Origin of the sequence: Chryseobacterium sp. RU33C (assembly GCF_900156015.1) — a bacterium.
GTDB classification, from domain to species: Bacteria; Bacteroidota; Bacteroidia; order Flavobacteriales; family Weeksellaceae; genus Chryseobacterium; species Chryseobacterium candidae.
In genome coordinates this window covers 173,015-275,706 of sequence record NZ_FTMT01000004.1, presented here as the reverse complement: position 1 = coordinate 275,706, position 102,692 = coordinate 173,015, and the positions used below count along the sequence as shown (strand labels likewise).

General features: G+C 36.8%; 92 protein-coding genes (1 of these 92 cut by a window edge). 64 read left to right on the top strand and 28 right to left on the bottom strand.

Annotation, left to right across the window (positions count from 1 at the left end; all coding sequences use genetic code 11):
- Positions 1–955: 955 nt before the first annotated feature.
- Both BW946_RS06100 and BW946_RS06095 read right to left on the bottom strand, forming a co-directional pair.
- Positions 956–2,002 (bottom strand): PA0069 family radical SAM protein, encoded by a 1,047-nt coding sequence (locus tag BW946_RS06100; RefSeq protein ID WP_076595303.1) that lies wholly within the window; start codon positions 2,000–2,002, stop codon positions 956–958.
- Between the two features lie 121 nt (positions 2,003–2,123).
- Positions 2,124–2,318 (bottom strand): hypothetical protein, encoded by a 195-nt coding sequence (locus tag BW946_RS06095; protein ID WP_076595302.1) that lies wholly within the window; start codon positions 2,316–2,318, stop codon positions 2,124–2,126.
- 174 nt (positions 2,319–2,492) lie between these two features.
- Between BW946_RS06095 and BW946_RS06090 the strand changes: the two genes are divergently transcribed.
- Complete coding sequence (locus tag BW946_RS06090) at positions 2,493–2,843, top strand: hypothetical protein (protein WP_076595301.1); 351 nt, start codon at positions 2,493–2,495, stop codon at positions 2,841–2,843.
- Positions 2,844–2,958: 115 nt separating this feature from the next.
- On the opposite strand, the gene BW946_RS06085 is transcribed toward BW946_RS06090, so the two are convergent.
- The 3 genes from BW946_RS06085 to BW946_RS06075 are packed head-to-tail and all read right to left on the bottom strand — an operon-like array spanning position 2,959 to position 7,522.
- Positions 2,959–5,604, bottom strand: coding sequence for a hypothetical protein (locus BW946_RS06085; RefSeq protein WP_076595300.1), 2,646 nt, complete (start codon positions 5,602–5,604; stop codon positions 2,959–2,961).
- A 29-nt stretch (positions 5,605–5,633) separates the two neighbouring features.
- Positions 5,634–6,431 (bottom strand): DUF2797 domain-containing protein, encoded by a 798-nt coding sequence (locus BW946_RS06080; protein ID WP_076595299.1) that lies wholly within the window; start codon positions 6,429–6,431, stop codon positions 5,634–5,636.
- A gap of 35 nt (positions 6,432–6,466) precedes the next feature.
- On the bottom strand, positions 6,467–7,522 hold the full coding sequence (locus BW946_RS06075) for a DUF389 domain-containing protein (protein ID WP_076595298.1): 1,056 nt from the start codon (positions 7,520–7,522) through the stop codon (positions 6,467–6,469).
- A 76-nt stretch (positions 7,523–7,598) separates the two neighbouring features.
- On the opposite strand from BW946_RS06075, the gene BW946_RS06070 reads away from it, so the two are divergent.
- The 9 genes from BW946_RS06070 (at position 7,599) to msrA (ending at position 21,689) form a co-directional block, all read left to right on the top strand.
- Positions 7,599–8,627, top strand: coding sequence for a GDP-mannose 4,6-dehydratase (locus BW946_RS06070; RefSeq protein WP_076595297.1), 1,029 nt, complete (start codon positions 7,599–7,601; stop codon positions 8,625–8,627).
- Positions 8,628–8,763: 136 nt separating this feature from the next.
- A complete protein-coding gene (locus BW946_RS06065; RefSeq protein ID WP_002662059.1) occupies positions 8,764–8,985 on the top strand; it encodes a DUF2795 domain-containing protein in 222 nt (73 codons plus the stop codon).
- A 123-nt stretch (positions 8,986–9,108) separates the two neighbouring features.
- On the top strand, positions 9,109–12,183 hold the full coding sequence (gene secA, locus BW946_RS06060; protein WP_076595296.1) for a preprotein translocase subunit SecA: 3,075 nt from the start codon (positions 9,109–9,111) through the stop codon (positions 12,181–12,183).
- A 151-nt stretch (positions 12,184–12,334) separates the two neighbouring features.
- Positions 12,335–14,491: a TonB-dependent siderophore receptor gene (locus BW946_RS06055; protein WP_076595295.1), complete on the top strand. Its 2,157-nt coding sequence runs from the start codon at positions 12,335–12,337 to the stop codon at positions 14,489–14,491.
- A gap of 39 nt (positions 14,492–14,530) precedes the next feature.
- Positions 14,531–15,733, top strand: a complete 1,203-nt coding sequence (locus BW946_RS06050) for a PepSY-associated TM helix domain-containing protein (protein ID WP_076595294.1) — start codon at positions 14,531–14,533, stop codon at positions 15,731–15,733.
- A complete protein-coding gene (locus tag BW946_RS06045) occupies positions 15,733–17,847 on the top strand; it encodes a TonB-dependent receptor (RefSeq protein ID WP_076595319.1) in 2,115 nt (704 codons plus the stop codon). The genes BW946_RS06050 and BW946_RS06045 overlap by 1 nt, the downstream gene beginning before the upstream one ends.
- Before the next feature lie 51 nt (positions 17,848–17,898).
- Positions 17,899–19,110 (top strand): PepSY-associated TM helix domain-containing protein, encoded by a 1,212-nt coding sequence (locus tag BW946_RS06040; RefSeq protein WP_076595293.1) that lies wholly within the window; start codon positions 17,899–17,901, stop codon positions 19,108–19,110.
- 79 nt (positions 19,111–19,189) lie between these two features.
- A complete protein-coding gene (locus BW946_RS06035) occupies positions 19,190–20,158 on the top strand; it encodes an ROK family protein (RefSeq protein WP_076595292.1) in 969 nt (322 codons plus the stop codon).
- A gap of 976 nt (positions 20,159–21,134) precedes the next feature.
- A complete protein-coding gene (gene msrA / locus BW946_RS06030) occupies positions 21,135–21,689 on the top strand; it encodes a peptide-methionine (S)-S-oxide reductase MsrA (RefSeq protein ID WP_076595291.1) in 555 nt (184 codons plus the stop codon).
- A 32-nt stretch (positions 21,690–21,721) separates the two neighbouring features.
- Here the strand turns inward: msrA and BW946_RS06025 are convergent, their stop codons facing one another.
- Positions 21,722–22,552: a hypothetical protein gene (locus tag BW946_RS06025; protein ID WP_076595290.1), complete on the bottom strand. Its 831-nt coding sequence runs from the start codon at positions 22,550–22,552 to the stop codon at positions 21,722–21,724.
- 381 nt (positions 22,553–22,933) lie between these two features.
- Here BW946_RS06025 and BW946_RS06020 point away from each other — a divergent pair, with 381 nt between their 5' ends.
- The 14 genes from BW946_RS06020 to BW946_RS05955 all read left to right on the top strand — a co-directional run bounded on the left by BW946_RS06020 (position 22,934) and on the right by BW946_RS05955 (position 32,540).
- The gene (locus tag BW946_RS06020) at positions 22,934–23,131 is read left to right on the top strand and encodes a hypothetical protein (RefSeq protein ID WP_139325970.1); all 198 of its coding nucleotides are present in this window, start codon (positions 22,934–22,936) and stop codon (positions 23,129–23,131) included.
- A gap of 56 nt (positions 23,132–23,187) precedes the next feature.
- A complete protein-coding gene (locus BW946_RS06015) occupies positions 23,188–24,825 on the top strand; it encodes a tetratricopeptide repeat-containing sensor histidine kinase (protein ID WP_083688789.1) in 1,638 nt (545 codons plus the stop codon).
- 10 nt (positions 24,826–24,835) lie between these two features.
- Positions 24,836–25,498, top strand: a complete 663-nt coding sequence (locus tag BW946_RS06010) for a DUF5932 domain-containing protein (protein WP_076595288.1) — start codon at positions 24,836–24,838, stop codon at positions 25,496–25,498.
- Positions 25,499–25,613: 115 nt separating this feature from the next.
- Positions 25,614–26,279: a response regulator gene (locus BW946_RS06005; protein WP_076595287.1), complete on the top strand. Its 666-nt coding sequence runs from the start codon at positions 25,614–25,616 to the stop codon at positions 26,277–26,279.
- Positions 26,280–26,418: 139 nt separating this feature from the next.
- A complete protein-coding gene (locus BW946_RS06000) occupies positions 26,419–26,625 on the top strand; it encodes a hypothetical protein (RefSeq protein ID WP_047426254.1) in 207 nt (68 codons plus the stop codon).
- Between the two features lie 10 nt (positions 26,626–26,635).
- Positions 26,636–26,974 (top strand): YegP family protein, encoded by a 339-nt coding sequence (locus tag BW946_RS05995; protein WP_076595286.1) that lies wholly within the window; start codon positions 26,636–26,638, stop codon positions 26,972–26,974.
- Between the two features lie 4 nt (positions 26,975–26,978).
- On the top strand, positions 26,979–28,049 hold the full coding sequence (locus BW946_RS05990; RefSeq protein WP_076595285.1) for a type I restriction endonuclease: 1,071 nt from the start codon (positions 26,979–26,981) through the stop codon (positions 28,047–28,049).
- 11 nt (positions 28,050–28,060) lie between these two features.
- On the top strand, positions 28,061–28,597 hold the full coding sequence (locus BW946_RS05985; protein WP_083688788.1) for an SH3 domain-containing protein: 537 nt from the start codon (positions 28,061–28,063) through the stop codon (positions 28,595–28,597).
- Positions 28,598–28,612: 15 nt separating this feature from the next.
- Positions 28,613–29,239, top strand: a complete 627-nt coding sequence (locus tag BW946_RS05980) for a PH domain-containing protein (RefSeq protein WP_076595284.1) — start codon at positions 28,613–28,615, stop codon at positions 29,237–29,239.
- A 3-nt stretch (positions 29,240–29,242) separates the two neighbouring features.
- Positions 29,243–29,458, top strand: a complete 216-nt coding sequence (locus tag BW946_RS05975; protein WP_076595283.1) for a TM2 domain-containing protein — start codon at positions 29,243–29,245, stop codon at positions 29,456–29,458.
- A gap of 11 nt (positions 29,459–29,469) precedes the next feature.
- Positions 29,470–29,868: a DUF6804 family protein gene (locus tag BW946_RS05970; RefSeq protein ID WP_076595282.1), complete on the top strand. Its 399-nt coding sequence runs from the start codon at positions 29,470–29,472 to the stop codon at positions 29,866–29,868.
- A 7-nt stretch (positions 29,869–29,875) separates the two neighbouring features.
- Positions 29,876–30,283 (top strand): hypothetical protein, encoded by a 408-nt coding sequence (locus BW946_RS05965; RefSeq protein ID WP_076595281.1) that lies wholly within the window; start codon positions 29,876–29,878, stop codon positions 30,281–30,283.
- A gap of 6 nt (positions 30,284–30,289) precedes the next feature.
- Entirely contained in the window at positions 30,290–31,630 is a 1,341-nt protein-coding gene (locus tag BW946_RS05960; protein ID WP_076595280.1) for a DUF4200 domain-containing protein, read from the top strand.
- A gap of 10 nt (positions 31,631–31,640) precedes the next feature.
- Complete coding sequence (locus BW946_RS05955; protein WP_076595279.1) at positions 31,641–32,540, top strand: hypothetical protein; 900 nt, start codon at positions 31,641–31,643, stop codon at positions 32,538–32,540.
- 56 nt (positions 32,541–32,596) lie between these two features.
- On the opposite strand, the gene BW946_RS05950 is transcribed toward BW946_RS05955, so the two are convergent.
- The 3 genes from BW946_RS05950 to BW946_RS05940 all read right to left on the bottom strand — a co-directional run bounded on the left by BW946_RS05950 (position 32,597) and on the right by BW946_RS05940 (position 34,490).
- Positions 32,597–33,049, bottom strand: a complete 453-nt coding sequence (locus BW946_RS05950; RefSeq protein ID WP_076595278.1) for a GNAT family N-acetyltransferase — start codon at positions 33,047–33,049, stop codon at positions 32,597–32,599.
- Positions 33,042–33,665 carry a ribosome biogenesis GTP-binding protein YihA/YsxC gene (yihA, locus tag BW946_RS05945; RefSeq protein ID WP_076595277.1) on the bottom strand — a complete coding sequence of 208 codons (624 nt, stop codon included), beginning with the start codon at positions 33,663–33,665 and terminating at the stop codon, positions 33,042–33,044. The genes BW946_RS05950 and yihA overlap by 8 nt, the downstream gene beginning before the upstream one ends.
- 63 nt (positions 33,666–33,728) lie before the next feature.
- A complete protein-coding gene (locus BW946_RS05940) occupies positions 33,729–34,490 on the bottom strand; it encodes an alpha/beta fold hydrolase (protein WP_076595276.1) in 762 nt (253 codons plus the stop codon).
- 272 nt (positions 34,491–34,762) lie between these two features.
- Here BW946_RS05940 and mraZ point away from each other — a divergent pair, with 272 nt between their 5' ends.
- The 19 genes from mraZ to BW946_RS05845 all read left to right on the top strand — a co-directional run bounded on the left by mraZ (position 34,763) and on the right by BW946_RS05845 (position 55,578).
- The gene (gene mraZ, locus BW946_RS05935) at positions 34,763–35,221 is read left to right on the top strand and encodes a division/cell wall cluster transcriptional repressor MraZ (RefSeq protein WP_041461948.1); all 459 of its coding nucleotides are present in this window, start codon (positions 34,763–34,765) and stop codon (positions 35,219–35,221) included.
- 51 nt (positions 35,222–35,272) lie between these two features.
- Positions 35,273–36,166, top strand: coding sequence for a 16S rRNA (cytosine(1402)-N(4))-methyltransferase RsmH (rsmH, locus tag BW946_RS05930; RefSeq protein WP_076595275.1), 894 nt, complete (start codon positions 35,273–35,275; stop codon positions 36,164–36,166).
- A 74-nt stretch (positions 36,167–36,240) separates the two neighbouring features.
- Entirely contained in the window at positions 36,241–36,606 is a 366-nt protein-coding gene (locus tag BW946_RS05925) for an FtsL-like putative cell division protein (RefSeq protein ID WP_002981890.1), read from the top strand.
- Positions 36,590–38,581: a penicillin-binding transpeptidase domain-containing protein gene (locus BW946_RS05920; protein WP_076595274.1), complete on the top strand. Its 1,992-nt coding sequence runs from the start codon at positions 36,590–36,592 to the stop codon at positions 38,579–38,581. Before BW946_RS05925 ends, BW946_RS05920 begins: the two co-directional genes overlap by 17 nt.
- Positions 38,582–38,639: 58 nt before the next feature.
- The gene (locus BW946_RS05915; RefSeq protein WP_076595273.1) at positions 38,640–40,100 is read left to right on the top strand and encodes a UDP-N-acetylmuramoyl-L-alanyl-D-glutamate--2,6-diaminopimelate ligase; all 1,461 of its coding nucleotides are present in this window, start codon (positions 38,640–38,642) and stop codon (positions 40,098–40,100) included.
- A 41-nt stretch (positions 40,101–40,141) separates the two neighbouring features.
- Positions 40,142–40,519 (top strand): four helix bundle protein, encoded by a 378-nt coding sequence (locus BW946_RS05910; RefSeq protein ID WP_076595272.1) that lies wholly within the window; start codon positions 40,142–40,144, stop codon positions 40,517–40,519.
- A 43-nt stretch (positions 40,520–40,562) separates the two neighbouring features.
- On the top strand, positions 40,563–41,804 hold the full coding sequence (gene mraY / locus BW946_RS05905) for a phospho-N-acetylmuramoyl-pentapeptide-transferase (protein WP_076595271.1): 1,242 nt from the start codon (positions 40,563–40,565) through the stop codon (positions 41,802–41,804).
- Positions 41,805–41,866: 62 nt separating this feature from the next.
- Positions 41,867–43,192, top strand: coding sequence for a UDP-N-acetylmuramoyl-L-alanine--D-glutamate ligase (murD, locus tag BW946_RS05900; protein WP_076595270.1), 1,326 nt, complete (start codon positions 41,867–41,869; stop codon positions 43,190–43,192).
- A gap of 64 nt (positions 43,193–43,256) precedes the next feature.
- Complete coding sequence (locus tag BW946_RS05895; protein ID WP_076595269.1) at positions 43,257–44,495, top strand: FtsW/RodA/SpoVE family cell cycle protein; 1,239 nt, start codon at positions 43,257–43,259, stop codon at positions 44,493–44,495.
- A gap of 1 nt (position 44,496) precedes the next feature.
- Positions 44,497–45,597, top strand: a complete 1,101-nt coding sequence (gene murG, locus BW946_RS05890; protein WP_076595268.1) for an undecaprenyldiphospho-muramoylpentapeptide beta-N-acetylglucosaminyltransferase — start codon at positions 44,497–44,499, stop codon at positions 45,595–45,597.
- A 107-nt stretch (positions 45,598–45,704) separates the two neighbouring features.
- Entirely contained in the window at positions 45,705–45,998 is a 294-nt protein-coding gene (locus BW946_RS05885; protein WP_076595267.1) for a GIY-YIG nuclease family protein, read from the top strand.
- A 133-nt stretch (positions 45,999–46,131) separates the two neighbouring features.
- Entirely contained in the window at positions 46,132–47,490 is a 1,359-nt protein-coding gene (gene murC, locus BW946_RS05880; protein ID WP_076595266.1) for a UDP-N-acetylmuramate--L-alanine ligase, read from the top strand.
- A 194-nt stretch (positions 47,491–47,684) separates the two neighbouring features.
- Positions 47,685–48,062: a GxxExxY protein gene (locus BW946_RS05875; RefSeq protein WP_076595265.1), complete on the top strand. Its 378-nt coding sequence runs from the start codon at positions 47,685–47,687 to the stop codon at positions 48,060–48,062.
- Positions 48,063–48,105: 43 nt separating this feature from the next.
- Positions 48,106–49,074 (top strand): cell division protein FtsQ/DivIB, encoded by a 969-nt coding sequence (locus BW946_RS05870; protein WP_076595264.1) that lies wholly within the window; start codon positions 48,106–48,108, stop codon positions 49,072–49,074.
- A gap of 64 nt (positions 49,075–49,138) precedes the next feature.
- Positions 49,139–50,524 (top strand): cell division protein FtsA, encoded by a 1,386-nt coding sequence (gene ftsA / locus BW946_RS05865; protein WP_076595263.1) that lies wholly within the window; start codon positions 49,139–49,141, stop codon positions 50,522–50,524.
- A 122-nt stretch (positions 50,525–50,646) separates the two neighbouring features.
- Positions 50,647–52,554, top strand: coding sequence for a cell division protein FtsZ (gene ftsZ, locus BW946_RS05860; protein ID WP_076595262.1), 1,908 nt, complete (start codon positions 50,647–50,649; stop codon positions 52,552–52,554).
- A gap of 90 nt (positions 52,555–52,644) precedes the next feature.
- Entirely contained in the window at positions 52,645–53,091 is a 447-nt protein-coding gene (locus BW946_RS05855) for a GatB/YqeY domain-containing protein (RefSeq protein ID WP_076595261.1), read from the top strand.
- Positions 53,092–53,547: 456 nt separating this feature from the next.
- Positions 53,548–53,958, top strand: coding sequence for a BrxA/BrxB family bacilliredoxin (locus tag BW946_RS05850; protein ID WP_027372869.1), 411 nt, complete (start codon positions 53,548–53,550; stop codon positions 53,956–53,958).
- Between the two features lie 105 nt (positions 53,959–54,063).
- Positions 54,064–55,578 carry a GH3 auxin-responsive promoter family protein gene (locus BW946_RS05845; protein WP_076595260.1) on the top strand — a complete coding sequence of 505 codons (1,515 nt, stop codon included), beginning with the start codon at positions 54,064–54,066 and terminating at the stop codon, positions 55,576–55,578.
- Positions 55,579–55,648: 70 nt separating this feature from the next.
- Here the strand turns inward: BW946_RS05845 and BW946_RS05840 are convergent, their stop codons facing one another.
- The 10 genes from BW946_RS05840 to BW946_RS05795 form a co-directional block, all read right to left on the bottom strand.
- Positions 55,649–56,065, bottom strand: a complete 417-nt coding sequence (locus BW946_RS05840) for a hypothetical protein (RefSeq protein WP_076595259.1) — start codon at positions 56,063–56,065, stop codon at positions 55,649–55,651.
- Positions 56,066–56,093: 28 nt separating this feature from the next.
- The gene (locus tag BW946_RS05835; protein WP_076595258.1) at positions 56,094–56,456 is read right to left on the bottom strand and encodes a hypothetical protein; all 363 of its coding nucleotides are present in this window, start codon (positions 56,454–56,456) and stop codon (positions 56,094–56,096) included.
- Between the two features lie 4 nt (positions 56,457–56,460).
- Positions 56,461–57,432: an endonuclease/exonuclease/phosphatase family protein gene (locus BW946_RS05830; protein ID WP_076595257.1), complete on the bottom strand. Its 972-nt coding sequence runs from the start codon at positions 57,430–57,432 to the stop codon at positions 56,461–56,463.
- A 73-nt stretch (positions 57,433–57,505) separates the two neighbouring features.
- Positions 57,506–58,294 (bottom strand): endonuclease/exonuclease/phosphatase family protein, encoded by a 789-nt coding sequence (locus tag BW946_RS05825; RefSeq protein WP_083688790.1) that lies wholly within the window; start codon positions 58,292–58,294, stop codon positions 57,506–57,508.
- Between the two features lie 213 nt (positions 58,295–58,507).
- Positions 58,508–59,263: a rhomboid family intramembrane serine protease gene (locus BW946_RS05820; protein WP_076595255.1), complete on the bottom strand. Its 756-nt coding sequence runs from the start codon at positions 59,261–59,263 to the stop codon at positions 58,508–58,510.
- A gap of 5 nt (positions 59,264–59,268) precedes the next feature.
- A complete protein-coding gene (mutL, locus tag BW946_RS05815; protein WP_076595254.1) occupies positions 59,269–61,065 on the bottom strand; it encodes a DNA mismatch repair endonuclease MutL in 1,797 nt (598 codons plus the stop codon).
- A 314-nt stretch (positions 61,066–61,379) separates the two neighbouring features.
- Entirely contained in the window at positions 61,380–62,207 is an 828-nt protein-coding gene (locus BW946_RS05810; RefSeq protein ID WP_076595253.1) for a YoaK family protein, read from the bottom strand.
- A 30-nt stretch (positions 62,208–62,237) separates the two neighbouring features.
- The gene (locus BW946_RS05805) at positions 62,238–62,732 is read right to left on the bottom strand and encodes a hypothetical protein (protein ID WP_076595252.1); all 495 of its coding nucleotides are present in this window, start codon (positions 62,730–62,732) and stop codon (positions 62,238–62,240) included.
- Positions 62,733–62,978: 246 nt separating this feature from the next.
- Positions 62,979–64,391 (bottom strand): sensor histidine kinase, encoded by a 1,413-nt coding sequence (locus BW946_RS05800; RefSeq protein ID WP_076595251.1) that lies wholly within the window; start codon positions 64,389–64,391, stop codon positions 62,979–62,981.
- 3 nt (positions 64,392–64,394) lie between these two features.
- Positions 64,395–65,102 carry a response regulator transcription factor gene (locus BW946_RS05795; protein WP_076595250.1) on the bottom strand — a complete coding sequence of 236 codons (708 nt, stop codon included), beginning with the start codon at positions 65,100–65,102 and terminating at the stop codon, positions 64,395–64,397.
- Between the two features lie 195 nt (positions 65,103–65,297).
- Between BW946_RS05795 and BW946_RS05790 the strand changes: the two genes are divergently transcribed.
- The 6 genes from BW946_RS05790 (at position 65,298) to BW946_RS05765 (ending at position 74,620) form a co-directional block, all read left to right on the top strand.
- Entirely contained in the window at positions 65,298–65,867 is a 570-nt protein-coding gene (locus BW946_RS05790; RefSeq protein ID WP_034693936.1) for a helix-turn-helix domain-containing protein, read from the top strand.
- Positions 65,868–66,375: 508 nt separating this feature from the next.
- Entirely contained in the window at positions 66,376–69,201 is a 2,826-nt protein-coding gene (locus tag BW946_RS05785) for a TonB-dependent receptor (protein WP_076595249.1), read from the top strand.
- A 9-nt stretch (positions 69,202–69,210) separates the two neighbouring features.
- Positions 69,211–70,515: a DUF5690 family protein gene (locus BW946_RS05780; protein WP_076595248.1), complete on the top strand. Its 1,305-nt coding sequence runs from the start codon at positions 69,211–69,213 to the stop codon at positions 70,513–70,515.
- Positions 70,516–70,526: 11 nt separating this feature from the next.
- Positions 70,527–71,681 (top strand): TIGR03364 family FAD-dependent oxidoreductase, encoded by a 1,155-nt coding sequence (locus BW946_RS05775; RefSeq protein WP_076595247.1) that lies wholly within the window; start codon positions 70,527–70,529, stop codon positions 71,679–71,681.
- Positions 71,682–71,688: 7 nt separating this feature from the next.
- Positions 71,689–72,357: a phosphonatase-like hydrolase gene (locus BW946_RS05770; RefSeq protein WP_076595246.1), complete on the top strand. Its 669-nt coding sequence runs from the start codon at positions 71,689–71,691 to the stop codon at positions 72,355–72,357.
- Positions 72,358–72,766: 409 nt separating this feature from the next.
- A complete protein-coding gene (locus BW946_RS05765) occupies positions 72,767–74,620 on the top strand; it encodes an alkaline phosphatase family protein (protein WP_076595245.1) in 1,854 nt (617 codons plus the stop codon).
- A 75-nt stretch (positions 74,621–74,695) separates the two neighbouring features.
- Here the strand turns inward: BW946_RS05765 and BW946_RS05760 are convergent, their stop codons facing one another.
- The 3 genes from BW946_RS05760 to BW946_RS05750 are packed head-to-tail and all read right to left on the bottom strand — an operon-like array spanning position 74,696 to position 77,022.
- On the bottom strand, positions 74,696–75,181 hold the full coding sequence (locus BW946_RS05760; protein ID WP_076595244.1) for a GNAT family N-acetyltransferase: 486 nt from the start codon (positions 75,179–75,181) through the stop codon (positions 74,696–74,698).
- A 14-nt stretch (positions 75,182–75,195) separates the two neighbouring features.
- Positions 75,196–76,611: an aminotransferase-like domain-containing protein gene (locus BW946_RS05755; RefSeq protein WP_076595243.1), complete on the bottom strand. Its 1,416-nt coding sequence runs from the start codon at positions 76,609–76,611 to the stop codon at positions 75,196–75,198.
- Between the two features lie 42 nt (positions 76,612–76,653).
- Positions 76,654–77,022 (bottom strand): hypothetical protein, encoded by a 369-nt coding sequence (locus tag BW946_RS05750; RefSeq protein WP_076595242.1) that lies wholly within the window; start codon positions 77,020–77,022, stop codon positions 76,654–76,656.
- Between the two features lie 203 nt (positions 77,023–77,225).
- Here BW946_RS05750 and BW946_RS05745 point away from each other — a divergent pair, with 203 nt between their 5' ends.
- A complete protein-coding gene (locus BW946_RS05745; RefSeq protein ID WP_083688786.1) occupies positions 77,226–78,518 on the top strand; it encodes a DUF389 domain-containing protein in 1,293 nt (430 codons plus the stop codon).
- A 53-nt stretch (positions 78,519–78,571) separates the two neighbouring features.
- On the opposite strand, the gene BW946_RS05740 is transcribed toward BW946_RS05745, so the two are convergent.
- From BW946_RS05740 to BW946_RS05720, 5 genes are all read right to left on the bottom strand, one after another.
- On the bottom strand, positions 78,572–83,371 hold the full coding sequence (locus BW946_RS05740; RefSeq protein ID WP_076595241.1) for a DNA repair ATPase: 4,800 nt from the start codon (positions 83,369–83,371) through the stop codon (positions 78,572–78,574).
- Between the two features lie 154 nt (positions 83,372–83,525).
- Complete coding sequence (locus tag BW946_RS05735) at positions 83,526–85,547, bottom strand: flotillin family protein (protein ID WP_076595240.1); 2,022 nt, start codon at positions 85,545–85,547, stop codon at positions 83,526–83,528.
- Between the two features lie 126 nt (positions 85,548–85,673).
- Positions 85,674–86,330: a hypothetical protein gene (locus tag BW946_RS05730; protein WP_076595239.1), complete on the bottom strand. Its 657-nt coding sequence runs from the start codon at positions 86,328–86,330 to the stop codon at positions 85,674–85,676.
- A 3-nt stretch (positions 86,331–86,333) separates the two neighbouring features.
- A complete protein-coding gene (locus BW946_RS05725; protein WP_076595238.1) occupies positions 86,334–87,035 on the bottom strand; it encodes a PspA/IM30 family protein in 702 nt (233 codons plus the stop codon).
- A gap of 19 nt (positions 87,036–87,054) precedes the next feature.
- Positions 87,055–87,450, bottom strand: coding sequence for a type III secretion system chaperone family protein (locus BW946_RS05720; protein ID WP_076595237.1), 396 nt, complete (start codon positions 87,448–87,450; stop codon positions 87,055–87,057).
- Between the two features lie 120 nt (positions 87,451–87,570).
- On the opposite strand from BW946_RS05720, the gene BW946_RS05715 reads away from it, so the two are divergent.
- Positions 87,571–88,203 (top strand): helix-turn-helix domain-containing protein, encoded by a 633-nt coding sequence (locus BW946_RS05715; protein WP_076595236.1) that lies wholly within the window; start codon positions 87,571–87,573, stop codon positions 88,201–88,203.
- 195 nt (positions 88,204–88,398) lie between these two features.
- The gene (locus BW946_RS05710) at positions 88,399–89,145 is read left to right on the top strand and encodes a ThiF family adenylyltransferase (protein ID WP_076595235.1); all 747 of its coding nucleotides are present in this window, start codon (positions 88,399–88,401) and stop codon (positions 89,143–89,145) included.
- Between the two features lie 19 nt (positions 89,146–89,164).
- On the opposite strand, the gene BW946_RS05705 is transcribed toward BW946_RS05710, so the two are convergent.
- Entirely contained in the window at positions 89,165–89,923 is a 759-nt protein-coding gene (locus BW946_RS05705) for a response regulator transcription factor (RefSeq protein ID WP_076595234.1), read from the bottom strand.
- A gap of 126 nt (positions 89,924–90,049) precedes the next feature.
- On the opposite strand from BW946_RS05705, the gene BW946_RS05700 reads away from it, so the two are divergent.
- The 12 genes from BW946_RS05700 to BW946_RS05645 all read left to right on the top strand — a co-directional run.
- Positions 90,050–90,694, top strand: a complete 645-nt coding sequence (locus tag BW946_RS05700; RefSeq protein ID WP_076595233.1) for a hypothetical protein — start codon at positions 90,050–90,052, stop codon at positions 90,692–90,694.
- 66 nt (positions 90,695–90,760) lie between these two features.
- The gene (locus tag BW946_RS05695; RefSeq protein ID WP_076595232.1) at positions 90,761–93,157 is read left to right on the top strand and encodes a TonB-dependent receptor; all 2,397 of its coding nucleotides are present in this window, start codon (positions 90,761–90,763) and stop codon (positions 93,155–93,157) included.
- An 88-nt stretch (positions 93,158–93,245) separates the two neighbouring features.
- Positions 93,246–93,425, top strand: coding sequence for a class I lanthipeptide (locus tag BW946_RS05690; protein ID WP_076595229.1), 180 nt, complete (start codon positions 93,246–93,248; stop codon positions 93,423–93,425).
- A 53-nt stretch (positions 93,426–93,478) separates the two neighbouring features.
- Complete coding sequence (locus tag BW946_RS05685) at positions 93,479–93,658, top strand: class I lanthipeptide (protein ID WP_076595231.1); 180 nt, start codon at positions 93,479–93,481, stop codon at positions 93,656–93,658.
- Positions 93,659–93,713: 55 nt separating this feature from the next.
- A complete protein-coding gene (locus tag BW946_RS05680; protein WP_076595230.1) occupies positions 93,714–93,893 on the top strand; it encodes a class I lanthipeptide in 180 nt (59 codons plus the stop codon).
- A gap of 53 nt (positions 93,894–93,946) precedes the next feature.
- Entirely contained in the window at positions 93,947–94,126 is a 180-nt protein-coding gene (locus tag BW946_RS05675) for a class I lanthipeptide (RefSeq protein WP_076595229.1), read from the top strand.
- A 62-nt stretch (positions 94,127–94,188) separates the two neighbouring features.
- The gene (locus BW946_RS05670; protein WP_170872056.1) at positions 94,189–94,359 is read left to right on the top strand and encodes a class I lanthipeptide; all 171 of its coding nucleotides are present in this window, start codon (positions 94,189–94,191) and stop codon (positions 94,357–94,359) included.
- Between the two features lie 81 nt (positions 94,360–94,440).
- Complete coding sequence (locus BW946_RS05665; protein ID WP_076595227.1) at positions 94,441–95,613, top strand: lanthionine synthetase LanC family protein; 1,173 nt, start codon at positions 94,441–94,443, stop codon at positions 95,611–95,613.
- A complete protein-coding gene (locus tag BW946_RS05660) occupies positions 95,613–96,770 on the top strand; it encodes a lanthionine synthetase LanC family protein (RefSeq protein WP_076595226.1) in 1,158 nt (385 codons plus the stop codon). Before BW946_RS05665 ends, BW946_RS05660 begins: the two co-directional genes overlap by 1 nt.
- 1 nt (position 96,771) lies before the next feature.
- Entirely contained in the window at positions 96,772–97,719 is a 948-nt protein-coding gene (locus tag BW946_RS05655; RefSeq protein WP_076595225.1) for an LLM class flavin-dependent oxidoreductase, read from the top strand.
- Positions 97,700–100,801 carry a lantibiotic dehydratase gene (locus BW946_RS05650; protein ID WP_076595224.1) on the top strand — a complete coding sequence of 1,034 codons (3,102 nt, stop codon included), beginning with the start codon at positions 97,700–97,702 and terminating at the stop codon, positions 100,799–100,801. Before BW946_RS05655 ends, BW946_RS05650 begins: the two co-directional genes overlap by 20 nt.
- Positions 100,798–102,692, top strand: partial view of a peptidase domain-containing ABC transporter gene (locus BW946_RS05645; protein ID WP_076595223.1) — the 5' portion only. The gene runs 313 nt beyond the window's last position; only the first 1,895 of its 2,208 coding nucleotides appear in the window; the start codon lies at positions 100,798–100,800; the stop codon falls past the right edge of the window. The genes BW946_RS05650 and BW946_RS05645 overlap by 4 nt, the downstream gene beginning before the upstream one ends.

Below are 102,692 nucleotides of genomic sequence, written 5' to 3'. Positions count from 1 at the left end.
AAAGGCTCTTCTGCGCTACTGATTCTCTCTCGTTTTCAGTGGGGCAAAGATAATAACTTATTACAACGCAAAACAAGTTTAGTTAACATAAATTTCATATTGAAACGAGATTTTATCCTAATCTACTGGATAGCAAGGTGAAAAATTTTAAACATTTGTTTGGAAGATCAGGTGGGTGGGTGGGAGCGTTGGAGAGGGTGAGAGGGTGAGAGGCATGATTCGGGGGGGGATGCGGGGTTTTGGGGCCGAATGATCAAATTATGGTCTATAGAATTATGAGAATAGCTTTTTTAAATTAATAACCTATATATAGGTTTTGGCTAAACCTGAATTAAGGGGTTCTTTTTTGCTAAACGGGATTCCTTCGACGAAGCTCAGGATTATACACCGCTCCTATTGAATAGGTATAAGGAACCACAGATGACACAGATGGACACAGATAAGATGTTTGCTTTTATATTATATATAGAGTAATAGGATTTAGCTCCTATACCCATAATTAATTAAAATGCTTCGACTCACCTCTGCAGGACACGGCTAATACTAACTGCTAAAAAAAGTCTTAGATATTATCCTGTCATATTACTTCCTTTAAGACTCTCGTAAAGATGTTGGGATTCCTACGGAATGACACAATGGGAATAGAAATTTATGATCATTCCCCCGAAACCCACAACATTCATCATCCATCATTTATAACTCCTCCCCTAGCCCTGATAGAAATGGTTCCCACGCAGCTTGCGTGGGAGAGTCGGTGGGTCGGAACGTGGGAGAACCTTCGACTTCGCTCAGGGTGACAGCCTGGGAGAGCATGGCGCGAGGAGTAGGAATGGAGAGCTTGAAGGTTTGAGAGTAATAGCATTTCTGCGTGGAAGAGTTAATAGGTAAAGAATACATATCAAAACCTTATGTATACTATATATAATATATAAAATAAAAGAATCATAAGTTATGATTAATCAAACAATCTCAATTGCTGGTCACGAGTTCCTGTGAAATTGGCCGTTGAAAGCTTTGGAAATTCTATACCCTCAAAAAACTTCTTTCTACCAATTTTAAAGGTATTATGAATCATTTCCGCTATGTTACCCTCCCCTTCTTGTCTTTCAAAATATCTTTTATCCCCCAATTTTCCTCCTCGCATCGATCTGATTAGATTTAAGACTTTCTGCGCTCTGTCCGGAAAATGAGTTTCAATCCAATTTACAAAAACAGGATCTACTGTATCATTCAATCTTACTAAAGTATATCCGAATCCCAATGCTCCTGCATCAGAAATGCACTTTAATATATTCAATGGCTCATCGCTATTGAGTCCGGGAATAACAGGAGCAACCATTACATGTACGGGAATATTGTTTTGGGAAAGGATTTCTACTGCTTTTAATTTATTCTTTCCAGAGCTTGTTCTAGGCTCCATCTTTCTTCTTAATTCTTCGTTGATGGTTGGAATGCTTAGAGAAACTGATACCAGATCTTGTTCTGCCATAGGTTTCAAAATATCAAGATCTCTTAAGACCATTGTATTTTTTGTGAGAATATTGACAGGATGCCTGTAATCAAGACAAACCTTCAGTAATTTTCTGGTAATTTCAAATTGTCTTTCCGCCGGCTGGTAGCAATCTGTATTTCCGGACAACAGAATCGGGACTGGTTTATAGCCCCTCTTTTGAAAAAATTTTTCCAGAAGTTCGGGAGCATTTTTCTTTACCATGATCTTTCTTTCAAAATCAATTCCTGCGCTATACCCCCAATATTCGTGAGTAGGCCTTGCAAAGCAGTACGAGCAGCCGTGTTCACATCCCAGATAAGGATTCATGGAGTATTCCATTGGAAGGTCTTCGCTTTTGACCTGATTGACAATGGTTTTGGGAAATACTTCCGTGAAAGAAGTCTTTACTGTCTCGAAATCTTCATCTTCAGGTTCATAGGTATACCTGTCGAAGCGATTGACAACGTTTCGCTGCGCTCCCTGACCTTTTATGAAATTTTCGTTTTGCATTCCTGTGTAAAATTAGAATGGAATTCTTATAAAATAACGAGTTTTAACACTAAAGTTTTCCACAAAAAATCCAACACTTTCAAAAGTGTTGGATTTAAACATAATTAAATATATTTTTTTACTACTTCAGTGCATATAATTCTACTCCATGAGTTTCATCATCATTATTTCTTTCATCAAAGTGTCTGTGATAGTCCGAATAGGAATCACTATATTTTTTATCTTTTTTAGTCAAAATTTTTTTAATGCTTATTAAACTCAATACTGCCAAAAGACCAACTCCTCCTGCCAGTAAAACTCCAACTTCTTTTTTCATATTTTCTCTGATTTATTATTGATACCATTGCAAAAAGTATACCTATTTTATTTTTTTAAATTATAAATTTTGTTAACATTCAACTTTATTTTTAGGAAAATTACAATCTGCTATTTTTCTTATATTTAAGATTGCAATGGTTTAATTATTGTACTTAAAAACAAAAATATTATTATGGAAAATCCAGAAAACATTGACAGAATGACGACTTTGAGCCAGGTGATGAAAACGCTTTCTGAAAGAGGAATACACCGAGAATTCAGAATGAACGAAAAATGTGAAATGAAATTTGAAAATTCCGAGAAAGTGTATCAGCCCTCTGAACTGGTAATTTTAAAAACTTACCGCTTTGAGGGAGACAGCAATCCGGATGACAATGCAGTACTTTATGTAGTAAAGGATAATGCAGGAAATCGTGGAATGATTATAGATTCTTATGGGGCAGACAGCAATTATCCGGGTGAAGAGTTTGATAAGTTTTTAAGGGATATTCCTATTTTGGAAAGTGATGAATTCAATTTTTAACTGAATCTCTTATATTGATTTTTTAAACCATTAAGTTCGTTTTTATTAAAACAACTGCATTCTTTTTAAGATCGGCAGCAACCAGGAAGCTATGATCTCTTAATGGTTTAAAGAATTATTCTTCAGATTTTTCTTTTTTCCTGAATATATTATTCAGAAAACCTTTCTTTTCTTTCTTCTCTTCTGCGGGTTGTGACGTTTTATTTTTGATTTCCTGTTTTATTTCTTTCACAGATTGTTTCATTTCTTTTACAGATGAAACGGCATTTTTCACTTTCTTTTCGGTTTTTTCGACATTTGCACCAATCAGTGTTTTCTTTAATCCCTGCTCAATTCCTTTCCAGAAAAGGTTGAAAAAAGACTTGGTGGGATCACGTTCCACGTTTTCCACATTAACAGACTCAGGATAACTTCCTGAATCTGACTTTATAAAAATATTGGCCACAGCAGTCAGAAAGCCTTTTTTCTGATGGTTATTCTTATTTAATACGGCAATTTTTAAGTCTTTATGTTTAAGATTAAAAGTTCCGTGCAATCCGGCAGGGTTACCTTTGAAGCTAAAAAACATTTCCTGAATGGTTCCTGAGGTAGCTGTCACATGAAGATAAGGCCTTATAAATGGATTGATGCCACTTGCCGGAAGGTTGGACGTTTTTCCGGAGATTACAAATCTATCGTTCTGGTCTGCCACATCAAAGTTCCAGTTTACGGAAAGTGGAGAGAGATTCATGAAAGAGCAATTGATTTTTATATCCACTTTTGTGGGCTTTCCTTTTATTTTAGCTGAATTCAGGTTTTTAACGTTCATATTAAAGTTACTGAAGGTCAGTTTTCCGGGGCCCATACTTTCCGGGGTATCTTCTTCATATACTAATGCTGAGTTTTTCAGATTAAGATTATGAATGGTCATCGGAATTTTGATGGAACGCAGCATTTTAGAATATAATGCTTTTATTTTAGGATCGTCTTTGGGAATCTTACTTCTGAAAATATTGGCATCTGCAGACTCAATGTCTACCTGAGAGGCATTTAGCATTTTATCGCGAGAAAAGAGATCCCACACTCCTTCTGCAGTGATTTTTCCTGCCTTCAAATCATACAGATCTCTCTCAACGGGTATCATTTTGATAAACTGTGCTCTTGAAACGATAGGCTTCATAGCAAAATTGCTCATCTGCATTTTATTCTTATTGAGTTTCAGAAGTCCAAGACTCATATTATAAAACTGCGTGTTATAAACCAGGTTTCTGGTGGTAATATAATAGTCTTTCACTTTAAAGGATAGTCCTGGCTGATTGGATTTAGGTGATAATTCAATATTATTTACCGTTGCATTGAGATCATGGAAAGTTAAAGGCTGTTTTCCTTTATCATAAGTAATGTTTGAATTTTTTAAAGATGTTTTTCTTATAATAATGGAATTAATGATATTAGGCCCCACAGATTTACTGGCTGGTTTTTCACCTGCTTTAAAAGTTCCGTTTACATTTTCCACGAGAAGATCTTTAAGATCAGCATTAAGTTTTTTATTGATGAACTCCAGTTTATTGATATTAAAAGCGATATGATCTGTTTTTAAAACGGCTGCTGCTTTTCCTGCTGCGGGATGGGCTGGCGTAAGTACGACATCCCGGATTTCGCCATTGGCGGGCTTCATTGCAAAGCTTCTTACTGTGATATTCTGAGCATTGGAGTATTCAATATTTCTTCCGGCAATAGTAAAATCTTTGTATCCTACAGGGATGACCTGCTCTGAGGTTTCCTTATTGAACAACAACTGACTGATATTTAAACTCATAGCTCCTACAGACAAGAGTTTATTTCCATCCGGCTTATTGATTTGAACAACAGCATTATTTAATTTAAAGTTTTTTACATCAACTTCAAAATTTGATTTTTTCCCAGCTTTTTTGGCTTTTACTCCTGTATTATAGACTTTCAGAACAGGATTGCGGAAGTCGGCATTCGTAAGTGAAACTTTATTTTTGTTTAAAATGACATCCGTAAAGTTCATTTTGGGAACAGCAAATTCAAATAATTGAGTTTTTTGGGGATAAAACTTTTTAAACTGAGTGAAGGAGAACAGTGGAGTCAGTTTGAAATTATCAACAGCCATCTGCCCATTACTTGTATTGATACTACTGATGGTAACTGCATACGTTTCATCCGGACGGAGAAAGAATTTTTCACCTTTGATACTGTATCTGTCAAAAACAACGGGTAATTTATCTTCTACGGATTCCTCCGTCATTTGCAAATTTTCTACAAAAAGATCCAGTTGCTGTACCGATAGAAATTTCTGTTTGGTATGTCTGAAAACAGCAATTTTACCCTCATTGATTCTGATATTTTCAAATAAAACCGGATTTCTTTTCTTTCCGGCTTGGCGGCCGACAGGTTTGGCGAGGATAATATTTAAATTGGGTTTAGCCAGCAAAAGGTCTGAGGAGCTGATTCTTTTATTAAAAACAGCATCATAAATTCCGAAACGGCTTATTTTTAAAGTATCCACAGTACCCTGCAAACCAACAACGTCTGTATTTTCTGGATTTTTAGTGTTAACTGAAATTCCTGTAGCAAAAATATTTCCTGTTCCTAAATCTACATCCAGAGATTGGTAGGAAACTTTATAAGCGGTATTTTTTTTAATATAATCAGGAAGCTGGGTTTTAAGCCATATATTTAATGCGAAATTCGCGGCGAGAAGAACTCCTGCCATAATTCCGAAAGTTATCAAAAGCCTTTTAACCCATTTTTTCATATTTTGTGATTTGATTCTTTTTATATAGATCAGTTATTTATTTCCAGTTCAATAACATAGCCTTCATGTCCTCTTACATTAATAAAGTTTCCTCCTTCAAATCCAAGGTACTGCCCTTTAATTCCGGTAAGTCTTCCTGTGAACTCAGGTTTTTTATCTAATGTAAACGATGAAACTTTCTCCGGTTTTTCAAAAGGATAGTCAAACATCCACAGTTCTTCTCCTTCGCTGTAAAACTTCTGGAAATCGTCAGGAAAAAATTCTTTTATTTTCTGTCGGAAATCGGCAAGATCTACTTCTCCTTCAAAATCATCCTGCAGCATTTTTCTCCAGTTGGTTTTATCTGCCAGATGTTCTTTTAAAGCCACCTCTATCATTCCTGCTTCATAGCGGTTCTCGGTTCTTGCGATGGGTAATGCAAAAGTCGCACCCTGATCTATCCATCTTGTAGGAATCTGCGTATTTCTGGTAACTCCTACTTTGACATCTCCGGTGTATGCCAGATAAACAGTATGCGGCTGCAGCTGAATTTGTTTTTCCACTTCAAGATCTCGTTCTGCAACACCTAAATGTGCAGTAGAAAGTTCGGGACGGATAATGGTATCACTGGCATAAGGGCTTTCAAAAAAACAGTTTTTGCAGAATCCCATTCTGTAAACCGGTTTATTTTCACCACAATTTACACACTGAAACCCTGTATGTTTTATGCTTAGCTCCTTTCCCAACAGCTCATTCATATGAATAAGATCTCCGGAAAGATTAAGGTAGTACTGGATTGGCCTGGCATCGTAGCTTGTCATCTTTAAAATTTGCCCTTGAAACTGCATAATGATGTTTTTAAGTATAAGTAAATATAGAAATTTTATTTGATCTTTTTTTGCAATTTAATATGATCCAGTTCCTTTTTTAGAGCAGTTATCTGGCTTTGAAGTTTTTGCAATTCCGGATTATTTATATTTTTTGACTGAGGCGAATACTGCCATATCAGATGAATATCTTTTACTAATTCATTATGTTCATCCAGTCTTTTTTTACTAATGGTAACACTGTCATTCAAAAGGGTGATCTTTAAAAAATTCTGTGATTTTTCTTTAAACGACTCATAATTAATAATAGCCAGCTCAGGATGGCTTTCCTTAATATTTCTGATATATTTTTCTGACCTTTCTTTTAATGCTTCGTTCTCCCACTTCTTTTTGGTAAGCAGTATACTTGGAATCAAAATAATAACGGAAACTAAGCTGATCCATACAGAAACTTTACGATTATTGCTGTTTTTTTCTCTGTAATACTTCTGATATCCTAACAAGAGACTCAATACCCAGGTTCCCACCGCTATAAAAAAACAATTGATAAGATAAAAATAAAAGCCTCCCCAAAAGTATTCCCAGTTTCCATTGGCAATACCAAATCCTGCTGTACACAAAGGAGGTATACATGCTGTAGAAACGGCAACCCCTGCGATAACTTTGATTGCTTCTTTCCTTACGATCCCCAGGAACCATGCAAATCCTCCAAGCAGCGCCAAAAAACAGTCAAAAATGGTTGCCGTTTTAAAGCTTTCAAGCTGTGAAGTTTCTGAATGAAAAGGAGAAATCAGAAAATATAATGTGGAAGAACAAATGGCCACTACCATCATCAAAAGCCAGTTAAAAACACCAAGCTTTATAAGCCTCCTGTTTCCTATAGAAAACCCAAATGCAATTCCAACAACAGGTCCCATCAATGGCGAAATAAGCATTGCACCAATTACCGCAGCCGGGCTGTTAACATTTAAGCCGATACAGGCAATACCCATGGAAATTACCAAAAGCCAAAGATTATGACCGCGGAAATAAATGCCTTCTTCTATCTCGCCAAATGTAAATTCTTCATCTTCTTCCTTGGGAAGTACAAATAGCTTTTGAAGATTTATCATTGATTTATATTTTCTGACAAAAGTATAAAAACGTCATTCAAGTTTTATTAATAAATTTGTCAATTAAAATCAACAAATGAATTATCTTGTAACCGGAGGAAGCGGCTTTATTGGTTCCCATCTCATAGAGAAATTATTAAGAAATGGACATTCTGTCATAAACATTGACAATTTTGATAATTTCTATGACTATCAGGTAAAAATTAAAAATACTTTGGAGTCAATCGGTAAAAATTCGGATTTTGAATTCTCGGATAAAGAGACGGACATTCCGCGTTTGGCATCCCTCGCCCATTCTGACCAATATTCCCTCTATTGGCAGGATATACGTAATAAAAAAGATCTTGAAAACATCTTTAAGAATCATCCTATTGATATGGTAATTCATCTGGCAGCACTTGCCGGTGTACGGCCTTCTATTGAACGCCCTCTGGAGTACGAAGAAGTGAATGTACGCGGTACTATGAATCTTTGGGAACTGTGTAAGGATTTCAATATTAAAAAATTTATCTGTGCATCTTCTTCAAGTGTTTATGGAAACAATGAAAAAATTCCCTTTGCAGAAACAGACAATGTAGACAACCCTATCTCACCTTATGCCGCAACTAAGAAAAGCGGAGAGGTTATAGGACATGTTTACCATAACCTATACCATATAGATATTATCCAGCTTAGGTTTTTTACGGTGTATGGACCAAGACAAAGACCGGATCTGGCGATACACAAATTTACAAAGCTTATTTCGGAGAATCAGGAGATCCCTTTCTATGGCGACGGAAATACAGCCAGAGACTATACTTATATAGATGATATTATTGATGGCATTACCAAGTCTATTCATTATCTGGAGCAACATTCCGGAGTTTATGAAATTCTTAATCTAGGAGAAAATCAGGTAATCACTTTATCAGAGATGGTTGCCACTATTGAAAAAGCACTGGGAAAAACTGCCAGCAAAAAAATTCTGCCAATGCAGCCGGGAGATGTCACAAAAACAAATGCCGATATTACAAAGGCAAAGGACTTAATAGGGTATAAACCGGTCACCAACTTCCAAAATGGCATAAAAAAATTTGTGGAATGGTTTTTGAGAAAACGACATTAAGTAAATTGCTGACACAGCTGCCAGCCAGTTTGTGACAGCCATTTATAAGAAAAAATTATAAAAAGAATTGAAAATCAAGTATAAAAAAGTTTATTATACAACCTATTTTTATACTTTTGCAAAAAATTAGAAAATTATGTACTGGACATTAGAATTAGCTTCATATTTAAGTGACGCACCTTGGCCAATGACAAAAGCAGAGCTTATCGACTACGCAATCAGAACTGGTGCACCTATGGAAGTAGTAGAAAACCTTCAGGCCATTGAAGACGAAGGAGAGATTTATGAATCTATCGAAGAGGTATGGAGTGACTATCCTACTGACGAGGATTTCCTTTGGAACGAGGACGAATATTAATAAAGCGATAAGCTTTAGGCTGCTTGCTTAGAGCTTTTTTGCCCTTTTTATATATTAATTTACACGATAAGTGTTATTTAAAACGCTTAAAGCATTTTGCATTAAGCATAAAGCAAAAAATTTATGAGTTTTTTAAACAAAGTTCTTAAAGGGTTTTTGGGAGACAAAAAAGCGCAGGACCTAAAAGAAGTAAAAAAAGTTGTAACAAAAATCAGAGCTGTAGAACCTAACATCCAACAATTGTCGGATGATGGGTTGAGACAAAAAACTGCTGAGTTTAAAGAGAATATAAAATCTGCAACCAGCAAGATTACCGCTCAAATAGAACAGATAAAAGAGCAGATAAAAAATTCAACCAACGTTGATGAAAAAGAAGCTCTTTTCACAAAAATTGAGGCTCTAAAGAAAGAATCATACGACATTGAAGAAAAAGTTCTGGTTCAGATTCTTCCCGAAGCTTTTGCATTGATCAAAGAAACGGCTAGAAGATGGGCTCAGAATGGAGAAATCCGTGTAACAGCTAGTGACTGGGATAGAGAACTTGCTGCTGCAGGAAAAGATTTCGTTAGTATTCAGGGAGACACAGCTGTTTGGAAAAACTCATGGGACGCTGCCGGAACTCCAGTAGTCTGGGATATGGTCCACTATGATGTTCAGTTTATCGGAGGGGTTATTCTTCACAGTGGTAAAATTGCCGAGATGGCAACCGGTGAAGGTAAAACTTTGGTAGGAACATTACCTATTTACTTAAATTCACTTCCGGAAAGAGGTGTACACGTGGTAACCGTGAACGACTATCTTGCGAAAAGAGACTCCGCATGGATGGGACCTCTTTACCAGTTCCATGGTATGTCTATCGATTGTATCGATAACCACCAGCCGAACTCTGACGGAAGAAGAAAAGCATACAACTCAGATATTACATATGGAACCAACAACGAATTCGGTTTCGATTATCTGAGAGACAACATGGTGACCTCACCTTCAGAACTGGTACAAAGAGAACTGAACTTTGCAATCGTGGATGAAGTTGACTCTGTATTGGTAGATGATGCAAGAACACCATTGATCATTTCAGGTCCGGTTCCTCAGGGAGACAGACAGGAGTTTGACGTTCTTAAGCCTTCTATCGACAGAATTGTTGAAGTACAAAAGAAAACGGTTTCTGCTATTTTCAATGAAGCGAAAAAATTAATTGCTGCAGGAAATACAAAAGAAGGTGGATTCAAGTTACTTCAGGCATACAGAGGTCTTCCCAAAAACAGACAATTAATCAAATTCTTATCGGAAAGCGGAAACAGAGCATTGCTTCAGAAAGTTGAAGCGCAGTATATGCAGGATAACAACCGTGATATGCCGATTGTAGATAAAGATCTTTACTTCGTAATTGAGGAGAAAAACAATCAGGTAGACCTTACGGACAAAGGTGTTGAATACATGTCTCAAGGTAACTCTGATGCCAATTTCTTTGTACTTCCGGATATCGGAACTGAGATTGCGGAATTAGAAGCTAAAAACTTATCCAAAGAAGAAGAGTTTGAGGCAAAAGAAAGACTTTTCTCTGATTTTGCTGAAAAATCTGAGCGTGTTCACACCATGAGCCAGCTATTGAAAGCTTACACATTATTTGAAAAAGATGATGAGTATGTAGTAATTGATGGTGAAGTTAAAATCGTTGATGAGCAGACAGGTCGTATCATGGAGGGACGTCGTTATTCTGACGGTCTTCACCAGGCAATTGAAGCAAAGGAGAATGTAAAGATTGAGGCTGCGACTCAAACTTTTGCAACGATTACGCTTCAGAACTATTTCCGTATGTATAACAAGCTTGCGGGGATGACAGGTACTGCTGAAACCGAAGCTGGAGAGCTTTGGGAAATCTATAAATTAGACGTTGTGGTAATTCCTACCAACCGTCCTATTTTGAGACATGACAAACAAGATTTGGTTTTCAAAACCAATAGAGAAAAATATAATGCGGTAATTGAAGAAATTGAAAAATTAACGGCACAGAAAAGACCTGTACTTGTAGGAACTACTTCCGTTGAAATTTCTCAGCTGCTTTCAAAAGCCCTTCAGTTAAGAAAGATTCCACATCAGGTATTGAACGCGAAGCTTCACAAAAAAGAAGCGGAAATTGTAGCTGGAGCAGGACAGCCGGGAGTTGTAACGATTGCAACCAACATGGCAGGTCGTGGTACCGACATTAAGCTTTCTAAAGAAGTAAAAGATGCAGGAGGTTTAGCCATCATCGGAACAGAAAGACACGACTCTAGACGTGTTGACAGACAGTTGAGAGGTAGAGCGGGACGTCAGGGAGATCCGGGAAGTTCTCAGTTCTATGTATCTCTTGAAGATAACCTGATGCGTTTGTTCGGTTCTGAAAGAATTGCTAAAATGATGGACAGAATGGGTCATAAAGAGGGAGAAGTAATTCAGCATTCTATGATCAGCAAGTCTATTGAAAGAGCTCAGAAGAAAGTGGAAGAAAACAACTTCGGAACAAGAAAGAGACTTCTTGAGTACGATGACGTAATGAACAAACAACGTGACGTAATTTACAAGAGAAGAAAGAATGCTCTATTCGGAGATCACCTGAAGTATGATATCACCAATATGATTTTCGATGTTGCTAATTCTATCGTTGTGAAAGGAAAAGCTTCAGGAAGTTATAAAGATTTTGAATATGAAATTATTAAAACATTCACGATGGAATCTCCGGTTTCTCAAAGTGATTTTAATAATAAAAACATTCAGGATCTGACGAATATCTTATTCAAAGCAGCTCAGGAAGACTACAGAATGAAGCTGAACCTATTGAAGGAAAAATCATTCCCAATCATTGAGAATGTATACCAAAATCAGGGTTCAATGTTCAAAATGATTCAGGTTCCTTTTACAGACGGACACAAAACAATGACTATTGTAGCTGATCTTAAGGAAGCATATGATACTCAATGTGAAAGTTTAGTGAACGATTTTGAAAAGAATATCACTTTATCGATTATCGATGAAAACTGGAAGCTTCACCTTCGTGAGATGGACGACTTAAGAAGATCATCACAGGGAGCTGTTTACGAGCAGAAAGATCCACTTGTAATTTATAAGCAGGAGTCTTTCCACTTATTCAGTGAAATGATCGACAAATTAAACAAAGAAATTATTTCTTTCTTATACAAAGGAGAAATCCCTGCCTAAGAAAAATTTAATAATATTATACAAAACCCGCTCTGCCATTGGCCAGAGCGGGTTTTTGTTATTCAGTATATAATAATTTTATGATAAATATCAATCTTATTATTTATTTAGAACAGTTAAAAATAATATATTTGCAGAAAATTTGACTTTCATGAAAAATGTACTGATCTGTGCTTCCGCACTGGGAACAATGCTGGTTTCTGCGCAAAAAAAAGACACCATCAAATCCAATGATATTGAAGAAGTAGTTGTTAACGGAAGATATTATCAGAAGTACAAACTGAATGAGGTTTCCGGTTCACTAAGAATTCAGACACCTATTCTTGAACTTCCGCAGAATGTACAGTCTATAAGCTCTCAGGTTCTTGCTGATCAGATGACTCTAAATATGTCTGAAGGAATTGTCCGCAACGTAAGCGGAGCAAGAAAGGTAGAGCATTGGGATAATGTATATTCCAATGTATTTATGAGAGGTGCCAGTATTGCTACCTTTATGAACGGAATGAATGTATCTTCAACCTGGGGACCAATTAACCCTGATGCATCTGTAATTGACAGAATAGAGTTTGTAAAAGGTCCTGCCGGATTTATGGGTTCTATGGGAGATCCTGCCGGGTTCTATAATGTGGTCACTAAAAAGCCAACAGGGAAATTTGCCAACAGTGTGCGCTTCACAACAGGAAGTTATAACCTTTTCAGAGGAGAAGCAGATCTTGACGGTGTTATTGTAAAAGACGGTGTTTTAGATTACCGTATTAATTTAATGGGAAGTTCTAATAATTCATGGGTGGAAAATGATAAAACAAGCAAAATTATTATTGCTCCTTCCATTACCTTCAGACCTACAAAAACTACTACGTTTAAGGCTCAGTACAATTATCAGTATTTAAAATTTAATCAGCCGGGAGCTTATCTGATGTCTAATGACGGATACGCTTCACTGAATGTACATACCAACTTTAATGATCCGAACTTCAAGAAAACTGAAGTAAAAGATCAGAGTTTATTCTTAAGTTTAGATCAAAAGCTTTTCAAAGACTGGGTCTGGAGCACACAATATGCTTATATGGACCTGGATTATGACGGAGGATCATGGTGGGGAACTTTTGACCCTGCCAATAAAAATGTTTTCAACAGAACGCTAAGCAACTGGCAGGCGAAAGGAAAAAACCACATCTTCCAGACCTATGTGAGAGGAAAGCTTACTACAGGAAACATTGTCCATAAAATAATCGCAGGATTTGATTACGGAGACAGAAAATACAATGCTGACTTTTCATCTTTTACCGGAGGACCATTCCCTATTAATATTTATAATGTAAATTATGGGGTAGACCCTTCAAAACTTCCATCTTCTAACTTTTATACATTAAACACTTCTGCTCCGTTTTATAATGATCAGGGCGTAAAATATACTTCTTATTACGCTCAGGATCAGATTGAAATGTTCAATAATAAATTGAGATTAACATTAGCAGGAAGATATACAAGCGGTAAAACCTATTCCGCATATCCAAACCTTAGCCCAGGAACCCCTATCGTGCCGGATGAAGCAGGAGAATTTACACCAAGAGTAGGAATAAGTTATTCTATTAATGAAAACTTCTCAGCTTATGGTATCTATGATAAAACCTTCGTACCACAATCCGGAACAGGAATTAACAAAACCAAAATTACATATCCTTTCAGAGGACAGAATATTGAATTCGGACTAAAAAAAGACTGGTTCGGCGGAAAATGGAACTCTACTTTTGCTGTATACGAAATCAGAAGACAAAATATTCTTGTTGCGGGACCTAAAGAACAAAATGAAGGACAGCCTTTTCAGGTTGCTACAGGTGAGCAGAGAGCAAGAGGTTTTGAAACTGATATCAAAGGGGAAATCATCAAAGGGTTGAACATTATCATCAACTATGCTTATACAGATGCAAAGACCATCAAAGACACAGATCCTACAAGAATTGGAATTCAGTCTCCGGGGAATGCGAAAAATGTACAGAATACCTGGGTAAACTATAGATTTGAAAATGGTCTTATGAAAGGGTTCGGGATTTCAGCCGGTTATCAGTATCAGGGGGGAAGACAGTCCTGGTTTGGGGTGAGTGCCACAAAAGATCAAAGTTTACCGGATTATTTTGATACCAACTTCGGGGTTTCTTATGTTGCTAAAAAATTCGATGTTAACTTTATGCTGAATAATGTTCTTAACAGAAAGCTTTACAGCGGATACAGAGGAGATGGCGGTGAATATGCATGGATCTACAATGCTCCGCGTAACTGGAGAGTATCAATAGGATATAAATTTTAAAAAATAAAGGTTAGCCCCTCTTGGGGTTAACTTTTTGTTATGAGAAAAAAGCATCATCATAAAAAGAAGGTTTCTTCAACAAAAAAATGGTCTGCAAAGCTTCACTTGTGGCTGGGTTTATCTGTTGGAATCATTGTGTTTATAGTCTCTCTTTCAGGGACTTTATATGTTTTTAAGGATGAAATACAGAATAGCTTACGTAAAGAAGCCATTTACCTGAAAAAAGAGGATATCGGAAAAAAGCCTTTATCTATTAATCTGCTTCGTGAAAAAGTATCACTGGAACTTAATGAAAAATATCCTGTAAGCGCTGTAGAAATTCCTTTGGATAAAACCAAATCCTACCAGTTTGAATACTATGAAAAAAGCAAAAAGGGATGGAACTATTTTCAGCAGGTACGCATCAACAAGCAGGTTTATGTCAATCAGTATACCGGACATATCCTGGCGGTTTATGATGAAAAGTATGATGTATTCAATATTTTAAAATATATCCACTGGGGACTTTTGCTTAACTCTGAATGGGGACCGTATACTGTAGGAATCCCAACCGTTATTTTCGTTATCATGCTCATCACAGGAATCATTTTATGGTGGCCTAAAAATAAAAATGCCAGAAAAGGTCGTTTTTGGTTCAATTGGGAAAATGTAAAAAACTGGAAGCGGAAAAATTATGATCTTCACAATATACTGGGATTTTATGCATCATTTATCGCGCTGCTTATGAGCATTACGGGACTTTATTTTGCTTATCCTTACGTAAAAAACACTTTTACGTTTGCATTATCCGGCTCATGGGAACTTCCTAAAGAAAAAGAAAAAAAATCCCCGGATTCTCTGATGGCAAAGAATGAAGCTGTTTTTGATCTGGCTGCGGCACAAACTGAAAAACTGTACGCAAAATCATCCAGCTTCAGAATTAATCTAAACGGAAAGAATAAAAAAGGAAAAGAACTGAAAACCCTTCCGGTAACAGTTTACGGACTGGATGGAAGGTACAGCGAAAGAAATATTCTGACATTCGACAAATACTCCGGAAAACTACTGGCCAACAAACCTCATCACAAACTCCATACTGCCGAGAAATATTCCAACGCCAATTATGATATCCATACCGGCTCCTACTTTGGAATCATTGGAAAGATCATCTGGTTTATGGCCGGCCTCACGTGTACATCTCTCCCTGTAACCGGATTTCTGGTTTGGTGGGGAAAAAGAAAGAAAAAAGGAAAGAAAATATAATGAAAAAAGTGCTTTTATCAGCTGCCTGTTTAGGAACTGCTACCGTTTTTGCCCAGGTAAAAGATAGTTTACAAACTCAAAATGTTGACGAGGTTATAATGACTGCTTCCAGAAAAAAGGAAAGCATAAAAGAAGTTCCCAGCTCCATCACAGTGGTAGGAGAAAAACAGATTCAGTCTCAGCTGACCGTTAACTCAGATATTACAAGCATCCTGCAGTATACCGTTCCCAGTTTAGGAACCAATTCCGGACAGACTTCCAACACCGGACAGACCTTGAGAGGACGCCAGGTTTTGGTGCTGATTGATGGAATTCCACAGTCTACCCCACTTCGTAACGGAGCAAGAGATTTAAGAACCATTGATCCTTCAGCGATCGAAAGAATAGAGGTAATCAAAGGAGCTTCTTCCATTTATGGTAACGGAGCAGACGGAGGGATCATCAATTATATTACAAAAAGAAGCAAAACAGATAAAAAAATCTCCGGAATTTCACAGATCGGGCTTACAGGACAGCCTTATGGAGGAACTTTAGGAGTAAGAGCCAGTCAGCTTTTATCCGGAAAGATCAACAAGTTTGATTATACCCTTTCATTAGCCTATGAAAGAACAGGATATACAAAAGACGGAGACGGAGTTTTAATAAGCCCTACCTATAGCATTGCGAAGATGGACAACTACAACGGACTTTTGAAAATAGGTTATGACATCAACGAAAATCAGAGAATTGAAGTGTCTTATATTGGTTATTCTTCAAGATCAGATTTGAATGTGGGACTAAAAACAGGTAAATACGGTATCACGCCAACCATTGGTGAAGGAATTGGAAAAGGGTTGGAAACGACGCCTCAGGGAACTCCAAAAAACCACAACATCAGAGTAAGCTATGACAATAAGAACATTTTTGCAGGAACTTCTTTGAATATCAACCTTTATTATCAGGATTTCAAAACCGTTTACGGATACAGTGACACATTTTTCAATGGAGGACAGTCTAACGTGATCTCAAAAAAGGCAGGGGCAAGGTTCAATTTTGACACCCAGCTTTGGAATTCAGCCAATTCTCAGGGTGAAATTATCTATGGAGCTGATATTCTGAATGATGAAACCGTACAAAAGCTGGAAGACGGACGTTTCTGGACGCCCAATATGAATATGACCAATATTGCGCCTTTTGTATTGGCAAAAATCGATCTGTTTAAAAAATTAACCCTTAAAGGAGGACTCCGTTACGAGAACATCAAAGTAAACGTTGACGATTTCAATACGCTTTCCACTCTTAAAAGTGACGGAACTTTCACGAAAAGTATTCCTGTTGCAGGTGGAAAACTGAACTACAATGCAGTGGTAGGAAATATTGGTATCCGCTATAATATTGAGCCTTATATCAACCTCTTTGGAAGCTTCTCTCAGGCCTACTCTATTAATGAATTAGGAAGAATTTTAAGAACCTCAACCTCTGAAACTATCAAAAACCTGGAAACAAAACCCATCATCGTAAACAACTACGAATTGGGGGCAACAGGGCAACTTTCCGGCTGGCTGAACTATGAATTAACCTCTTATGTGAGTACATCTAAACTGGGAGCATCATTTGTGCAGAGTCCGGACAGAGCATTAATGATTCAGAGATCTCCCGAGATTGTATACGGAGTAGAAGGATTTTTACACTTTACCCCTGCAAAATGGATTCAGTTTGGTGGAAGCTATAGCTGGATGGAAGGAATTACCTCTATAAAAGACGACGGTGATTATTCAACAAAAATCAACAACAGCAGAATTTCTGCCCCTAAAGTATTGGCATATGTTCAGGCCAGACCTATCCCTGCTCTATCTGTTGGTCTTGATATGCTTCACTCTTTCCAGCAAAACAGATTCGAGCCTAATGCAAAAACGGGATTGTATGCTTATGGTGAAGGATATGTACCGGAATATACTGTCTTTAACTTCAAATCAAGTTATGAAGTCAGCAACAACTGGAGATTGTCATTAGGTATTGAAAACCTTTTCAATAAAGTGTATCAACCTGCTATCTCATGGTGGACATCAAGAGACAGTGACTTCACGAATGCTCTTGGATTGAGGGGAACATTCATGATCGAATACAAATTTTAATTAATCTAAATAAAAAGTAAAAACATACCTTTGCTTTACTTTTACTGTTATATGAAGAAAAACCATCATCATAAAAAGAAACCGGGCTTTATCAAAAAATGGTCCGCTAAACTGCACCTTTGGTTTGGATTGGGAATAGGATTTCTGATTTTTATTATCTCTGTTACCGGAGCATTGTACGTTTTTAAGGATGAAGTGGAAAACATTACCCGAAAAGATGTCATCTACCACCACGAGCAAAATATTGAGCAGAAAAAGGTGCTTCCTATCAGAGTGATGGAAAAAGCTGTTGCGGAACAGGTAAAAGAAAAATATCCTATCCACTGGGTAAATGTTCCTATTGACAAAAAGATGTCCTATATGTTCTTCTGGTATGAACACAATACGGATGCCTGGAACTACTTTGATGAATTCCCCATCTATAAACAGGCTTATGTAAACCCTTACACCGGAAAAGTATTAAGAGTTTATGATGAAAAAAACGGCTTCTTCAACATTGTAAAAATGATCCACTGGAGCTACCTTTTGAAACAGGACTGGGGAACTTATGTAGTAGGAATTCCTGTTATCATTTTTATCATTATGCTGATCTCGGGGATTATCCTCTGGTGGCCAAAGAACAAAGCAGCAAGAAAACAGCGATTTGCCTTCAAATGGAAAAATATCAAAGGCTGGAAACGAAAGAACTACGACCTCCATAATGTCTTAGGATTTTACGCGTCGATTTTTGCTTTAATCTTCTCAATTACAGGTCTTTTCTATGCTTTTTTTGTAGTACAGGCGATGATTTACGTGATCTTTTCCGGTGGAGAAACAAAATATCCTGACTTCTCACATATTAAAACAAAGGCACCTATCGAATTAAGAACAGAAGGAACACTGGATAAAATCATCAATACAGTAGAAACAAAATATCCGGATTCCTATGGTTTTGCCATAGACTTAGGACATCCCCATATGGATGATCACGAGCATCCCAACTTTGAGGTGTATGTAAAACACCTTTCTTATTCTTACCATAAAAGCAGCAGCTTAATCTTTGATGAAAACTCTGGAGAATTGCTGCATACTCATGATCCAAAAGACAAAAACTTCGGAGAAAAGGTAGTAAACGCCAATTATGATATTCACGTAGGTGCCATTCTGGGGCTTCCTACCAAGATCATTGCTTTTATCGTAAGCATTATCTGCGCTTCTCTTCCGGTTACCGGATTTATGATCTGGTGGGGAAGAAAAAAGAAAAAAACAATAAAAACAACTTAAAGTATTAAATAAAACCCAGTTAATAATCCATTAATACAATCTTTTTTATAATTTTAGCCCTTAGAATTTAATAATAGAAATGTCATTAATAGATTTATCAAAACAAGTTGCCCTTGGAGTTGACATCGGCGGAACCAATACTAAATTCGGAATTGTAAATCACCGTGGTGAAGTTCTGGATAAAGGAAATCTGAAAACTGATGCCTATGACAAAGTGGAAGATTTCATCGATGCTTTATATGAACATGTTCACCCAATGATGGAAAAATATGGTACTGAAGCACACTTTGACGGAATCGGAGTAGGCGCACCGAACGCCAACTATTACAAAGGAACTATAGAACTTGCCCCTAATCTTCCATGGAAAGGTGTTATTCCTTTCACTGAGTTAATGACGGCAAAATTCAATCTGCCTTGTACCGTGACCAATGATGCCAATGCTGCTGCACTGGGAGAGATGCTTTTCGGAGCTGCAAGAGGAATGAAAGATTTCATTATGATTACCCTTGGAACAGGTGTAGGCAGTGGAATTATCGCTAATGGGAGCTTAATCTACGGACATGACGGGTTTGCCGGAGAACTGGGCCATACCATTGTAAAGCCGGGCGGTAGAAAACACTGGAGTACAGGTTCTGAAGGAAGTCTTGAAGCCTATGCATCTGCTACGGGAATCACCATCACAGCAAAGAAAATGAGAGCGGAATTCCCGGAATCAATGCTGAACCAATACCCTGAAGACGAGATCAATTCTAAAACAGTATATGAATGTGCTATCAAGGAAGATCCTATTGCGATTGAAGTTTTCAGATATACAGGTCAGAAACTGGGAGAAGCATTAGCCAATTTTGTAATGTTCTCTTCGCCTGAAGCTATTCTTCTGTTCGGAGGAGTAATTAAAGCAGGAGATTTTATTTTAAAGCCTGCTAAACTTCATATGGAAAGAAACCTTCTTCCAATCTTCAGAAATAAAGTAAAGCTCGTATTCAGTGAGCTTGACGAAGCTGATGCTGCTATTCTTGGAGCGAGTGCTTTGGTTTGGGAAAAATAACTGAAAGCCTTTTAAATAATATAGAGCACCTTTTTTAGGGTGCTTTTGTTTTTTGACCACAGATTGCGCAGATTTTCACAGATGATTGCGTTTTATTTTCCTTGTGTTATTCGTGAAAAGCATTCGTGTTTAAAATTAAAATGCTTCGACTAAGCTCAGCATGACATTGCTAATACTAACCGCTTTAAAATACTTTGTGGTAATTAAATGCAAGAAATTGCATCCTTATTTTCCTTGTGTTATTCGTGAAAAACATTCGTGTTATTTGTGTTTAATATTAAAATGCTTCGACTAAGCTCAGCATGACATTGCTAATACTAACCGCTTTAAAATACTTTGTGGTAATTAAATACAAGAAATTGCATCATTATTTTCCTTGTGTTATTTGTGAAAAGCATTCGTGTTATTCGTGTTTAAAATCAAAATGCTTCGACTAAGCTCAGCATGACATTGCTAATACTAACTGCTTTAAAATACTTTGTGGTAATTAAATGCAAGAAATTGCATCCTTATTTTCCTTGTGTTATTTGTGAAAAGCATTCGTGTTATTCGTGTTTAAAATCAAAATGCTTCGACTAAGCTCAGCATGACATTGCTAATACTAACCGCTTTAAAATACTTTGTGGTAATTAAATGCAAGAAATTGCATCATTATTTTCCTTGTGTTATTCGTGAAAAACATTCGTGTTATTCGTGTTTAAAATCAAAATGCTTCGACTAAGCTCAGCATGACATTGCTAATACTAACCGCTTTAAAATACTTTGTGGTAATTAAATGCAAGAAATTGCATCCTTATTTTCCTTGTGTTATTTGTGAAAAGCATTCGTGTTATTCGTGTTTAAAATCATTTGCTACATCTATCATTGCAATTTAAGTTTAAGACGTAAAAGCATGTTCAAATGAAAAAGTTTTTCATATTTTTGATCAGCTTTTTCCGGATCTGGAAAAGTTCATAAAACAATATAATTACCAAAAATGGATAACAATAATTTAGAACAGATTACTTTCGGAGGCGGATGTTTCTGGTGTGTGGAAAGCTGTTTCAATATGCTGAAAGGAGTACAATCTGCTATTTCAGGATATTCTGGTGGACATAAAGATAACCCGACGTATCAGGAGGTTTGCACTGGAGAGACGGGACATGCAGAAGTAGTACAGATCACTTACGATCCTGCTGTTATTTCTTACGAACAGCTGATGGATGTATTTTTCTTCCTTCATGATCCTACTCAATTAAACAGACAGGGGAACGACATCGGAACCCAATACCGCTCTGTTATCTACTATAAAGATGATGCAGAGAAAGCAAAGGCCGAAAAAGCCATCAAAGTATCTCAGGATTCAGGAAGATGGACAGGAACTTATGTAACGGAATTAACGAAATTCGACAAATTCTGGCCTGCAGAACAGTACCATCAGGGATATTATAACGAAAACCCAACACAGCCTTACTGCAGCGCAGTAGTAGGCCCTAAAATCCAGAAGTTTAAAAAACACTTTGGAGAATTGGGAATGCTGGATGCAGAGTAATACAAAGCGGAGAGAAATCTTCGCTTTTTTTATTAATATGCGGGAACTTCTTTATGAAACGATGGCCCGGCATATTTCCCAATAATATAAGGCGTGGAAGACCTCAATTCTCTTCCTGTATCAGGATCTACTCCATCCATCGTAAAAAACTCAACATTTCCGTTAAACTTGGAATACCAGGTTTTCCCCATTGCATTTCCTACTGTAAGAGTATCTTTTCTGGTAATTCTTTTAAAATACTTTATCTGAACAGTGTCTTTAGGAATAAGATTAAGCAAAGGATTTTTGTCTTCACAATTGGCAAGCTTATATTCACTTTTATCCCAAAACATGCAATCTTTATCTACTGTCATAGCCCCGAAAAAGCCAAGACCACTCTGAATTTTATCATTTCCTTTGGGCAACTTATAATTTCCTAATAAAACACTTCCTATAAGAATTATACCTGTAATGCCTAATCCATTTTTCTTTATGAATTCAGGTAGATTAAAATACTGAGTAATAATAATTCTAATACCTTTTCCAAACAACTCCTCATTATCGTCAACATCTATTTTCACTGTAGTTGACTTTTCTTTTTCCTCTTTCTTAATAAATGTATTGGAAAAATGAGCAAAGTCTACATAGCCTACATACTCGCTAAGCTTATTCAGAATTTTTATGTCCTTTATATTGGGTTCACTACTATCCCGTATGCAAGCATCATAATACCGAACAAATGTCTTCTCGTTAATTATAAAATTCAACTTTTTTTCAAAATGGTCAACAAGTTCTTTACACCAACCATTTTTAGTGTTTTCAGCAGGGAAGTCTTTTCTTGCCTTCTCAAATACCTCATGAATTAGCAGTTTTTTCTTGGACATATCTCGTTTTTTCTGTCTTTACAAAATAGGCGATTATCTATCATACCACATTACGGATTCCCATAAAGCCTCCGCTGTCCATTTCGTGTCTACAGATGTCCGAAACGTGTCTAACACCTGCGCCATGTTTTGTCGCACCTTTGCTACAGAGATCAGTGAGATACAAAACATTACAAAAACAAATTTACAAAACTGATTTCAAAATCACCAGATAAAACGGAGGAAAACTCCGGGTTGGGAAGCAGATGTTTCTCCTCCGTTTTTGAAGGTTCACTTCCCAAAAAATTTAGAAGCGCTTCAATTTTTTTAACCGTATAACACTATCTGCGATCTGCTTCGCAGGGAAGAATACGAATGCTTTAACAATAAATTTTTTGAAAAATGATCGAAATTATATTGATGCTATTCGGTTTAGCATTCTCAAACAATACTGCCAACGCAACAACAGCCAATGATAATAACCCAACAACTGTAACGACACAATCTCAGGGAGAATCTGGGGGTACAGGTGAGACTGGGGGTACAGGAGAAAGTGATACAGGAGGAGAAACAGGACAAATAATACCTCCAAGAAAATAACAAAGAAAGCGGAAGAATTATCTTTCGCTTTTTTTATTAAATTTGAAAAAAAACCATTGAAAGCTCATATAACTCTTCTATTAATCTTATCTCTTCTACTTTCTTGCTCAAGAAAGAAGCCTTCAGTAGCCGATCGAATAAATTACGATAAAGGGTATGATTATTTAGAGGCATCAAAAAAAGACAGTGCATTTAAATATTTAAATAAGGCAAAAGATGACTTTATTCAAAAAGGATATCTTTCTTATGCCGGAAATTGTTTAGTCCTGATGGGAATCATACAGTGTGATGCTGGAGATTATTATGGAGCACAAGAAACAGCTCTATCGGCCATCAAATTCTTAGATAAAAAAAAGGATTCACGAGACCTTGCTTCCAATTACAATAATCTTGGCATTTCTTGTCAAAAACTTAAAGATTATAAAAGAGCAGCAGAAATTTACAATCAGGCTTCAATATATGCTCAAGATTCCGTTGAGCGGTTTACTCTTCTTAACAATATGGCTGTTTCATATGTATATTTGAGAGATTACGATAAAGCAATTAATATTTACAACAGTATCTTATCTTCTTCTAATATCGATAAAGGCTCTATCATTTTCGCTAAAGTTTATGATAACCTTGCCTTTGCAAAATTTCAACAAAATCCTAAATATAATGCCGAATATGAACTGAACAAAGCCTTACACATACGAGAAAACATAAAAGATACAGATGGACTAAATGCCAGTTTTTCTCACTTAACTGAATACTTTGAGAATCGCGATCCCATAAAAGCTCTCTTCTATGCAAAGAAAATGTTCCAGACTGCCATAATTAACAAAAGCCCTGATGATAAATTAGAAGCCCTCCAAAAAATAATACAATTAGAAAAACCTGAAAATATAAAAACAGCCTTCAAGCAATATCAAAATCTGAAGGATAGCTTAGAAACAGCCAGAAATAAGTCTAAAAGTCAATTTGCTTTAGAAAGATATGATTCTGAAAAATTCAAAAGAGAAAATGTAGAAAAGGATAATAGTATTTTAAAACTTTTAATTGGAGTGGTTATATTAATTGTTGCAATTATATTTATTGTAATTGGTTACAGAAGGAGACAATTAAAATTAAAACAAGAAAAAGAAATCGAAATAAAAAACACTCAGCTTAAGATGTCTAAAAAGGTTCATGATGTAGTTGCCAACGGCATTTACCAGGTGATGACAAAGATTGAAAACCAGGAAGATTTTGACCGGGATAAAGCACTTGATGAACTGGAATTTGTGTATGAAAAATCAAGGGATATTTCCTATGATAAAATTGGTGAAGAAAAAGAGTTCAGCAAAGTAATTTCAGAACTCATTGCTTCCTTCAATAATGAAACGGTAAAAACCTTTACAGCAGGGAACAGTCCTGCAATTTGGGATCCCGTTTCCGCTACCGTTAAAGAGGAAGTTTATCAAATGATTCGCGAATTGATGGTGAATATGAAAAAGCACAGCCATGCCAGCCATGTAGCCGTTAAGTTTGAAAAAATAAACAATAGGGTTGATATTCAGTACAAAGACAATGGAATAGGAATTTCCGGAGACCTTATTTATAAAAACGGGTTGCGTAATACGGCATCCCGCATAGAAACAATTAACGGAACCATTACTTTTGAAACAAAAATTGAAAAAGGACTGAAAGTAAATCTTTCATTTCCAGCTTCCTAATCCTATAACCATGTTCAAAAAAGTTTTAATCGTTGAAGATCAGGAAATAATGAACCAGGGAATCCTGAATACGATAAAAGAATTAAATATCCCTGATTTTGATTATGTAATGTATTGTGATGAAGCTTTAGGCAGGATAAAATCAGCTTTAGAAAAGAAAAGTCCTTACGATCTTCTTATTGCAGATCTGTCGTTTGAAAAAGATCATATTCCTCAGCAGCTTCGTTCCGGGCAGGAACTTATTTTCGAGGCAAAAAAGGTTCAGCCTGGATTAAAAACAGTTGTATTTTCTGTAGAAAAGAAAGCCAAAACAATTGATGATCTGTATAAAACATATCAGGTGGACGGATTTGTAAGCAAGGCAAGGCGTGACGGACAAGACCTGAAAAGCACAATACGCAAAATTTTTAACGGAGAGACTGTAATTCCCCAGGAGGTTCTGAATACGATGCGCCATATTTCTTCTGAGTTTGACGTATATGATATGAAATTAATTGAGCTGCTTGCCAAAGGACACAAACAAAGTGAAATAAGTACCTATCTGAAAGAGCATCGGATGACGCCTTACGGCATCCGATCTATTGAAAAAAGATTGAGTGAGCTTCGTGACAGTCTTAGCGCAAAAAACAATATTGAGATGATCGTAATCTGTAAAGATATTGGCATCATCTGATTATATCTGTTGAAATATTTATTTTTTCTTTTTACGTGAAACCGTAATGGTAAAAAAATAAATGACTATACTTTTGAGGTCTTAACCTATTTTTTTTAAATTAAATCGTATAACCATGTTCAAAAAAGTTCTAATAGCCGAAGACCATGAAAGCATCAATATTTCCGTTCAGAAAACCCTTGAGGATCTTGTCATCCCCAACATTGATTATGTTTTTTATTGTGATGATGCCATAGGTAAAATCCAGAAAGCTTTACGGGAAGAACATCCTTATGACTTATTGATTACAGATCTTTATTATGAAGAAGATCATCATGAACAAAATCTCAAAGACGGAAAAGAACTCATCAGAAAAGCAAAAGAGATACAGCCCGATTTAAAAATCATCGTGTTTTCGGCAGAACATAAAACAGGGATTATAGAAAATCTTTTTTCAGATTATCAAATTAACGGTTATGTTCGTAAAGCCAGAAACGATTCAAAAGACTTAAAAAAATCAATTACCTCAGTATACATTGGTGAAGAATATTTATCTTTTGATCTGAAGCAGGATATGAAAAAGTTCAATAGCTATGAGTTTTCTACGTTTGACATCACCCTTGTCTCCCTCCTTTCTAAAGGAGTATTACAGAAAAATATCCCTATACATCTTGAAGACAGAAATATTAAACCGGCTAGTCTCAGCAGTGTGGAAAAAAGATTAAACAGCCTGAAAGAGGATCTCCAAATAAACAGCAACGAGCAGCTGGTAGCCTTCTGCAAGGACATAGGAATTATATAAAATCACAATTAATTTCGCTTACAGCCTTTCAAATTTTTTGAAAGGTTTTTTATTTTTTGCCCATTTTACGGTTTTCCGTAATCAACCAGAATTTAATGCTCATATTTTTGGACTGTTAAAACAATAAACAATTTTTATTATGAAAAAGTACTATGTAAACAAAAAAGCTCAGGCAAATGGAGATCATGAAGTACATCATGAAAACTGTATATATCTACCGAGCATTGATAACAGAAAATATTTAGGTCAGTTTTCGTCTTGTAAAGATGCAGTAAGAGAAGCAAAAAGGGATTATTCGAAAGCAAATGGCTGCAAAACGTGTTCTAACGAATGTCACACAAGTTAAAACAATAATCATGGGAAAATTCATCATCACACAAAGAGGCAACAACGAATATCAGTTTAATCTGAAGGCGGGAAATGGCGAAATTATTTTAACAAGCGAGGGATATGTTCAGAAAGCATCTTGTCAAAAAGGAATCGAATCTGTAAAAGTTAATTCACAGGATCTTTCAAGATACGAAAGAAGAGTAGCGAAAAACGGAAAAGATTATTTCGTGTTAAAAGCAAGAAACGGTGAAATTATTGGGAACAGCCAAATGTACAGTTCAAAATCAGGACTGGAAAACGGTATTGCTTCCGTAAAATTAAATGCTCCAACAGCAGAAATCGTTGATGAAACTTTAAAAAAATAATACGATGGATCTTAAAATTAAACTGGATCAATTGCATCAGAAAGTAATTGAACTGAAGGAACAGATAGGAACGGAAGAAGCTACAAAAAATGCTTTCGTAATGCCTTTCATACAAATCCTTGGTTATGATATCTTCAACCCTACGGAAGTTGTTCCCGAACATGTTTGTGACATTGGAACGAAAAAAGGAGAAAAAGTGGATTATGTTATCAAAAATAATGATGAACCCATCTTCATTATCGAATGTAAACATTGGAAAGAAAGCGCAGATGCCCATAATTCACAGCTTCACAGGTATTATCATGTTTCGAAAACGAGATTCGGAGTTTTGACCAATGGTATCGTATATAACTTTTATACAGATCTGGAAAAACCTAATATTATGGATGAAAAACCGTTTTTTACCATCAATATTGAAGATCTGAAAGACAGTTCCATCAAAATTCTTGAAAATTTCACCAAGAAAGATTATAATTTGGAGAATATTCTTGATTCTGCAGAAGCATTAAAATACATCAAAGCCATCAGAAAAGAATTCGAAAAAGAAATCGAAAACCCATCTGACGAACTGGTAAAACTTCTGGTGAACCGTTTCTTTGAAAAGCCTTTAACAGCCAACAGAATGATTTCTTTCAAAGAATATGCTAAAAAAGCTTTAACGACTTCTATTAACGAATCCATCAGCTTCCGGTTAAAATCTGCATTGAGCATCAATGAACAAATAGAAAAAAGAGAAGACGATGTGAAAACATCACAACCCATTGATGAGAATAACGATTCCAAAATTGTAACAACGGAAGAAGAATTGGAAGGATTTCAAATTGTAAAAGCAATTCTGAGAGAGAAAATTGCATCTTCCAGAATTGCTTACAGGGATACACTTTCATATTTCGGAGTTTTGTTGGATGATAACAACAGAAAACCAATTTGCAGGCTGCACTTTAATACAGCGAACAAATATTTAGAAACATTTCATAACGGAAAAGAAGCCGGAGAAAAGGTTTTACTAAATACTCTGGATGAGATCTACAATTATAGAGATCAGCTTCATAAGACTCTGGAAAACTATTCATAAAACTAATAGTCATGAAAAAATTAATCCCTTTCATTATACTGATACTGACCTTCAGCTTATTTCTTTTAAATTCTTGTTTTAAAGCCAATGACAGCATAGCAGGCCATGGTGGAAGATGTACAGGTTCTGCTTATTGCACTGCATGTTCCAATTGCTCAAGATGCGGGCATTGCAGTGGTGGTGGAACGTGTGGGGTTTGTGGAGGAGGCTCTTCAGGAAGAAGTTCTTCATCAGGCAGATCCAGTAAAAGAGGTGAATCTGAAAAATACAAGCCTTCTGATTCTTATAAATCCCAAAAAGCAAAACCCAGTAAACCACCAAAAGTTTTTATTGATGAGGTTAATGTTAATATTAATTCCAACAACAGATACATTGCAGGGATAGAAGCCACAAATATTTATGAGAAGCCATCCTTAAAATCTAAAATAATAACAACAGTGCCTAAAAAAGCCAAACTGATTCAACTTTCCAAAGAAGGCTCGTGGTACAAAGTACAAGTTAAATCAAATGGAAAACAAGGATATGTTTATTATAAAGATGTAAAATAATCAAAACAAAATAATATGAACTTAAAGAATTTTTTAAATGAAGAACAGGATCCTCAAGCTGTTGAAAAGCTTTTAGGAAGAATCAACAGCCTTCTAACCTCACAAGAAACTGTGGAATATATAGCTGTTCAAAAAAAACCTGTAATTAATTTATCTCCCGATTGTATTGCCCTAACGAACAGAAGAATCATTTTCTGCAGACCGAAAAACTTTGGCTTATCCATGGATTTTCAGGACTACAACTGGGTAGATATAGCCGATTGCCACATCAAAGAAGGGATTGTTGGTGCTACATTCATCATGAGAACAACAAACAGCTTTACCAATATGATGGATTATTTGCCTAAAAACCAAGCCAGAAAACTATACCAGTTTGCACAGGAAGTAGAAGAAAGAATGCGTGGTGTAAGAAGAGAAAAAAATCTTGAAACTTTGAGAGCTTCAGCAGGAGGAGTTACGGTGAACAATGCTACTCCTATTATCACACAACCACAACAATTTCAGGAGGAAAAAAAACCATTGTTAATAGAAAATGAAGATCCTTTTGCCTTATTGCAGAAGTTAAAAGACCTAAAGGAAAACGGAATCATTTCTCCTGAAGAGTTTGAAACAAAAAAGAACGAAATTTTATCAAGAGTTTAAATTATGAAATCAAAATCTACCGCCGCATTACTTGCTTTTTTCCTGGGAGGATTAGGCATTCACAGATTTTACTTAGGTCAAAATGGTAGGGGAATACTTTATCTGGTATTCTGCTGGACTTTCATTCCTGCATTAGTTGCATTTTTTGATTTCTTCGTACTTATTTTTATGTCAGAAAACCAATTCAATTGTAAATATAATTTTAACACAGGATTTTAAACAGCATCATCATGAAACCATTTCTCACCTTCTGTGCGTTATGCTGTTTCATCGGTATTTTCAGACTTCCCATAGAATATTATACTTTCCTCAGAATTCTTATTTCCATTGGAGCTCTACTGGTCCTATACAATACGTTGAGTTCTAAACAGCATTATTTCAGTATAATTTTTCTGGTTATTTTCATTCTCTTTAATCCCGTTTTCCCTATTTATCTGTATTGGAAAAACATTTGGATTCCCATTGATATCATAACCGGAATTCTGTTCCTATTGATCAGTTTCATAGAAAGAAAAGAACAGAAAAAGGAAGAAGAAATTACCGAAGAAACCTCAGAACCTTCAATACCCATTCACCAAAGGACTGTTTCAAGAGACAGGATCATTAATCCTGAAAAAACAAAAGAATAATACCACCATGGAAAACAATCATATAACGGAAAATCTAAAAGCTCATTTTTTAAGACTGTATCAAATGGCAATCTGTGATGACGATTTCAGTGCATTAGAATTGAAAATGCTTTACAAATGTGCTGAAGAAAGAGGAATTTCATCAAAAAATTTAGATGAAATTCTTTTAAATCCAATCAATTTTAAATCATTAGTTCCCCAATCTATTGAAGAAAAAATAGATTATCTGTATGATCTCACAGTTATGATCTGGGCAGACGGAATTGTTTCCCCAAATGAATATTCTGCCATGCGAAAATACGTTCTGATGTTTGGTTTTTTGGAAGAAAATGCAACGGCAATTGTAGATTATCTCATTCAAGCCGTAAGAATCGGAAAGAACAAAAGTGAAATTTTATATGAATTAAAAAACTAATCCATCATGGACACTACCAGCATAAAAAATTTATTCAAACTCAAATCCGTTCCGATAGAACCAACACCGGAACCATTATCTAAAAACAACAACAATCCGAACGATGAATCTCTGGAAGAAACCCGAAAAAGGACCTATCATGAAACAGGCTACAGAGACAGTTCAAGAACCAACGGAAACCATTCTACTCTATCCATCTGTCTCGATGCTGTTTATTCAAAATTTCAGAATGAAGAAAAAGAAATGGTTGAAAAGCAGAAAAACCTGAAAGAATCCTATATAAACGAACAGAAAAACCGGGAAACTGAAATCAAAGCTTTATTCGTTTCACAGGAGACCAAAGAGGAACAATTAAAAACTAAAGACTCAGAAATCAAAAATTACCAACATACTATTGAAAATTTAAAGGCTGAAATTCTTGATCTTCCCAGAAACCCGGAAAAATATAATATAAAAGCGACAAGAGGTGCTTCTGCAAAATTCTGGATCGGATTTTTTCTTTTGATTCCTATCACCTTATATTTAGGAACATTCTATATCTCAACTTCTTATTCGGCCTTTTTTAAAAGTTTTGATGCAAAAAGTACGATTATCCAGAGTGTTTTAGATGCACAGGCTTTCAGTAAGGCATGGAACGAAGGAGTTATTGAAGGAGCTTTTGTTACCCTTATTCCGTTTGTGTTTCTTGGATTAGGTTATTTGATTCATATGTTCTGGGAGAATAAAACGAGAGCAAACTATATCAAGCTTGGATTATTATTTATCGTAACATTTATTTTTGATTGCATTTTAGCCTACGAAATTGAATCAAAATTATATGAATTAAACAGAACCTTTAATTCTCCACCTTTTGATCTTAAGATTGCTTTTACCAAAATTCAGTTTTGGGGAATTATTTTTGCCGGATTTATTGTATACATTATCTGGGGGCTGGTTTTTGATTTTGTCATGAAAGAACATCGTGAAAAAGATAAGATTAAAAACGAACAGGAAATCAGACAGAAAAAAGTTGAATTCTTTCAGGAAAAGATTAATATTCTAAAAAAAGAAATTGAAGAAATCCTTGCCAGTATCGGAACGATAAAAGAAACCACCATTAAAACACGAGGAAGAATAGAAGAACTTCAGAATATTATCGACGGAGTAATTATTCCAACCAAAGATTACAAATTGTATGCTTCGGAATATGTACAGGGCTGGATCACTTTTATCGGTGAGAAAATAGCCGTTTCAAAAACGGAGAAACAAACGATGATTGATGACTGTATTGCCACCTACAATACCAATTTGGAAACCGTGGGTGCTAATTCCGATAATCAGAATTTAGTGTATTTATCATCTTTATAACTGAAAAATTATGAAAAAGATATTCTATTTATTATTCATTATTTCTTTGGCTTCTTGTTGCAAAGGCAAGAATGACGGAACAAATACAGAAAAGAAAGATTCTATTGTTGTTGACTCAAGCAACATCAATCTCAGTATTTTAATTGACCTTTCTGATAGAATTGATCCTAAAACAAATCCGAACCCAACAATGGAATATTACCTACGAGATGTGGAATACATTAAAGCCATTGAAAAAGGATTCATCAATCATATTAAATCCAAGAAAATCATCACATACGATGATCAGATGCAGGTTTTCTTCAATCCGGAACCTTCTGACCCTAAGATAAATGATTTCACAAAAGAGCTGAAAGTTTCTTTCAATAAAGACATTCCAAGAAGTTATTTTGATTCCGTAGATAAAAAATATGTTGAATTACCTTTAAACATTTATCAGTCTGCTATAAAAGACGGAAAATTTGTAGGCTCAGATATTTGGGAATTCTTTAAAAACAAGGTCAACGATTATTGTATAAAACAAGATAAAAGGAATATTCTGTTCATTCTGACAGACGGATATATGTATCATCAAAACACCAAGTTTGACGAAAACAAGGAAAACTCACACAAAACGTCTTATCTAACAACTAAACTTGTAAAAGCTAACAACCTAACTACCTCAAACTTCAAAGATGCCATTGAAAAAAACGGTTATGGATTTGTAAAAGCGAATGAAAATCTGAGTAATCTCGAAGTCATTGTTTTAGGAATCAATCCCGAAAAAGGAAACCCTTTTGAAGAAGCTGTTATTAAAGAGTATTGGGAAAACTGGTTTAAAGAAATGAAAATTACAAAGTATCAAATCAAATCTGCCGATCTTCCTTCCAATCTGGAGCCTATCATCTTAAAAGCGATTTCAGGAAAATAAAACAAACACAATATAATTAACTATCAAAAAAGCGAAGAAATTTATTCTCCGCTTTTTTATTTTCTTATCATTTCCGTATGCGGAATATCATCTTCCAGATATTTCTTCCCTGTATCTACAAATCCGAACCCACTGTAAAATCTTAAAAGATAATCCTGTGCAGATATTTTGATTTCAGAAGTATGAAAACGGTTTTCTATAGTTTCCACAGCATATTGTATCAATTGCTTCCCCAGGCTTTTACCTCTCGCATGCTCTGTTGTCAGAACTCTGCCGATAGAAGTTTCCTCATATTTTATGCCTTTATCAAAAACACGGCAATAGGCTAAAACCTGCCCGCCCTCTTCAGCCCAGATGTGCACTGCCTTCTGATCATAATTATCCAGATCAGGATAAGGACAGTTCTGCTCAATAACGAAAACATCAATTCGTGCCTTCAGTACTGCATATAATTCCGGAACCGTAAACTCATCAAATGTTTTAATTTTCCAGATCATATTACTACTCATCGAAGCTTATATTATTATTCTTTAAAAAATCATTGGTCTTTTGGATAAAATCAAGAATGTTATCTCCTCCCTCCTTCTTTTCTGCTGAGGTAATATACAATTCGGGAAGATCTTCCCATGTTTTATGAAGCTCGGCTTTATAGTCTTCAACGTTTTTGATAACCGCATTCGGTTTCAGTTTATCTGCCTTTGTGAAGACAATGGAAAACGGTATTCCGCTTTCACCACACCACTGGATGAATTCAAGATCAATTTTCTGCGGAGTATGTCTCACATCTACCAGAACAAAAAGGTTAACAAGATTTCTTCTGTTCAGAATATAATTGGTAATCAGCTTTTCGAAATCCTTTCGCTGAACTTTTGAAACCTTTGCATAGCCATATCCTGGTAAATCAGTAAGATACCAGTTTTCGTTCACTAAAAAATGATTGATCAGCTGGGTTTTTCCCGGGGTCTGTGATGTTTTAGCCAGATCTTTATGATTCATCATGGCATTGATCAGTGATGATTTTCCTACGTTCGATCTTCCGATAAAAGCATATTCGGGAATATTTGGTTCCGGGCATTCCTGCCATTTTCCGCTACTCTTTACAAACTCTGCTGTTTTGATAATCATTTTTTGAATGTATTTTAGAAAAATAAACCATTAAGAAAAGCTCTTAATGGTTACTTATATGTTTTAAACTTTATCTTTTATCCAGTTGTACAGGATTTCATTGAATTCATCCGGTTTTTCCATCATGGCTGCATGGCCGCATTTATCAATCCAGAATAAATCGGAATTCGGAATAAACTTGTGCATATCTTCTGCCACTTCAGGAGGAGTCACATTATCCTGTTTACCCCAGATCAGACAGGTAGGCGTCACAATCTTCGGAAGATCATGCAGCATGTTGTGTTTAATGGCACTTCTCGCCAGCATTACCGTCTTGATTCCTTTCATTCTGTCATTCACCACTGCAAAAACTTCATCTACAAGATCTTCTGTTGCTACCTTTGGATCATAGAAAACTTCTTCCGTTTTCTTTCTGATATATGAACGGTCATTCTTTCTCGGAAAGCTGTCTCCGAAAGTCCTTTCATACAATCCGGAACTTCCTGTAAGAACAAGATTCTTTACCAGATCCGGTCTTGCCAAAGTTAAAATAAGCCCTACATGACCGCCCATTGAGTTTCCTACAATAGAGACAGGTCCCTCAATATGACTTTCTATAAACTTGATTATATATTTTGCGATAGTGGTAAGGTTGGTATTGAGTACCGGCAGATCATAGATCGGCAGCTGAGGAACATATACTTTGAAGCCTCTATCCGAAAAAAAATCTACCATTTTATCGAAATTACTCAAACCACCCATTAACCCGTGCAACAGCACCAATGGATGTCCTTCTCCCGCTTCTACATAGGAATATTTCTTTTCTTTTTTTGTACTAAATATCATAAAACGCCTTAATAAAGCCCTGCAAAAATACAAATTAAACCTCAAAAAAATTTTGATTATCCTAATTTAAGATAAAAATAATATAATATTCTCCTTTTTAACTTTTTTTTTCAAAACCTCTTTATTATGGTCTAAATAAGACTTTTAGCAAGTATCTTCATATCAGTATTTTACATTATTGAAATTCAATCTTTAATAAAACTTATTAACATTGAGTCAAAAAGTGGGAAAAAGTGGGAAATTTTGGAAATTATTATATAAATTTGTCCCAAATGAAAAATTTCATTGGGACATATGAGTGTAAAATTGACGACAAAGGCCGCTTAAAAGTTCCTTCATCTTTAATCAAACAGATGGAAAACTTCGACGATAAGGCGTTTGTAGTCAAAAGATCTGTGTTCCAACCCTGCCTGGAAGTTTACCCTATGAATGCATGGGACAAACTGATGGGCAAAATTAATAAACTGAACAGATTCATAAAAAAGAATGCTGATTTCATACGAATGTTTACAGCAGGAGTAAAAACAGTAGAGTTGGATAATGCAGGAAGATTACAGATCTCTAAAGACCTTACGGTTTTCGCAAATCTTCAGAAAGACATTGTGATTACCAGTGCAGGAGAGCTCTTTGAGATTTGGGACAAAGATGCCTATGAGAAGGTAATTGCTACCAACGAAGCTGATTTTGCAAGCCTGGCTGAAGATGTAATGGGCTCTTTCGATGAAGAATAACTGGAGTAGGTTATTAATTGATTATATAGTAAATAAAAAACACAATTAAGCATGTATCATAACCCCGTTTTGTTGAAGCAGAGTGTTGATGATTTGGTGACGAATCCTGACGGAATATATGTGGACTGCACCTTTGGAGGCGGAGGCCACTCAAGAGAAATCCTGAGCAGACTTTCCGACAAGGGGAGATTGTTCAGTTTTGATCAGGACCTGGATGCACTTAAAAATACAATTGATGACCCAAGGTTTACATTAGTTAATCAGAATTTCAGATTTCTGGAAAACTCATTGCTGATGTATGGAGTTTCACAGGTGGATGGTGTTTTGGCAGACTTAGGCGTGTCTTCCCACCAGTTTGATGAAGCAGACAGAGGATTCTCAACAAGAAGCAATGCTCCTTTGGATATGAGAATGAATGTAATGCAGAATCTGGATGCCAAAAGAGTGATTAATGAATATGAAGAAAGTGAGCTTGCAGATCTTTTCTATCACTATGGAGAATTAAGAGAAGCAAGAAAGCTGGCGAGAGAAATTGTTCATCACAGAAAAACAAAAAGTATAGACACTACGGAAGATCTGAAAAAATTGTTCAGCTATATTCCGCCTCACAAGGTGAATAAATTCTATGCTCAGCTTTTTCAGGCGATAAGAATTGAAGTCAACCAGGAACTTGAAGTATTGAAAGAAATGCTGGTTCAGGCTTTTAATGTATTGAAACCGGAAGGAAGATTAGTGGTTATTTCTTATCACTCCTTAGAAGACCGTTTGGTAAAAAGATTCCTGAAAAACGGAATGTTTGAAGGAGAACCGGAAAGAGATATCTACGGAAATTATAAAAAGGCATTTGAATTGATAAAGAGTAAAGCAATCATTCCTGATGACCGGGAAATTGAAGAAAACTCAAGAGCAAGAAGTGCCAAGATGAGAACAGGAATAAAAGTATAAATGATAACAGATAATTGATAAATGATTTTAAAATATCGATCATCATTTATCATTAATCAATTATAAACAAAACTTTGGCAAAAAGAACAACAAATCGCCCCCAGAAAAGACTCACTTTTATAGACATTATAAAAGGAAACTTTCTGAATCGTGATGAGATCAAAATACATTATAAGTATTTTCTCTTGTTGTTTGTTCTGATGATGGCCATGATTTATACCAACCATCTCGTCAATAAAAAAATAAAAATTGTAAACGCCTTAAAAGAGGAAACAGAAGAATACAAATCACGAAACGCTTACGCCCAGAGTAAGCTGATCAAAGTAAAAATGGAATCAGAGCTGGGGAAAGAGGTTGCCCGGGATTCACTAATGACCCTGGAAAACCATCCTCACAAATTGCTAATAAAACTGGACAGTACAGATGCAAAAGCAAAATGAATACGACAATAAACGTAAGAAAACCTTACGATGGGGCTACCTCTTTGCAGTGGTAGCTTTGTGCGTGTTTGTCATGTTCCTGGCAAGAATTGTAGTCCTTCAGAATACCAATGTTCAGGAAATAAAGGATGATTACATTAATAAAAACTATCGTGAAGCCACTTTAAAAGCTGCCCGCGGTAACCTTTTTGCGTCCGACGGCTCAATTCTCGCTACCACTGTAATGCGATATGACATCTATCTTGACTTCAAAACAATGAAAGATACGGTGTATTCCAACAACATCGGAGCACTTACTGATTCTCTGAGCAAAATGTTCGGAAAATCAAGAGGAGAATTCAGACAGAAGTTTGACGAGCAGAAGAAAAAGAAAAACCAGTATTATACTTTAGTAAAAGGTCTTGATTTCGATCAGTACGACAGAATCCGAAAGTTTCCGATCTTCAAAAAAGGGAAAAATAAAGGAGGATTTATCGTTGACCGAAACTATAAAAGAGAATTGGCTACTTCGGAAATCGGTGCCGGAACTATCGGTATGGATAACGGCGAGCTTAAATCCGGGCTGGAAGGTGCATTCTCAAAATATTTAACCGGAACAGACGGAAAAAGACTGGAGCAAAGAATAAATTCTTCCCAATGGAAGCCTATCGACTTCTGGAAGGTGCAGGAACCGGTAGACGGAGAAGATGTGTATACCACTTTAGACCTTAGAATTCAGGATATTGCGCACTCCGCTCTTGAGAAACAGCTGATTAATTTTGAGGCAAAACACGGGACCGTAATTGTCATGGAAGTTGAAACCGGAAAAGTACGTGCTCTTGTCAATTTAAGAAGAACAGAATCAGGAGATTACGAAGACTCTTACAACTATGCGCTGAAAGATAATATCGAACCTGGATCTACTTTTAAAACCATTTCGCTTTTAGCAGCAATGGACGACGGATTCATTGATGAAAACACAACGGTAAACGTAGGAAACGGAGTCTGGGTATATGCAAAACAGAGAATCTCTGACGGCCACGGAGGAGGAACATATGATATCAGTGATGTATTGGCAAAGTCCAGTAACGTAGGAACTTCAAAGCTGATTACAAAGTATTATGCAGAAAAGCCTCAGATTTTCCTTGACCACCTGAAACGTTGGAAATTATTCGATAAAATGGATATAGAACTTCCGGGAATCACAAAACCGAAGATCGTAACTCCACAAAATAAAAGATGGAATGCAGCAACGCTGGCTTCCATTTCTTACGGGTACTCTTCCAACATCAACCTGCTGCAGCTTACAACTTTCTACAACGGAGTTGCCAATGGAGGCAAAATGCTTAAGCCCTTATTCATTGATAAAATCATGAAAGACGGAAAGGTAATGTACAATGCGAAGCCTGAAGTGATGGTGAATAAAATGGCTTCTGAAAAAGCGATTAAAATGATGACCAGCGCTTTAACCAAAGCTGTAGAAAAAGGAACAGGACGAAGTATTTTTACTCCTAACCTGAAAATGGCAGGAAAAACAGGTACTGCAAGATTTGAATACTGGCTGCCTGGCCCAATGAAATACCGTGCATCATTTGCAGGATTCTATCCGGCTGATGCCCCAAAATATACGTGCTATGTAATGATCAGTGAGCCTAATACCGCAAAAGGATTTTATGGAGGTTCCGTTTCAGCACCGGTGTTTAAAGAAATTGCAGGAAAAACATTCCTGAAAACACCTCAGAATATTGAAAAAGAAATGCTGGTAGACAAAAAGGTAAACCTGAGCAAAATGGTAGAACCTAATGTTAAAGTAGCCGTCAATGATAAGCAAATGCCTAATGTAGTAGGATTAATCGGGAAAAACGTAATCCCGCAGCTGGAAAACTTAGGCTACCGTGTCGATTATAAAGGAGTAGGAAGAATTAAAGAACAATTCCCTCTGGAAGGCACAACAATCAGTAAAAACCAGAGAATTTATTTGTCTTTGCAAAATTAAAACCAAGGTTCCGGAAGGACCATTTAAACCAGAATAAGGCAAAGCCTTATTGATAAAGATGATTATAACAGAATTAGTAAACAGAATCCCAGTAATGGAAATCCACGGTGACAACAACCGTGAGGTTACTGAATTGGTGATCGACAGCAGAAAGGTTACAGAAAACGCTCTTTACATTGCGATGAGAGGAACGGTGGTGGATGGTCACTCATTCATTGCATCTGCTATTGAAAAAGGAGCTGCAGCAATCGTTTGCGAAGAATTTCCCGAAACTTTGGTTGAAAATGTAACGTATATTCAGGTAAAAGATTCATCTAAAACCTTAGGCCACCTTGCTTCTAATTTCTATGGAAACCCTTCTCAGAAGTTAAAACTGATAGGAGTTACAGGAACTAACGGAAAAACATCCGTTTCCACACTTCTTTTTGATATTTTCAAAAACCTTGGATATCCGGCTGCTTTACTTTCTACTGTTGAAATCAGAATTGGTGAAGAGGTTATTCCGGCTACCCACACCACTCCGGATGTTATTACCATCAACAGAATTTTGGCTGAAGCGGTAGAAAAAGGATGTGAATTTGCCTTCATGGAAGTAAGCTCCCACGGAATTGCCCAAAACAGAATTGAAGGATTACACTTCAAAATAGCAGGCTTTACCAACCTTACTCATGATCATTTAGATTATCATAAAACGTTCGAAGAATATTTAAAGACGAAGAAAAGATTCTTCGATCAATTAGAAGATACCGCCATCGCTATCACCAATGTAGATGATAAAAATGGTAACGTCATGCTTCAGAACACCAAGGCTAAAAAGAAGTCTTATGCTTTGAAAACCATGGCAGACTATCACGGGAAATTATTGGAAGTGGATTTCAACGGAATGCTGTTGAATTTCAACGGAAAAGAATTCTGGACGACCCTTACCGGGAAATTCAATGTATATAATTTACTGCTTGTCTTCGGAATTGCTTCTGAACTCGGCTTTCAGCAGGATGAAATTCTTCAGGCTATCAGCCAGTTAAAAAGAGTTTCCGGAAGATTTGAAACCTTCAAATCTGATGGCGGAATATTCTTTATCGTAGACTATGCACACACTCCGGATGCTTTGGAAAACATCCTGGACAGCATTAACGATATCAGAACCAAAAACGAAAGATTAATTACTGTATTCGGTTGTGGAGGAGACAGAGATCACTCCAAAAGACCTGAAATGGGAAATATTGCCACTAAAAAATCAACCCTGGCAATCATCACTTCAGACAATCCGAGAACAGAAGATCCTGCACAGATCATCAAAGAAATTGAAGCAGGTGTTGAACCTCAGAATTTCAGCAAATACACTTCAATTCCGGACAGAAAAGAAGCCATAAAAATGGCCATCAAGTTTGCAGAACCCAAAGATATTGTTTTAGTTGCCGGCAAAGGCCACGAAACCTATCAGGAGATCAATGGTGTGAAACATCATTTTGATGACAAAGAAGTAATTAATGAGCTTTGGAAATTAATGTCCAAATAGATTAAAAGATTGAATTCATTGAAAGATTTAAAAATTTGATAATGACAAAGAATTTTGAAAATTTCCCTGTATACATCAAAAGTTTAGATCTTATTGAAAAAGTGTATCAATTTCTTCGAAGTCAAAATTTTGAAAAAGAATTTGAATTTAATAACCAAATAAAAAGAGCAAGTTTTTCAATTAGTAACAATATTGCAGAAGGCTCAGAGTATAATAATAACAGACAATTTATCAGATATTTAAAAATTGCAAAAGGCAGCTGCGCTGAAGTAAGAAGTATGCTGATTGTAAGTAAAAGATTAAAATTAGGGGATGAAAATAAAGCTGAAGAAATTATAATTCTTTCTAAGGAAATTTCTTCAAACATTTCAAACTTTATTAAATATTTAAGTGAAAATATTGAGAAACCCAATCTTTAAATCTTTAAATAAATTAAATTTTTAAATAATAAAAAAAAGAAGCATGCTATACTATCTATACGAATATCTAACCAACCATGGAATTCACGTTCCGGGATTAGGAATGTTGAAATACATTTCTTTTCGTGCCGGAATGGCTGTATTATTCTCATTGATTATTGCTCTTGTCTACGGAAAAAGAGTCATCAATTACCTGAGAACAAAACAAATGGGAGAATTGGTACGAGATCTGGGATTGGACGGGCAGAAACAAAAAGAGGGAACCCCTACCATGGGAGGCCTTATTATTATTCTGGCAACCATCATTCCGGTATTGCTGTTTACAAGAATTACCAATGTGTACATTGTTCTGCTGCTCGTTTCTATGTTCTGGATGGGTGCTATTGGTTTTCTGGACGATTACTTAAAGAAAATAAAAAAAAACAAAGACGGTTTAAGTGGTAAATTTAAAATTGTAGGACAGGTTGGTTTAGGGCTAATTGTCGGAATTACAATGTATTTCCACCCTGACATTACCGTTAAAAGAAAATATGCAGATGCCAAGGTGGTGAACCGAAATAATGTAGAGCAAAACTTTATGCCTACAGAAAAAATCACTGTTTCCACCGTTCCTTTTGCCAAAAATAATGAGTTCGACTATAGTGGAATTTTGTTTTGGATGAATGATAAAGATGCCCATGAGTGGGCATGGATTGTCTTTATTCCTATCGTGATCTTCATTGTAACAGCCGTTTCAAACGGAGCTAATATCACCGATGGAATTGACGGTCTCGCAGCAGGAACAAGTGCCATTATATTACTTACACTTGCTCTTTTCGCTTACCTTTCAGGGAACATCATCTTTGCAGACTACCTCAATATCATGTTCCTTCCCAACATGGGGGAAACCACCATTTTCGCCGTGGCAATGGTAGGTGCCGTGATCGGATTCTTCTGGTACAACACCTATCCCGCGCAGGTTTTCATGGGAGATACCGGAAGTCTGATGCTGGGAGGCGTGATAGCCGTTTTGGCCATTATTTTAAGAAAAGAACTGCTGATTCCTGTATTGTGCGGAATCTTCTTAATTGAAAACCTGTCCGTAATGCTTCAGGTAGTTGTTTTCAAATACAGAAAAAGAAAATTCGGGCTGGAATATGCTCAAAACAACAGACTATTCAAAATGTCACCACTACACCATCATTATCAGAAAGAAGGTTTCCACGAGAGCAAAATCGTAAACCGAATGATCATCATTGGAGTAATATTGGCGATTGTATGTCTGATCACACTAAAAATGAGATAAAAATTAAAAGCTGTAAGCAATAAGCATAAAGCTTAAAGCCTATAGCATAAAGCTTTTATAATATGAAAATAGTTGTTTTAGGAGGTGGAGAAAGCGGATGCGGAGCTGCTTATCTGGCTAAGAAAAAAGGTCTGGAAGTATTTCTTTCAGATAAAGGAGCCATTAAGGATAACTATAAGCAGTTTCTTACCGATAATGAAATTGAATTTGAAGAAGGAAATCACGATGAAGAAAGAATTTTAAATGCTGACTGGATCGTAAAAAGCCCGGGAATTCCGAAAAAGGCAGACATCATTCATAAAATTCATGAAAAAGGAATCAGACTTTCCTCTGAAATTGAATTTGCTTCTGAATTTACAGATGCAAAGATCATTGCCATTACCGGAAGCAACGGAAAAACAACCACCACGTCCCTGATCTATTATATCCTGAAAAATGACGGATTGAATGTAGGTTTGGGAGGAAATATAGGATACAGCTTTGCCAGGCAGGTTGCAGATGAAAATCATGAATATTATGTACTGGAAGTAAGCTCTTTCCAGCTGGATGATATTCAGAATTTCAGACCATATATTTCTTTATTGCTGAATCTTTCTCAGGATCACCTGGATCAGTACAACTACAACTATGAAGAATATGCTCTGGCCAAATTCAGAATCACGGAAAATCAGGAGAATGATAACTTCTTCATCTATAACAAAGATGACGAAATGAGTAAAAATCTTCTTGAAAAGCTTGAAATAAAGGCGAAAATGATTCCTTTCTCTATCAAAGAGAAGCTGACGGAAGGAGGATTCATTAATAATGATGAAATTGTAGTAAAAATGAAAGACGAATTCTCAATGAAAGTTGAAGAATTGTCTCTGCTGGGAAATCACAATGTGGCCAACAGCTTAGCTGCATCCATTGCCGGTAAGATCTTAAAAATTAACAATGAAAGTATCAGACATTCATTGATGACATTCCAGGCCGTAGAGCATAGATTAGAGTTCGTTACTGAAATTGATAACGTAAAATACATCAATGACAGTAAAGCAACCAATGTGAATGCTACTTACTACGCCTTAGAAAGTATGAAAACGCCAACTGTTTGGATTGTTGGTGGCTTAGATAAAGGAAACGACTATACCGAAATTGAAGATTTAGTCAAAAGAAAAGTAAAGGCAATTGTTTGCCTTGGAGTAGATAACAAGAAGATCGTCGATTTCTTTAAAGATAAGAAAGAGTTTATTTATGATACTTCAAGCATGGAAGAAGCCGTGAAAATTTCAAAATCACTGGCTAAAAAAGGCGATACGGTCTTATTATCTCCATGCTGCGCAAGCTTTGACTTGTTCAAAAGCTATGAAGACAGAGGACGCCAGTTTAAAGAGCAGGTATTAAAGTAAAAATGTAAAATGTCAGATGTAAAAAGTACATTTTACTTTGTACATCATACATCAATACAAAATTATGGACGAACAGAACACAGAAAGCAGATTTGAATTTCTAAAGGGCGATAAAGTACTTTGGATGGTCATCCTTGTGATCTCCATTTTCTCTATCTTCCCCGTATACTCTGCAAGTTCAAATCTTGAATACATTGTCAATAATGGGACCACAACAGGCCACGTTATCAAACACATGTTCTTTGTAGTCCTGGGGCTAGCCATTATGAGACTGGTAGGAACTATAAAATACGAATACATCGGAAAGCTCAGCAGTATTCTGCTCGGCCTGATGATTATTCTGCTGATCGTTACCATGTTTACCGGACAGACCATTGACGGAGCCAGTGCTTCCAGATGGCTGAAAATCCCGGGAACACCGATCTCTTTCCAGCCTTCATCATTTGCGTTTTTAATGCTGATCATCTACCTGTGCAGATATTTAACCAAGAAGATCACCAGAGAAAGGCTTCCGATAGAGAATATCATGTATATTTTCGGGCCTATTCTGCTTGTCTTTGTACTGGTAGCCAAAGATAACGGTTCAACGGCATTAATGATTCTGATGGTATCCGTAATCGTTCTCGTTATAGGACAGCTTCACTGGAAATACATTGCAGGATTTATCTCTGCGTCATTTGTTGCCATTGTGTTATTTTTATTAATTGCCCTTAATACGAACATGATTGGCGGAAACCGTGTACATACATGGATGAGCCGGATCGAAACATTTACCTCAAGCAAAGCAAAATCAGCTGATGTAGATGATGAAAGCGTAAAAGCGAAAAATTATCAGGTAATGCAGGCCAAGGCAGCCATTGTTCACGGAGGAATTACCGGAATGGGACCAGGAAAAAGTGCCTTAAAACAAATGCTTCCGCAATCGGCCTCCGACTTTATTTTCGCGGTCATCGTAGAAGAGTATGGAGTTATAGGAGCGGCTTTCCTGATCTGTTTATACCTGATCATGATGATAAGGATTGTAATGATTGCCAGTAAAATGCCAGCCTTCTTCGGATCGTTGCTTGTGCTCAGTCTCGGGGTAATGATCTTTATCCAGCTTTCGGTAAATATAGCCGTTGCTGTAAACCTGATCCCGGTAACAGGGCAGCCGCTGCCTTTGATCAGTTACGGAGGAACCTCAATGCTGGTAACCTATTTACAGTTAGGCATTATTTTAAATATAAGCTCAAGGATTCAGATTTATGATGAAGAAGGAATGGGTAAAAAACAAAGTATAGCAGAAATAAACGATATCGCTTAAAATGGACAAAAAATTAAAAATACTATTATCCGGCGGAGGAACAGGAGGACATATCTTCCCGGCCATCGCTATTGCAGATGAGATCAGAAAAAGATTTCCTGATGCAGAATTTTTGTTCATTGGCGCCAACGGCAAAATGGAAATGGAAAAAGTTCCACAGGCAGGCTATAAAATTGAAGGAATTGATATCGCAGGAATCGACAGAGGAAATTTGTTGTCTAACCTGGGACTTCCTTTTAAGATTCTGAAAAGTTTATCAAAATCTAAAAGGATTATCAAAAACTTCACTCCCGACTTTGCTGTAGGAACAGGAGGATTTGCCAGCGGACCCGCTCTTTATGAAGCAAGCAAAATGGGAATTCCGATTTTCATCCAGGAACAGAATGCCCATGCAGGAGTAACCAATAAAATTTTAAGCAAGAAAGCTAAAGCCGTTTTCACCGCTTATCCAAAAGTAGAAGGCTTCCCGGCAGAGAAAATAAAATTCCTGGGAAATCCGATCCGTGAAAACATTGTTTCAGGAATGCAGGAAACATCTCATGCAAAAGAAAAAATGGGATTGGATAAAGATAAACTTACGATTCTTTCTGTAGGAGGTTCTTTAGGCTCCAGAACTCTGAATAATGCATGGAAGTCTCATTTAAAACAAATTGTAGATAAAGATTATCAGCTGATCTGGCAGACAGGAAAGCTTGATTATAAAGATATTTTAGCAGAAACAAAAGATACAGACACCAGAAATATTCAGATCCTTGAATTCATTAAAGATATGGAACTGGCTTATTCTGCAGCGGATATCATCGTTTCAAGAGCCGGAGCCATTGCCATTTCTGAGCTGGCTGTAGCACAGAAACCGGTCCTTTTGGTTCCCTTCCCTTTTGCAGCGGAAGATCACCAGACTAAAAATGCCATGAATCTGGTTGAAAAAAATGCAGCCAGAATGGTAAAAGACTCTGAAATGCAGGAAAAATTCTGGAATACATTATCAGAGATCTGCGAGAATGAAAATGTAAGAAAAGAAATGTCCGACAATCTGAAATATTTTGCTAAGCCAAATGCTGCAAAAGAGATTGTAAACGAGATTTTTAAAGTAATAAAATAATCAGGAAAAGCTTCGACAAGCTCAGCCTGACATAAATACAATAAAACAGTTAGTATTAGATCTGTCACCCTGAGCTTGTCGAAGGGTCAGTAAGCAAACACAAATGAATGAAAATATATTATGTATACATTGTAAAATGTTCTGATAATTCTTATTATACAGGCTTTACCAACGATTTGGAAAGAAGAATTAATGAACATAATGACGGATTTAATCCTGAAAGTTACACGTATACAAGAAAACCTGTAGAACTTGTTTTCTATCATGAATTTAATGATGCTACTCAAGCTATAAGCTTTGAAAAACAAATTAAAGGTTGGAGTAGAAAAAAGAAGGAAGCAATAATAAATGATAACTGGGACTTATTACCAATGTTATCAAAAAATAGGATGAAAGATTAGAAGGCCTCGACAAGCTCAGCCTGACACCGTTAAAATATAATTTATTAAGGGTCATGAATGTTAGCTGATGAAAGCTTTATAATAAAAATAAAACTCTGAACTGGTTCAGAAGTTATTAAAGATTAAATATAAAATGAACATTTTACAAACATATCAGACTTTTTACTTCGTTGGAATCGGAGGTATTGGAATGAGTGCGTTAGCACGCTATTTCAATGCATCCGGAAAAAAAGTATTGGGTTATGACAAAACCAATACAAAACTGACTCAGAATCTGATGAATGAAGGGATTGATATTGTTTTTGAAGACCTTGTTGATGAAAGGATCACTTCCCTTAAAAAAGAAGATACATTAGTTATTTATACGCCAGCCATTAAAAGACTGGGAATCCTTGATTTCTTCAACCAAAATCAGTTTGAAGTGTTGAAACGTGCTAAAGTTTTAGGATTAATCACAGAAAATACAGATTGTATAGCTGTTGCAGGAACTCATGGAAAGACTACCACGTCTACCCTTGTGGCTCACTTATGCAAAGAAGCAGATCTTCCATTTTCATGTTTTTTGGGAGGAATTTCTGAAAACTTTAAATCCAACTTCCTGTACAACGGTTCCAAATATTCCGTGGTAGAGGCAGACGAATATGACAGAAGCTTCCTGAACCTGTCTCCAGACTGGGCAGTAGTAACTTCTACAGATGCTGATCACCTGGACATTTATGGAGATATAAATCATATTGAAGAAGGATTCAGACAATTCGCAGCGTTAGTTCCTCAAGACAAACAACTTTTTGTAAGAAAAGGTCTGGAAATTGGCAGAGGGCATCAGACTTATGCGGTAAATGAGCCTGCAGATTATTATTCAGACAACCTTCGTATGGATCATGATAAAATTTATTTTGATTTCCATACCCCAACCGAAACAGTTAAAGATTTTGTCTGGGAAATTCCGGGGATTCATAATGTGGAAAATGCCACTGTAGCACTGGCTATTCTGCATAATTTAGGCGCAGATTTTGATACGCTGAAAAAAGCAATTGCCAATTTTAAAGGAATTAAAAGAAGATATACCAAACATATTTATCAAAACGGTAAAATTTACATTGATGATTATGCTCACCACCCTACAGAAATCAATGCTGTAATGAGTTCAATCAGAACATTTTATCCTGATAAAAAGCTGTTGGTAGCCTTCCAGCCTCACCTTTTCAGCAGAACAAGAGATTTTGCAGACGGATTTGCAGAAAGTTTAAGCAAAGCAGATGAGTTGATCCTTCTTGACATTTACCCTGCAAGAGAGCTTCAGGAAAATTTTGAAGGAATTACTTCAAGCTGGCTGTTGGATAAGGTAACATTAGATAAAAAAGAAGTATCCACATTATCCGATGCTTTTGAAAAAATAAAAGAAAAAGATTTTGATATCCTTCTTACGGTAGGTGCAGGAAATATAGACACCCTGTATGATCCTATTTGTGAATGGATAGAAAAGGTTTGATTAAACGCTGCGTTCGCGAATAAAAGTATAAAATCGTTCGCAAAGGCGTTTCACTCAGCAAATGAGAAAAACAAATTATATTATTAAAACAAATTATAAAAATATAGCCGTAGCTGAGTGAAACGCCCTCGCGAACGGAAAAAATAAAAAGATTGCTTTGCGATCATAGCGTTAAAAATAAAAACACAAAATGTATGATTGAAAATAAAATTTCAGAAATTGTTTTCGATGCTGGAATGAAAATACATCGTACGCTTGGAATTGGGCTTTATGAAAATGTATATGAAGAATGTTTAGTTTATGAACTAAAAAATAGAGGATTGAATGTAGAAAGTCAAAAAAATATCGACATTGAATATGAAGAATTAAAAATTTCTAAAGCGTTCAGAGTAGATTTATTAGTTGAAAACAAAGTAATAATTGAAATAAAGGCAATTCAGGAGATTAATGATTATCATTTTTTCCAGCTTTTAAATTATTTAAGAATAACAGATATAAAACTTGGAATGATTTTGAACTTCCATTCAATATTATTCAAAAATGGAGTAAAACGAGTTGTAAATAAATTATAAAGAAAATAAAACTGCTTTACATCCTTTGTGATTAAAGAAAAATATGAAAAATAAATACAGAATATTAAAAATTGTTGTCACGGTAATCATCCTTGGATTGTTACTGAGTTTCTCATTGAAGAGATTCAGCCACCAACAGATTACAGACAATAAGATTTCTGTAAAAATGAGTGAGAAAACTCCGGTCTATTTCGTGGATGAAAAAGACATCAGGGAACTAGTAAAAAAAGAAAATCCATCAGGAAAAGTAGGAGACCTTAATATCCCTTCTTTAGAAAAAAGAATAAATTCTCTTCCGGCGGTAGACAGTGCCAACGTCTACTTGAACCTGAATGGAAAGCTGAATCTGGATATCAAACAGAGAGTACCTGTTTTCAGATTAAATAAAGACGGAAAAGACTTTTATGTGGATGAAAAAGGAATTGAATTCCCTATTTCAAGAACCTACTCACATCCATGTATGCTGGTAACCGGAAACGTAAAGCCTGATGAATATGAGAAGCTGGCAGAACTGGTAGAAAAAATTGATAAAGATGATTTCAGTAAGAAATACTTTATCGGAATCTCTAAAAATAAAGACAGTTATAATCTTCTGACAAGCGAAGGAAACTACAGAGTTGAGATCGGAGATCTTGATAATATTGATTTTAAAGTAAAAGGATTTAAAACGTTTGTGGAAAAATACCTGGTGTATCAGGACCCTCAGAAATACAGTATGGTTTCTGTGAAATATCAGAATCAGATTGTCACTACTTTAAACCCTTATTTTAAAGAAAACGACAGTATTTTAAAGGCAGGAAAGATGGAATTGGCAAAAGTTCCTTCCCCAACAGCCGCTAAAAAGACGGAAGCTAAACCCAAAATAGCAGAGGTAAAAAAGACCAGCTCCACCTCGGTAAAGCCGAAAGAGAGCACAAAACCGAAAGGACAAACAAAAGAAACAAAAAAAGCAGAGAAAAAGCCACCCGTCAAGGCCCAGTCCAAGCCTAAGGCAAAAGTTAAAATAGAATAAGTTATACACAAATAGGAAACTATCCTTATAGATAAAAAAGTAGAAAAAATCAAATCGATATAAAATGGAAAATCAAGAGTATTCAGTAGGTCTGGACATCGGGACAACGAAGATAGTCGCGATTGTCGGAAGAAGGAATGCACACGGGAAAATAGAAGTTCTCGGTGTAGGAAAAGCTAAAAGTCTTGGTGTTCATAAAGGTATTGTGAATAACATTTCACAAACTATTAATTCAATCAAGGCTGCAGTATCCGAAGCACAATCCAGTGCCGGAGTTCCTATCCGCAAAGTAACAGTAGGTATTGCAGGAAAACACATCCGTTCTCTGCAGCACTCCGATTATATTATGCGTGAACATCCTGATAAATTTATTACAGACGACGACATCGAAGCATTAAAAGATCAGGTAAAAAAGCTGGTTATGCTTCCCGGAGAAGAAATTATCCACGTACTTCCTCAAGAATATAAAGTAGATTCCGAGGGTGAAATTCAGGAACCTGTCGGAATGCATGGAAAACGTTTAGAAGCCAACTTCCACGTTGTAGTAGGGCAAATGGGCAGTATCAGAAATATTGCAAGGTGCGTTCGTGAAGCCGGATTAGAAATGGAAGCCCTTACTTTAGAGCCATTGGCATCTTCAGAAGCTGTACTTACAAAAGAAGAAAAAGAAGCCGGTGTGGCAATTGTTGACATTGGTGGTGGTACAACAGATATTGCAATCTTTAAAGATAATATCATCCGTCATACCTGTGTGATTCCATACGGAGGCGGAATTATTACCGAAGATATCAAAGAAGGCTGTTCCATTATAGAGAAACACGCAGAACAACTGAAAGTAAAGTTTGGTTCGGCTGTTCCCGAATTAGAAAAAGACAGTACTTTTGTAACCATTCCCGGACTTCACGGAAGACCGGACAAAGAGATTTCTTTAAAAACTTTAGCGCAGATTATTAACGCGAGAGTAGAAGAAGTTTTGGAAATGGTGAATACAGAACTGAAAGCTTACGGTGCTTTTGAACAAAAGAAAAAACTGATTGCCGGAATCGTTCTTACTGGAGGGGGTTCAAATCTGAAACACCTTCGTCAGCTTGCCAATTATACGACAGGTTTTGACAGCAGAATCGGTTTTGCGAATGAATATATCGCCAACGACAAAAATCAGTACCTGAAAGGTCCTGAATTTGCTACTTCTATCGGATTACTGATGGAGAGTTTAAAGATCAGAGACAAAAAGCAGAATGCTGACGAAGAAAGAGAGATTGTTACTGAGCAGCCCAAGCAGGAAACGCCTTCAGCACAGCCGGAAACGGTTCAGGCTATTCAACAGGCAGTACCCGTTCAGGAGCAGCAGTCTTTTGAAAATGAGAGACAGGAGAACAGAAAGGCGAAACTGACCTTCGGACAGTCGCTTATGGAAAAAGTAAAAAAATTCTTTGAAGAAGTAGAATAAATATAAATGATACAAGATTAATGGTCAATGATAGCTGGAAATAATTTAATATTTATTAATTTAATAACGAATATCATTCATCAATTATCATCTATCACTTATCAATTATTAAAAGTATAGTTATGGAAAATATAGGTACACAAGGATTTTCATTTGATTTGCCAAAAGGAAATTCATCCATTATAAAAGTAATCGGTGTAGGGGGCGGTGGAAACAACGCTTTGAAGCACATGTACGAGAAAGGAATTCACGGAGTTGATTTCGTGATCTGTAATACGGATGCTCAGACTTTAGATAATAACCCGGTAGCCAATAAAGTTCAGCTGGGAACTTCTATCACAGAAGGTCTTGGAGCTGGTGCCGATCCTGAAGTTGGAGAAAAATCCGCGATTGAAAGTATTGAGGATATCAAGGCTGCTATGGGACAAAACACCAAAATGGTGTTCATCACCGCCGGAATGGGTGGTGGTACAGGTACCGGAGCCGCTCCCGTCATTGCTAAAGTGGCAAAAGACATGGGAATTCTTACCGTAGGTATTGTTACCGTTCCTTTCAGTTTTGAAGGGAAAAGAAGACTGGAACAGGCAGAAAACGGTCTTGATAAATTAAGAAATAATGTTGACTCGCTTATTGTGATCAACAATGATAAACTAAGACAGCAATTCGGAAACCTAGGATTCAAACAGGGATTCTCAAAGGCCGATGAAGTGTTAACCAATGCCGCGAAAGGTATGGCAGAAGTTATTACCGGTTACTTTGATGTAAACATTGACTTTAGAGATGCTAAATCTGTACTTCAGAATTCTGGTACAGCATTGATGTCTACAGGAACAGCTTCAGGTGAAAATAAAGCCGAAGAAGCTGTAAGAAAAGCCCTTGATTCTCCGTTATTGAATGACAATAAGATTACAGGAGCTAAGAACGTTCTGTTATTGATAAGAAGTGGGGCTGAAGAAGTTACCATGGATGAAATCGGTATCATTATGGACCACATCCAGAAAGAAGCAGGAAATACTGCAGATATCATTTTCGGGGTGGGAGCAGATGAAGAATTAGGAGATGCAGTAAGCGTTCTTGTAATCGCAACGGGGTTCTCTAACGATAATAAAAAGTTTGCAGGGCCTACAGAAAAAATCAGAATTAGTCTTAACGACAGTTTTGAGACTCCTAAAAATTCTCCTTTCAAAACAAGAGAAGAAAGAGAATCAGCTCCTGGGGCAGCCCATGATTTTGGTGGAAAAAATCTTTTCAGACTGGATGACGAAGAGCATGACACTCCGTTCAATGTGACGTCTGCTGAAAAAAAAATGATTATTGAAGAAGAGCAGCCCAGAACTGAAATAAAATTCTTTGATAAAGAGGAAGATACGGTAAACACCCCGGAACAAAACTGGAGAAATGATGAAGAAGAGGAATACAGCTTATTATCTATTGATGAAGAAAATGAAGATCCTAATGATCTTGAAATCCAGTCTTTCTCATTTGATTTTGAAAACAAAAAAGAGGAACCACAATCCGGAACTCCATTCAACAACTCATTTTCAAATGAAAAACCTGTTGAATTCAGTTTCTTCGTAAACGAGCCTATCAGAAACGAACCAAATACGGATTTTGGACAGCCAAAAGCAGAATTTAATACACCTGCAAATGCTGCGATAGCTGAACCCACTCAAAAGATTGAAACTTTCTACCAGAAACAGGAAGAACCAAAATTTGAAGTAAGATCAACTTTTGAAAACAAAACTGAAATTGAAACTCCAAAAACTGAAGAATCAGAATTCACGTTCGTGAACAAAACGGCAGATCAGGACAGAGTGATTGAAAGAAGAAATAAATTAAAAGAATTCAACTCCCGCTACCAAAATTTTGACAGCACAAGTGAATTCGAATCTATTCCTGCTTTTAAAAGAAAAAATATTTCTATCGACGGAAACAATGCATCAGACCAGAACATCAACACTTACCTGTCTGATAACAATGGATCTATGCAGATCAGAGAAAACAGATTTTTAAATAAAGACGTTGATTAAATGCTATAAGCAGTATGCAGTAAGCCATAGGCTATCCCAGCCGGATCAAAAAGCTTACTGCTTATTGCCTAAAGCCTAAAGCATATAAACATGAGTTTAGAAAATACAATAAACGAAGCTATAAAAACAGCAATGAGAGCCAAAGACAAAGTGGCTTTGGATTCTCTGCGTGCTGTGAAATCCCAGATATTACTGCTTAAAACTGAAGCTATCGGAGCCGAAGTAACCGCAGAACAGGAAATTGCTATTCTTCAGAGAATGGTAAAACAACGTAAAGATTCTTACGATCAATTTACTGCACAGGGAAGAAATGACCTTGCAGAAGTAGAAGATGCTCAAATGAAAGTTATTGAGCAGTTTTTACCCAAACAGCTTACGGCTGAAGAATTAGAAACAGAAATTAAAAATATTATTTCTGAAACCGGAGCTGAATCTGCTAAAGATTTAGGGAAGGTAATGGGAGTGGCATCAAAAGCATTAGCCGGAAAATCAGACGGAAAAAGTATTTCCGAGATGGCTAAAAAGCTCCTTTCATAATGTGATTCGGGTTTCGGGATTTTGAGTTGATCTTAATTTCGCAAACACATATCTCATTCCATAACTAAGGATATACAACCTTTGCATATCGATTTGATTAAAGAATCCCGGAGCTCTTCAGTTCCGGGATTCATTTCTTTGGATATTAAAGTTTGTTAATCAGTTTTGATTCTAAACTGAAAAAAGAATTAAGCTACTACCATATTTCAGAAAGTATTTAAGTTATTAATTGCTCGAGGGAAAGCAATAAATGTTTTTTCATGATCGTTTGTTTTTCAGAATCATTTCAAATTTAATAATAATATTTTAATATTCCTAGTATTATTTCATTATTTATAGCATATTATTACAGTATTAATATTTGGTTAATTTTATATGACTAATCAATTGATAGTTTTTATATATTGAACAAACGCAAAGAATTGCTTAACTTTGTAGAGATAAAAAACAAAATATATGTATCCAACAGATTTAGTAATGCCCATGAAGGCAGAGCTTACAGATAAAGGTTTCCAGGATTTAACAACTCCGGCTCAGGTAGAAGATGCATTGAAGCAGTCCGGAACTACATTATTGGTAATCAACTCCGTATGTGGTTGTGCTGCAGGTGCTGCAAGACCGGGAGTAGTTTACTCTTTGACTGGAGACAAAAAACCAGATCATTTAACAACTGTATTTGCAGGATTTGATACTGAAGCAGTAGTAGAGGCAAGAAAACACCTTGCTCCATTCCCTCCAAGTTCTCCGTGTGTAGCACTTTTCAAAGATGGTGAATTGGTTCACATGCTGGAAAGACATCACATCGAAGGAAACCCTGCAGGGGCCATTGCAGCAAACCTTCAGGCAGCATACGATGAATATTGCTAACAAGCAATCAAATAAATATCAAACCGTTACAAATTTTGTGACGGTTTTTTTATTTAATCACGTAAAAAATTTTCTGAAAATTCAAATATCATTATATTTGTTGAAATGGCAACCAAAGCACTTTTCAATACAGTAGTCAACTGGTTCATCCGTCAAAGGATTGACCAGATACAGAATTTTATGGACCATCCTATTGAAACCCAGAAAGGTATACTTTTTTCTCAGCTGTTTCATGCGGAGGATACAGAATATGGCAAGTTATACGGATTCAATTCTATCTCAAGCTATCAGGATTTCAAAAACAAAGTTCCTATTGTTACCTATGAAGAAATGGAGCCTTTTATTGAAAAAGCCAGACAGGGATATAAAGATGTAAGCTGGCCTGGTCTTATTAAACATTTTGCCAAATCATCGGGTACAACCAATGCTAAAAGCAAATTCATTCCTATCTCTGCTGAAAGCCTTGAATACTGTCACATGAAAGCCGGAAAGGACATGGTTTCCATTTATGCCAACAACCATCCCGAAAACCAGCTTTTTAATTATAAAAATTTACGTTTAGGAGGAAGCTCCGAGCTATATGCAGATTTTAATACAAAATTTGGAGATTTATCTGCTATTTTAATTGACAACCTTCCTTTTTGGGTGGAAATTACCACCACTCCGAGTAAGAAAGTTTCTTTAATGGGAGAATGGGAAAGCAAGCTTAAAGCAATCACTTCTGAAGTAAAAAATGAAGATGTAGGAAGTATCATTGGAGTACCAAGCTGGATGATGGTTCTTCTGCAAAGAGTATTAAGAGAAACCAATGTAGGAAGCATTTCTGAGCTGTGGCCTAATTTAGAGGTGTTTTTTCACGGCGGAATCAGCTTTAAGCCCTACAGGGAACAATTCAGACAGATCATCGGAAAAAACATCAATTACTACGAAATTTACAATGCTTCCGAAGGCTTCTTTGGGATCCAGGACAGATCAGACAGTGATGAGATGCTGCTGATGCTGGATTATGGGATATTTTATGAGTTTATCCCGATGGATCAGTTTCATTTTTCAAATCCGAAGGTAGTAAGTCTGGAAGATGTGGAAACAGGAAAAAATTACGCCATGGTGATCACCACCAATGGAGGGCTTTGGAGATACCTGATTGGTGATACCGTTGTCTTTACCTCGATCAATCCTTTCAGAATAAAAATAACAGGAAGAACAAAACACTATATCAATGCTTTTGGGGAAGAGCTCATGATCACCAATGTGGAATCTGCCCTTTCAAAAGCTTGTGAAACAACGGGAGCACAAATTACGGATTTTACAGGAGCTCCTGTATTTATGAAGGGAAATGAAGGAGGTGCCCACGAATGGATTTTTGAATTCAGCCGGCAGCCTGACAGCCTTGACAATTTTATTGATGCTTTTGACAAGCATTTAAAGACCATTAATTCAGACTATGAAGCAAAAAGATACAATAATATGACTCTAAAAAGGCCGATTGTACATATCGCTAAAGAAAATCTGTTCTATCACTGGCTGGAAGCTAAAGGAAAACTAGGCGGACAAAATAAAGTGCCAAGATTAAGCAACGACAGAGAATATATTGATCCACTGCTGGAAATGAATAAATAAGAGAGAGATTCCTAACCCTCTCCACTGCAGACTAAAAAAGCCGTAATTCTACTGAACTACGGCTTTTAAATTATTTGCTTAAATCTTCTTTCACTTTCTTAGCGGCTTCCTCTATTTTCGAAGCTCCTTTTTTCGCAGCTTCTTTTGCATCCTGCCCTACTTTATTAGCTTCAGTCTTTATATCCTGACCTGCTTTGTTAAGATCCTTTTTTGTCTTATCAGCTGTGGCATCTATTTTATCTTTTGCCTTCTGGGCAGCAGCATCAATCTTATTACCTGCTTCATCTACTTTAGCCTTCACATCTTCCTTAGCATTGCTGATCTTTGCACTATCCACAACGTTAGGTGTTTCAGTAGTGGTAGTGGTAGTGGTGGTAGTGGTAGTAGATCCATCAGGATTCTCTACCTGTTCTGTTTTTGTTGTTGATTTTGTACATGCTACAGTGAATACTGAGATCACGATTGCAGCTAGAATTTGTTTTTTCATATTGTTTATTTTTTAATGGAATTCGGATTTATTCTGGTTTGGATTCCTGGGCTGACGGCTTTTCTGCTGTCTTCAGCTTCTTTTCAGCCTCTGCTTTTTTCTTTTCTTCTTCCTGTTTTGCCTTGTTTTCTTTTTCAAGCTCTGCTTTGAGCTTATTTTCTTCATCCTGTAATTTTTTAGCCTGTTTTACAGAATCAATATACTGAGGAGAAGACATTCTTATTTTCCGTGCAATATCTACTGAAACAGCTCCTGTAGAAAAGGAGTCGATAGCGGTAGTATCATAACGTATTTTTACTTCCTGTTCAGCTACGAAGCCCGGAGATTCTTTCTTGGAACAAGCCGTAAAAAGAACGGTATAAATAAAAATCGCAGTCAGTAAATTTTTCATGGAACTAATTTAATAGAAATTCTGCAATTACAGGATAGTGATCCGATAATTTCACAGACTGGTCTACTTTATAGCTTAACGGAATGATGGATTTCGAAGTGAAAATATAATCAATCCTCAAAGGAACTTTATAATCGTGAAAACTGCTCGCACTACCTTTTCCTGCTACCAGAAAGGCATCCTGAAGGTCTTTTCCAAGATTGTAATATTCATAAGAATTGGGAACAGAATTAAAATCTCCTGCCAGAATAACAGGATAAGGAGATAAATCTACCATTTTTCTGATTCTTTTTACCTGATCTTCGTGGGCCTGGAATGTAGGAGTCATATGAGAAAGTAATGTTGAAACATTTCCCAGACCAAATCCATCTAGTTTCGTAAACATCGATTTATGAAGCCTGAAGGGCTCAAGATATACATTAATAATTCTGATTACTTTTCCATTGATATCTATATCAGCATAGAATGAATTTCCACGGGCTTTCTCATCAATAAGTTCCGCCTGTCTTACAATTTTATGCTTAGTTTTAAGAATAACTGACGGATATTTTATAAGATCACGTTTTATAACACGATTGGTATCTTTTTCCTGTACCAGAATAATATCAGCATCCTGTGCTTTGATATAATCTTTTACTTTATCCCAGCCATACTCTCCGTACTTCACATTAAATGTCAATACCTTGATATCCCGTATTGTTTTTAAATTTTCTGTTTTGGGAGAAAAGTTGATCCATCTTCTGATTGGATTATAGAAAATAAATGTCCCTAATACAAAAGCAATAGCAATTTTTTCTTTTTTAAAGATCCAGATCAGCGTAAGAACCACATGCGCCAGGATCAGATAAGGAAAACCAAGAGACAGAAGATTCAGGTTGCCTAAAATATTGGGCGGAATCCATGCATTCCCCAATGTGCATAACAGCAAAACAGCAACAACGATATGTATAAATAGTAATATCTGGTTCGACTTCATGAAAAAACGGTCTTGGTACGGTTTTCTTTCAACAAAAATCCTACCAAGCAGATAATTTTAACTATTTTTATGATTACCTGTTCTCCGTAGAAAACTTAACTATGACAGGATAATGATCTGAAATACTTACAGAACGGTCAACTTTATAAGATATTACCTTTAATGATTGTGAAGAAAAAATATAATCAATTCTGATAGGAAATTTATAATCGTGAAAACTGGTTGCACTTCCTCTTCCTGCTTCCACAAATGCATCTTCAAGCCCGTCTGATAAATGATAATATTCGTAAGAATTGGGTACAGAATTAAAATCGCCCGCTAGAATTACAGGATAAGGAGAATTGTCAATTGCCTCACGAATAAGTGTTACCTGATCCTGATGTTTTTTAAAGGTGGGAATCAGCCTTTTAACAACATCTTTTATTTTTTGTTCATCGGTATCGGTATTTCCATTAAGTCTCACCATATCTTTTTGAAAGCGAAAAGGATTGAGATAGACATCAATGAATCTGTATACCTTACCTTTAATTTCTATATCAACCTGTAATCCGGGAATTCTTACATTTTCATCCTGCGGATCTATGAGCTGCTGTTTAACAATTCTGTGTTTGGTTAAAATCGTCAAACCTCCACCAGGATTTGCTTTCTGATATCCATCAAATCGATATATTATACCGGCATCCTCCTGTAAAAGAAGAACATCCGCATCCAGAGACTTCAGGTAAGGTCCTGTCTCCGCACTTCCTCTTCCGCCAGCTCTCGTATTGAAAGAAACTATTTTTATATCAGAATTCCCACTTTCAGGCGAAGAATAATTAACCCAACGTTTTACAGGATTTATAAACGCTAAACCTGCAAACATAAATACAAAAGCTCGTTTTTTCCAGCTGAATACCCAGAAAACCGTTAGCATAACATATACTATAATAAGCACAGGAAAACCTAAGGAAAGCAGATTAAACCATGGAAAAATCTTTGGTGGAACGTAAGCGTTCAATAAAGTACCCAACAGTAGAAATAAAATTCCCAGGTGGATTATGAACAATATAAGTCGGAAAGCCTTCACAATGCTGCTTTAGTTGAATCTGTACAAATGTTTTTTCCAAATTCTTGCCAGCAGCCATCCTACCAAAGCACCACCCACGTGAGCCAGATGAGCAACTCCTCCTCCATTTCCTGACACCCCAAGATATATGGAAACCACAACAATAATAGGCAAAAGATATTTTACTTTTATAGGCACAGGAATAAACATGATTCCAATTTTAGAATCGGGATACAATGTTGCAAATGCAGCTACTACTCCGAAAATCGCTCCCGAAGCACCCAACATTCGTGATCTTAAATCTGTATAAAGCTGATCTGACAAATTCTGTGCTTCCTGAGTAGACGCATGGAATGATAAATAATCTGCGGTGTTAAGAGATACCCTTGAATAAATTTCAGAAGCATTTACTCCTAAGCTTTCCAGACCAGAAACAATTTGTTGAATTTCAACAAAATTCCACAAATTGAACAAGAAAAAGGAACCAAGACCACTTGCAAAGTATAATATCAGATATTTTTTATCTCCAAGCGTTTGCTCCAAAACAGGTCCAAAACTAAACAAAGTAAACATATTAAATAAAATATGCATTATCCCTCCAGGTTCTTCAAGAGGAGCATGCATAAACATATGTGTAATTACCTGCCATGATTTGAAGAGTGGAGAAAAAGGATAATAGCCTACCAAGGAATCATACAATCCTTTAAAAATAAAATTAGATATGAGGTATACTATAACATTAATGATAATGATATTCTTTGTGATGGGTGGTATATTGTTAAACATATTCTTTAAAATTTGTTTTTAAAGTCGTTAAACGGAACTTCATAAAAGCATCTTTTACCATCCGGTAAAAACTCCGGGAAGCCTAATGCTGTAAAGTCTTTAATAAGCTGTTCCGCATCTTTTTTATAAATAAAGTCAAATCTTGACTTCGACTGCATTTTACTCCATTGGTTATGGTAATACTGCATAAATTCTTCTTCCGTCTTGTAGTCCAGGATCTCAAAAAGGTTTTCGAGAAATTTCATGGCCTGGGTTTCTTTCAGTCCTTCAGGAAGCGAATCTATTCGAAGTACACTTTCATGAGCAATTTTCATGTCAAACCCTAATTCCGGAAGATATTTTTTTATCGAATTGTATTTTGTCTTTTCGATTTCATTCATATGATATTCCAGAGAGAAAAGAAGAGCATGGCTGTTTGTATTGGATTTTCTGGTGGATTTATTTCCTTCAGAAACCAATAATCTGTGCATTCTTCCCAAATCCAGCATTAATGTGACATCTCCTTTGTTGAAAAGCCAGTATCCATTGGGAAGTCTCATCAGGTCTTCGTCAAAATCTTCATCTTCAAAAAGATTGATCTTTGAAGGTTCTGCCGTAATATTCTGATGGTACATTTCTGTAAGGTTCTGAATTTCCTCCGGATGTACTACATTTTTCTCCTCCAGAAACGGATTATAGTCTTTATCTACAATGATTTCAGGCATTTTAAAAACACCGCCACCGGTTCCGCCTCCATTTCCTTTGCTGGGAATCGGTTTATTCATCATTTCATCCAGTTCAGGATCTCTGTCGAAATCAAGACTTGGAGAAACATTATAAATTCCTAAAGATCTTTTAATGGTTGAACGAAGCAAAGCAAAAATAAGATGTTCATCTTCAAATTTCACTTCTGTTTTCTGTGGATGGATGTTGACATCTATTTTCTCCGGATCAAGCTCCAGAAAAAGGAAAAACGAAGGCACATATCCCGGTTGAAGAAGCCCTTCAAATGCTTCCTGTACTGCTTTATTGAAGTATGGACTTCTGAAATACCTTCCATTCACAAAAAGGAACTGTTCTCCCCTTGCTTTCTTTGCTCCTTCCGGCTTGGCAACAAAACCGTGAAGCTTACACCAGATAATATCTTCTTTAATGGGAATTAAAAGTGGCTGTAATTTTCTTCCGAAAACATCCACAATACGCTGCATCTGACTTCCTTTTCTCAGCCTGAAAACAGCTTCATCATCGTGGAACAGGGAAAACTCAAGGTTCTCATGAGCTAGCGCAACTCGTTGAAATTCATCAATTACGTGTCTGAATTCAATATTATTATTTTTCAAAAACTTCCTTCTTGCAGGAACGTTATAGAAAAGATTTTTAACCAGAAAGTTTGATCCGTCTGCTGTCTGAACCGGGTCCTGAAACTGGAAAACTCCTCCTTCAATATAGATATTGGTTCCGATGGAAGTATCTTTCTGTTTCGTTCTCAGCTCCACCTGTGAAACCGCTGCTATCGAAGCCAGTGCTTCCCCACGGAATCCCTTTGTGGCAATCTTAAAGATATCTTCTGTTCCTTTTATTTTGGAGGTAGCATGTCTTTCAAAAGCCATGCGGGCATCTGTTTCAGACATTCCTTTTCCGTCATCTACCACCTGAATAAGGTTTTTCCCGGCATCTCTGATGATCAGTTCAATTTTCGTTGCATCTGCATCAATAGCATTTTCCAAAAGTTCTTTCACAATGGATGCAGGCCGCTGCACCACCTCTCCCGCTGCAATTTGGTTGGCTACATGATCCGGTAAAAGCTGAATAATATCTGACATAAAAACGTAAATCAACTTACAAAAATAGTTAATGAAAACGGGAATTAAAATACTAAAATCGTGATTTAATATTTAATTATCAACATTTTTGCCTATTTATCCCCAACTGATTTTTTTAATGTTTGTAATGAAGGGCGTTAGCAGGTTTATTTTTATGATCAGGAAACTTTCATTTCAGCAGCCAGTAAATAGGGCAAAAAACAACAGAAATACTGATTAGTAAGATCATTTTTAAGAAAAACACCCCTATTTTATAATAAAATAAGGGCATTTACAGCTAGTTTATACAAAAAATTAATAGTGTGTTTTCTAATTTAATCCTCAAAGACCAATTTTCTTTTCTTTTCTCTTTTAGGAATTCCATGGATTTTATCATACAGGTAAGCAAAAAGATTGGGCTTTTTATAGATTCTGCTGTATCTGTATTTTGTATTGAAGTGACGGATATGAATTTTATAGGCATCGTACCCGATGACAATCAGAAGACATATACTGATGACATAGAACACCCTGAATTCCAGATAGTAGTAAGTTAATCCTGAAAATACGGCTCCCATTACATAGGCAAGCATAATACTCATGAGAAGTTTTGCTCTGCCAATCAGCTCTCCGTTTTTTCTGTACTTTTTCTGGGTAAACATCGATGTCAGAATTCCAAGGTCAGTAGTAGTTCCGGTAAGGTGGGTTGTTTTTACGGAGAAGTTGGAAATACTTGCGGTAAGACCGTTCTGAAGTCCGGTAGCGAAAAGCATTAATGCTACTAAATATTCTGTTTCTTCTAGTGTTTTCTGATAGTAAAACTGCCCGTATATTCCCACAAAAAGAAGACATATAATTTCCAGCACAATCGGCATGGCATGGGCAAAATATTTGCTTTTATTATTAAAATTGATAACGATAAAGTTGGACACGAAACTTCCGAAGAAGAACAAAAAGATCCATCCTCCTACGACTCCCACCTGCGTCCAGTTTCCTTTACTGATTTCCGCCGCCAAAATAGCGTAGTGCCCCGTTACATTCGACGTAAAAGAGAGAAATATCAATAGGGATGCTATATTTATAGTACCTGCCGTAAAGGCAGTCAGCGTCCCCAACCTGATATTGTCTCCCAGTGTCCTGCTGTTACTATAATTTCTTAACATTTTTTATCTTTTTAAATAGTGTTTAACTTCTTAGGCTTCCACAAAGATCTCTGCCAGTCTTCCTCTTTCCGGAAGTCTTTTTCTTACTTCAACAGGGATTTCATAAGACTTCAGATCTTTACACTTTTTGATGTAAGGAATCAGATCAAACTTGCCATTTCCTTTGCTTTTGATAGCAGGAGAATAATAAGCTTCCACAATATTTTCCGCCTTAACGTACTGATTGAATGTCCTCTGAAAACTTCCTGTAAAGACATCACATATGATTTTATTGACCAGGTGTGGATATTTATTGCTGATGATTCCGTAGGCATCACAGAATTCCGTAGGCCTGATTTTATTGAATATCGATGTTTTGGTACTGAATAAAAGATCTCTGATAGAATCTCCGGAATCATATCCGGAAGTCAGAAGGATATTATATTGGTTCTGATCTTCTGCTGCATCTTTCTCTTTAAGTACTTTTTTCAATATGTTCAATGACTCAAGAGAGTAATCTGTTGCAATTAAAATTGTTTTAGTCATGTTCTTATTATTTTGTATTGTGTTTATCTTTTTTGATGATACAAAACTAGAACGACCATATTAGAAGATCTTTGGAACGGAATTAAAATGTGATTAAAGAGATTAAAATGAGATTAGAAAATTGTTAACAGGAGTTCATACCCCAATAAACTAAAATCGAAAAGAAACCAAATCAACAATATAACATACTGATTTTCAAAACAAAATAAAATTAAAAACAAGTAAAAAAAGTCAGAACAGAGATTCTTATTTATTGATTTCTTCGCTCTTCTGAGTGCTGTAGAAATTAGGAAAACGCATCTGTACTGTTGTTCCCTGATTCTCGTGCGAGCTTACAATCAGTTCACCATGGTGCATTCTTACAATATTTCTTGCCAGCGGAAGCCCGATTCCGTAGCCTTCGTAATTATTGGTATTCGAAGCCCTGAAAAACGGATCGTAGATTTTGTTCATTTCCACTTCCGGAATCCCGATACCATTATCTTTTACAATAATATAAACGTCTGTATTGGTAGCTCCAAGCGAAACTTTAACCTGCTGGAAATTAGAATATTTACAGCCATTACTGATGATATTGGCTACGGCAAGATGCAATAACTGTTCATTTCCCTGTACTTTCAGTTTCTTCGGGTTATCGGGAAGCATGCTGATATCAAGGTAAATATTGTTTCTGGAATCAATTCTTCTGAGCGTTTCAATAACATCCCAAAGAAGCTGATCGATTCTTACCTTATCCATTTTCTGGATCTTTCCATCAAATCCGGTTTGAGCAATCATAAGCAGTGCTTTGATCTTTTTATCAAGTTTTTCAGCTTCATCCAGAATGATTCCCAGGGTTTCTTTGTATTCATCGGCCGTTCTGCTGATGGAAAGTGCCACATCCGCCTCACCCATAATGGAGGTAAGAGGAGTTCTCAATTCGTGGGAAACATTTCCGATCAGGTGATTCTGGGTTTCGAAAGACGTTTCAATACGGTTGAGCATATCATTAAAGGTGTCTACCAACTCATTCAGTTCTTTATTATCAGGCTGTGATTCCAGCCTTAAATGAAGGTTTTCGGAACTGATTTCCTTTACTTTTCCTGTAATTTTTAAGATGGGTCTGAATAAAGTTTTGGACAGATAAAAAGAAAAAATCATACTAAAGAACAGAGACAGTACGATACAGGTAAGCAGTGTTCTTTTTAGGAAGCCCAGATAATAAACCACATAATGGTTTTTGGCTGAAGCAATGGCAATATAATCTTTATCATCATATCTGAAGCTTTGTCCTATATAATAGAATTCTTCATCATTATAATTGGACTCTCCTTCTTTGATAATATTTTTAAAGAAATATGAAGGAATATGAACTTCCTGAGATATTTTTTTGAAATTGGAATCACTGGGAACAGCAAAAACATAGTCTTTTTCCATCGGAAGTTCCTCATCATTTAAACTGTTGAGAACATAGTTTTCCGGAAGATCGAGATGATCTTTGCTTTTTTCTATCTGAACGATGGTTGCCGTTCTGATCTTCAGCAGCTCATAAAACCTCTGATGCGAAAAATTAACAATAGAAAAGTACACCAAACCACTGAACAGCAAAATGATGGCGGTAAAAACCAGCATCAAAAGCACCATCGTTTTGGTTTGATTTGTAATGACTTTATTAAACATTCATTATGTTTTTTTCAACACATACCCCATTCCTATCACGGTATGAATCAACTTATTATCGTCCTGGCTATCCAGTTTTTTTCTTAAATAGTTGACATAAACGTCTACCACATTGGTTCCCAGCTCATAGTTTACGCCCCAGACCGCATCCAGAATTTCTGCTCTTGAAATTACTTTTTCAGGATTATTCAGGAAATACAACAGGAGTTTATATTCTGTGGAAGTAAGGGAAATATCTTCTCCGGCACGGGTTACTTTCTTGGTATAATCATTCACCATGAGATCCGAAAACTGAAATACGTGTTCATTATCCGGCTCCGGTTCGGCAATTTCCTGTGGACCATTGTTATTGCTTCTTCTAAGCAGAGATTTCACGCGTGCCACCAGTTCAATAAATTTAAAAGGCTTTACAAGATAATCATCTCCGCCGCTTTCCAGCCCAAGAACGATATTTTCAGAAGTTCCCAAAGCAGTCAAAAATAAAATAGGAACGCTCTGATTGGTTTTTCTTATTTCTTTGCATACATCCAGACCATTCATTTCCGGAAGCATAATGTCTAAAATAACCAGATCGAAATCGTTAGCCCGCACCAGCTGCACTCCTGTACGCCCGTCAAAAGCAACAGAAATCTCATACCCATTTTCCTGAAGTCCCTTTTTAATAAATGAGACAACACTGGTTTCGTCTTCGATAAGAATAATTTTTTTCATAGATGAAATAAGGAGTTTTACAAAAATAGGGAAATTTTGCCGGAGAGAAAAGGCGAAAGAATCTGAGAAAGCCGGGAAACCCAATAATAAATTTCAATGAATTGATTCCCTCTTATATCCAAACTCTATAGAATAATATTACCTTTGTTTTCAATATAATGATGAAAAAATAATTCAGGTTAAATTGCACACAGTATGAATGACTTTTTAATAGGTATCGGCAAAAGATTAAAGGATATTAGAAAAAAGAATAATTTAACCATTAACGAACTGGCTTTTAAAGCCAATGTGAGCAACGGCCTTGTTTCCAGAATTGAAAATGGAAGGACTATTCCATCACTTCCTGTTTTATTGGATCTGATTCAGTCGCTTGAGATTGACGCCAGTTATTTTTTTGAAGGAGTTGAGAAAAAATCCAACGCCAAATTCATCTATGTTCCGAAAGAAAGCCAGCAAGTCATCGAAAAGGAGGTGGAAGCTGAAGGGTTCAAATACATGCATATCTTCAGCAAAAGTCTTCATTCTTTAGGGTTTGAAGCTGTACTGCTTACTCTCGAACCCAATTCTAAAAGAGAAAAGGTTATTACGGATGCCTGGGAATTCAAATATATTCTGAAAGGAGAAGTGAAATATGTGATTGACAACGAAGAAATCATCTTAAAAGAGGGTGATTCTTTGTATTTCAACGGAAAATTTCCTCACGTTCCGGTAAGCATCAGCAATGAGAGCTGTGTGATGCTTGTTCTTTATTTTTATACGGCTTAACTGTCTCATTTTTTTAACACAAAGTTTTTATTATTTTGCTTTTGTCATTCTGACGAAGGAATAATCTCTTATTTGCATTCAATAACTTGAGATTCTTCATAACATTCAAAATGACAAATGTAGTGTAGATTCATTATAGATACCCATATAATAATCATCTTATTTTTACATCATTCTTCAATTTTTGAATTACAGCACACATGAAAGTTTACAAATATGCAACTTTTATTTTTCTGTTTTCTTCCAAGATGAACGAAATATTAACCAAAACACTCCTGTTTTGAAGCAATTCTCTATTTCATAAGTATATGGTATTATTTACAAAAAACGTTGTATGAATGATCTCTAAACCTGTTTTATCCAATTTTCAAAGATCAGATTCAATGCTTTTCAAAGTAAAATAGCTGTAACAAATGGCGTTTATTTGTTAAACAATACTTAACATAAAATATTTATATATATTAAAATTATTAGCGTGATTTGCATAAAAAATTTAATATATGTAAAAATGAAAACAAAATTAGAGAAATTACTTACCCTTGTTTTTGTCTGTTTCATGGTCTTTGTTTCAGCGCAGAAACAGTTAATTATAGGAACTGTTCTTGATGAGAGCCAGCCTCTCCCTGGGGCAACAGTCAAAATAAAAGGCTTATCCAGAAATATAACAACCGATATTGAAGGAAAATTTGCCATCAATGATATCAAAGAAGGTCAATATACATTACAAATCAGTTATATTGGTTATGAATCTTCAGACATTACAATTGATCTGAAACCGGAGCAAACGGTTGATCTGGGGATCATTAAACTTTCCCAGCTCCGAAAAAACATTGATGAAATAGTAGTGACCGGAACATTGAAAAATACGGAAGCGAGAGCGTTGAATCTTCAGAAAAATGCAATCAATATTACCAATGTAATTGCCTCAGACGGAATCGGAAAATTACCGGACAGAAATGCAGCAGAAACCGTACAGCGTGTGCAGGGAGTTTCTATTGAAAGAGATCAGGGAGAAGGAAGGTTTGTTTCCCTCAGAGGACTTCCGCCATTCTGGGCATCCACAACCATTAATGGAAACAGACTTCCAACGGCTGAAGAGGAGACAACCTCCAGAGCAACAGCATTCGACTTTTTCCCTACGGAACTGATCTCCTATGTGCATGTAAACAAATCATTTACTCCGGATATGGAGGCCGACGGAATTGGCGGCGGTGTGAATTTCATCACCAAAACACCACCCATGAAAACAGAGTTTAAAGCAACGATTGGAAGCGGATATAATGCCAAAGCCGATAAAGGGGTCTACAACCTTGGATTTTTATATGGCGGAAGAACAAAAGACAAAAAATTCGGGTATCTTTTCAATTTCGCCCACTTCATAAGAAACTGGTCTACAGACAATTTCGAGGCCAGAAGAAGTGGTGATGAAGGCGTTTTCCGACTGGAACTCCGTGATTATAACGGGGTGAGAAAGACAACAGGAATTAATACGGCTTTTGAATATGTACTTTCTCCAAAGACAACTTTCTATTTAAAAGGAATGTATGGGACATTATCAGACGATGAAACCCACTACAAGCATAGAATCCGTTTTGATAAATTCAGCAGTGCGAACAATACGGCAAGAGTGGAGCTTCAGAACATTCACAATTTATTGATAACGGAACTTACGTCTGCTTCCCTGGGAGCGGTTCATCAATTAAACAAAGGAAAAATTGACTGGGATCTCTCTTATTATGACAACAAATTCAAGTATGGAAACATCCCAGACAAACAGAACAATTCTTATTATGTCATCAAGTACACTCAATCCGGTGTAGGCATCAATCCTGATTATATTTCCAATCATGGAAATGGACCTAGAGCGTATTGGAAAGCAGATGGCGGGAAATTAGATTATAAAAATCCGGATGCTTTATTTGGTTTTTACAGTGATCCGAACTTTAAAATGGATGCTTCCCAAATGAGATTTACAGATCTTGAATTTTACAAGGTTTTTGTAGAGGAAAAGGATAAAATCGTAGCGGCTTTCAACCATGAGATCAATGCATCTGATAAACTGACTTTAAAATATGGTTTTAAATACCGTGATAAAGAGCGTAATGCAAGATTCTCCGATATTTTCTACAACTGGAGCAGCGGAACAGCACCTCTTCTGTCTGATTATTCCCAATACATCACAACACAGCCTAATGGGCCGAAATATTTAAGTGAAATGAATGCTCACATCGGAAATACATTTGGTCCGGTACTTTCTACCACAGGAATGAACCAGTTCTGGTATGAACATCAGGGAAATCTGAAAATCAACACAGCAGATTCCGAAGCGCTGGAATATAATAAAGCTCTGGGAAGGAACTTTGATGTGTTTGAAAAACATGCAGATGCTTATGGAATGGCAACCTATAAACTGAATGACAAGATCACCGTTTTAGGAGGAATCAGATTATCCAATACCAATACAAAAGTGAAAGGTTACAGTGTAAATGATAATGTACTGACACCGGTAGAAAATACCAAAAACTATCTGGCCGTTCTTCCGATGATTCACTTGAAATATACTTTAAACGATAAAGCTAATCTACGCTTTGCAGCAACAAGAACTTTCTCAAGGCCCAATTTTGGAGATCTGACTCCGGGAGGAACTTATAGTGAAGCAGATAACGAATTCAAAGGGGGAAATCCCAATCTTAATCCTACCTATTCTTTGAATTTTGACCTGATGGGAGAATATTATTTCTCCAACGTAGGGATTCTGAGTGGCGGTGTTTTCTATAAATCCATTACAGATCCTATTTTCCAGGATTCTTTTATCGGAAACTATAACGGAAACAACGGCGTACAATTTACCGCTCCTAATAATGGAAAAGCGGCATGGCTGGGAGGAATTGAGCTGGGAATTAATAAAAGATTTGACTTCCTTCCAGGGCTTCTACAATATTTCGGGGTACAACTGAATGCTACATTCATGACTTCTGAAATGGAAAAACCAAGCGGCAGAACGGTAGCCCTTCCCTATCAGGCAAAGGAGTTATACAATGCGCAGCTTTTCTTTGAGAAGAAAGGATTCAACGCAAGGCTTGCTTACAACTACAAAGGGAAATATGCAGTAGAATATGCTGAGGAAGATATCAACGATTCTTATTATGGAAAATACAGCAATCTTGATTTCGGAGGTTCTTATCAGTTTACCAGATATCTGACTTTATACGCGGATGTGAACAATATTCTGAACAAACCGCTGATCTATCACTTCGGAAAAAGTGAAGACCGTCCTGAACAGGTAGAATATTACGGAGTACGATTCAATCTTGGAGTAAAACTGAACTTCTAAACCCTTATCATGGCCAGAACCATCAATAAAAAAACATTAGTAACACTGAAGGCCGCTTTCGCCGCTTTCGGTGTATACTTCTGCATGTACGGCTTCAGGAAACCCTTTACTGTAGCTTCTTTCGAGGGACTTTCTTATTTCGGGGTAGATTATAAGATACTGATTATCATTGCACAGGCAGTAGGCTATTTTATTTCAAAATTCATCGGGATCAAATTTATTTCTGAACTAAAACCCCAGAAAAGAATTACTTATCTTTTTACTTTCATTGCTATTGCTGAGCTTGCGTTGTTGGGGTTTGCAGCCGTTCCTGCTCCTTACAATATTCTGTTTATGTTCATCAACGGAATTCCGCTGGGAATGATCTGGGGAATTGTTTTCTCCTATATCGAAGGGCGAAAAACCACGGAAATTATTGGTTTGTTTTTATGTTCAAGCTTTGTCGTTTCTTCAGGATTTACAAAGTCAGCAGGAAAATTTTTAATGGATACATTTTCCATTTCCGAATTCTGGATGCCATTTTCTGCCGGACTTATTTTTATTATTCCATTGATTTTATTCGGATTGCTTCTTGAAAGAATTCCCCAACCTTCGGAAGAAGACATTTTGCTTAAAAATAAAAGACAGCCGTTGAATGGTGCAGAAAGAAAAGCACTGGTTCAAAAGTTTTTTGTTCCGATCGTGTGTATCATATTTCTTTATATCAGCTTAACCGTTTTAAGAGATTTCAGAGATAACTTCAACCGGGAAATCTGGGACGGACTGCATTTTAATTTAGACAGTTCTATTTTCACCTTAACAGAAATTCCTATTGCGGTGATGGTACTTGTGATTTTAAGCTTTATGGTGAAAGTGAAAAACAATAAAAAAGCGTTTGCCTGCTATCATTATATTCTTTTTGCAGGAATTCTTACGGTAGGACTTTCTACCTATCTGTTTCAGCAGGGTTATATGGCACCTTTTTTATGGATGACAATTTCAGGTTTTGGAATGTACATTTGTTATATTCCTTTCAATGGAATCTATTTTGACCGGATGATCGCGGCCTTTGAAATCAAAGGAAACGTTGGTTTTCTGATCTATATTGTAGATTCATTCGGATATCTGGGAAGTGTGCTGATCCTGCTGTATAAAAACTTCGGATCGGCTCAGACTTCGTGGTTACATTTTTATATCAATTTGAATTATATCATCACCATAACGGTTTTCGTTCTTTCGGTGGTTGCATTTCTGGCTTTCAGGAAGAAATCAAAGCCGAAATCAAACTCAAACTCTAATCAATTCATCAATTTCGATACGTCGAAAATTTTATAAATTATAGAACAATGACAACAAAATTTGATTTAATCGTTGTAGGAGGTGGAATTTTAGGAACGTTCCATGCTTATCATGCGCTGAAGAAAAATCTTAAAGTAGCTTTACTGGAAAGAAATTCTGTTCCTCAGGGAGCCACAGTAAGGAATTTCGGACAGGTAGTCCCTTCCGGAATGGATCTGAAATGGCAGAATTTCGGAAGGGAAAGCCTGACTATATACAATGAACTTCATGATCAGGCAGATCTTACCATCAGGCAAAACGGATCTGTCTATATCGCATCCAATGATGAGGAGCTTCAGTTGATTGAAGAACTATATGAAATCAACCGAAATAATGATTATGAATCTGTTTTATTATCCAAAAACGACTGCATCAAGAAATTTGACGGTCTCCGTTCGGATTACTGCAAAGGAGGTCTGTTTTTTCCGCAGGAACTTTCCGTAGATTCCGCAGATATGATTGTAAAGCTTCACAAGCTGCTTCAGGAAAAAATGGGATTGCAGATTTTCTATAATACTACAGTGCTGGAAACCCATGAAAATGATCAGAAATGTACCGCTGTAACTGCAGACGGAATAGAATTTTATGCATCTAAAATCATCATCTGCGGCGGGCATGAGTTCAAAACTTTATATCCTAAAGTATTCAATGACAGTGATCTGGAAGTGAGCAAACTTCAGATGCTTCAGACCAAACCTCAGGGAATCTATTCACTTCAGGGAAATATTCTTACCGGACTTTCCGTGAGAAGGTATGAGTCTTTTAGCGAGTGTCCTTCTTTTCAGAAAATCAAGGCTTTAGAAGATCCTAATTCGTTTGAAAAGAAATACGGAGTGCATATTTTATTCAAACAGGCCCTTGACGGCTCTGTGATCATAGGAGATTCTCATGAGTATGCGGATGCTAAAAATGCGGATGATCTGGGATATGATCTTAATATGGAGATTGATGAATTTATGATTCATGAAGCGAAGAAAATCATTGATCTTCCTACGTATGAAATTCAGAGAAGATGGTTTGGGATCTATTCCCAGTGCAAGACAAAGGATATTTTTGAGCACAGCCCATCTTCCAACATTCATATTGTAACGGGTATCGGGGGAAAAGGAATGACGGGAAGCGGTGGCTTCTCTAAGTTTAATATTAAAAAAATTTACGCATAACATTTACATGAAAAATATAGAATTATTAGTTCTGGATATGGCCGGAACAACCGTTGATGAAGATAATGTAGTCTACAAAACACTTACCAATGCTGTGAATGATTACGGTTATACTGTAAGCCTTGAAAAAGTATTATCCAGCTGTGCCGGAATGGAAAAACTGGAAGCCATCACAAGCCTTTTAAAAGAAATTAATGGAAATGAAGAGGATGCTCCTGCCATTTTTGAGAATTTTTCCGATCAGCTAAAAGAATCTTATAAAAACCTTGAGGTAAAACCCATCAACGGAACAGAAGATTTTCTGCTGAGCATGAGGTCTCAAAACAAAAAGATCGTTTTAAATACAGGATATACATCAGAGATTGCGCATCAGCTTTTGAACAAACTTAACTGGAAGGAAAGCATTCATTTTGATGCTTTGATTACTGCGGACGACGTTTCGGAAAGCCGTCCAAGCCCTGAAATGATTCATCTCGCGATGAAGAAATTCAATATTACGGAAGCCAATAAGGTTTTAAAGGCAGGCGATTCCGTTATTGATATTGAAGAGGGCAAAAATGCAGGCTGCGGACTTACAATAGCTGTTCTATCGGGAGCTCAAACCCAATCAGAGCTTGAGAAGGCGTCACCTGATTATATTCTGAATACTATTTCTGAGGCTGAAGATCTTCTTTAAATACATCTTTTTCAAATTATTTTAATACTTCTTGACACAAACGTTTTCATGGATACTTCTATTGAAAATGTTTGTGTTTTTAACCATCCCGCCAAATTATAAGTTTCACAGAGGTTTACACAAAAGCTATGTGATTTGGCTTTTGTCATTCTGACGAAGGAAGAATCTTACTGATCTTCCCAATATTAGATTCTTCACTGCATTTCATTTCGTTCAGAATAACACTTTTGAAACAGTCTCGGTTTAGTATGGCCAATTGAAGGTTTTAGAATTCTTTTTTCTAACCTTTTTAATTATCAAATAATTAACTTTCAGTTCACAAATGTTTACAAATAGTAAACTAATTTTACAATAGTTAAAAATAAATTACTATTTGTAAATATTTATAATTCTAAAACCTTATTTTCCCATGAAAACAAAACTATTCTCAATGGCTGTTGTTATGAGCTGTTTCCTTGGAGCACAGACTAAAAAAGTCCTTTTTATCGGAATTGACGGATGCCGTGCAGATGTCATGATGTCTACGCCTACTCCTAACATTCAAAACCTCATCAATCAGTCCATTTACTCTGTTGACGGACTTTGCACTGCTACTACCTGGAGCGGAAACGGATGGAGCACTATGCTTACCGGAGTATGGCACACCAAACACAATGTTCAGGACAATAATTTTACCAGTCCGAACTTCGTTAATTACCCTGATTTCTTAACAAGAGCAGAGACTTACAACGCTAATTTGAGAACCATTTCTCTGGCTCACTGGTCGCCCATCAACGATAAAATTATTCAAAACGCTGATGTAAAGACTAATCTGGCAACAGATCTTGCGGTAAAAAATGCTGCCGTAAATGCCTTGCAAAACGACAATCCTGACATCCTCTTTGTAGATTTTGATGATGTAGACCATGCAGGACATTCTTACGGGTTCTCATCCACTGTTCCTCAGTATGTAAATTCTATTAAGACAACAGATACTTATATTGGTGAAATTGTAACTGCAATGAAAAGCAGGCCTTCTTATAACAATGAAGACTGGCTGGTAGTTCTTACTACAGACCACGGTGCGGTAGACAGCTCTCACGGAGGCGGAAATCTTTCTGAAAGAAATATTTTTACGGTGTATTCCAATCCCGGATTTACTCCTCAGCAGATCAGCAAAACAGTGCTGGAATCCAATAAAACATTTAATCAATTGAATTTCCCTGCAGGAACTTATGCAAAACCCGCGAACCAGACTCCTTTTAATTTTGGCGCGAATCAGGATTTTACCATTGAATTTTGGGTAAAGCCTAATGCAGCTTACTCCAGTGATCCGGTAATGATCAGTAATAAAAACTGGGCTAACGGAAAAAATAAAGGATTTGTTTTCTCTGGTTATTCAGGTCAGACTTTAAAGATGAATATTGGGGACGGAACTAACAGAATTGACCTTGTAGGCGGAAAAGTAGAAACCAATAAATGGAAACATATTGCAGCAAGCTTTGACAGAGATGGTCTTGTAACATTGTATGAAGATGGTGTTCCGGTAACTTTTGCTAAAATGAATACGATCGGAAATATTGATTCCGGACTTCCTTTGACCTTAAATCAGGATGGAACGAATACTTACGGAATCAATCTGGCGGCTTCTTATAAAGATGTAAGAATCTGGAAATCGGCCCTTCCCAATGATGTCATCGTGAACTGGGCTAATCAGGACATTACCCCTTCACATCCTTATTATTCTCAATTATTAGCCAATTGGAAATGTAATGGCACTTCAGGAAATACGTTGGCAGACTCTAGTCCGAACACCAATGATATGACTGTAACGGGTTCTCCTTCTTATAATGCGGGGACAAATAATAACTTCAAGGTGTATGATTATACCTCAACAACAAGAGAAACAGATCATTTCCCTACTGTATTGAACTGGCTTTGTATTTCGGTGCAGTCTTCATGGGGAATAGATGGAGTTAACAGGATTCCGGCATGTACCAACGAAGTATTGGCGGCAAAAGAGACGAAGGTAATTACTGATGAGTTTACAATATATCCCAATCCAGTTTCAACATTCATTGGAATTCAGTATCAATCTGAGGATAAGCAAATTAAAGCAGATATCATTGACAGTAAAGGGGCTCTTGTTTTCACATCACATTTGCAGTCTTCAAGAGGTTTTTATAATGAAAAAATCAGCATTGGAAATCTTCCGTCCGGAGTGTATTTCATTAAAATCAACGGAAGCAAAAAAACACTGACAAAGACTTTTATCAAGAAATAAAACAGTAAAGCAATTAGATTTAAATTTGATATTAGAACAAGGATATTCCTATCCGGGTTCTAATATTTTTTTTGTTTACGTATTGAAAGTCAACTCCATTCTGACATCTGCACGGTCGTACTCAGCATGACCGATAGGGGTATGGATAAAGCCTAATTTTTCGTACAGTTTTATGGCCGGAACCAAAATAGAGTTGGTGACTAAAAAGATTTTTTCTGCATTTAATGCTCTTGCCTTTTCTACTAAAGCATTTCCCAGCAGATAGCCTATTTTTTTTCCTTGAGCCTTAGGGCTTACGGCCATCTTTGACAGCTCAAAAGTAAGAGGATGATCTTCCGTTTTTACCAATGCACAGGTTCCTACCGCTTCTCCATCCAGCAAAGCAAAGACAATGTGTCCTTCTTTATTTAAAATTTCCTCTTCCGGATGATCCAACAGCTTATAATCACCTGCTTCCATTACAAAAAACATTTTGATCCATTCTTCATTCAAAGCTTTGAAAGCTTCTTTATACTGAGATTCATAGGCCACAATTTTTACATCATTTTTACTATCATTCATCGCTATAAGGTTTATTAAATTCTGTTTTTTATCATTTTTCCAAGCTTCTCCAGGTCACTGTCCACCCTGTCTGTCCACTCTAATGCATAGTTCAGACGCATACAGTTCTGATACTGATTATATTGTGAAAACATCCTTCCGGGAGCAAAGTTTACTTTCTGGCTGACTGCAATATCATAAAGATCTTCTGTACAGATTCTCTTATCCAGTTCCAGCCAAAGCATAAAACCGCCTTTAGGCTCTGAGATTTTTGTATTATCAGGAAAATATTCAATCACCGATTTCTGGATCTGGAGATAATTTGCATACAGCTTTTTCCTGAACATTCTGAGGTGGTGGTCATACCGTCCGTGAGCAAGGAAATCAGCAATCACATCCGAAAACAAAGATGGTCCGCTTACCGTCTGAACCAATTTCTGACGGATGATTTTTTCTTTAAATTTTCCGGGGGCTACCCATCCCACTCTAAAGCCCGGAGCCAATGTTTTGGAAACCGAGCCTATCCACATCACAATTCCTGCTTCATCATAAAACTTACAGGGTTTTGGTCTTCCGGCTCCGAAATAGATGTTACCATAGACATCATCTTCTACCAAAGGAACATTGTGTTCGGTAAGCATTTTCACCAATTCTTTTTTGTTTTCATCCGGCATCTGGAATCCAAGTGGATTATTATAGTTTACTACAAAACAACATGCAGACAGCTTTGGAAGCACTTTCTTTAGAGCATCCAGATCTACTCCTGTGATAGGATGCGTAGGAATTTCAACTGCCTTCAGCCCTAATAATTGAATGGCCTGCAGAATTCCGAAATACACCGGACTCTCCACCGCCACCGAATCTCCCGGTTGCGTCACGGCCATTAAGCAATTATAAACGGCATTCATCGCTCCGGAAGTAATAACCAGATCATCTTCTGTGATTTTCCCTTCCATGACCATGGACCATTTGGCAATTTCCCGACGCAGAACTTCGCTCCCCTGCACGGGTTCGTAATTGGTTCCGCTGTCGCTTTTCCTTTTCATCACGTCAATCATGCATTTCTTCATCTTCGCTACCGGAAGAAGACTTTTCCCCGGAATTCCAAGGGCAAACTGTGTAACATCTGTACCACCAATACTCCCGAACACCTTGTCAATAAGATCCTGAGGGGTGTTGTTCCCTTCTGAAACCTTCATCTGAGTCACAGAAGGCAGCGCCAGTTTCCGCTGGGAAGTCTGGCTTACATAATATCCATATTTAGGACGTGATTCTACCAGAGAACGGCTTTCGAGTTCCATATACGCCTGCTTTATGGTATTCAGGCTTACATTGTATAATTTCTGGGCGCTTCTCAATGAAGGCAGCCTGTCTCCAAACTGCAGGGTTTCGCTTTTAATCTGCTCTGTAACAGAATTGGCTATTTTAAGGTACAGCACATCTTTAGACATAGAATCAGGGGTTTTAAGTAAATGTACAATTTTATCCTGTTTTTATTCAGTATTCAGCCAGCTGATCATACTGCTGATACTACTTTTCAATTGTTCCGGATCCTGAAAATTGGGTGTTTGATTATTTCTGCAATATCTTTCTGCCCGGGAAGAAAAGTTTCTTTTTTCTGCTTCTGTCATGCTGTTTTTATCATAGATTTTAAAAGATATTTTTTCTTTTTCATTGACGATAAGACTGGCAAAAGCAATGACTTCCCTATCATTTTTAGCCAAAAGAAAAGGAAGTCCGAAACTGTGGTCTGCTTTTTTCAGATGCTGTGTTTCCAGAAAGATATTTTTAAGCATCAACATGTCTGATATATAAGCTTCAGCATATTGAAACTGTTTCTGATGTTGAGTAATTGTTTCCATATTTTCTTCTTTAGCTAAACAAAATTATGGCGTATTTAATTTTGGATACAGATACAGAAGTATCTAATATTATGGATACAGATTATGAATGAGTTCTCTTCTCAAGCAGATTTGTATGCCAAGTTTTTATTTTATAGAACAGACAGAAGGTAAAGATTACATTTAATTATGTATTTTTATTTTCAGAAAAAGATCAAAATATAATGGTGGGAAAATTTTTTAGATTTATCAATCTTCATTTTGGAGAGGAAGACAAGCAGAAAGTTCTTGAAAACGTTACCGAAAACATTTCTTTTCGCGGTTCCAATTTATGGATTTTGGCGTGTGCAATAGTGATTGCCTCCGTGGGTCTTAATGTAAACTCCACTGCCGTCATTATCGGGGCCATGCTTATATCTCCTTTAATGGGACCTATAGTAGGAGCAGGATTTGCATTGGGAACCTATAATTTTCAATTGCTGAAGAGATCTATGAAAAACCTATTGATAGCCACTCTGGTCAGTTTATTGGTTTCTTTCATTTATTTTTCCTTAAGCCCGTTTAAGGAAACTCAATCAGAGCTTCTGGCCCGTACAGCCCCAAACATTTACGATGTCCTTATTGCCTTTTTCGGAGGACTTGTTGGAGTTATCGCCATTACAAGGGTAAAACAGGGAAATCCTGTTCCGGGAGTGGCCATTGCCACGGCTTTGATGCCTCCTCTCTGTACTGCAGGATATGCGCTTTCTGTGGCTAAATGGAGTTACTTTATAGGTGCTTTTTATCTTTATACCATCAATTGTTTTTTTATTTGCATCGCTACGTTTCTTATTATCAAATACCTTAGATATCAACCGGTAAAACTTGTTGATCGAAAATATGAAAGACAGATCCGGTTTGGGATCAGCGCATTAATTATCATTATGATCCTTCCCAGCTCATATCTGGCTTATAACCTGTTGAATGAAAAAAAGTTTAGCCAGAGTGTTGATAATTTTATCAATAATGAGTTTACACAGAAGGGATATACTATGATTTATAAAAAAGTAAACTATAATTCTTCACCGAAGAAAATAGAATTAGCTTTTTTATCCAAAAAGTTTGATAAGAAAGAATTGGATTCTATTAATCAAAAACTTAAAAATCTTGGAATATCCAATACTGAACTTATTATAAAACAGGATGCTACAGATCTGAAATCCGAAATATTGAATGAAATCGGCCAGCGAAATAGTGCAGTATCTGAAAAAGATCTTATTATCAATCGTTTAAGGCAGCAACTGGATCGTTATACCATAAAGGACTCCAGTCTTATAAAAGAAATCAATATTCTATTTCCTGACTTTAACCATATTTCTATTGGTAAAGTAACCAATTTTCCGAATACAGACAGTGCCAATGTAAGTACCGTTGTTCTCTATCAATCTGAAAAAGAAGAAAAAGAGCAGGAAGAAAAAATGAAGAAATGGATTTCTGAGAAGCTTTCTGATAAAAATGCCAAGGTAATCCGTCAATAAAAACATAAACTGCATCCATTAAGTGATGCAGTTTATTTTTATTCTTCACAGGGTTAATTTTCTTTTCTGAGAACCTCTTTAATGCCTTCCAACCCATCTCCAAATTGGGCAAGCAGCGCTACAATCTGGGACATTCTATCATTTTCTCCAAGACCTTTTAAGGTTTTATTTTTAACAAAGGTTTTTCTGATCTCATTCCAGCGTTCGGTTTCTTCTTCTGAGAGAATTCCTATCAGCTCTTTCAGTTTCAGCATATTGGCTTCTGCCCCTGTTGTCAGCGTCTGAGATTCATTCTGATAGTGATCCAGGACGATCTGGATAACTTCATTGTCTTTCAGGATAGGCTGTATCTGTGTTATCAGTTTATTCATATTACGGTAAGATCCCTGCAGCTTGAATGAGGGTTCATTTCTGTAATCATCTGACATGGCTGCAGAGGCAATATATTCTTTGTTTACCTTCAGCACCATATTTCTTACCCTGATTGTATTTTTCAGTACTGCTCTGAAATCCGATATTTCACTGGAGCTGAAGTTTCCTTTCAGGTTGTCAGCAGGATGATCTGTAATCACACAATCATAAAGCTCATACAGGTTTTCAATTCCCGGATTGGTCAGTCTGGTCAGATATTCGTTGGACATCAGGGCATTTTCAATAAGGCTCAGGTCGAAAAGATCTGTTTTTGATCCGGATATTTCTCCTAAGTTGTAAGTATCTGAACGATTGGCCAGCATGTCCGGAATTTTAAATTTTTCTCCACTCTCCGTATAAGGATTCCCCGCCATTACGAGACAGAATCTCTTGGATCGGAGATCGTATGTTTTACTTTCTCCGTTGTAGATTCCTTCAATTTTTCTCTGTCCATCTGCCAGTGAAATAAATTTCTGTAAAAACTCAGGATTACAATGCTGAATGTCATCAAGATAAAGCATGACATTATCTCCCATTTCCAGGGCGAGATTCAGTTTTTCAAGTTCCTGTCTCGCCCCTGCATTTTTGGCTTCGGATGGATCTGTTGATACAATATCATATCCTAACGACGGTCCGTTGATCTTCATGAAGACCAGTCCCATTCTTTCGGCCATATATTCCATCAGGGTAGTTTTTCCATATCCAGGCGGAGAGACCAGAAGAAGCATTCCCATTCTGTCTGTTCTTTTATCGGTACCGGCAGTTCCCAGCTGCTTGGCAAGGTTGGCACCGATCAGAGGGAAATAGACATCATTGATCAGTTTATTTCTCACAAATGAACTCAATACCTGAGATTTGAAAGTATCAAGTTTCATCGCTTTTTTCTTTTCATCCACCCAGCTGTACTTCAATTCCTGAAGCCGTTTGTATTTAGGAACGGTAACCGTATTAAAATGACTAAGACGGGATACAAATTCAAAGTAGCTAAGATGGTATTCCGTATCTTTTTCAAGAGACTTCAGTTCTTTTATGGTGACTTCATAAGAAATGTATTTGATATTATTCGGATCAAACTTCTGACTGATGATAAATACTGCTGCCTCCTGTATAATATCTTGGCCAGCCCCAGAATTAAAGGCTTTTAGCGCGCTTTCTGCAATATAATAACATGCCTGAGGGTATTGATACATTGCCTGCAACTGGCTGATAAACTCCAGGTCTTTGCCTTTTTCCTTCAGTTCTTTCATGAAAAGTTCATATAATCCGGCCGCTTTTTCTGAGATCAGGAAGTTTTCTTTGTCTTCCTGTTTAAGGTATATGGCAGCATTGATACAATCCGTTTCTTTAAAAACACCATGGGCCGATGCAAAAGATTTCATTTCCTCCGAAATTTCTCTGATTAAATACTCAAATCCCTGTTTTACAGTGAATGATTGAGCAATAATAGCGGCTGCTTCAAACTGTTTGGTATAATATTCTTTTCTTTCACTTTCCAGGAAAAACCAGAAAAGCTGTGCCAGTGCTCTTTCCTGTGCAGTAAACCTCATCAGTCCCAATTCATTGTGCATCTGCTGAAGTTTCAATACAATTGTCTCAGCATCTTTATCATGAATTCCTTTTACCAATCCTTCTCCGAAATGCTCTGCTGTAAACTGCTGTACAGCCTTTTCGTTTTCAATCTCTGAAGTTATTTCCTTGTGAGCGGAAAACACATTCCAGGCAAGATATTCAAATCTTTTTACCGTGCTATTTTCTGATACAAATTCCTGATTCCAGACTTCTTTGAATTCATCTGCTGTGAAATTCAAAGGTTCATAAAAGCTTGTTCCGGTAAGGTGATAATAATATTGGGCATTTCTATGCACCAAAGTAAGATCCAGCTTCTGCTGATTGACTGCAAATTTATAGTCTCCCAATGCAATGACGCTTTCTCCGTCTGCATAGATCTCTTTTTTATCTTTAAGCTTTCTTACCGCTTCTTGTTGTAATGTTTTTAACAGCGTCTGAATTTCCTCAGATTTTGCTGAATCTTCCAGCTCTGCAAGCTGTCTTGAAAGATCCTTCACTTTCTCCACCATCAGATCAGCTGCAAAGTAACCGTTGATCTCATTTTCAGAGTCAAAAGATTCTGCTTTGGTCTGTACAGATTTCAGGATTCTCTGCCCAGCATCAAAAAGATTCTGAGTCCTTTTATTTCGTGTTTCGGTAAGTTGTACTCTTTTATTCTGAAAATGTCCGTAAACTTCTTCTCTTTTAGTTCCTATCTGCTGGATAAATTCTTCGAAATCAATAAATTTCGTTTCCATTTCTTCCAACTGGATGGAAAGTTTGGTGAGATATTCATCACATTTTTCCGGAGTTTGCGAAAGTTCCAGAAAATTGATCACCGATTGGTCAAACAGGGTAATCTGAGCCTGAAAATCTGAGGCGAGTTCTTTTCCTGAAATTTCTCTTTTTCTTTTGCTGAGTCCCAGCCTTTCCTGATTCAGTCTCGCAAAAATCAGAGATATGTTTTCAATAATCTGGGTAGACTGGGAGGTGTCTTCAATTTTAAGGTTATTGACAATATCCACCAACAATTCCAGCTGCCCGGAAAGGAGATTGATATTTTCTTCAATTGTTTTGGCATCAATGGCTTTCTGCAGTCCAATAATATCTTCGGAAATCTTCTCAGCTCTTTCTTGATAAGGTAATAATGCTCCCTCCTGAAGCAGAAATTCCACACAGGCATTTGACAGTTCTGTATAACGGTCTGCAAGAGATTTTTCCAACGCATCCAGCAAAATTGTGTCTGCATATTTAAGCGCTCTTGCTCCCGTCACTTCTCCTCTTAAGGCTCTGATCTGAGAAAGAGCATCAATATATTCAGTAAGCTGAGAATAGTGAAGCCTTTTGGTATCATCAAGAATTTTATCACAGGACAACTTTATTTTTTCTAAAGTTTCCTCTGTATTTTTCCTTTGTTCTACTACTTTTTCGTACTCATTGATGGCCGAATGCGCAATCGCTCTGATCTCTTTCAATGGCTGATCCAGTTTCTGAACCTCATCTTCACCAAGGAAATAATAAGTATCCAGAATAAAGGTGGAAAGCTTTACAATATCATCATACAAACCGCTGTAAGAGTCTTTTTTGTTCAGAAGAGTGATCAGCTCCTGGCTCTCTGCCATTACTCTTACAATATCTTTATTTCCTATTTTGTAAAGTAAACTGTCTGCTTTTTCCGCATTAGGCAGCAGTTCTTTAGAAAAAGGAGTCTGCCAGATCTGAGCCAGATGATGCTTAGTGGTTTCAATACTTTCTCTGAGATAGATCAGTTTTCCATCATTGAGAAACGTAAATCCACTGCATCGGATTGGTATTTCGATGGTTTGGGTGATGATATTATAAGAAATCAACTGATAATTGTTGGTTTTATCATCGTAGAAAACGTATAAAAAATTTTCTCCGTTAGGCTCAATAATTGTTTTGAGATAGTAAAGTCTGTTCTGATCCTGAGAAATTACTTTTAATCCACCGGTCTGCAGGGCATATCCGTTTGAAAACAATACCCCTTGATTTTCCGGAAGCAAAAGCCCTGAATATTTAAGGGCATCTGCTCTGGAAACGGTCTTTTCTTTGTGGTTATAAATAAAATAGCGTTCTGTTTCCTGATAGGGTTTTATTTTAAACAAAACAAGATTATCGAGATCACAGAAATGAATCTCAGCATCGTCCAGATTCTGATCTTTATGAATGACATCTTCGGAGTAAATTCCTTTTCCTGTATCTGTATTGTCTTCTACTTTGATGGTAATATCTCCACCAATACTTTCTACGAAAACTTTATCTGCTAAAGAAATATGAGGATGTTTCCCGGATCTCTGCATATCTCTCGTGGCCTTTGTCCATACAAAACCATGCTGCTGAGGGTAAGAGGTCTCGGAAGCACTTCTTGAGTCTACATAGACCAGTTGATTTTCTTTGATCAGCCATTTAAAGGCTTTGATATCTGTGGTACTTTCGGACAGCTGGAAAACCATATACAGATAGTTTTCGGTGAAGGTAAACCTGGCAAAGAAAGTATTTCTGTAATATTTGTAAAGGTTTTTGAACTCATCAATGAAAACCTCATCATTGATCAGGGTTTGAAGCTGAGGTTCAAACCGGTCATTATTAATTGTATATATTGAAAAAACGTCCGAAATATTGATTTCCGTCTGAAGTCCCAGGTGGGCATTAAACCCGAATATCAGGTGATCACCCAGTGAATAGATATCTTTGGCTATACAGCTGTGATACGTTGAAATTCTTTCATTGGCAATGAGTGAAAAATCTACCCCGCCAAATATATTTTTACGGTTTTCATTAAGCTGCTGAAGTCTCTGAATCAGGTTATTCTTCTGCTCATTTAAACGGTTCTGAATAATTTCGTAAGTTCCGGAATTAAGTTGTTCTGACATCGTTTTTATTTAGGTTGTCATCACTGCTGTCTCACAGCAGATATTTGTATAACTTGTGGTACTTTGAAAATTTTTTGATATAAACCTTATAGGTTTTTAAAACCTATAAGGTTTGAGGCTTAGAATCTCTTAAAGTATCTAAAGCACTCTTGCATTATATATGGTTATTGTTCACCGGCTTGTTTTCCACGCCCAGGTGTTTCGCCATATCCAGCGCTCTTTCCAGAATTCCTTTTTCCTGATGAGAGGCAACGCCGTTCAGTTTAAAGATCAAAGAAGCAATGCTCATATTTTTGATGTCATCAGATGAGATTTTGTATTTATCTACCATTCCCATCACTTTTCCGATGATGTTTTCCCCATCACCCAGAAGGTTTTCTTTTACAATCTGCGCGTTTTCGCTGTGGCTGATGAATTTATCCAGTCCTTTTCCTGCAGAAACCTGTCTGATAACATTGTCGAAGAATGTATTATCACCTCCTACGATATCAATTTTTGCAGATTTGAAAGCTTCCGCCAATACCATAGACTGCGCTTCTGCGATATCTTTCTGAATAGCGATCTGAGCCAGTTCCACATCTTTTTCTTTGGCAAGCTGAAGACGGAATTCTTCGTGGTCTTTACCGGCATCATTCAGTTTCTTCATGGCTTCTGCTTTCTCTGTGATTCCTGCTGCTTCTGCCAATGCTTTTTCTTTGATGACTTCTGCCTGGGCAATTCCTTCTTTTTTATTGGCATCTGCTTTTTTCTCAATCACTGTAGCTTCTGCAACTCCCTGTCTTTCTGCAGCATCTGCTTTTGCATGCATTACCTGAGCTTCTGACAATCCTACGGTTGCTTCTTCTTTTGCTTTAGCATCTGCAATAATCTTACGGGCTTCTGCTTCTTTTTCTGCGGCATCTCTTTTCGCCTGTGCTTCAATGACATATTTCTGCGCATCTTTTTCTGCTGCCAATCTGCGGGATTCTGCGGCTCTTGTTTCCTCGATCAGTTTTTTCTCTGCTTCCTGAGTGGCAACAGTAATTTCTACCTGCTTATTTCTTTCTGCTGTTTTGAAGGCTTCCAGATCTTTGATTCCCTGCTGCTCTTCTACAACGGTTTTTTCCATTGTCAAACGTTCACGGATCGCATCCTGAATACTTTTTTTCTCCAGCTCTATGGCTTTCTCTTTTTCAATCTGGGCAAGAGAGACAATTCTTTCTCTTTCTGTAGCTTCAAGGGCTTTATCTTTCAATACTCTTTCGGTTTCTACCAGATCTGCACGTTCTTTATTTTTAGCAGCGATAACGACCTGACGGAGTTTATTTTCTTCAGCAATCTGCAGTTTTTCTTCTGTAGCAATGCGAACAGTTTCATATCTCAGACGTTCTTCTTCTTCTACTTTCAGAATTTCTGCATTTTCACGGGCTTTGATATTGGCGACTTCTCTTTTTTGAGATTCTTCTTTTTCTGCCAGCTGTTTTTCAAGCTCAAGAATGGCTTCTCTGGCTTCTACATTTTGTTTTGTAATGGTTTTTTCTTCATCACGGCGAACCTGATTGGCTTTAATATTTTGGGTCGCTGTCAGTTCTGTGATTTTCTTAATCCCTTCAGAATCAAGAATATTGTCTTTATCTAATTTATCAATGGAAGTCTGCTCAAGGTAGTCTATGGCGCAGTCATCCAGCACATATCCGTTAAGATCTGTTCCGATGATATCAAGGATTTCCTGACGGAATTCGCTTCTTGCTTCATATAATTCTGTAAAATCAAATTTCTTTCCTACCGTTTTAAGGGCTTCTGAAAATTTTGCTTCAAAGAGTTCCCTCAACGTCTGGGCATCAGAAGCACGCTGACAGCCAATGGTTTGACCTACATTCACAATATCATCCACTGATTTGTTGACGCGGATAAAAAATGCGACCTGAATATCTGCTCTCATATTGTCTTTGCAGATTAATCCAGCTCTTCCCTCTCTCGAAATCTCCAGTTTTTTTACAGAGATATCCATAGATTCCATACGATGAATAATGGGAATGACAATACCTGCATTAAAGAAGACTTTTGTACCTCCATAACCAGTTCTTAAAATAACGATTCCCTGAACGGTTTTTTTATACATCGATAAAATCCAGAAAATCAATCCGATTGATGCTACCACAGCAACAACAATTCCAGCAATTAAAGGTAAGTTCATAGTTTTATAAGTTTATAGTTTATATATAGATTGTGTTTTTTGTTTTTATAGAAATTGACAGATGATATCCAGGATATAGTTCATCAGAATCAAAAAAATAGTTATCATGGTTATTAGTTCTTATTTTTAATATCTTATTGACCGCTGTACATAGTAAATCCTTTTTTCGGGTTCTTCATCTACAATCATAACACGGCTTCCATGTTCAAGCCTGCTTCCGTCTTTACTTCTTACCATCAGCGTCATAGGATCACTTCCGATAAAGACTTCCATCATGCCTATTTTATCATCCTGAATGCTTGATTTTAAGCGTCCTTCTCTTCCTAAAAAGGCATATGATAATTCACCTTTATGATTGATTTCCTTAAAAAAAGGGTTCAGAGGCTTTAAAATTATTCTTGTTAATAGCATTCCTCCGATCATTAATGGAAAGAGAATCAGTATTCCTGCCCAGGTAGGAAGTGGAATGAAATAATTCAGATAAAATGATCCCAGCCAGGTGATCAGCAATGAAAGGGTAAGAAAATACGTTACCGGAACAATATCCAGATTAAGAAATTTCAGGAAATGCATCCATGCCGAAGGGTCGTGATCAGGGGTGTGAAGATGACCATCCGGAACGTCTATATCTGCATCTGTATCCAGATCGGAATGAATCCCAACATCGATATCCAGCCCTGTAAGAATGGTAAAGAGCCAATACACCACTGAAAGCCCCAGAAGAACCGTCAGCACCGTATTCACCGGAGAAAATGCTACATTTAAAAATTCCTGAAAGGTCATATATTAGCCTTTTTTAAGTGTTTCTTTTAATCTGTTTAAGGCTTCTTCAGCCTTTTTATCGCTATTGTTCACTATAGCATCTATTTCTTCATCAACGCTTTTTCCTGATTTTGAAAGGTCAGAATAGGCTTCAGCAAGGGCTTCCTGCTGTACAACACGATCTTTCAGTTTTTCCAGCATGCTTACCGTGCTTCCGGTATCCATCTGGGTCATCTTCTGATTGATATCTTTGGTAGCTTCACTTACCTGAACTCTTGCTTTCAGGGTTTTCAATTCATTTTCCCATTTGGTAATACTTGATTTCAGGTGAGTGATATTTCCCTGCATCTTTTCGCATTCTTCGTACAGTTTTTCATGTTCTTTCTGAAGAGCATCTGCATTTTCCTGAGAAGCTGTTTGTCTTTTCAGGGCTTCTTTAGCAAGACGGTCTGCTTCTGCCGTTCCTACCTCTCCTTTTTCTGCTCTCTGAACAATGACTATAGCTTTATTATAGTAATCTTTGGCCGTCTGCCCTTCTGTTTCAGCTTCATTCTTTTTCCGGATGGCAAGCGCTTTTAACTGTGCAAGTGCTTCTATGCTTTTTGCCAGCTGTTCTTTCATTTCACGGATTCCCTCTTGCGTTAAATTGATTGGGTCTTCAAAGTTTTCGATCACAGAATGGATCTCTGCCTTTCCTATTGTTAACAATCTTTTGAAAATGTTCATTTTAAATATCTTTTGTGAATTACTTACTCATTTCTAGCATTTCTGTTGTAAATTCCCCCACAAGGATTCCCAGAGAATTGATGGAAGCCATTACTTCGTTTTGTGCCATATTATCGGTAGGAAGTGTGTCTCTGAAAATCACACGCCTTCCTGTACCGTCCAATGCAAATGCTCCGTGAACAATGTCCCTGTTTTTCTGAAGCAGTCTCAGGAATATTTTTTCTGATGGGTTTTTGATTTCAAAAAGAAACTGTTCCATAATCAGAATAGAATCTGATATGATGAGGATCATATTTTTTATCCCGTTGGATTCTTTTTCAATGATTAAGATTCTCTGAGCTTCATCCTCCAGCGTGATGTTAAACTCATAATCTAACAACCACTCTTTGACCGTTCTGAATATTTGATTTCTCATAATGGCTGGTTTAGTGTTTTATTTTGTCTACACAAATATAAAATAAAACTTTCAAAATGCAAATATTATTAGCAATTATTTGTTCCAGATTCTCTATCTTTGCAAAAATGATTAGACAAAATGAGCTTCTTTGGAACTAATATTAAGAAAATAAGACAGGTAAAAGGACTGAGCCAGAAGGCTTTTGCTGATTTATTTGATTTAAACAGAGGGGTAATAAGCTCTTATGAGGAAGGACGTGCAGAACCTAAGATTGAGACAATATTAAAGGTTGCCAATCATTTTAACCTTAATCTGGATAAATTACTGACTGAAATCATCCAGGTAAACCAATTGGTAAGCGTTTCCGATATTGATCAGCTTATGCTTTTTCCGGAACTGGCTATACAAAACAGCAAGGAAACACAGGCTAAAACGGAAGATAATAATCCAAATTCGCCTATATTGCAAAAAATATTAGCATCCGTTGATTTGATTTATGAATTTACTTCAGAAAAACAATTGCTTTTTAATTATCACTACGGAGACATTTTATTTTTAAATAAGACAGATCCGGAAAAAGAAGCCTTATCAAGTCTGGTGCTATATAAAGACGGCCGTCTGCAATATCCATCCGACATTAAAACTAAAAACGCTGATGACCAGCAGTATTATAAGATTGTAGGCTATGTTTCTACCGCAGATAAAAATATTTTCACCGATATTTTTGAAAGGCTGGAAAAACTCGAAGATAAAGTCAAAATTAACGGATAAAAGCAGTAAAGAATGTTTAAGCCTTTAATCTCATTTTAATCACCGCTTATTGAATAATATAATTCGGGATTTTAAAAAATCCTATATTTAATCTATGTTTCGCATGCTTTTATTTTGATTCTCAGAACAAAAACTAAACTATCGTGTAGTCAAAATCAGAATAAAGACACCTATTTTTGTATTAAAATAGAAATAATGGAAACAAAATATTCCCGAAACAGGTTATACGTACAGCAGGAAGAGCAGCAGGCAATAAAAAATTTTTCTATTTTGCTTGCAGGAAGCGGAATCGGCAGTAATATTGCTGAATGTGCCCTTCGTTTTGGTTTTGAAAATATTACCATTGTGGATGGCGATACTATTGAGCAGTCTAATCTGAACAGACAAAACTATACGCATCAGGATATTTCTTCCTACAAAGCGGAAACCTTATACCACCGGTTGAAAAGCATTAATCCGGAGGCCAATATCCGCTACCGAAGTGAATTTATTACGCCTGAAAATGTTCATGAAATAATCGGAGATCACGATATTGCGATTAATGCATTGGACTTTTCAAGCAATATTCCTGTAGTGTTTGACAAAATATGCCAGGAAAGAGGGATACATGTGCTGCATCCCTATAATCTTGGCTGGGGAGGTTTAGTCGCCGTTCTGGAACCTGGCGGTCTTCCGCTAGATATTCTTTCCGATGAAAATTTTAATGAACTGAAAATGGTAGAGTACATTGCGGGTTATCTGCGGTTTTGGAGAACACCCAATGAGTGGCTGGAAAATATCATCGATGATTATAAGAAGGAAAAAGAAAATCTTCCTCCTCCTCAATTAGCGATCGCATCGTGGATTGTTGCCGGAATGTGTACCCATATAATGTTCAAAATAGCCACAGGAAAGCCCTACAAAACTTTTCCTCAGTTTTACATGAATGCTGTTTCCGAATAGCTATTTGTGCATTATATGATTAAATCAGTTTGTAATTGGTGGCATAGGACAGCGCTTCCGTAATATTACTTACTCCCATTTTGTCGAACAGCTTTCTTCTATGGAACTTTACGGTATCTCCTGTCACGAAAATTTTATCCGCAATTTCATTAATGGTAAGTCCCTGTGCATATAACCGCAGAATCTCGGCTTCTCTTTCTGAGAGCTTCACCTTTTCTTCTTTAATCCATCTGCTATCTTTCAGATCATAATTCCAGATTTCATCAGTTCCCTGCTTTACAATAGAGATATTTCCGGAAGCGTGGTTATGCGATAATGAAACAATACACATTGCTTTCCACATTTTTCCTTCTGAAGATAAGAAAAGAGGGGTCAGCTTATGATTGATAAGAATGGTATTCTTACTTGCGTTGACTAAATGAAAATCATAAGAAATGGTGTATAATTTTCTTTCATTTACCGGCAGGTTCTCGTAGAATTCAAATCCTACTTCATTGATTTTAAACAACAGGTCCAGGTCTTCTTTTTTCACGTGCCGGAAATAGAAAGCATAGCCCATTGTTTCTACTTCTTTGGGGGTATGATCACAAAGAAATAAAGGATTATCCGATACATACTCAAAATTCTGCTTCTGATAGTCGATGACATACAGACTCATATAGGTGATTCTTGCAAAGGCTTTAATGACCTCAAGGTAGTCAGAAGTCTGAGTATTCTCTGACTCTGAGATCGAATCAATGCTGTTTTTATTTGAAAAGAATTTTCCAATCTCTTCCATAGTTTAGTTTTTAAGGGTACAGTTTTTAGGTTACTACACTTTAGTGTAGACTTTAAGGAATCTACACTAAAGTGTAGCCTATCCCACTATTCAGTGTAATAATTTTACTATAAAGATAAAAAAAATATGGGACATCTTAACTTTTACTCTTTAAGTAATAAAAACTTATACGAATTAGCAGAATTTGTTGTTACCGAAAATTTCAATCATCATGAAAGTTATTCTGATACGGATCAGTTTAAAGCTGAAGTAGAGGATATATATCATGAAGAAAAGAACTTTAAAAAGTCTAAAATTTTTGTCTCCAGAGATCACGAAGGTAAGATCAATGGTTCTATAAGAGTTTTTAAATGGAACCACAAGGATGTTCTTCCATTGGAGAAACTTTTCCAGATTACCCCATCTTCTTTTATCAAAAATAAAAAGACCCACATCTGGCATATCGGAAGATTTGCTATTAAAAAAGGAATTGATAAAACGGGGTTTGGAATTTTCAAAACATTAATGGCTTACGCAATCAATGAAGTCTGCTGCAATAAAAACTCTGTTGCTATTGCGGAATGTGATGCGAAGCTTCTGAAAGTTCTTAAGCTTATGGGAATTGAAGCCATTACACTGGCCGAACCTATTCATTATCTGGGTTCAGAAACTATCCCCGTAATGCTTACCTATAGCGGGTTGAAAAATTTCCTGGACAAGAATTATCACCTGATGTCAACACAGGAAATAAGTGCTCTACACCAAAGTGTAGTATTACAACAAACCGCCTAAAACTACACTTCCGTGTAGCATCGTTCAAAATACAACATTCTACATTTGAAACATAAAATAAAAGACATGACAAAGAAATACTTAATACCTTTATTATCCTTCATAGGAATGGGCATTCAACTTAATGCTCAGAGTATTTCCGGTAAAGTATCTGATGAAAAGGCAAAAAATGTTTCTTACGTAGAGGTTATTTTGCTGAAAGGAGATGATAAGTTCTCTGCAATTACAGATGAAAACGGACAGTTTTCTATTAAACTTCCCAAAGCAGATTCTTATAAAATGGAATTTTTCCTGAACGGAAGCAAGGTATACGAAGGAAGTGAAAATATAGAAGGCGAGGTGACAAAAAGCTATATAATAAAAGAGAGCCAGCCGGAAAGCCAGGAAATCCAGGCGATCAGCTTAACCCAAAAGAAAAAACTGGTGGAAAGAAAGATAGACCGTCTTGTTTTCAATGTGGAAAATTCGGTTGCGGCTACGGGAGGGACAGCAATAGATGCTTTAAAAACAACTCCTTTGGTTCGTATTCAGGATGAGAAAGTATCCATTGTAGGAAAAGGTGAAGTTCTGATAATGATTGATGACCGTATTCAGAGAATGTCTCCCGATGATCTTTCAAGCTTCTTAAAATCTATCCCTTCAGATAATATTCAGTCTATTGAAGTGATTACTACCCCACCAGCAAAGTATGATGCAGAAGGAGACAGCGGACTGATCAATATCAAACTTAAAAAAGGAAAAGCCAATTCCTGGAATGCCAACATCGGCGGTAATTATACTCAGAAAACCTATGCAGGAGGCGGGCTTCAGGGAGCATTTAATTACAACCGAAACAGACTTTCATTACAGGTTACAGCCAATACGAATTCTCAGAGACTCCGTACTACCTCAGACAGTAAAATCTATTATCCGGATGAGCTTTGGATTCTGAATGTAAAAAATAAGTCTGAAGAGAACAATCTCGGGCTGGGACTTGGCGTAGATTATAAAATATCTGAAAAATGGACAACAGGAGCCAAATATCTGGGGAGTTTTACCAGAAATACCTCATCCAACAGTCCTTTCACCTCAAGATTTAATCCGGCAGGAGCTGTCAACTCCTACATTACATCTGATATGGATGCCAACAATAAACCCAATATGAATTCTCTTAACTGGTATAATACATTTAAGTTAGATTCTGCCGGCACAAAAATCACTACAGATTTTGATTATTTCCATTACAGAAAAAGTGATTACAACTTTTATGCAGGAAATGAACTGGATCCCCTGAAAAATACTCTTCCGGGAAGCTTTTTCTCGGCAACGAATACGAATGTGAACCGTATTGAGAACTATTCCGGAAAAGTAGATGTGGAAATGCCGTTGAAATGGGCTTCTTTAAGCTTCGGGGGGAAATACACTTATACGAATACCAATAACGATCTTGTGGTTATAGATCGTAAAACCGGAACACCAGTCCTCAATACAGATCAGTCGAATATTTTTAATTATAAGGAGCATAATGAAGCTCTATATGTTTCTGCAAGCAAAAAACTGGGTGAAAAATGGGAAACCCAGGCAGGATTGAGAATGGAAGCAACGCAGACAACGGGCTATTCTCACAATCTTAATCAGACCAACAAAAATGATTATGTGAAATTATTTCCCACTGCCTATGTGACGTATAATCCGAATGATAAAAACTCTTTCTCTCTTAACTACAGCAGAAGGATCCGCAGACCGAATTTCGATTATCTGAATCCGTTTGTGGTGCGTACAAGCCCTTATTATTATTCGGAAGGAAATCCTTTTTTAAAGCCTTCTATTATTGATAATCTAGAGTTTTCTTATGTGAGAAACCAAAAATGGGTATCCTCTGTGTATTATTCTCAGGTATCAGATTTCAGCCAGGATCTTTCTATTCTGGATCCTGAAACGAATATCACCAGAAGTACACCTCTGAACTATGCCAATACGTATCAGGTAGGAGTTTCCACCTATTACAATTTTAATAAGTGGTCCTGGTGGAACAGCTTTACAGGGTTTAATGTGAATTATCAGAAGGTAAAGTCCAAAACAGATTTCATCAGTTCAATAGACGGATATAATGCCTATTTCTATTCAAATAATGATTTTACACTGAATAAATCTAAAACCCTTTTCTTCAGTGCGAACTACGGGCTTCAGCTTCCGGGACGTTATCAGATCTTTCATATCTCAACCATGAATATTCTGGATGTCTCTATGAAATTTCTTCTCCTGGATAAGAAACTGACGCTTACGGTTACCGGTATGGATCTTTTGAATGGCCAGCGACCTGTGATCACTTATGAGTCTAACGGAGTGAAAACAGACTTCACCAGCTATGGCGACACCAGAGGGGTAAGGGTTTCTTTAAGCTACAAATTCGGGAACAAGAACCTGAAATCTGAACAGCAGAGAAATTTCGGGAACGAGGACGAAAGAAACAGAATTAATTAATCAACTATATACTTGCAAGTAGGGTCCAATAAAGGTTTTATGACTTGAAAAGATAACCACAATCAACTATTCTAAAAATTTTAAAATCATGCACAAAATTAAATTAACAAAAGGGTTACAGATCAACAAAGAACAAATCAGCAAGCTTCAGGAAGAGCAAATGAACAGCTTAAAAGGAGGGGTTAACAGCCTTCAGGCAGCGGCCCAGTCTTGCGGACAGTGTTCTTGCGGTGGAAACACTGTGGTAAAAACAAGAGCAGCTCAGTAATCAGCACTCCCAATCACATTTAAAATAAACAATAACATTTAAAATTAAACATCATGAACAAAATGAAATTATCTAAAGGACTACAAATCAACAAAGAGCAAATCAGCAAATTACAGGAGGAGCAAATGAACAGCCTAAAAGGAGGAGTTAACAGCCTTCAGGCAGCGGCCCAGTCTTGCGGACAGTGTTCTTGCGGTGGAAACACTGTGGTAAAAACAAGAGCAGCTCAGTAATCAGCACTCCCAATCACATTTAAAATAAACAATAACAATCTAAAAATCAAACATCATGCACAAAATTAAATTAACAAAAGGACTACAGATCAACAAAGAGCAAATCAGCAAATTACAGGAAGAGCAAATGAACAGCCTAAAAGGAGGAGTTAACAGCCTTCAGGCAGCGGCGCAGTCTTGCGGACAGTGTTCTTGCGGTGGAAACACAATTGTAAAAACAAGAGCAGCTCAATAATCAGCACTCCCAATCACATTTAAAATAAACAATAACATTTAAAATTAAACATCATGCACAAAATTAAATTAACAAAAGGCCTACAGATCAACAAAGAGCAAATCAGCAAATTACAGGAAGAGCAAATGAACAGCCTAAAAGGAGGAGTTAACAGCCTTCAGGCAGCGGCGCAGTCTTGCGGACAGTGTTCTTGCGGTGGAAACACTGTGGTAAAAACAAGAGCAGCTCAATAATCAGCACTCCCAATCACATTTAAAATAAACAATAACATTTAAAATTAAACATCATGAACAAAATGAAACTAACTAAGGCTCTTCAAATCAACAAAGAGCAAATCAGCAAATTACAGGAAGAGCAAATGAACAGCCTAAAAGGAGGGGTTAACAGCCTTCAGGCAGCGGCCCAGTCTTGCGGACAGTGTTCTTGCGGTGGAAACACGGTGGTACAAACAAGAATAGCGAAGTAATCTTCTCCTATAAAAGAGGGAGAGATGTTCATCAGTCTCCCTCTTTTAAAAAAAATTATATAATCTCACAGCTCTCACATCATGCAAAAAGAAAAATTAATCATCTCAGAAATAGAAGAATGTATCCGTAAAAAAGAGACATCCCTTACCGGAATAGGTCTTAATAACGGGATTCTAAGTGCTTCAATGTTCTATTATTATCATTATCTGATGACCCGGGAATCGGAATCTTTAGAACTGGTAACCCATTATATTGAAAAGTCTCTGTCTGTTTTAACAGAGGATTATAAGAGTCTTCATTTTAATGATGAAATAAGAGAGCTGGGATTATATCTTATATTCCTGAAACAGCAGGAAGTTTTAGACAATGAAATAGATTCTTTACTGGAGAATATAGATGACATTCTGGAAGAAATTCTGATCCAGAAAACACAAAACGGAGATCTTGACCTTACCAGCGGTTTTCCGAGTTTTGCCAAGTATTTCGTTTTGAGAAATCTTGAGGATAAAAAACATCTGATAAACAATACCTTGGATAAAATCATTGAGCTTACTCAAACTCACGAAAGCGGAAGCTACTGGAAATTTGATCTTCGCAATAAAGAAAATCCATATGTAGAACTGGGCTTAGGGCACGGAACTACAGGAGTCATCAACTATTTGTTATTCCTTTACAAAAATAACATCTACACTCCGGAATCTTTAGCGCTTATTCACTCCGGACTTTCATTCATCTGGAGCTGTAAAGAAAGCACTACAGACCATATCTCTCTTTTCCCGTTCAATGCCTTTGAAGATGTTTATATAGATTATCATAATCTGGCTTATGGGGAAATAGGAATTGGCTATACTTTTTACAATGCCGGAATTCTTTTAGACAATAAAGACTATTGCGACAAAGGCCTTCAGATACTGATCAATACCACAAAATTTAAAGACACTGATCAGTCTGCCATCCTGGAACCGGGATTAATTTATGGTTCTGCCGGATTATCCGCTTTGTACAAAAACCTCTATCACCTCACCGAACAGGATGTCTTTCTGGAAGCCAAAGACTACTGGCACCAGCATCTTCTTCAGTCTAAGAAAAATGAAAATGAGCAATGGGCAGGATTCAATGCCTACTACAATGCAGAATATGACAATATCAACATGGCTTTAGGCCAGGGAATAGCAGGAATTGGTATTAATCTGATGAGCAATATCATTACAAACCATCACAATTATGTTTCATTCTATAATTACGATCTATAATGGAAACTCTACAATCTCAAAACATAACAATCCTTCTTCAGGAATATGATCAGAAACTGCTGGATTTTGATTATGGAAATTTACCGGACGGATTGCTTTATGGAAAACTGGGACTTCTGCTTTATTTTCTTGCACAGTATCAGATCTCCGGAAATGATATCTATGTGAACAAAGTAGGCGCTATCCTGGAAGAAGTATTTGAAAATGGCAACCTGCAAAAAGAAAACAACGTATACACCCTCCCGAATCTATCCAAAGGAATGACCGGACTGGGCATTATTCTGAACCTGCTGAAACAGGACGGACTTATTCAGGATGATTTTGATGAACAAATTGCAGACATCGGAGAACTGATCTTCCAACAGTCTGTTACCATGCTGAACGAAAACAATTACACTTTTTTTGATGGACCCATAGGAAATCTTCACTATTTCAACACCATCAGAAACGAAAAATACAGCAGCGAAATCGTAAACATACTTTATGACGAATGTATTTCTCACCCCACTCCATTTGAAAACAAGCTGAACGACAGCTATGCAGATGGTATCAACTTAGGATTCAATTATGGCTATCTTTCTATTGTTAATAATCTTTTGGCCCTTCCGGAAATAACGGAAAAAGCAAAACATATTATTAACTCATGCCTGGATTTCATTATCTCCAATTTTGATGTTCATGAAGTAGAAAATGCCAGAATATATAAACCATACAATTACAAAATAGCACAAAACCGGCTGAAGCCTTTTCATAATAACAGACTCTGCTGGTGCAACAGTGATCTTTCCTTCTCTTATCTTCTTTATAAAACAGGAGAAACACTACAGGAAAACAGATACACAGAAATGGCCCGCGAACTGGGTCTGGAAACCACCAAAAGGAAAGTAATGGCCAACACAGGAGTAGAGTTTATCCAGTACTGCCACGGAACCTCAGGACTTGTACAGCTTTACCATGAGCTTCATGAAAAAGACAGCCATCCTGAGTATGAAAAAGCTGAAAATTTCTGGACCAAAAGATCACTGGAAATCCTGGAAAACGAACTGGATCAGCCATTCACATTGGAAGACAGCAATTTACTCTTCGGAAAAACAGGAGCCCTGATTGCTCTGAATGACAAAATAGACCAAACGAAATACCTAAAATTTTTACTGTAACATGAAAACAAAAAGCATAGGATTACTAGAACTAGGATACAGAAGCGGCAAAGATTCCATCACAGCTCTTAACGATGTAGTTGATTATGCCCTTCATGCAGAGAGATTAGGATACAGCAGATTCTGGCTGGCAGAGCATCATTATTCCCATCTTAAGAATCTTGCCTTTTCAAATCCGGACATCGTGATTGCCATGATTGCCGGAATGACGGAAAAAATAAGAGTAGGATCCGCAGGAACTTCAGTACCGAGCTATTCTCCTTATGCTGTGGCTACCAATTATAAGCTGATCAACAATATATTCAACGGGAGAATAGACCTTGGCCTGTCCAAAGGCATCCCTGAAAGTAATCATACGAAAAACCTTTTAAACCCGGACATTCTTGAAAGAGGCTCCGGAGTGGTCTTCAAAGAAAATGCCCGCATGATTCATGAACTTTTTTATTCTGAAGCAGAAAAGAATGAAAAAGAAGGCATTCTGATCCCTCCTTACGGCGGACTGATCCCGGATCTATGGTATCTTTCCTCTTCCCTGAACAATCTGGATGACGCCGTCAGTTTATACTCAAATTATTGTGTATCAGCATTTCACGGAAACGGAAAATTCCTTGACAGTTTTGTAGGTAAAAAAGAAGAGATCAACAGATATAAAGAAACATTTATACAGAAAAACGGATTTGAACCCAAAACATCACTTGCTCTGGCAATCAACCTCTCAGAAATCAGTGAAATAAAGTCTGACGCAGATGAATCCGAAGCGTTCAAAATTCTACACCTCAGCTTTGAAGAGCTTTTTGAACTCATTGAAAAACTGGATGATCAACTGGCCGTAGATGAATTCATCTTATATGATACGGAACCCGACAGTGATAAGAAAATAGAAAACGCTGAAACGATAAGCAATCATTACAACTTACAATCTATTCAACATGAAAACGCAGTTAGATAACATTAATATTGGCTTTATGAGAAACGCTTTGTACTCATTCAGACAATATAACAACATACCGAAAAATACAGCAGATCTTGATCATTTTGTTCTGGAACTGTGGAATGATGAGGTCTTCAGAGAATCTGTTTTCTTAGCATCTTATGAGCTGTATAACGAATGGGCAAGATTATGCCAGAACGATTCATCTTTATCCCAGGTAAAGAGAAACAGAATTAACAATTCTATCCTGAAATACTATATCAGAATTACCACCAGATCTACTCCGTTCGGAACATTTGCTTCTCATTCCGCTTTTGAACTGAACGCAGAACATAAAAATATTGAAACCGGAAATATGGATTCTATCCACCGATATACAACGCTGGACCTGTCTTTCCTTTTTCAGGTTATCGCATTGATCAACAGAGACTTTCCGGAAGTTCACGAATATGAGCTTAATGACTCCGTCTATAAGCTGGGTGATTATTACCGATATATCGAAACTACAGTAAAAAATGAAAAAAGAGTTTACACGCTCAGCTCATTGGAAAAAGACGAGCTTTTGGATTTTCTGGTTGAAAATACAGCCAATAAGTCTTACTCATTCGACGCCCTGGTGGCTCTGGTAGCAGAAAACGTAGAAGGAGTTTCTGAAGAAGATGCTAAATATTATATCTTCAGCCTGATAGATGCCCAGTTCTTTAAAAGCAATTTTGATATCTGCCTGAATGAGCATTCTCCACTATGCCAGATCATTGAATATTTACATTCGAAAAAAGGCATTGCTCCTGAACTGGATGCTTACCTTGATACCCTCATCAGAATGGACGACTATATGAAGCGGCTTAATTCAGGAGTAGGACAGCCTCAGGAATATTACAGTGAAATATTTGCCCTTGCCAACCAGTTCTCCATATTATATGACAGAAAATACCTGATTAATTCTTCATTAAAAAGAACCCTTGATTTCTCTCCGGTTACCAGAGAAGATCTTTCCAAAATCAAAAAAGGAATCAATACCTTAGCCTGTTTTTGGGACAAAGGAAGCGAAACAGTGAATGAAAACTTAGAAAAGTTTAAAACAGCTTTTTACACAAGATATGAAGAAAGCCTGGTCCCTTTGGTAGAAGTGCTGGACAATGAAAGTGGCATCGGGTATATTCAGGAACAAAACAGTGAAAACGATTTTTCTTCTCTTTTAGATACGTTAAGCTGGCCCAATTCTAACACGGATTCTTTTTCCATCACTTACAATAAAAAGATTCATGAATTCTGGAGAAGACTCATCAATAAAGCCAACATTAACGGAGAGACTTCTATAGATCTCAGCCAGCATGATATCAGCAATCTTCAGAATACGGAAGAAGTAAGCCTGGCAAGATCTCTTGCAGTAATGATAGAAAAGGTTTCTGATAAAATTGCTATTTCTTCTGTAGGAGGTACCAGCGGAGCCAACCTTATCGCCAGGTTTTCCAATGAAGATGAAGAAATCCTTGCCCCGATGAACAGAATCATTAAAGAAGAACAGAACGATGATCATTTTATTTACGCAGAACTGCTTCACCTACCTGATAACAGAGCCGGAAATATCCTTCTGAGACAGGTAAAAAGAGGAAACCAGCTTTCTTATCTTACGAAACCTTCTGCGTCGGAAAATACCATCAGCCTGACGGACCTTTACATTAAAATGATAGATAAAAGAATCGTTTTATTCCATAAAGAACAGAATAAAGAAGTAAAAATCTTCCATTCTACCGCTCATAATTTTGATTATAATTCGCTGCCGGTATACCAGTTTTTATGTGACCTCCAGCATCAGGATATTTCCACTGCATTGGTTTTAAACATTGGGGATACCAATTACCTGATGTATGATTATATTCCCCGCATCACCTTTGGTAATGATATCATCTTTACGCCGGCATTATGGCGAGTATACCAGAACGAAGTATCAGGAATAAAGGCCAAAAACAATACGGAAAGCATTAAAAAATTAAAAGAATATCTATCAGATAAAAAAGTTAACCGATATTTCTTTATTGCTCAGGGAGATAACAAATTACTGATCGATACGGAAAATGATAACCTTTTATTATTCCTTGTGGATGAACTGAGATCCAAAGAAATGGTGACACTTACAGAATGTCTTTATGATCTTGAAGCAGATGAATTCAACAATGAGATTATCATTCCCATGATCAACAGAAATTATACAGCATTTAAAACTGAGCTTGACCCGCATCTTTTCAATAACAATATTGCTGATCATAAATTCATCCCGGGAAATAAATGGCTTTACTATAAAATTTATTGCGGAAACAAGTTCTCAGACAAAATACTACAGGATGTATTCCCGGAGCTTTTAGATCAGCTTAATGAAGAAGATCTGATCAAAAAATGGTTCTACATCAGGTACAGTGATCCTGATAACCATATCAGACTAAGGCTGGAAATTAATGATAATGACCTTACCAATACAGCGCAGATCATTACAACTTTCAACGATTATTTTGATAAATATATCAGCGAAGGAATCATTAATAAAGTGGAAATGGGAACCTACGACAGAGAATATGAAAGATATGAAGGTGAATTTATTGACACTGCGGAACATATCTTCCACTATGACAGTAAACTGACAGTGAATCTGTTAAAGAATATTCCGAACAATGATGATCTTTGGTTATATGCCATCAAAAGTATTGACGTCTATTTTGATGTCTTCAGAATGGATCTGGATAAACGGCATGAAGTGATCAGTAAAATCTATACCCAGTTTCAGAAAGAGTTTAATGTAGACAGCAACCTGAAAAAGCAGCTCGACCTTAAATACAGAAGCAACCTGAATATCATCAGCGAAATTGTAGAAACGGATGGCAATCCATACTTCTCAGAGTTTGTTAATGCGGTCACAGAAAACTGTAAGGAAATAGAAAAGCTCAGGACCATTCAGAAAGAAAGATTAGTGAGCAGTTTTATTCACATGCATATCAACAGGCTGATAAGATCCAGACACAGAATGCATGAACTGATCATCTACGGCATCGTAGAAAAGTATTACAAAATGAAAATCGGCAAAAGAAAATATCTAGTATCATGAAGCTAAAATTTATCCCTCAACACGACCAAATGGACTGCGGTCCAGCATGTATCGCAATGGTGGCTTCCTACTTCGGCAAGCAGATTCCGTTACATTTTTTGAAAGAAAATGCCAACCTATCCAGAGAAGGAGTTAGCTTACTGAGCATCAGCGAACTGTGCGAAGATATTGGATTTGAAACGTATCCTGCCAAGCTTACATTACAGACCCTGGATGAAAACGGCAGCCTGCCTTGTATTCTTCATTGGAATAAAAATCATTTCGTGGTACTTATTGATGTAAAGAAAAGCCTTATTTCAGGAAAAAAACGCTACAAAATTGCAGATCCAAGCCACGGAATGATCTGGATGAGCGAAAAAGACTTTCTTAAAAGCTGGCTGTCTGATGGTGAAAACGGCATTGCTCTTTTTGTAAGCCCTACCAACAGCTTTTACCAGCAAACCTTCCCGGAAGAAGATAAACTGAGTATTTCTTTTGCCATGAAATATTTCAAAGAGCACAAAAGCAAATTCCTCTTTTTATCCGGAATGCTGCTAATCGGTAGCTGCCTGAGCCTTGTATTTCCATTCCTTACGCAAACACTTATTGATAAAGGAGTTAACACAAAAGACGTAGATCTTATTACCATCATTCTGGTCTCTCAGGTCGTTTTATATTTAGGAAGTATCACGATAGAAATTCTCAGAAACTGGCTGATGCTTTATATCGGGACCAGAATCAGTATTTCCATTATTTCAGACTTTCTGAAGAAAATGCTTCTCCTTCCAATGGGCTTTTTTGATACCAAAATGAAGGGAGATTTTACCCAGAGAATTCAGGATAATGAGAGAATAGAAGATTTTCTTACCTCTCAGAGCCTTATGACCTTCTTCTCTATGGTTACTTTTCTAGTGTTTTTCGGAGTGCTTTGGTATTATAACGTTACAATTGTGCTTATTTACTCCTCATTGACGGCATTATCATTGGTTTGGGCTCAATACTGGCTGAAAAAAAGAGAAATTCTGGATTATTACAGATTCCGCGAAAAAGGACAAAGCCAGGAAAGCGTTTATGAGATCCTGAACGGAGTTTCTGAAATGAAGTTAAATCAGTTTGAAGATTACAAAAGACAGGAATGGGAAGGGATTCAGAATAAGCTTTTTAAAACAACCCTTCGGATTTTAAAAGTAGATCAGTATCAGTTTTCAGGATTTGAATTTCTTAACCAATTAAAGAACATTTTCGTGACGTTCTTTGCGGCATTGCAGGTTGTGAAAGGAAATATGACCATCGGCGAACTATTGGCCATCTCTTACATCATTGGACAGCTGAATTCTCCTGTTAACCAGATGATTTCTTTCTTCCGTTCTTTACAGGATGCGAAACTGAGTCTTTCAAGATTAAATGAAGTTCAGAATCACGAAGAAGAAGAAAAAGAAGGAATGAAAGCCTTAGAAATAGGCAATAACCATTCAAAAGACGAAGAGAGAGGAATTACTTTAAATAATGTTTCTTTTCAGTATGAAGGACCGAAATCTCAGTTTGTTTTAAAAGATGTCAACCTGTTTATCCCTGAAGGTAAAGTGACAGCCATTGTAGGAGCCAGCGGAAGCGGGAAGACAACCTTGATGAAGCTTTTATTAAAGTTTTATAATCCTACTCACGGTACCATTCATTATAACGAAGATGATATTCTTACCCTTTCCCCTAAAAGCATCAGAGAAAACTACGGAGTGGTAATGCAGGATGGGTTTATCTTCTCCGACACCATTGAAAGAAATATCGCCACCAGCGAAGTGGAAATCAATACCAGAAAGATGGAAAATGCGGTAAGAGTAGCCAATATCTCTTCTTTCATAGATAATCTTCCGTTAGGGTACAGCACCAAAATCGGGGCAGCTGGCAACGGAAT

Excerpts from the sequence above, each read along its gene's own strand:
- BW946_RS05990 (WP_076595285.1), top strand. The coding sequence starts at position 26,979 with ATGGATCTTAAAATTAAACTGGATCAATTGCATCAGAAAGTAATTGAA.
- BW946_RS05985 (WP_083688788.1), top strand. The coding sequence starts at position 28,061 with ATGAAAAAATTAATCCCTTTCATTATACTGATACTGACCTTCAGCTTA.
- BW946_RS05885 (WP_076595267.1), top strand. The coding sequence starts at position 45,705 with ATGAAAATATATTATGTATACATTGTAAAATGTTCTGATAATTCTTAT.
- BW946_RS05845 (WP_076595260.1), top strand. The coding sequence starts at position 54,064 with ATGGCAACCAAAGCACTTTTCAATACAGTAGTCAACTGGTTCATCCGT.
- BW946_RS06065 (WP_002662059.1), top strand. The coding sequence starts at position 8,764 with ATGTACTGGACATTAGAATTAGCTTCATATTTAAGTGACGCACCTTGG.
- yihA (WP_076595277.1), bottom strand. The coding sequence starts at position 33,665 with ATGATTATCAAAACAGCAGAGTTTGTAAAGAGTAGCGGAAAATGGCAG.
- murC (WP_076595266.1), top strand. The coding sequence starts at position 46,132 with ATGAACATTTTACAAACATATCAGACTTTTTACTTCGTTGGAATCGGA.
- BW946_RS05870 (WP_076595264.1), top strand. The coding sequence starts at position 48,106 with ATGAAAAATAAATACAGAATATTAAAAATTGTTGTCACGGTAATCATC.
- BW946_RS05675 (WP_076595229.1), top strand. The coding sequence starts at position 93,947 with ATGCACAAAATTAAATTAACAAAAGGCCTACAGATCAACAAAGAGCAA.
- BW946_RS05960 (WP_076595280.1), top strand. The coding sequence starts at position 30,290 with ATGGACACTACCAGCATAAAAAATTTATTCAAACTCAAATCCGTTCCG.
- BW946_RS05950 (WP_076595278.1), bottom strand. The coding sequence starts at position 33,049 with ATGAGTAGTAATATGATCTGGAAAATTAAAACATTTGATGAGTTTACG.
- BW946_RS05785 (WP_076595249.1), top strand. The coding sequence starts at position 66,376 with ATGAAAACAAAATTAGAGAAATTACTTACCCTTGTTTTTGTCTGTTTC.
- BW946_RS05665 (WP_076595227.1), top strand. The coding sequence starts at position 94,441 with ATGCAAAAAGAAAAATTAATCATCTCAGAAATAGAAGAATGTATCCGT.
- BW946_RS05735 (WP_076595240.1), bottom strand. The coding sequence starts at position 85,547 with ATGAACTTACCTTTAATTGCTGGAATTGTTGTTGCTGTGGTAGCATCA.
- BW946_RS06085 (WP_076595300.1), bottom strand. The coding sequence starts at position 5,604 with ATGAAAAAATGGGTTAAAAGGCTTTTGATAACTTTCGGAATTATGGCA.
- BW946_RS06020 (WP_139325970.1), top strand. The coding sequence starts at position 22,934 with ATGATCGAAATTATATTGATGCTATTCGGTTTAGCATTCTCAAACAAT.
- BW946_RS05955 (WP_076595279.1), top strand. The coding sequence starts at position 31,641 with ATGAAAAAGATATTCTATTTATTATTCATTATTTCTTTGGCTTCTTGT.
- rsmH (WP_076595275.1), top strand. The coding sequence starts at position 35,273 with ATGTATCATAACCCCGTTTTGTTGAAGCAGAGTGTTGATGATTTGGTG.
- BW946_RS05755 (WP_076595243.1), bottom strand. The coding sequence starts at position 76,611 with ATGTCTAAAGATGTGCTGTACCTTAAAATAGCCAATTCTGTTACAGAG.
- secA (WP_076595296.1), top strand. The coding sequence starts at position 9,109 with ATGAGTTTTTTAAACAAAGTTCTTAAAGGGTTTTTGGGAGACAAAAAA.
- BW946_RS05720 (WP_076595237.1), bottom strand. The coding sequence starts at position 87,450 with ATGAGAAATCAAATATTCAGAACGGTCAAAGAGTGGTTGTTAGATTAT.
- BW946_RS06035 (WP_076595292.1), top strand. The coding sequence starts at position 19,190 with ATGTCATTAATAGATTTATCAAAACAAGTTGCCCTTGGAGTTGACATC.
- BW946_RS05875 (WP_076595265.1), top strand. The coding sequence starts at position 47,685 with ATGATTGAAAATAAAATTTCAGAAATTGTTTTCGATGCTGGAATGAAA.
- BW946_RS05920 (WP_076595274.1), top strand. The coding sequence starts at position 36,590 with ATGCAAAAGCAAAATGAATACGACAATAAACGTAAGAAAACCTTACGA.
- BW946_RS05965 (WP_076595281.1), top strand. The coding sequence starts at position 29,876 with ATGGAAAACAATCATATAACGGAAAATCTAAAAGCTCATTTTTTAAGA.
- BW946_RS06055 (WP_076595295.1), top strand. The coding sequence starts at position 12,335 with ATGAAAAATGTACTGATCTGTGCTTCCGCACTGGGAACAATGCTGGTT.
- BW946_RS06100 (WP_076595303.1), bottom strand. The coding sequence starts at position 2,002 with ATGCAAAACGAAAATTTCATAAAAGGTCAGGGAGCGCAGCGAAACGTT.
- BW946_RS05825 (WP_083688790.1), bottom strand. The coding sequence starts at position 58,294 with ATGTTTGCAGGTTTAGCGTTTATAAATCCTGTAAAACGTTGGGTTAAT.
- BW946_RS05790 (WP_034693936.1), top strand. The coding sequence starts at position 65,298 with ATGAATGACTTTTTAATAGGTATCGGCAAAAGATTAAAGGATATTAGA.
- BW946_RS06010 (WP_076595288.1), top strand. The coding sequence starts at position 24,836 with ATGTTCAAAAAAGTTTTAATCGTTGAAGATCAGGAAATAATGAACCAG.
- BW946_RS05995 (WP_076595286.1), top strand. The coding sequence starts at position 26,636 with ATGGGAAAATTCATCATCACACAAAGAGGCAACAACGAATATCAGTTT.
- mutL (WP_076595254.1), bottom strand. The coding sequence starts at position 61,065 with ATGTCAGATATTATTCAGCTTTTACCGGATCATGTAGCCAACCAAATT.
- murD (WP_076595270.1), top strand. The coding sequence starts at position 41,867 with ATGAAAATAGTTGTTTTAGGAGGTGGAGAAAGCGGATGCGGAGCTGCT.
- BW946_RS05695 (WP_076595232.1), top strand. The coding sequence starts at position 90,761 with ATGACAAAGAAATACTTAATACCTTTATTATCCTTCATAGGAATGGGC.
- murG (WP_076595268.1), top strand. The coding sequence starts at position 44,497 with ATGGACAAAAAATTAAAAATACTATTATCCGGCGGAGGAACAGGAGGA.
- BW946_RS05895 (WP_076595269.1), top strand. The coding sequence starts at position 43,257 with ATGGACGAACAGAACACAGAAAGCAGATTTGAATTTCTAAAGGGCGAT.
- BW946_RS05760 (WP_076595244.1), bottom strand. The coding sequence starts at position 75,181 with ATGAATGATAGTAAAAATGATGTAAAAATTGTGGCCTATGAATCTCAG.
- BW946_RS06040 (WP_076595293.1), top strand. The coding sequence starts at position 17,899 with ATGAAGAAAAACCATCATCATAAAAAGAAACCGGGCTTTATCAAAAAA.
- BW946_RS05940 (WP_076595276.1), bottom strand. The coding sequence starts at position 34,490 with ATGATATTTAGTACAAAAAAAGAAAAGAAATATTCCTATGTAGAAGCG.
- BW946_RS06075 (WP_076595298.1), bottom strand. The coding sequence starts at position 7,522 with ATGATAAATCTTCAAAAGCTATTTGTACTTCCCAAGGAAGAAGATGAA.
- BW946_RS05910 (WP_076595272.1), top strand. The coding sequence starts at position 40,142 with ATGACAAAGAATTTTGAAAATTTCCCTGTATACATCAAAAGTTTAGAT.
- BW946_RS05850 (WP_027372869.1), top strand. The coding sequence starts at position 53,548 with ATGTATCCAACAGATTTAGTAATGCCCATGAAGGCAGAGCTTACAGAT.
- BW946_RS06050 (WP_076595294.1), top strand. The coding sequence starts at position 14,531 with ATGAGAAAAAAGCATCATCATAAAAAGAAGGTTTCTTCAACAAAAAAA.
- BW946_RS05750 (WP_076595242.1), bottom strand. The coding sequence starts at position 77,022 with ATGGAAACAATTACTCAACATCAGAAACAGTTTCAATATGCTGAAGCT.
- BW946_RS06090 (WP_076595301.1), top strand. The coding sequence starts at position 2,493 with ATGGAAAATCCAGAAAACATTGACAGAATGACGACTTTGAGCCAGGTG.
- BW946_RS05680 (WP_076595230.1), top strand. The coding sequence starts at position 93,714 with ATGCACAAAATTAAATTAACAAAAGGACTACAGATCAACAAAGAGCAA.
- BW946_RS05805 (WP_076595252.1), bottom strand. The coding sequence starts at position 62,732 with ATGACTAAAACAATTTTAATTGCAACAGATTACTCTCTTGAGTCATTG.
- BW946_RS05915 (WP_076595273.1), top strand. The coding sequence starts at position 38,640 with ATGATTATAACAGAATTAGTAAACAGAATCCCAGTAATGGAAATCCAC.
- BW946_RS05970 (WP_076595282.1), top strand. The coding sequence starts at position 29,470 with ATGAAACCATTTCTCACCTTCTGTGCGTTATGCTGTTTCATCGGTATT.
- BW946_RS05980 (WP_076595284.1), top strand. The coding sequence starts at position 28,613 with ATGAACTTAAAGAATTTTTTAAATGAAGAACAGGATCCTCAAGCTGTT.
- ftsZ (WP_076595262.1), top strand. The coding sequence starts at position 50,647 with ATGGAAAATATAGGTACACAAGGATTTTCATTTGATTTGCCAAAAGGA.
- BW946_RS05740 (WP_076595241.1), bottom strand. The coding sequence starts at position 83,371 with ATGTCAGAACAACTTAATTCCGGAACTTACGAAATTATTCAGAACCGT.
- BW946_RS05745 (WP_083688786.1), top strand. The coding sequence starts at position 77,226 with ATGGTGGGAAAATTTTTTAGATTTATCAATCTTCATTTTGGAGAGGAA.
- BW946_RS06095 (WP_076595302.1), bottom strand. The coding sequence starts at position 2,318 with ATGAAAAAAGAAGTTGGAGTTTTACTGGCAGGAGGAGTTGGTCTTTTG.
- BW946_RS05795 (WP_076595250.1), bottom strand. The coding sequence starts at position 65,102 with ATGAAAAAAATTATTCTTATCGAAGACGAAACCAGTGTTGTCTCATTT.
- BW946_RS06080 (WP_076595299.1), bottom strand. The coding sequence starts at position 6,431 with ATGCAGTTTCAAGGGCAAATTTTAAAGATGACAAGCTACGATGCCAGG.
- BW946_RS05725 (WP_076595238.1), bottom strand. The coding sequence starts at position 87,035 with ATGAACATTTTCAAAAGATTGTTAACAATAGGAAAGGCAGAGATCCAT.
- BW946_RS05670 (WP_170872056.1), top strand. The coding sequence starts at position 94,189 with ATGAAACTAACTAAGGCTCTTCAAATCAACAAAGAGCAAATCAGCAAA.
- BW946_RS06000 (WP_047426254.1), top strand. The coding sequence starts at position 26,419 with ATGAAAAAGTACTATGTAAACAAAAAAGCTCAGGCAAATGGAGATCAT.
- BW946_RS05840 (WP_076595259.1), bottom strand. The coding sequence starts at position 56,065 with ATGAAAAAACAAATTCTAGCTGCAATCGTGATCTCAGTATTCACTGTA.
- BW946_RS05655 (WP_076595225.1), top strand. The coding sequence starts at position 96,772 with ATGAAAACAAAAAGCATAGGATTACTAGAACTAGGATACAGAAGCGGC.
- BW946_RS05820 (WP_076595255.1), bottom strand. The coding sequence starts at position 59,263 with ATGTTTAACAATATACCACCCATCACAAAGAATATCATTATCATTAAT.
- BW946_RS05975 (WP_076595283.1), top strand. The coding sequence starts at position 29,243 with ATGAAATCAAAATCTACCGCCGCATTACTTGCTTTTTTCCTGGGAGGA.
- BW946_RS05700 (WP_076595233.1), top strand. The coding sequence starts at position 90,050 with ATGGGACATCTTAACTTTTACTCTTTAAGTAATAAAAACTTATACGAA.
- BW946_RS06070 (WP_076595297.1), top strand. The coding sequence starts at position 7,599 with ATGAATTATCTTGTAACCGGAGGAAGCGGCTTTATTGGTTCCCATCTC.
- BW946_RS05855 (WP_076595261.1), top strand. The coding sequence starts at position 52,645 with ATGAGTTTAGAAAATACAATAAACGAAGCTATAAAAACAGCAATGAGA.
- BW946_RS05835 (WP_076595258.1), bottom strand. The coding sequence starts at position 56,456 with ATGAAAAATTTACTGACTGCGATTTTTATTTATACCGTTCTTTTTACG.
- BW946_RS05810 (WP_076595253.1), bottom strand. The coding sequence starts at position 62,207 with ATGTTAAGAAATTATAGTAACAGCAGGACACTGGGAGACAATATCAGG.
- mraY (WP_076595271.1), top strand. The coding sequence starts at position 40,563 with ATGCTATACTATCTATACGAATATCTAACCAACCATGGAATTCACGTT.
- BW946_RS05650 (WP_076595224.1), top strand. The coding sequence starts at position 97,700 with ATGAAAACGCAGTTAGATAACATTAATATTGGCTTTATGAGAAACGCT.
- BW946_RS05685 (WP_076595231.1), top strand. The coding sequence starts at position 93,479 with ATGAACAAAATGAAATTATCTAAAGGACTACAAATCAACAAAGAGCAA.
- BW946_RS06005 (WP_076595287.1), top strand. The coding sequence starts at position 25,614 with ATGTTCAAAAAAGTTCTAATAGCCGAAGACCATGAAAGCATCAATATT.
- ftsA (WP_076595263.1), top strand. The coding sequence starts at position 49,139 with ATGGAAAATCAAGAGTATTCAGTAGGTCTGGACATCGGGACAACGAAG.
- BW946_RS05710 (WP_076595235.1), top strand. The coding sequence starts at position 88,399 with ATGGAAACAAAATATTCCCGAAACAGGTTATACGTACAGCAGGAAGAG.
- BW946_RS06025 (WP_076595290.1), bottom strand. The coding sequence starts at position 22,552 with ATGTCCAAGAAAAAACTGCTAATTCATGAGGTATTTGAGAAGGCAAGA.
- mraZ (WP_041461948.1), top strand. The coding sequence starts at position 34,763 with ATGAAAAATTTCATTGGGACATATGAGTGTAAAATTGACGACAAAGGC.
- msrA (WP_076595291.1), top strand. The coding sequence starts at position 21,135 with ATGGATAACAATAATTTAGAACAGATTACTTTCGGAGGCGGATGTTTC.
- BW946_RS05765 (WP_076595245.1), top strand. The coding sequence starts at position 72,767 with ATGAAAACAAAACTATTCTCAATGGCTGTTGTTATGAGCTGTTTCCTT.
- BW946_RS05800 (WP_076595251.1), bottom strand. The coding sequence starts at position 64,391 with ATGTTTAATAAAGTCATTACAAATCAAACCAAAACGATGGTGCTTTTG.
- BW946_RS05660 (WP_076595226.1), top strand. The coding sequence starts at position 95,613 with ATGGAAACTCTACAATCTCAAAACATAACAATCCTTCTTCAGGAATAT.
- BW946_RS05775 (WP_076595247.1), top strand. The coding sequence starts at position 70,527 with ATGACAACAAAATTTGATTTAATCGTTGTAGGAGGTGGAATTTTAGGA.
- BW946_RS05690 (WP_076595229.1), top strand. The coding sequence starts at position 93,246 with ATGCACAAAATTAAATTAACAAAAGGGTTACAGATCAACAAAGAACAA.
- BW946_RS05705 (WP_076595234.1), bottom strand. The coding sequence starts at position 89,923 with ATGGAAGAGATTGGAAAATTCTTTTCAAATAAAAACAGCATTGATTCG.
- BW946_RS06045 (WP_076595319.1), top strand. The coding sequence starts at position 15,733 with ATGAAAAAAGTGCTTTTATCAGCTGCCTGTTTAGGAACTGCTACCGTT.
- BW946_RS05770 (WP_076595246.1), top strand. The coding sequence starts at position 71,689 with ATGAAAAATATAGAATTATTAGTTCTGGATATGGCCGGAACAACCGTT.
- BW946_RS05715 (WP_076595236.1), top strand. The coding sequence starts at position 87,571 with ATGAGCTTCTTTGGAACTAATATTAAGAAAATAAGACAGGTAAAAGGA.
- BW946_RS05830 (WP_076595257.1), bottom strand. The coding sequence starts at position 57,432 with ATGAAGTCGAACCAGATATTACTATTTATACATATCGTTGTTGCTGTT.
- BW946_RS05730 (WP_076595239.1), bottom strand. The coding sequence starts at position 86,330 with ATGACCTTTCAGGAATTTTTAAATGTAGCATTTTCTCCGGTGAATACG.
- BW946_RS05780 (WP_076595248.1), top strand. The coding sequence starts at position 69,211 with ATGGCCAGAACCATCAATAAAAAAACATTAGTAACACTGAAGGCCGCT.